The sequence below is a fragment of the Collinsella sp. HCP3S3_E5 genome, from assembly GCF_052067635.1.
Classification (GTDB): domain Bacteria; phylum Actinomycetota; class Coriobacteriia; order Coriobacteriales; family Coriobacteriaceae; genus Collinsella.
Map to the genome: position 1 here is coordinate 1 of NZ_JBQHQF010000007.1, position 86,652 is coordinate 86,652.

71 protein-coding genes and 3 tRNA genes are annotated in these 86,652 nt (G+C 60.8%); 60 read left to right on the top strand and 14 right to left on the bottom strand.

Annotation, left to right across the window (positions count from 1 at the left end):
* The first annotated feature begins 335 nt into the window (after positions 1-335).
* The 3 genes from ACTM82_RS03315 to rbr all read left to right on the top strand — a co-directional run bounded on the left by ACTM82_RS03315 (position 336) and on the right by rbr (position 2,401).
* Positions 336-821 (top strand): RrF2 family transcriptional regulator, encoded by a 486-nt coding sequence (locus tag ACTM82_RS03315; RefSeq protein ID WP_154518481.1) that lies wholly within the window; start codon positions 336-338, stop codon positions 819-821.
* Between the two features lie 21 nt (positions 822-842).
* On the top strand, positions 843-1,748 hold the full coding sequence (locus tag ACTM82_RS03320; RefSeq protein ID WP_441055842.1) for an adenine glycosylase: 906 nt from the start codon (positions 843-845) through the stop codon (positions 1,746-1,748).
* Positions 1,749-1,861: 113 nt separating this feature from the next.
* On the top strand, positions 1,862-2,401 hold the full coding sequence (rbr, locus tag ACTM82_RS03325) for a rubrerythrin (RefSeq protein ID WP_154518486.1): 540 nt from the start codon (positions 1,862-1,864) through the stop codon (positions 2,399-2,401).
* 239 nt (positions 2,402-2,640) lie between these two features.
* On the opposite strand, the gene ACTM82_RS03330 is transcribed toward rbr, so the two are convergent.
* Positions 2,641-2,826 carry a hypothetical protein gene (locus ACTM82_RS03330; protein WP_441041724.1) on the bottom strand — a complete coding sequence of 62 codons (186 nt, stop codon included), beginning with the start codon at positions 2,824-2,826 and terminating at the stop codon, positions 2,641-2,643.
* A gap of 26 nt (positions 2,827-2,852) precedes the next feature.
* On the opposite strand from ACTM82_RS03330, the gene ACTM82_RS03335 reads away from it, so the two are divergent.
* From ACTM82_RS03335 to nth, 6 genes are all read left to right on the top strand, one after another.
* Positions 2,853-3,275, top strand: coding sequence for a hypothetical protein (locus ACTM82_RS03335; protein ID WP_154518493.1), 423 nt, complete (start codon positions 2,853-2,855; stop codon positions 3,273-3,275).
* A 123-nt stretch (positions 3,276-3,398) separates the two neighbouring features.
* Positions 3,399-3,929: a DUF6036 family nucleotidyltransferase gene (locus tag ACTM82_RS03340; protein WP_427728910.1), complete on the top strand. Its 531-nt coding sequence runs from the start codon at positions 3,399-3,401 to the stop codon at positions 3,927-3,929.
* On the top strand, positions 3,926-4,489 hold the full coding sequence (locus ACTM82_RS03345; protein ID WP_441015564.1) for a hypothetical protein: 564 nt from the start codon (positions 3,926-3,928) through the stop codon (positions 4,487-4,489). Before ACTM82_RS03340 ends, ACTM82_RS03345 begins: the two co-directional genes overlap by 4 nt.
* A gap of 51 nt (positions 4,490-4,540) precedes the next feature.
* Complete coding sequence (locus ACTM82_RS03350) at positions 4,541-5,896, top strand: DNA recombination protein RmuC (RefSeq protein WP_441054386.1); 1,356 nt, start codon at positions 4,541-4,543, stop codon at positions 5,894-5,896.
* A gap of 127 nt (positions 5,897-6,023) precedes the next feature.
* Complete coding sequence (locus ACTM82_RS03355) at positions 6,024-7,826, top strand: ABC transporter ATP-binding protein (protein WP_441054384.1); 1,803 nt, start codon at positions 6,024-6,026, stop codon at positions 7,824-7,826.
* 63 nt (positions 7,827-7,889) lie between these two features.
* Positions 7,890-8,552, top strand: coding sequence for an endonuclease III (gene nth, locus ACTM82_RS03360; RefSeq protein ID WP_441054382.1), 663 nt, complete (start codon positions 7,890-7,892; stop codon positions 8,550-8,552).
* Between the two features lie 80 nt (positions 8,553-8,632).
* Here the strand turns inward: nth and ACTM82_RS03365 are convergent, their stop codons facing one another.
* Complete coding sequence (locus ACTM82_RS03365; RefSeq protein WP_441088512.1) at positions 8,633-9,775, bottom strand: ATP-binding protein; 1,143 nt, start codon at positions 9,773-9,775, stop codon at positions 8,633-8,635.
* Positions 9,776-10,101: 326 nt separating this feature from the next.
* Between ACTM82_RS03365 and ACTM82_RS03370 the strand changes: the two genes are divergently transcribed.
* Positions 10,102-10,176, top strand: a complete 75-nt coding sequence (locus tag ACTM82_RS03370) for a hypothetical protein (protein ID WP_154518561.1) — start codon at positions 10,102-10,104, stop codon at positions 10,174-10,176.
* A 159-nt stretch (positions 10,177-10,335) separates the two neighbouring features.
* Entirely contained in the window at positions 10,336-12,108 is a 1,773-nt protein-coding gene (locus ACTM82_RS03375) for an InlB B-repeat-containing protein (RefSeq protein ID WP_441054380.1), read from the top strand.
* A gap of 212 nt (positions 12,109-12,320) precedes the next feature.
* On the opposite strand, the gene ACTM82_RS03380 is transcribed toward ACTM82_RS03375, so the two are convergent.
* The 3 genes from ACTM82_RS03380 to ACTM82_RS03390 all read right to left on the bottom strand — a co-directional run bounded on the left by ACTM82_RS03380 (position 12,321) and on the right by ACTM82_RS03390 (position 16,456).
* Positions 12,321-13,310 carry an FHA domain-containing protein gene (locus ACTM82_RS03380; protein WP_441054378.1) on the bottom strand — a complete coding sequence of 330 codons (990 nt, stop codon included), beginning with the start codon at positions 13,308-13,310 and terminating at the stop codon, positions 12,321-12,323.
* 35 nt (positions 13,311-13,345) lie between these two features.
* Positions 13,346-15,355: a DUF6273 domain-containing protein gene (locus tag ACTM82_RS03385; RefSeq protein WP_441054377.1), complete on the bottom strand. Its 2,010-nt coding sequence runs from the start codon at positions 15,353-15,355 to the stop codon at positions 13,346-13,348.
* Positions 15,356-15,499: 144 nt separating this feature from the next.
* Positions 15,500-16,456: an FHA domain-containing protein gene (locus tag ACTM82_RS03390; protein ID WP_441054375.1), complete on the bottom strand. Its 957-nt coding sequence runs from the start codon at positions 16,454-16,456 to the stop codon at positions 15,500-15,502.
* Between the two features lie 321 nt (positions 16,457-16,777).
* Here ACTM82_RS03390 and mfd point away from each other — a divergent pair, with 321 nt between their 5' ends.
* The 4 genes from mfd to ACTM82_RS03410 all read left to right on the top strand — a co-directional run bounded on the left by mfd (position 16,778) and on the right by ACTM82_RS03410 (position 23,070).
* Positions 16,778-20,410, top strand: a complete 3,633-nt coding sequence (gene mfd, locus ACTM82_RS03395) for a transcription-repair coupling factor (protein ID WP_441054371.1) — start codon at positions 16,778-16,780, stop codon at positions 20,408-20,410.
* Positions 20,411-20,466: 56 nt separating this feature from the next.
* Positions 20,467-21,330 (top strand): phosphatase PAP2 family protein, encoded by an 864-nt coding sequence (locus tag ACTM82_RS03400; protein WP_441054369.1) that lies wholly within the window; start codon positions 20,467-20,469, stop codon positions 21,328-21,330.
* A 45-nt stretch (positions 21,331-21,375) separates the two neighbouring features.
* Positions 21,376-22,401, top strand: a complete 1,026-nt coding sequence (locus ACTM82_RS03405) for a threonine aldolase family protein (protein ID WP_118271027.1) — start codon at positions 21,376-21,378, stop codon at positions 22,399-22,401.
* Between the two features lie 78 nt (positions 22,402-22,479).
* Positions 22,480-23,070: a GNAT family N-acetyltransferase gene (locus ACTM82_RS03410; protein ID WP_118238204.1), complete on the top strand. Its 591-nt coding sequence runs from the start codon at positions 22,480-22,482 to the stop codon at positions 23,068-23,070.
* Positions 23,071-23,091: 21 nt separating this feature from the next.
* Here ACTM82_RS03410 and ACTM82_RS03415 read toward each other — a convergent pair whose 3' ends face one another.
* Positions 23,092-23,814: a GntR family transcriptional regulator gene (locus tag ACTM82_RS03415; protein WP_441054367.1), complete on the bottom strand. Its 723-nt coding sequence runs from the start codon at positions 23,812-23,814 to the stop codon at positions 23,092-23,094.
* Between the two features lie 206 nt (positions 23,815-24,020).
* Here ACTM82_RS03415 and ACTM82_RS03420 point away from each other — a divergent pair, with 206 nt between their 5' ends.
* The 12 genes from ACTM82_RS03420 (at position 24,021) to ACTM82_RS03475 (ending at position 37,546) form a co-directional block, all read left to right on the top strand.
* On the top strand, positions 24,021-25,013 hold the full coding sequence (locus ACTM82_RS03420) for an SIS domain-containing protein (RefSeq protein WP_117648180.1): 993 nt from the start codon (positions 24,021-24,023) through the stop codon (positions 25,011-25,013).
* 283 nt (positions 25,014-25,296) lie between these two features.
* Positions 25,297-26,379, top strand: a complete 1,083-nt coding sequence (locus ACTM82_RS03425; protein WP_441054365.1) for a DMT family transporter — start codon at positions 25,297-25,299, stop codon at positions 26,377-26,379.
* A 183-nt stretch (positions 26,380-26,562) separates the two neighbouring features.
* Positions 26,563-27,486 carry a PTS mannose/fructose/sorbose transporter subunit IIAB gene (locus ACTM82_RS03430; RefSeq protein ID WP_154518543.1) on the top strand — a complete coding sequence of 308 codons (924 nt, stop codon included), beginning with the start codon at positions 26,563-26,565 and terminating at the stop codon, positions 27,484-27,486.
* A 36-nt stretch (positions 27,487-27,522) separates the two neighbouring features.
* Positions 27,523-28,317, top strand: coding sequence for a PTS mannose/fructose/sorbose/N-acetylgalactosamine transporter subunit IIC (locus ACTM82_RS03435; RefSeq protein ID WP_154518546.1), 795 nt, complete (start codon positions 27,523-27,525; stop codon positions 28,315-28,317).
* 13 nt (positions 28,318-28,330) lie between these two features.
* The gene (locus tag ACTM82_RS03440; RefSeq protein WP_117855153.1) at positions 28,331-29,164 is read left to right on the top strand and encodes a PTS system mannose/fructose/sorbose family transporter subunit IID; all 834 of its coding nucleotides are present in this window, start codon (positions 28,331-28,333) and stop codon (positions 29,162-29,164) included.
* Positions 29,165-29,353: 189 nt separating this feature from the next.
* Entirely contained in the window at positions 29,354-30,346 is a 993-nt protein-coding gene (locus ACTM82_RS03445) for an SIS domain-containing protein (protein WP_154518564.1), read from the top strand.
* 156 nt (positions 30,347-30,502) lie between these two features.
* Positions 30,503-31,132: an HAD family hydrolase gene (locus ACTM82_RS03450; protein ID WP_441015582.1), complete on the top strand. Its 630-nt coding sequence runs from the start codon at positions 30,503-30,505 to the stop codon at positions 31,130-31,132.
* A 206-nt stretch (positions 31,133-31,338) separates the two neighbouring features.
* Positions 31,339-32,346, top strand: coding sequence for a YitT family protein (locus ACTM82_RS03455; RefSeq protein ID WP_441054364.1), 1,008 nt, complete (start codon positions 31,339-31,341; stop codon positions 32,344-32,346).
* A 142-nt stretch (positions 32,347-32,488) separates the two neighbouring features.
* Complete coding sequence (locus ACTM82_RS03460; RefSeq protein WP_427719478.1) at positions 32,489-33,208, top strand: GntR family transcriptional regulator; 720 nt, start codon at positions 32,489-32,491, stop codon at positions 33,206-33,208.
* A 484-nt stretch (positions 33,209-33,692) separates the two neighbouring features.
* The gene (locus ACTM82_RS03465; protein WP_441054362.1) at positions 33,693-35,675 is read left to right on the top strand and encodes a RecQ family ATP-dependent DNA helicase; all 1,983 of its coding nucleotides are present in this window, start codon (positions 33,693-33,695) and stop codon (positions 35,673-35,675) included.
* Between the two features lie 2 nt (positions 35,676-35,677).
* Positions 35,678-36,433: a GntR family transcriptional regulator gene (locus ACTM82_RS03470; RefSeq protein WP_441054360.1), complete on the top strand. Its 756-nt coding sequence runs from the start codon at positions 35,678-35,680 to the stop codon at positions 36,431-36,433.
* A gap of 144 nt (positions 36,434-36,577) precedes the next feature.
* Positions 36,578-37,546 (top strand): SIS domain-containing protein, encoded by a 969-nt coding sequence (locus ACTM82_RS03475; RefSeq protein ID WP_427793944.1) that lies wholly within the window; start codon positions 36,578-36,580, stop codon positions 37,544-37,546.
* A gap of 382 nt (positions 37,547-37,928) precedes the next feature.
* Here the strand turns inward: ACTM82_RS03475 and ACTM82_RS03480 are convergent, their stop codons facing one another.
* Positions 37,929-38,906, bottom strand: a complete 978-nt coding sequence (locus ACTM82_RS03480) for an L-lactate dehydrogenase (RefSeq protein ID WP_152067319.1) — start codon at positions 38,904-38,906, stop codon at positions 37,929-37,931.
* 211 nt (positions 38,907-39,117) lie between these two features.
* Here ACTM82_RS03480 and metA point away from each other — a divergent pair, with 211 nt between their 5' ends.
* The gene (gene metA, locus ACTM82_RS03485; RefSeq protein ID WP_427795205.1) at positions 39,118-40,044 is read left to right on the top strand and encodes a homoserine O-acetyltransferase MetA; all 927 of its coding nucleotides are present in this window, start codon (positions 39,118-39,120) and stop codon (positions 40,042-40,044) included.
* 91 nt (positions 40,045-40,135) lie between these two features.
* On the opposite strand, the gene ACTM82_RS03490 is transcribed toward metA, so the two are convergent.
* Together ACTM82_RS03490 and ACTM82_RS03495 are read right to left on the bottom strand one after the other, a co-directional pair.
* A complete protein-coding gene (locus ACTM82_RS03490; protein ID WP_441054358.1) occupies positions 40,136-40,732 on the bottom strand; it encodes a 5-formyltetrahydrofolate cyclo-ligase in 597 nt (198 codons plus the stop codon).
* A gap of 389 nt (positions 40,733-41,121) precedes the next feature.
* A complete protein-coding gene (locus ACTM82_RS03495; protein WP_441054356.1) occupies positions 41,122-44,166 on the bottom strand; it encodes an insulinase family protein in 3,045 nt (1,014 codons plus the stop codon).
* Positions 44,167-44,735: 569 nt separating this feature from the next.
* On the opposite strand from ACTM82_RS03495, the gene ACTM82_RS03500 reads away from it, so the two are divergent.
* Positions 44,736-46,202 (top strand): ATP-binding protein, encoded by a 1,467-nt coding sequence (locus ACTM82_RS03500; RefSeq protein WP_152067326.1) that lies wholly within the window; start codon positions 44,736-44,738, stop codon positions 46,200-46,202.
* A gap of 100 nt (positions 46,203-46,302) precedes the next feature.
* Here the strand turns inward: ACTM82_RS03500 and ACTM82_RS03505 are convergent, their stop codons facing one another.
* Positions 46,303-46,794: a hypothetical protein gene (locus ACTM82_RS03505; RefSeq protein WP_441054354.1), complete on the bottom strand. Its 492-nt coding sequence runs from the start codon at positions 46,792-46,794 to the stop codon at positions 46,303-46,305.
* A gap of 215 nt (positions 46,795-47,009) precedes the next feature.
* On the opposite strand from ACTM82_RS03505, the gene ACTM82_RS03510 reads away from it, so the two are divergent.
* The gene (locus tag ACTM82_RS03510) at positions 47,010-48,092 is read left to right on the top strand and encodes an HNH endonuclease (protein ID WP_441054352.1); all 1,083 of its coding nucleotides are present in this window, start codon (positions 47,010-47,012) and stop codon (positions 48,090-48,092) included.
* A gap of 445 nt (positions 48,093-48,537) precedes the next feature.
* On the opposite strand, the gene ACTM82_RS03515 is transcribed toward ACTM82_RS03510, so the two are convergent.
* Positions 48,538-49,224, bottom strand: coding sequence for a DUF5710 domain-containing protein (locus ACTM82_RS03515; protein WP_441042262.1), 687 nt, complete (start codon positions 49,222-49,224; stop codon positions 48,538-48,540).
* Positions 49,225-49,521: 297 nt separating this feature from the next.
* On the opposite strand from ACTM82_RS03515, the gene ACTM82_RS03520 reads away from it, so the two are divergent.
* Positions 49,522-50,625, top strand: a complete 1,104-nt coding sequence (locus tag ACTM82_RS03520) for a hypothetical protein (RefSeq protein WP_441054350.1) — start codon at positions 49,522-49,524, stop codon at positions 50,623-50,625.
* A gap of 545 nt (positions 50,626-51,170) precedes the next feature.
* Here ACTM82_RS03520 and ACTM82_RS03525 read toward each other — a convergent pair.
* Positions 51,171-51,245 (bottom strand) — tRNA-Val (locus tag ACTM82_RS03525).
* A 290-nt stretch (positions 51,246-51,535) separates the two neighbouring features.
* Here ACTM82_RS03525 and ACTM82_RS03530 point away from each other — a divergent pair.
* Together ACTM82_RS03530 and glmM are read left to right on the top strand one after the other, a co-directional pair.
* The gene (locus ACTM82_RS03530) at positions 51,536-52,558 is read left to right on the top strand and encodes a DMT family transporter (RefSeq protein ID WP_441054349.1); all 1,023 of its coding nucleotides are present in this window, start codon (positions 51,536-51,538) and stop codon (positions 52,556-52,558) included.
* Between the two features lie 81 nt (positions 52,559-52,639).
* A complete protein-coding gene (gene glmM, locus ACTM82_RS03535) occupies positions 52,640-53,971 on the top strand; it encodes a phosphoglucosamine mutase (RefSeq protein WP_441054347.1) in 1,332 nt (443 codons plus the stop codon).
* A gap of 205 nt (positions 53,972-54,176) precedes the next feature.
* Here glmM and ACTM82_RS03540 read toward each other — a convergent pair whose 3' ends face one another.
* Complete coding sequence (locus tag ACTM82_RS03540) at positions 54,177-55,751, bottom strand: carboxypeptidase M32 (RefSeq protein ID WP_441054345.1); 1,575 nt, start codon at positions 55,749-55,751, stop codon at positions 54,177-54,179.
* Between the two features lie 505 nt (positions 55,752-56,256).
* On the opposite strand from ACTM82_RS03540, the gene pheS reads away from it, so the two are divergent.
* From pheS to ACTM82_RS03570, 6 genes are all read left to right on the top strand, one after another.
* Positions 56,257-57,333 (top strand): phenylalanine--tRNA ligase subunit alpha, encoded by a 1,077-nt coding sequence (gene pheS / locus ACTM82_RS03545; RefSeq protein ID WP_154517607.1) that lies wholly within the window; start codon positions 56,257-56,259, stop codon positions 57,331-57,333.
* 181 nt (positions 57,334-57,514) lie between these two features.
* Positions 57,515-59,968 (top strand): phenylalanine--tRNA ligase subunit beta, encoded by a 2,454-nt coding sequence (gene pheT / locus ACTM82_RS03550; protein ID WP_441054343.1) that lies wholly within the window; start codon positions 57,515-57,517, stop codon positions 59,966-59,968.
* A 246-nt stretch (positions 59,969-60,214) separates the two neighbouring features.
* A complete protein-coding gene (cbiM, locus tag ACTM82_RS03555; RefSeq protein WP_441054341.1) occupies positions 60,215-61,300 on the top strand; it encodes a cobalt transporter CbiM in 1,086 nt (361 codons plus the stop codon).
* A complete protein-coding gene (locus ACTM82_RS03560; RefSeq protein WP_441054339.1) occupies positions 61,278-62,114 on the top strand; it encodes an energy-coupling factor transporter transmembrane component T family protein in 837 nt (278 codons plus the stop codon). The genes cbiM and ACTM82_RS03560 overlap by 23 nt, the downstream gene beginning before the upstream one ends.
* Positions 62,115-62,158: 44 nt before the next feature.
* Entirely contained in the window at positions 62,159-62,929 is a 771-nt protein-coding gene (locus ACTM82_RS03565; protein WP_441054337.1) for an energy-coupling factor ABC transporter ATP-binding protein, read from the top strand.
* Positions 62,930-63,008: 79 nt separating this feature from the next.
* The gene (locus ACTM82_RS03570; protein ID WP_441054335.1) at positions 63,009-63,857 is read left to right on the top strand and encodes a hypothetical protein; all 849 of its coding nucleotides are present in this window, start codon (positions 63,009-63,011) and stop codon (positions 63,855-63,857) included.
* Positions 63,858-64,060: 203 nt separating this feature from the next.
* Here the strand turns inward: ACTM82_RS03570 and pyk are convergent, their stop codons facing one another.
* Positions 64,061-65,521: a pyruvate kinase gene (pyk, locus tag ACTM82_RS03575; protein WP_427793920.1), complete on the bottom strand. Its 1,461-nt coding sequence runs from the start codon at positions 65,519-65,521 to the stop codon at positions 64,061-64,063.
* 442 nt (positions 65,522-65,963) lie between these two features.
* Between pyk and ACTM82_RS03580 the strand changes: the two genes are divergently transcribed.
* The 21 genes from ACTM82_RS03580 (at position 65,964) to ACTM82_RS03680 (ending at position 86,370) form a co-directional block, all read left to right on the top strand.
* A complete protein-coding gene (locus ACTM82_RS03580; RefSeq protein WP_427728430.1) occupies positions 65,964-68,645 on the top strand; it encodes a cation-translocating P-type ATPase in 2,682 nt (893 codons plus the stop codon).
* Between the two features lie 469 nt (positions 68,646-69,114).
* Positions 69,115-70,068: a ribosome small subunit-dependent GTPase A gene (gene rsgA / locus ACTM82_RS03585; protein WP_427748315.1), complete on the top strand. Its 954-nt coding sequence runs from the start codon at positions 69,115-69,117 to the stop codon at positions 70,066-70,068.
* A gap of 257 nt (positions 70,069-70,325) precedes the next feature.
* Positions 70,326-70,985 (top strand): Flp pilus assembly protein CpaB, encoded by a 660-nt coding sequence (gene cpaB, locus ACTM82_RS03590; protein WP_427795220.1) that lies wholly within the window; start codon positions 70,326-70,328, stop codon positions 70,983-70,985.
* Complete coding sequence (locus tag ACTM82_RS03595) at positions 70,985-72,622, top strand: AAA family ATPase (protein WP_441042453.1); 1,638 nt, start codon at positions 70,985-70,987, stop codon at positions 72,620-72,622. Before cpaB ends, ACTM82_RS03595 begins: the two co-directional genes overlap by 1 nt.
* Positions 72,619-73,947 carry a CpaF family protein gene (locus tag ACTM82_RS03600; protein WP_441054331.1) on the top strand — a complete coding sequence of 443 codons (1,329 nt, stop codon included), beginning with the start codon at positions 72,619-72,621 and terminating at the stop codon, positions 73,945-73,947. The genes ACTM82_RS03595 and ACTM82_RS03600 overlap by 4 nt, the downstream gene beginning before the upstream one ends.
* Positions 73,920-74,846 (top strand): type II secretion system F family protein, encoded by a 927-nt coding sequence (locus ACTM82_RS03605; RefSeq protein WP_441054329.1) that lies wholly within the window; start codon positions 73,920-73,922, stop codon positions 74,844-74,846. The genes ACTM82_RS03600 and ACTM82_RS03605 overlap by 28 nt, the downstream gene beginning before the upstream one ends.
* Positions 74,843-75,484, top strand: a complete 642-nt coding sequence (locus ACTM82_RS03610; RefSeq protein WP_441054327.1) for a type II secretion system F family protein — start codon at positions 74,843-74,845, stop codon at positions 75,482-75,484. Before ACTM82_RS03605 ends, ACTM82_RS03610 begins: the two co-directional genes overlap by 4 nt.
* 10 nt (positions 75,485-75,494) lie before the next feature.
* On the top strand, positions 75,495-75,728 hold the full coding sequence (locus tag ACTM82_RS03615) for a hypothetical protein (RefSeq protein WP_427719148.1): 234 nt from the start codon (positions 75,495-75,497) through the stop codon (positions 75,726-75,728).
* Positions 75,729-76,021: 293 nt separating this feature from the next.
* The gene (locus ACTM82_RS03620) at positions 76,022-76,252 is read left to right on the top strand and encodes a hypothetical protein (protein WP_154517646.1); all 231 of its coding nucleotides are present in this window, start codon (positions 76,022-76,024) and stop codon (positions 76,250-76,252) included.
* Position 76,253: 1 nt separating this feature from the next.
* The gene (locus tag ACTM82_RS03625; RefSeq protein ID WP_154517649.1) at positions 76,254-76,472 is read left to right on the top strand and encodes a hypothetical protein; all 219 of its coding nucleotides are present in this window, start codon (positions 76,254-76,256) and stop codon (positions 76,470-76,472) included.
* Positions 76,408-76,944 (top strand): TadE/TadG family type IV pilus assembly protein, encoded by a 537-nt coding sequence (locus tag ACTM82_RS03630; RefSeq protein ID WP_441054325.1) that lies wholly within the window; start codon positions 76,408-76,410, stop codon positions 76,942-76,944. The genes ACTM82_RS03625 and ACTM82_RS03630 overlap by 65 nt, the downstream gene beginning before the upstream one ends.
* 76 nt (positions 76,945-77,020) lie before the next feature.
* Positions 77,021-79,081: a hypothetical protein gene (locus ACTM82_RS03635; RefSeq protein WP_441054323.1), complete on the top strand. Its 2,061-nt coding sequence runs from the start codon at positions 77,021-77,023 to the stop codon at positions 79,079-79,081.
* The gene (locus ACTM82_RS03640; RefSeq protein WP_441054321.1) at positions 79,081-79,557 is read left to right on the top strand and encodes a hypothetical protein; all 477 of its coding nucleotides are present in this window, start codon (positions 79,081-79,083) and stop codon (positions 79,555-79,557) included. The genes ACTM82_RS03635 and ACTM82_RS03640 overlap by 1 nt, the downstream gene beginning before the upstream one ends.
* Positions 79,554-79,913 carry a DUF192 domain-containing protein gene (locus tag ACTM82_RS03645; RefSeq protein ID WP_441054319.1) on the top strand — a complete coding sequence of 120 codons (360 nt, stop codon included), beginning with the start codon at positions 79,554-79,556 and terminating at the stop codon, positions 79,911-79,913. Before ACTM82_RS03640 ends, ACTM82_RS03645 begins: the two co-directional genes overlap by 4 nt.
* 158 nt (positions 79,914-80,071) lie before the next feature.
* Positions 80,072-80,144: transfer RNA gene (locus ACTM82_RS03650), tRNA-Phe, on the top strand.
* 603 nt (positions 80,145-80,747) lie between these two features.
* A complete protein-coding gene (locus ACTM82_RS03655; protein ID WP_441054317.1) occupies positions 80,748-81,809 on the top strand; it encodes a glycoside hydrolase family 5 protein in 1,062 nt (353 codons plus the stop codon).
* A gap of 6 nt (positions 81,810-81,815) precedes the next feature.
* Positions 81,816-82,694 (top strand): 16S rRNA (cytidine(1402)-2'-O)-methyltransferase, encoded by an 879-nt coding sequence (gene rsmI / locus ACTM82_RS03660; protein WP_441054315.1) that lies wholly within the window; start codon positions 81,816-81,818, stop codon positions 82,692-82,694.
* A 69-nt stretch (positions 82,695-82,763) separates the two neighbouring features.
* Positions 82,764-84,365 carry a methionine--tRNA ligase gene (gene metG / locus ACTM82_RS03665; RefSeq protein WP_154517665.1) on the top strand — a complete coding sequence of 534 codons (1,602 nt, stop codon included), beginning with the start codon at positions 82,764-82,766 and terminating at the stop codon, positions 84,363-84,365.
* Positions 84,366-84,472: 107 nt separating this feature from the next.
* Entirely contained in the window at positions 84,473-85,333 is an 861-nt protein-coding gene (gene rsmA / locus ACTM82_RS03670; RefSeq protein ID WP_441054313.1) for a 16S rRNA (adenine(1518)-N(6)/adenine(1519)-N(6))-dimethyltransferase RsmA, read from the top strand.
* Complete coding sequence (locus ACTM82_RS03675) at positions 85,323-86,240, top strand: TatD family hydrolase (protein ID WP_441054312.1); 918 nt, start codon at positions 85,323-85,325, stop codon at positions 86,238-86,240. The genes rsmA and ACTM82_RS03675 overlap by 11 nt, the downstream gene beginning before the upstream one ends.
* A 43-nt stretch (positions 86,241-86,283) precedes the next feature.
* Positions 86,284-86,370, top strand: a tRNA-Leu gene (locus ACTM82_RS03680).
* Positions 86,371-86,652 lie beyond the last annotated feature (282 nt).

Here is an 86,652-nt window from a genome sequence, read left to right on the forward strand (position 1 = left end):
TCCGATCTCCCGGGGCCGGCCGATCCGGCCCTCAGGGTATCGGGTTCCCACATTCATCCGCACATGTACGGATGAATGTGGGAGGTGTTCGGATAAAGTTGATAATCAAGGGGTTTAAACAAGGGGGGTTTGTTGCGCAACACTCGTTCAATGAAACAGGGGGTTAGGTTATACTAAATTCCACTGCAGGCCCAATCTGATGCAATTTGCTTTGGATTCGACCTTCAGCGGACATCTAATTCACTATTTGGTTGTCCCGGCGGTTATTTAGCGTCTCGACGTAAGCTCGGCCCCGGAGCCCGTTCGAGCTGTTCGTATTCCTTGAAAGGGGAAACATGGACATATCGAGGAAGACTGATTATGCCCTCCGCATGCTTGCGATGCTTGCCGAGGAGCCGGAGCGGTTGCTTTCTGTTCGCACTGCTGCCGAAGAGGTCAATGTTCCGTATTCGTTTGCCCGCTCGATCCAACACGGTTTGGTTCAGGCCGGTATTGTGGAGAGCCTGCGTGGCGTCCACGGCGGTATGCGTCTTAAGGTCAACCCGAGCGAGGTCACTATCCGTCAGGTCGTCGAGGCCGTTCAGGGCCCTATGGTTATGAATGATTGCACGGCACTCGATGGCGACTGTGCACGCAGGGGCACGTGCTGCTATCATCCCCTGTGGGCTGGGGCCCAGGCGCTGATGCGTGACTACCTCGATTCCGTTTCGCTGGACGATGTCGTCGCTCGCCGCCAGTTCCCCGCCGTCGATCCCAAGTTCGCCGACCGCGACGCCTTTCCCGAGTATGCCGTTTGCGCGTGTGCTTGCCGGGAGGAGTAGCGCCGCATAAGGAGCATAGCTATGATTCAGGACCCCTTTCGTTCGATGATTCGTTCGGAAGGGGTTCTGCGTTATCGCGACCTTCCGTGGCGCCGCACACGCGACCCGTACATCATCTGGCTTTCCGAGGTCATGCTGCAGCAGACGCAGGTTCCACGCGTAGAGATGCGCATGCCGGCATGGCTCGACCGCTTTCCGACCGTGCATTCTCTCGCCCAGGCCGCTCCTTCTGATGTTTTGGACGCTTGGCAGGGCATGGGCTACAACCGCCGTGCTTTGGCGCTCCATAAGGCTGCGCAGCGACTCGTGGAGGACTGGGATGGGGAGTTTCCGCGTGATACACGCGACCTGGTCGCGCTGCCCGGTATTGGGCCCGCAACGGCGCAGGGCATTCGGTCGTTTGCGTTTGATCTTCCGGGAGTGTACCTGGAGACCAATGTGCGCACGGTCTTTCTGCATTACTTTTTTCCTGACGTTCCGTCTGTTCCCGATCGCGAGCTGGTGCCGTTGATCCAGGCGGCCTGCCCGGCGGCGCCCGGTGCGGCGGCGGATGAGGTCGCTCCCTTTGCCGTGCCGCTCGACGATGCCGATACGCCGCGCGCGTGGTATTACGCGCTGCTGGATTACGGCGCGTATCTCAAAAAGACGCTGCCCAATCCGTCTAGGCGCTCGGCGGGTTATAGCCGCCAGTCCAAATTTGAGGGCTCGCGTCGGCAAAAGCGTGCCCATATCGTGCGCATGCTGCTTGCAGCTCGCGACGGACAGCCGGCGGGCATAACGCTTGTTGAAGCTGTTGCAGGCGTTAACAAGATGGAGGCCGCAGCGGGTCGCGAACCGGTTGGTTGCGATTTTATTGCGGGCATTCTTGCCGACCTGGAGCGCGAAGGCTTTTGTCGTGCCGAAGGCGAGCGCTGGCTGAGTGTGTGATGACGCGAATTTGCAGAACAGGATAGTAAGGTTTAGACTCTCGGCATGAGGGTATCCTAAAGGCAATGCCGCTCAAAGTCTATGGGCGGCGCGTATTGAAGGGAAGTACACCTATGGATTTTGAGAATTCTCAAACCAAGAAGAACCTCGAGACCGCTTTTGCCGGTGAGTCCCAGGCGCACACCAAGTATCGTTACTATGCATCCAAGGCCAAAAAGGACGGCTACGTTCAGATTTCGAATATCTTTGCAGAGACGGCGGGCAACGAGTCCGAGCATGCCAAGCTGTGGTTTAAGTACCTGCACGACGGTGCTGTTCCGGATACGCTGGACAACCTGCGCGATGCCGCCGCGGGCGAGAACTACGAGTGGACCACGATGTATGACGAGTTCGCCAAGACCGCCGAAGAGGAGGGTTTTGCCGAGATCGCCGCGAAGTTCCGTGGCGTTGGCGCTGTCGAGAAGGCTCACGAGGAGCGCTATAACAAGCTCGTCGAGCGCATTGAATCGGGCGAGGTGTTTGAGCGCGAGGGCGTAAAGGTGTGGAAGTGCCTGAACTGCGGGCACCTGCATGTTGGTGCCAAGGCGCCCGAGGTGTGCCCGGTTTGCAACCATCCCAAGGCGTACTTTGAGGAGCAGGTGGTGAACTACTAGCGCGTGGCGCTGGCTGCTGCGGAGCGCAGGGCGGGAGGCCGGATTGCCTTCCCTCCCCGCTCACGGCTTCGCAGGGTCGCGTTGAGGGAAGGCAATCCGGCCTCCCTCCCCGCGCCCCGGCGTTGGGTCGTTGCGTGCTCGCTACAGAAAAGCTGATTAGAAGTTTGCGTGCCGCCCCTTTTGGGGCGGCACGTTTTTGTGTGGGGTCCCTGTCTTCACAATTTCCGTCAAGCTTTTGGTTAGGTTTTGGTCGGATGGCGCAAGGGCAAGAGGGCAAAAGATTGCTGGCGAAAAAAGCTCAAAGAAAGTGCTGGTAGGGGAGTTGTTGAACTTTTCGACAGTTTTCTGACAAAAGAATCTTTGCGGCTATTGCCGCGGATTTCGTTGCCGCGGCCGCGATGGTGCGGGATGCTGGGCGCAAGCATCGAATGCTCCTATTGAGGAGGCCAACATGGATCTGTTTCTTGAGACCCCGCAGCAACAAGCCGAGCGCATGCTGCGCCAACAGCAGCGGCTTATGGAGATGCAAATGCAAGGGGCAGCCGTCCAGCCTCCTGCGCAAAACGCCGCGCCCGCGGTATCGTCTGCGGGTGAGGTGGACCCAGGAGCCTATTCCGTACAGCAAGATTCATATGCGCAGGAGCTTGCGTTCGACAAGCGTCGTGCGCGTCGCCGTCGCTGGGCCCAGCGCCTGCGTACGCTGGCGATGATCGTGTTGATCCCGTTGGGACTCGCGGCAATCTTCTTGGCCTCATATGCCCTCACGTGCATTCTCAACGGCGCCTCGCCCAGCGAAGTGCTCCAACATTTGACAGCTCTCGGCCAGCGCCTGGGCGATGTCGTAACAACCATCCGCGCCGGCTGGGAGAGTTAGCGTTTGTCACATTAGGACTTCTAGGGTGCAGGGATTATCGCCACGAGTAGAATTCTTGCATCCTGTGGGTCCTGTCGTGCGACTGAATAGTATTATTGATGATAATTAATAATAGGATTTGCTATGCATAAGCAGGATTTAGAGCAGACTCTTTTGGGTATTGACGAAGAGGCGGAGCTGGAAATAGGTCCAAGAGACGATAGACCGAGCGTTGTATTGGTGGGAGGGAGCGCCTTCATGCTTAACGATGTGACGAATCGGTCGGTTACACATGACATTGATGTGTTTGAGGCAGACAGGTGCCTCCGCGAGATCATAGCTCGATATTCCGAGGTGAATGGTATGGCGGCGGCATATTGTAATCAGATGCCATTCAATTACGAAGATCGTTTGATTCCCTTGGATATTGGGGCGCGTTTTATCAGGTACTTTACGCCATCCTTGGAAGACCTAGCGGTAATGAAGCTCTATGCTTACCGTCCGAACGACATCGTCGATCTTCATAGCCAGGCATTCGTCGACCGACTTGATTGGGGGCTGCTCGAACGGCTTATATTCGACGAGGGCGAGGCGCTGGCGTCGTCGCCTTCGGAGCGGAGTTATCAAGAGATGGTCTGCGCATACAGGCAATACAAAAAGGAGGTGCTCGGTTGAATCTGACCTTTGAGGGATTCTTAAAAGGCTATTGCCGAGAGCTATCCGGACAGCAGTCGCTCAGTTTTAGAAAACTGGTTAAGCAGGCGACGACGGTTGCGCCGCGCGTGGCGGAGCCCCTGTTTTTGCTCGCTTTGGCGCAGGGTAAAGCCGAATACGTTCTGGGCTTATCCGAGGGTTCGTGGATGGAAGAGGGTTACCGAGGCGTTTTGTCCTTGTACGCCCAAGCGGGTAGCCTGGCATCTCTATGCACCGAGGACAAACTCCCTAATCGTTATGCCAACGTTTGGCGTGCGTATAGAGCGGTGAAGGAAAAGCCAGTGGCGGACAGAAGGATCAACGCTCTGATGCGAAAAAGAACGTTGGGAGCGCTAGGGGAATCGGGCGTAACGCGCTACGGTCTCTGCCGCGATTTGAATCTGAATAAGGGAAACGTGTACGCATACTTAGCCGGCGATGACTCAAAGGTGAGCAGGGAGACGGCGCGCCGCATTATGGAATATGCGGAGGAGAGGGGCGCCCAAGAAGGGGCCGGGCGCCCGGTGCGTGTGGCGGGGTAAGATTGATCGCGGTTTTGATTGATGATCGATTGGGTTTGTTGGGCGGAGTCTATGTCTGCTGTTGATATTGTGCTGGTCGTGATCGCCTTGGTAGCGGTAGGAGTGGCTGTGGCTTGCGCCCTGCAGCTCAAGGGCCTTCGCGCCGAGCTGCGAGAGCGCGGCGATGGCGGTGCGGAGGCGCTGGCGGCACTCGAGCAGGCCAACAACGCGCTCGATGCCCTGAACGTTGCGCTGGCCGAAACCCGCCGCACGGCCAATGCCATCGCGCAGCAGCAGACGACAGATGCGGCCGTGGAGCAGCAACGTTACCTGAACATCGCACGCGAGTTTTCGCAAGCTGGTGACCGGATGGATGACCTGCGCCGCGAGACGGCCCAACAACTCGGTGCCAACCGCGAGGGCATCGAGCACCGCCTGGACAAGGTGCGCGAGGCGGTCGATGCCCAGCTGGGTGCTATCCGCAAAGACAACAACGTGCAACTCGATCAGATGCGCGCGACGGTGGACGAGAAGCTCTCCCGCACGCTCAACGATCGCCTGTCGGCATCGTTTAAGCAGGTGAGCGACCAGCTCGAGGCCGTGTACAAGGGCCTGGGCGACATGCAGTCCATCGCCACCGGCGTGGGCGACCTTAAGCGCGTGCTGGGCAACGTAAAGGCGCGTGGCATTTTGGGCGAGGTGCAGCTGGGTGCAATCCTGGCGGACATCCTTACACCCGACCAGTATCTGGAAAACGTCGCCACCAAGCCCGGCGCCTCGGAGCGCGTTGAGTTTGCCGTCAAGCTGCCGGTAGACGAGGACGATCCCGTGCTGCTGCCGATCGACTCCAAATTCCCGGGTGACGCATATGAGCATCTGCTCGACGCCCAGGAGTCGGGTGACGCTGAGGCCGTCGCCGCTGCGCGTAAGACGCTCGACGCCATGGTCAAGCGCGAGGCCAAGGACATCTGCGAAAAGTACCTGAGTGTGCCGGCAACGACCAACTTTGGCATTATGTTCGTGCCGTTTGAGGGGCTGTATGCCGAGGTTGTCAGTCGTCCGGGACTTATCGAGACCCTGGGCCGCGACTATCACGTCAACGTTGCCGGCCCTAGCACCATGGCGGCTATCCTCAACAGCCTGCAGATGAGCTACCAAACGTTTAGGCTGCAAAAACGCACCGATGACGTGCTGCGCGTGCTTTCTGCCGTCAAGGCCGAGCTGCCGCGCTATCAGGCGGCGCTGCGCCGCGCCCAGCAGCAAATCGAGACCGCGGGAAAGACGGTCGAGGGCATCATCACCACGCGCACCAACGTCATGGAGCGCAAGCTCAAGGACATCGACGCGCTGGAAGACGCCGACCAAGCTGATGAGATCTTGGGACTCACGCCCGCGGGCCTTCTCACAGACCAAGAAGACGAGGAATAATTACAACAAGACGGTGGGGCGCCGGCGCAAACGCGGGCACCCCGCTGCTTTTCGCATCGTGCTTGCCTGAAGTGCGCTTTAGTATGCAACAATGACGTTTAGCCCCGCCAGATGTGAAAGGAAGCCCATGTCACAGAGAAGCACCAGTCCGCTCAAACGCTCAACCGTGCGCCGCACGCTACAGCGTTTTTGGGACGTCACGCGCACGCAGCCGCTGATCGTCTTTCTCTCGGTGCTCTCGTCGGCGGGCTACATCTTTTTGCTCACGTTTGCCAACACCTACGTGATGGCGCTTATCGTCGACCGCGTCCAGGCCGGCCCCGTGGCGGGCGACCGGGTGTTTGAGGTCTTTGGCCCCTACATTCTGGCGCTTGTGCTCGTTAACCTAGTGGGCCAAATCCTCTCCAAGCTGCAGGACTACACCGTCTACAAGCTCGAGATTGCGGGCAACTATCACTTGGCGCGCCTGTGCTTCGACACGCTCTCCAATCAATCCATGACATTCCACACCAGCCGTTTTGGTGGATCGCTTGTGAGCCAGACGAGCCGTTTTATGAGCGGCTACACGGGGCTGGTGGACGTGACGGTGTATTCGCTCATTCCCACTGTCACCTCGGTTGTCTGCACGGTGGCGGCGCTCGCTCCGGTGGTGCCGACGTTTACCGTGATCCTGGTGGGCATTATGGTCGTCTACATCGCGTTTGTCTGGCTCATGTATAAGCGCATCATGCCGCTTTCGGCCGCGACGTCCGCCGCGCAGAACAAGCTGTCGGGCGTGCTTTCCGACGCGGTCACGAACATCCTGGCCGTCAAGACCTGCGGGCGCGAAGACTTTGAGCGCGACCTGTTCGATAGCGCCGACCGCGCCGCGCGCGACGCCGAGACGGTTTCGATGCACGCCATGATGCAACGCAACTTTACGACCTCGGGCCTTATCGTCATCACCATGGCTGTGGTGAGTGTGTTTGTGGCGGGCGGCAACGCGTGGTTTGGCATCTCGGCCGGCTCGCTCGTCATGATCTTTACCTATACGTACAACCTCACCATGCGTCTGAACTACGTAAGCTCCATGATGCAGCGCATTAACCGAGCGCTGGGCGATGCGGCCGAGATGACGCGCGTGCTGGACGAGCCGCGTCTGGTGGCAGACGACGAGAACGCTCCCGAGCTCAAGGTGGGCGATGGCGCGATTGATTTTGAGCACCTGAGCTTTGCATACCGCGACGCCGCGGCGGGCGAGAGCGTGTTCGACGACCTGACGCTCCATGTGGCGGCGGGCCAGCGCGTGGGCTTGGTGGGCAAATCGGGCTCGGGCAAGACGACGCTCACCAAGTTGCTGCTGCGCCTGGACGACGTACAGGGCGGTCGCGTACTCGTGGACGGTCAGGATGTCTCGCGCTGCACGCAGCAGAGCCTGCGCCGCCAGGTTGCCTACGTGCCGCAGGAGGCGCTGCTGTTTCACCGCTCCATTCGCGAGAACATCGCCTACGGCCGCCCCGACGCCACCGACGAACAGATCCGCGAGGCGGCCCGCTTGGCCAATGCCCTGGAGTTTATCGACCGCCTGCCCCGGGGCTTTGACACCATGGTGGGCGAGCGCGGCGTTAAGCTTTCGGGCGGCCAACGCCAGCGCGTGGCCATCGCCCGTGCCATCCTCACCGACGCGCCGATTCTGGTGCTCGACGAGGCGACCTCTGCCCTGGACAGTGAGTCCGAGGCGTTGGTGCAGGAGGCGCTTGAGAACCTGATGCGTGGCCGTACCTCCATTGTGGTGGCACATCGCCTGTCCACCGTGGCGGCGCTCGACCGCATCGTGGTGCTGGCGGACGGCGAGATTGTCGAGGACGGTACGCATGCGCAGCTTGTCGAGGCAGGCGGCGAGTACGCAAGCTTGTGGGGCCGCCAGACCGGCGCATTTTTGGAGGCGTAAAGACCCCATACGTGGGACAATCGTGCCCATAGGTAAGTTATGCCGCTGATCCGAGGAGTCGTTATGCCACGCGAGACCAATGCCGCCAAGCGCGAGCGCGCCGTTGAGGTGTGCGAGCGCCTTAACCGTCGCTATGGCCCGGTTGAGTGTTTTCTGGACCACGAGAATCCCTATAGGCTGCTCATAGCGGTGTTGCTCTCGGCGCAGACGACCGACGCGCAGGTCAACAAGGTGACGCCGAAGCTGTTTGCCCAGTGGCCCACGCCCGAGGCCATGGCGGGGGCGAGCGTTGCCGATGTGGCAGATACCATTAAGTCGCTCGGCTTCTATAAGAGCAAGGCCAAGCACGCCGTGGAGGCCGCACAGATGATTGTCGCCGATTACGGCGGCGAGGTGCCGGCCGACATGAAGGAGCTTGTCAAGCTGCCGGGCGTGGGACGCAAAACGGCGAACATCGTGCTCAACGTGGGGTTTGGCATTGTCGAGGGCATCGCGGTCGATACGCACGTCAACCGCATCGCGCACCGCCTGATGCTGAGTCCCAAGACGCACGCCAAAGAGCCGCTCAAGACCGAGCAGGATCTGCTCAAGATCTTGCCGCACGAGTATTGGGAGTCGGTCAACCACCAGTGGATCACCTTTGGCCGCGAGATCTGCGACGCCCGCAAACCTAAGTGCGACGAGTGCCCGCTGGCAGATCTTTGCCCCAGCGTACGGATGGACTAGGTTGCAAGGGCAGGGTGTCGCCGCTCTCGCGTATCTCCGGGTGGCACAAATCGAGGCGCGGCCGGTGACCACGGCGCTCGCTACGACTCCCGAAGCAAGAACTCTTCTGCCGGCACAACCGATGCGCCCTCGGTATCGTAGCGCTCGGAGCCGTGATATACGACGGCTCGGTCCTTTGCGGGAATGCCCAGTTCGGAACCAACAGAGCGTAGGTGTCGAGCGAATGTGTCGCGATAGGTAGCGCCCGATTTGATTTCGAACGCCTGCGGGCGAGCCGGCTCTGTTAGATCGATAAGGTCGATCTCTCGTTTGCTGTCGTCGCGATAAAAGACAAGCGTGGGCTCGATGCCTCTGTTGAGATATGCCTTCTGGCGTTCCGAGACAACGAGGTTTTCGAATATTTCCCCGCTTAGGGGGTGGTTCATGAGACTGCGCTCGTCGTGAATGCCAAGCAGATGGCAAAGTAGTCCCGTGTCGTAGAAGTACAGTTTTGGCGCTTTGGTAAGCCGCTTGCGCATGTTTCCAGCATATGGCTGAAGCAGGAACACCAAATAGCTTGATTGCAGGATCGAAAGCCACGAGCTGATCGTCGCCGTGGCGACTCCCACATCAGCGGCGAGTCTTGATAGGTTGAGCAGCCCTCCCACGCAAGCCGCGCACAGCCCGATCATTTTTCTAAAGGAGCTCAGGTTGCGCACGTCGAGAAGACCGCCCGCATCGCGTTCCACATAGGTCATAAGGTAATTTTGGTAGAACATATCGGTGGGGATGCCCGCATCATATATGCGCGGGTATCCCCCGCGAATCAGGTAGGTGTCAAGCGAGATTTGCGTATCGCTGAGCTCCTGGTAGGAGAGAGGTAGGAGTTTGAGCATGCCGACGCGCCCGGCAAGCGATTGCTGGATGTTGTGCATGAGCAAAAAGTTTTGCGAGCCGGACAATACATACTGGCCGGCTCTTCCGCGCTCGTCGGAGGCGACCTGAATCATGCTGAACAGCTCCGGTGCATATTGGGCCTCGTCGATGATCAGATGATCGGGGCGCCTGCTGATAAAGCCGACGGGGTCATCGAGTGCGGCGCGACGGACTTCCGGGTTCTCGAGGTTGAGATATTCATATTCAGGAAAGACGGCCTTGATGAGAGTTGACTTGCCGCTTTGGCGTGGCCCCGTAAGCGAGACGACGGGGAACCATTCTGACATGTCGCGTAGCTTTTGGGCCATGCTTCGCTCAATCATTTTTAACGCCCTTCGTGTCTTGCATCGCATGCCCGTAGGCAGGCTTTTGGTCCGAAAGCCTCGTGCCGAGTTTGTCAGCATCCGGCGGGTTTCGTGGCAGGTCTTTGGGATTTGTCAGATTGTCAAGGCAAAACAACCATAATTACTAATTAGAAGTTACCACAACTATAAAGTAGGAATTGCCATAATTACAAAGTAACGCAGGTGAAAGCTGATAATTGATGCTGCTCGATCGGGCTGTTTTGTGCCGAGGGCGTTCGGGCATGCGCGTTTTGGGTGAGTGGACCGGGTGCTGATGGCCGCCGTGCAGTTTGCGCGACGCCCGCAAACCCAAGTGCGACGAGTGCCCACTGGCAGATCTTTGCCCCAGCGTACGGATGGTGTAATAGCTTTTTGCAAACTTTTTTGCAAAAAAGTCTCAAACCTTAGATATAGCTTGGTTGCGCAACCTTTTGAGTTTTTTCTCGGCTTGAATTAACCATGCAATTCAAATGTCTTCTTTCGCGAAGTGGTCGCGGAGAAGCAAGTCGGGAAAGGACGACCACATGAATAGGAAGCTTAACGCTGCTATCACAGCCGGTCTGAGCTTGAGTATGGTGCTTGGCTCTACGCCGGTAACCGCTATTGCTGCACAGGTCCAGCAGCCTGCTGCCAAGAGCGCAACCGAGGCTAATGACTGGTGCGTGCTCAATGTTTACGATGTTAAGAAGCAGGAGACCCCGGCTGTTAAGAAGTACACGGTCACCTACTACGATGGCTACAAGGTTCTTACCACCAAGGAGTACGACGAGGGTAGCTGTGACTACCTCAACTACACCCCGGTGAAGGAGGGCTACACCTTCGTCGGCTGGGCCTTCACTGGCTCTAAGGACAAGATCGTTGCTAACGAGAACCCGCTCCAAGGCGACTGGCACCTCGACGCCCTGTGGAAGAAGAACGACAGCAAGCCCTCCACGGAGAAGCGCACCGTCCTCGTCCAGTACTTCGACGAGGGCTACGATCCCATCATCCGCGTCGTCGACTTCGAGGGCTCCACTACTTGGATGAACCAGAAGCCGATGGACAAGCCTGGCAAGGTCTTCGTCGGTTGGAAGTACACGGGTGCCGACGATAGCGAGATCATCAAGCCTGGCCAGCCTCTTAACTACACGGATGAGAGCGTCAACCTGCAGGCCGTCTGGGCCGACGCCCCGGTCGAGTACGCTACCGTGACCTTCTACGACGAGGGCGACCAGCCGATCGGCAACGCCACCTATCAGGTCGGCTCCTTCAATTGGGATGCCATCACGCCCGCTCCCAAGGACGGCAAGGTCTTCGTCGGCTGGAAGTACACGGGTGCTTCCGACGACCAAATCATCGACTTCGCGACTACCCCCATCCTGGCCGACGTTTCTCTTCAGGCCGTCTGGAAGGACGCTGCCAAGGAGACCCACACCGTCAACTTCTATGACGAGGGCTACGATCCCATTATCCAGCTGGTTGATTTCGCCGGCTCCACGACTTGGATGAACCAGACTCCCGCCGCCAAGGACGGCAAGGTCTTCGTCGGTTGGAAGTTCGTTGGCGCTGATGACAGCGAGATCATCCCCGCTGGCACCGAGCTTAAGGCTGACTGGAATGTTCAGGCTGTCTGGAAGGACGCCGAGGCTGCCGTCCACACGGTGACCTATTACGACGAGGGCTACGAGCCCATCGGCCATGGTGAGATCCGGGCCGGCCAGTTCAACTGGGATCAGGTCAAGCCCGCTGCCAAGGACGGCTACACCTTCGTCGGCTACAAGTTCACCGGCGACACCGATGACCATATCATTGACTTCTCCAAGACTGCTATGCCCGACGCTGATGTGTGCCTGCAGGCTGTTTGGCAGAAGAATGCCGAGCCCACTCCCGAGCCGACCGAGAACGAGCACACCGTTACGATCTATGAGAATGGTAAGGTTAGCACGGTCAAGGTCAAGGATGGCGAGAAGCTTTCCAAGCCCGCCGACCCCGAGGCTGTTGCTGGCTACGAGTTCGTCGGTTGGTCGACTTCTAAGTCCGAGATGGCTCAGTATGACTTCGATCAGCCTGTGACCGGCGACCTCACCATCTACGCTATGTTTAACGCTAAGAAGGAGACCGTCGAGAACGGCAAGGCCGAGGATTCTAAGAAGCAGGTTGCTGCTGACAAGAAGGACGAGGCTAAGGCCGAGAAGAAGGACGCCGCCGCCCTCCCTACCACTGGCGACCCGATCTTTGTAGTGACCTCAGCTGCTTCCCTTGCCGGCGCCGTGGCTGCCGCCGTGGGCATGTACATGACCAAGCGTCGCGAGCACTAATCTCTGCTAGCGTTTACCTCCGGGCTTAATTAGCCCAAACCTGATAGTCGCGTGGGGACCCGACCCCCACGCGGCTTTTATGTTTTAGTTATCTTGCTGAGTTTTGTCGGCTCCTGCATCCGTATTTAGATGTCCGCGTCATATAAAGGAGCGCCGCTGCGATGCGTGCAGCGGCGCTCCTTTGAGTTGATTCTTATTGTATGTGCTCGGCCCTAGGCCAGCGCGCGTACGTTTGAGGAGATCTTCAGCACCAAAAACTCGGTCGAGGAACCCAGCTTGAGCAGGTCGCCGTCGTGGATAGGAATCTGACTGTCCTCGTCATCGGCGGTGCGCAGCGAGCGTGGCTTTTCGATAACGGTGGTCGTGCCGTTGCGTGTCACCAGCACCGTTCCGTTGGTGGAGTGAAGGCCGCTCGCGAGCCACGTGCCGTTAGAAAATGCTACACGCAGGTGCCGGCGGGATACATCGGGTCCTACGTTGGTGATGGCGTTTTGGTCGTGTGCAAAAGAGCCAAGTACCGTACCCTCGGGCTCGAGGCTCAAAGGATAGATTGGCGGCAAGGCCGAGCCGTCTTTCGCAAGCCTGAGCAGCCCCAGTTTTGCAGGAGGCTCGTTGACCTTGCGGTTAGTGCCTTGTGCCTGGACGACCTCGGCGGTCTCGAGCGTGCCAAAGGTCTGGGCCAGTTGCGTTATGGCAAAGTCTTTGACCTCGGAGGCGGCGGCGTTGGGATCGGCCAAGCATCCGCAGACCGTTAGCGCAAGAAGCTCCAAAAGGCGCCGGTCGCTTTGCTTGAGGCCCGGCATGACGGCGATGCGGTCAAAGATATTGCGCAGGATGGAACCATCGAGCCCCCAGTGTTCGAGCGACGTCGCCATGCGCTCGAGGGCACGCGTCGTAATGGCTTGCTGGCGAGCGTTGGCGGCCGCTGGACTGCTGCCGCTGGCGATTTTTGCAGCGGCAGCCAAGTTCTGGACGCTCTGCGAAAAATCGGCAAACATCTCGGGGTCGATCTTGTCGGTACCCGGAACGACGTGCACCACGCGTCGCGATAGAAACGTCTTTTCGGCAATGCGAAACCTTGGGGCCGGTTTGGCGTCCATCGGCTTGTCCGAAACCAAGATGCGCGCCGCTTCTCGATTATTGATCTGCAGGTCGCACTTAAGGAAATCAAAGAGCACCTCGGAAGGTGTTTCCGCGCGCATGATGCGAGGCTCCTTTCTGGTATCCGGTGAAGGTATTAGATGCAAAAGCCGGGTAGGACATAGGTCTTTTGGTCTGGTTTGTTTCCGGGCGTTGCCCAGCTAAACACGTCGCCGTCTCTTCCAACGCGGTTAAAGTACGTCGAGTTGGCGCCCTCGCTGCAGTCGGCGCTGGGGGTGCGCTCCCAGTAGTAGATCTTTTTGCCGGCGACGGTGCGGATCATGGCGTCGTTGGTGGTCAGACCGCTTACGCTCTGCTCGCGATAGAGCTGGTACTGCTCGCCTTCTCCGCTGTAGAGGGTAGAAAGGTACTCGTAGCCTTCTGCGAACGTTTCGGGCGCCTGGTAGCCGCACAGCTCGCTCATGGACGGCAGCCACAGCTTGTCATCGGTGGCGGTGATGCTGGAGGCGTCTTTGGTGCCGCCGGTGTTGTTGGTGAGCTTTCGCACCGAGCGAATCTGATTGCGGAGATCGTCGGGCAGCGTAGCCATGCCCTTGTCCGCCAACCATTCACGAAGCGACGATTGCTCCCAACCGCCCGTCGCGGCGCTGTCGTTTACGGCGCGCATGGCGATGGGGGTACGGAACATAAAGGTGATGCCAGCGGGAAGGCCGTCATCGGTGAGTGTGTCTGCCTTAAAGCCCACGATCTGGATTTGTGCCTTGGTCCCGTCGGAAAGCCTGACGGTCTTGGTGTTCTCGTTTTCGAGCGACTGCTTGCTGTTTACCAGGTGGTAGGTTTCGGCAATCTCGAGCACCTTTTTGCTGGAAGATGTCTCTTGGATTTTGCGGGAGATCAGGGCGAGTTCTTCCCAGGTGTAATCGTCGAGTGACGGCTTGATGCCGTGCGCCAGGTCGATAAGCCCCCAGCATCCCGTGGCAATGGCAGAGCCTGCTATGCCGGCAACGCAGACGCCGCCGAGCACGAGCGCAGCGCGACGCGAGATGACTGGGTGACGCGTCTGAGCCTTGTCGGAGCAGGAAGGCTTCGGTTGCTGGCTAATGTCGATCGGGGTGGGCAGCGGCGTGCGCGGCTCAAAATCGATGTCTTTAATCCAGGCATCGAGCTTGCCGACAATCGTAGACAGCGGCGCGCGCTGGGACTGCTCGTTATGGATGCCGCTCATGATGACATCGACAAGCATTTGGTCGCCTGGTACGCGTGCCTCAAGCGGCTCGTGCTCGTGCTCGATCTTGTACAGGTAGGGCGACTGGTCCATATGCTCGTTTAGGCGATATGGCGTGTGGCCGGCATAGAGCGTGTAGAGTACGCTGCAGAGCTCGTATGTATCGATGCTGGGCGACGTACGCAGCGGCGCCAGCTCGGGGATGTCGTTGGAGAGCATCTCGGGTGGGGCGAACTCGGGGGTGCCGTTGCGCCAGATGCCGGTGGACATGGTAAACGAGGGGTCTGAGCGCTTGATGCTCGAGCTGCCCAGATCGACCAGGCAAAGGTCAAAACTGCAGTGTGCAATCTGCTGGGCAAGGGACCGGCACGTCGTGCGAATGATGATATTGCGCAAGGAGATATCACGGTGTACAAACGGCGCATCGAGCTTTTGGGCACCCAGGAGAATCTCTCCCAGGCGTTTTCCAATCGCGGCGACGGTGTTTGCGGGAATGTGGCCGCCCTCGGCGGGGTCGGTTAGCTCTGCCGCAGCATCGCGAAGGGGCAGGCCTTCAATCCACTCCATAACGATGACCGGTACGGAGCCGGTATAGCCGTAGCCATAGGTTTTGGGAAAGCCGTCCAACAGTGAGACGGCTGCAAGATTGCGATACTCCTCGGTAAGCGTCTTGATGTCCGAGGGGCTGACGGCGGAGCCGTCTTCATCACAGCCGCTGAGGGGCCACAGCGTCTTGAGCGCAAAGGTCTCGCCCTCGGTGTTGGCGACCTTGCGAAGATGGTGGGAACCGCCGCCGACTGCCCCGCAATCCAACAGGGTGGTAAAGCGGCGAATAGTATCGGGGTCTTCGGTGGTCGCAAGCATGGCGTTTGGTTCAAAGGGGGACAACGCGATGATATTCATATCCGTGTCGTACGTCACGGGGCGATCCTTTCGAGAAAAAAGTGCATGGCGATAATGTTAGTGAAAAGGTAGCGCAACCGTTGCCTTAATCGAAAAGGTGCCGTTATTTGCATGGGTTGATGCAAATAACGGCACCTTGTGCGTCGAAGATGTGTGGGCGGGCTAGTCTGTGATGCGAATGACCAAGAAGCGCGTCGTGGCGCCCAAGCAAAGCGTGTCTCCGTTGTGAATCTCGACGGGGGTGTTGGCAAAGTTGGCGGGGCGCTCGCGTCTAGGCGGTTCGATAGCATGTCGGCAGCGATCGACGCCCGAGATCAAAAACGATCCGTTGGTGGAGCCGAGGCCCTGCGCAAGCCAGCGTCCGTCTTGGAGCCAAATGCGCAGGTGCTGACGCGAGACATCGGAATCGACGTCGGTGATGGCGTTCTCGTCGCTCGTCAGCGACCCGATAATGCTGCCCACCGGGTCCGTGGTAAGGGGACGCAACGGCGGTCGTGCCGAGTTGCCCACGACGCGCAGCAGCCCCAGGCGAATGTCTCCCGTGGGGCGCGCGGTTGTCGAGAAAAATGAGGTGACGGTTGTCTCGACCGTGCCGAGTGTCGAGAGCATCTGGTCGGACACAAAGGACTCGGTGTATTCGATGGCGCGGGCGGGGTCGCCAAGGCAGCCGGTAACGATAAAAAAGACCAGATGGATGTAGAGGCGGTTTTTAATGTCGCTATCGTCAGTGGTCTCGATGCGCTCGACGCCGTTTTTAAAGAGCATGCCGTCGACGCCGCAATTGGTAAGGGCATCCTGCATGTCTGGGGCGCACGATTCCATATAGCGTTTAGCGACCTTGCTCAGCGATTGGGGGTCGGAGCCTCGGTTTTGTATGATGAGGTTGAGTATCTGGCGCGCACTTTGTTCAAAGGGCGCAAACAGCGACTCGGGAAGGTCACCGGGTTTGGCGTGAACGATTTCGCGTGAGATAAACGACGGGACCGTCAAGCGTTCGGAGATGAGGCGTCCACCGTAACGGGCGTTGCCGTCCATGAGAATTTGCGCGGCGTTACCGTTGTTGATGCGACCGAGTGACTTGAGCCCGGCGTACAGTGCACAAGATGGAGTGTCGGCCATTTGTTTTCACCCCCCCCTCATCAAAAAGTGACATTGTATACGCAAGTATCTTCAATTATAGGCGCTTTTCAGCTCGAAATGCTCGCCAGGGGGCGCGGACGGTGTAAATTGCTGCCAGAAGACAGCAAATTAAAAAGCGGAAAGCGGATTAATAAGCTGGGAAACGCGTTGGCAAGACCGTTGTGGGCAACATTTGGCATGATGTCGCTTTGGCTTTTGGTCACGGGACCGTGCGGTACCATAAGCGTCAATGAACTTTGACGCACGACCCGCCGAGCTTGCCCCGGCGGGCTTTTGGCGTTGCGATGCCGGAGGAACAGCATGCTCATTCACCGTATAGCCGCGCAGCTCTACACTGCCGAGGCCTTGCAGACCGTCGAGGCCGGGCTCGACGCCGGCGAGGATGTGACGCTGGCCGTGTCGCAGTCGGGCCGCACGCTTATGGCGGCTGCTCAGTTTGCGCGCCGCCCGCGCCCTACGGTCTACATTGTGAGCGGCGAGGACGCGGCCGATCGCGCCGCGCGCAGCCTGGCCGCCTACGTGGGCCTGGCGCACGTGTGCCGCTTTCCCGAGCGCAAGGACTATCCGTGGCGCGAGCAGGCACCCGACGATGCCGTGGTGGCGCAGCGCTGCGAGGCTCTGGGGCGTATCGTGCGCGGGGACAACTGCATCATGGTTGCCTCGGCCCGCGCGCTGCTGCGTTGCGTGCCGCCAGTCGAGAGCTGCTACTGGGAGTCCACGACCTTTGCGGTGGGCGAGGAGATTCCTTTTGACGAAGTGCCGCAGCGCCTGGTGGGCATGGGCTATACCAATGCCGGCGCCGCCGACGCACCCGGCCTGTTCCGCGTTCACGGCGACACCGTCGAGGTATTCCCCGCACAAGAGAAAGCGCCCGTGCGCATTGAGTTCTTTGGCGACGAAATTGATCGCATTCGCCGTATGGTGAGCTCCACGGGCCAAACCATCGGCAACGAGGACAGCATCGAGATCTTCCCGTGCCGCGAGCTGGCGCTTACCGACGAAGCCGTTCACAACATGCACGTGGCGCTCTATCGCGCAAGCCAGAGCGACAGCAAGCTGGCGGCACTGCTCGAGATGGTTGATGCGCGCATCGTCACACCCGAGCTCGACCGCTTTTTGCCGGTGATGTACGGCCAGACCGTGAGCCCGTTGGCGCACGTGAGCGGCAAGGCGCTTGTGGTTCTGTCCGAGCCGCGCTCGCTGTTCGACGACTGCCTGCGTGCCTACGAGGATATCGAGGCGCGCGCCGGCGAGGCGGGGATTGACCGCTTGGACGGCCTGTACGTGCGCGCCCAGCAGCTCGACTTTGGTGCTCAGCAGCGCCTGAACTACGTGAGTCTGATCCGCGCCGGCGGTGCGGTTACGGCAGAGCTCAAGATTGAGCAGCCGGCTATCGCAGGCTCGGACAACCGCTTTATGACGCGCGTTCAGGAAGTCGTGGGCAAGCGCTATGCCTGCGTGTTTGCCATTCCCGACCGCGGAGCGCGCGAGTCGATGGAGCTCACCTTTGGCGACGAGGGCATTACCTTTGAGGAGTCGCTGACGGCCGCCCCCGAAAACGCCGGTGTTATTGGCGAGCGCGTACGCGTGGCAGCGGCAGATTCTGCCGACCGTGCTGCCCGCCAGGAGGCCCATGCCTCGATCCGCGAGCGCCGCGTCGATGCGCTCAACGCCCGCTCGCTCGAGGCGGGCGCCGCCCAGGCTGCCGCCGGTGCTGCCGTACCCACCATCTCGCGCGGACGCGTGACCTTTGTGGATGCTGCCCTGCCGCAGGGCGTGGTGGTGCCCGATGCCAACCTGGCCGTGTTCTCGATCGCCGATCTCAACGCCCGCATGGACGCCAACCGCGCGCGCAGCCGTCGCAAGGTGGACATTACGCAGATCACGTTTCCGTTTAAGCCGGGCGACTACGTGGTACACGCCACTCACGGCATCGCGCTCTTTAGCGAGATCGCGCGCCAGGAAGTTGGCGGCAAGGAGCGCGACTACTTTTTGCTGGAATATGCCGACGGCGACAAGCTCTACGTGCCGCTCGAGCAGGTCGACCGCATCACGCGCTATGTTGGTCCCGACGGCGACAAGCCGCGCCTGACTAGGCTCAACACCGCCGACTGGACGCGTGCCACCAACAAGGCGCGCAAGAACGCCAAAAAGCTGGCGTTTGACCTGGTCGATCTGTATACGCGCCGTTCTTCGATTACCGGTATCGCCTGCCCGCCCGACACGCCCGAGCAGATCGAGATGGAGGAGAGCTTTCCTTACGACGAGACGCGCGACCAGCTGGAGGCTATCGCCGACATTAAGGCCGACATGGAGGCGCCCAAGCCCATGGACCGCCTGCTGTGCGGCGACGTGGGCTTTGGCAAGACCGAGGTTGCCCTGCGCGCGGCGTTTAAGTGCGTGGACTCCGGCCGTCAGGTCATGGTGCTCTGCCCCACGACCATTCTGGCCCAACAGCACTACGAGACCTTCTTTGAGCGCTTTGCCCCGTTTGGCCTCGAGGTCGAGGTGCTCAGCCGCTTTCGCACGCCGGCGCAGCAGAAGCGCGCGCTCAAGGCGTTTGCCGAGGGCACGATCGACGTGCTCATCGGCACGCACCGCCTGCTTTCGGCCGATGTGAACCCCAAGAACCTGGGTTTGGTGATCATCGACGAGGAGCAGCGCTTTGGCGTGCAGCACAAGGAGCAGCTCAAAAACCTGCGCGAGCAGATTGACGTGCTCACGCTTTCGGCCACGCCTATTCCGCGAACCATGCAGATGGCCACGAGCGGCGTGCGCGACATGAGCCTGATCACCACGCCACCGACCGGGCGCCGCCCCGTGATCGTGCACGTGGGGGAGTACGACCCCGACGTGGTGAGCGCGGCGATTCGCCTGGAGGTGGGCCGCGGCGGCCAGGTGTACTACGTGTCCAACCGCGTCAAGACCATCGACGACGCCGTGGCACGCGTACACGAGGCCGCGCCCGAGGCGCGCGTGGGCGTGGCGCACGGCAAGATGAGCCCGCGCGAGGTCGAGGACGTCATGATCGAGTTCGCGACCAAAAAGATCGACGTGCTCATCGCCACGACCATCGTGGAGAGCGGCATCGACAACGCGACCGCCAACACGCTCATCATCGAGGATTCGCAGCGCTTGGGCCTGGCACAGCTCTACCAGCTCAAGGGCCGCGTGGGCCGTTCTGCCACGCAAGCCTACGCGTACTTTATGTTCCCGGGCGAGCTGCCGCTCACCGAGGAGGCTACGGCGCGCCTGACCGCACTCTCCGAGTTCCAGGACCTGGGCAGTGGCATGCGTATCGCCATGCGCGACCTGGAGATTCGCGGCGCCGGCTCGCTCATGGGCGCCGAGCAGCACGGCAACCTGTCGAGCGTGGGCTTTGACCTGTTTACGCAGATGCTGGGTCAGGCCGTGGCCGAGGCGCGTGGCGACGACGATGCCGGTGTGGAGGCGGCGAGCGTGGGTATCAACCTGCCGGCCGACTACTTCTTGTCCGAGGAGTACCTGCCGGCGGTGGATCAGCGCGTGCTCGTATACCGTAAGCTTGCGGCGGCCGGGGACCTGGAGAGCATCGACGAGGTGCAGGAAGAGACCGAGGCCGCGCATGGCGAGCTGCCGTTGGCGGGACTCAACCTGTTCAATCGCGCGCGAATCCGCATTCGCGGCGAGCGCCTGGGGCTCGAGAGCGTTACGCTCAGTGGCGGTCGCATCACGTTTTTGGGCGTCGACGTTCCCAAGAAGGTGGCCTATGAGCTTAAGACCCGCTATGGCGCGGTAAACTTCCCCAAGAGCCGCAAACTGTCGGTGCCCTACAAGGCGGGCGCCGGCGCGGGCAGCGGCCTGGGTCGCGGTCTCGACGCCAACGACGGCACCGGCCCCGTGGCCGCGGCACTCATGCTGCTGCAGCAGCTGGGCACGTCCGACGATGACTAACGGGTCGACGCCGTAAACGCCCCATTTGGGCAATCTGGTTCCATCGAAAGGAAAGCATGTTCGGGTACATTTATAAGAAAGATGCCGCTGCTATCGCGGCTATCCTTGTCCTCTGCCTGGGCGTGGGCAGTTTCTTCGATTATCAGATCTCGAGCGCGCTGTTCAACATCGGCAGCGTGTACGGCCGCTTTATCGAGGCGACCGGCGAGCTGCCGTTTGAGCTGACGGCGAGCGTCGCGGGCGTTATGCTCGTGCGCGCGGTGCGTCCCGACTCCAGGGGGAGCAAATGGCTCGCCGTGCTCGGCATCCTCGTCAATGTTGGCCTGACCGGCTACGAGATCGCTTCGTCCCTGAGGGTTGGCGGCAAACTCATCGCGGCTCAGTTGGTGCTGACGTTTGTGCTGGCCATCGTCGCCAACCTTATCGTCTATCGCCTCACGCGCACGACCGAGCCCGACGAGCTCACACGCTGGGCGCTCATGGTGCTTGCCGTGTGGGTCGCTCAGGCCATCATCCTCAACGTGATCGTCAAGCCGCTGTGGTCGCGCCCGCGCATGCGCGTGGTCGAGGTGACGCCGGGGCTCGAGTTTCAGCCGTGGTGGGTGATCGGCAACCCCGACAAGCGGGCCTATATTGCCGCCGGTGTAGTCAAGGACGGCTTTAAGTCGTTTGCGAGCGGACACGCGGCGCACGCGGCGATCGGCCTTATGCTCGCCGGGCTTCCCGCAGCGGCCTTTAAGGAAAAGCCGTCGCGCCGTCGTGTGGTCTTTTGGACGGCGGCTGTGGTTGTGGCGTTCGTCGCGTTTGGCCGCATCGTGATCGGAGCGCACTTTTTGAGTGATGTGAGCTGCGGCTTTGCCCTGGTGCTGGCGCTTGAGTGCCTTGCCGCGCGCATTGCCTATCCCAGCGGCGTACAATAGCTCCGTTTGAATCATCTGGCCGATACCCGGTAAGAGAGGATTGCCATGCTCGCGTTTAACAACGATTATTCCCACGGCGCACACCCGGCGGTGCTGCAGGCGCTCGTCGACACCAATATGGAGCCGCAGCCAGGATACGGTACCGATGCACATACCGAGCGTGCCAAGCAGCTTATCCGCGAGGCCTGTCAGGCCCCCGATGCCGACGTGTTTTTTCTGGTGGGCGGCACGCAGGCCAACGCGACGGTGATCGACATGCTGCTCGCGCCGTACGAGGGCGTCGTTGCTGCCGAGACCGGCCACGTCGCCTGCCACGAGGCGGGCGCCATCGAGTTTGGCGGCCACAAGGTGCTCACCATCCCCGGCTACGAGGGCAAGATGCACGCCGAGGACCTTGAGAACTATATCCAGGTGTTCTACGAAAACGAGAGCTACGAGCACACGGTGTTCCCGGGTGCCGTGTACGTGAGCCTATCGACCGAGTACGGCACGCTGTACTCCAAGGCCGAGCTCGCGGCGATTCACGCAGTGTGCCAGAAGCGCGAGATTCCGCTGTTTGTGGATGGCGCCCGCCTGGCCTATGCGCTGGCGGCCGATGAGTGCGACATTACCCTGCCCGAGCTGGCGCAGCTGTGCGACGTGTTCTACATCGGCGGTACCAAGTGCGGCGCGCTCTGCGGAGAGGCTGTGGTGTTCTGCGGTATGCACGCCCCGGCGCATCCCATTCCGCGTATTAAGCAGCATGGCGCGCTGCTTGCCAAGGGCCGCCTGACGGGCGTGCAGTTTGAGGCGCTCTTTACCGACGGCCTGTATTTTGAGATTGGTCGCCAGGCGATCGAGACGGCTCAGGCGCTTCGTCGCGTGCTGCACGAGCGCGGCTACCAGTTCTTCTTGGAGACGCCGACCAACCAGCAGTTTGTGATTCTGCCCAACGAGGACATGGCCCGCATTCGCGAGCATGCCTCGATTGAGTACTGGGAAAAGTACGACGAGACCCACACGGTGGTGCGCTTTTGCACCAGCTGGGCCACGACGCAGGAGGACATCGACGCGTTGGCGGCTGTCCTGTAGCCTGATGTAGTGACAAGGGGCTGCCCTGCGCCTGAGCTTGGCGCAGGGCAGCCTTTGTTTTTGAGGGGGAAGGGTTGTATGACCGAAATGTCCGAGCCGACGATTCGCCTGGCGACGCCCGACGATGCGCCGGCGTTGCTTGCCATCTATGAGCCGTATGTGCGCCAGACGGCGATTACCTGCGAATACGAGGTTCCGAGCGTTGAGGAGTTCGCCGGGCGTATCGAGCGTACGCTCAAGCGCTACCCGTATTTGGTGATGGAGCTGGACGGGCGTCCGGTAGGCTATGCCTATGTGAGTCCGCTCAACAGCCGCGAGGCATACGACTGGTCGGTCGAGACGTCGATCTACCTGGCGCGCGATGTGCGCCACGGCGGGCTGGGCCGCAAGCTGCACGATGCGCTCAAGCAATGCCTGATTGCGATGGGCATCACCAACATGTGCGCGCTCATCGCCGTGCCGCACGACAAGGACGACGAGTACCTGACGCACAACAGCCAGGATTTCCATGCCCATATGGGGTATCGCCTGGTGGGTGCCTTCGACCGCTGCGCCCAAAAGTTCGGTCGCTGGTACGACATGTGTTGGATGGAGCTGGTCCTAGCCGAGCGCACGCCCAACCAACCCAAACCAACCTGGTTCCCCGACCTCCCCAAACCTACCATTTAGGGACAGGTTTATTTTGGCAGGTTAGCCGATGGGTTCGGTGTATTTGGCGCGGTCGGTGCGTTGGATGCGCTTGGAGACATGGAGCGGTCGGCCGTCGGTGTCGTAGACGTAGTCGGTGATCAGGATCAGCGCCTGCCCGCGCTCAACGTTGAGCAAAAACGCCTCGTTTTGCGAGGCATAGCACACCTCAAAGGTCTTATGCCCCTGTGCCGGTGCGCGATGGAACTCCTGTCGAAGCATGGCGTAGAGCGAACCGTTGATATCGCGATCGATGAGCGTCTCGAAGCTTGGCGGCAGGTAGGTGGTCTCCAGGCACAGCGGCGCGTCGTCCAGGTAGCGCAGGCGGACAAGTTTGACGAGCTTGCTGCCCACGGCGGCGTCAAAGAACTTAGCTATGCTGCCGGCCGCCTTGGCAAAGCCCGAGTCCACGGTGCGCGTGGTGGGCTTCATGCCCTGGCCTTCGACCTGCTTGGTATAGCTCGAAAACACCAGGTTGTTCTCGTGGAGCGCGGGCGTGTCGGCCACAAAGGCGCCACGCCCGCGCTCGGTGCGCACCAGGCCCTCATCAACGAGCACCTTAAGGGCGTGGCGTACGGTGCTGCGTGACAGCCCCGATTCGTCCATGAGTTCCATCTCGGACGGCAGCTTGTCTCCGCGCGCATACGTGCCGGCAGCGATGCGATCGCGCAGCGTGCCCGCCAAGCGCTCGTATTGGGTCAGTTTCTTTTTAGATGTGACGCCCATATTGCCAACCTATATCTAACCTGTATGCTTACCTAAGCAAGCATGTATTTAATAAAACAATAAAACTGCTGGTATCGAGCTACCGAAAACCATAGCAGCAAAATTTCTAAGACAAATATAGCATACAACTAGTCGACATAACCAAAATATGTATGTAACTTGTATGCCTGTGATGAGCATCAAACGAGAAGAAAGGCTGATGCACGATGACTACTCAGGAACAGGTTAAGGATGTTGTCTCCCAGGTTTTGGCCGACAAGGCAGACAAGGGCGGCATCAAGCGCGTCGTGTGGATTGGCGCCGGCGGATCCAACGGCGGTAACTATCCTGCCCAGTACTTTATGGAGCACGAGGCCACGCAGGTCGTGAGCTCCAGCTACACCAGCAACGAGTTCGTGCACGCCACCCCTGCCTACGTCAACGAGAACACCTTGGCCGTCGTCGTGTCCATGCGCGGCACCAAGGAGACTATCGTCGCCGCCCAGGTCGCCAAGGACCACGGCGCCAGCACCATCGCCATCTATGTTGACGAGTCCGCCCTCACCGAGGTCTGCGACTACAAGATCCAGTACGACAGCCTGGCCGTCGACGAGTCCTGCATGGGCCGCACCAACTCCGCCGTCGTGACCATGATCGCCATGGAGCTCACGCAGCAGACCGAGGGCTATGCCGAGTACGAGACCGCCATGGCCGCCTTCGACTTGGTCGACCCCATCTATCGCAAGGCCGTCGAGTACACCCGTCCGCTTGCTGCCAAGTGGGCCGAGCAGAACGCCGACAAGCCCTGCATCAACGTGATGGCTCAGGGTCCGCTCTTTGGTGCCGCCTACGTCTTTAGCATCTGCAACGTGCAGGAGATGCTACAGATCGACTCCTGCACCATCAACACCTGCGACTTCTTCCATGGCCCCTTCGAGATCCTGGACAAGCGTACCTCGCTGTTCCAGCTCATCAGCGTCGGCCGCAGCCGCTGCAACGACGAGCGCGGCATCCGCTTCGTAAACCAGTACGGTGGCGAGCGCGTCTATCAGCTCGACGCCAAGGAGCTCGGTCTCAACGACATCAAGGACAGCGTGAGCGAGTACTTCAACCACCTGATCTTCGCGCCGATCCTCAACAACGTCTACATGCGCGCGCTCTCTGCCGTCACCCACAAGGACTATATGACGCGTCGCTACATGTGGAAGCTTGACTACTAGGGGATAGAGCGGCCTAACAGCTTGATGTCCTCATAAGTTGCGGTGGAATAGTTCCTGTTTGGGGGCTTGAAGCCTCTATTTAGGAACTATTTCACCGCAACAGCCAAATGATCCGCTGGGGACGGAGGAAAACGGATCACTGACTCAGACCAGCCCCTCAGTGATCCGTTTTCCTCCGTCCCCAGCGGATCATTTTCCGTTCGGCGATTTGTGGCTTGAAAAATGTATATAACGACTATAACGTAGTATGAAACATATTGGAAACAATACCGAGGAGGCTGCGTTGAAGAAAAGCAATCTGGGCTATGTGCTGGTGCTGATCGCCGCGCTTATGTGGGGCAGCATCGGAATCTTTGTAAACGGCATCTCGGCCATGGGTGTTTCGTCTCAGAGCATGGCGGCCTTTCGCCTGTTGTCGGGTGCCGTCTTAATGGCTCCGGTCTTGGCGGTCATGGGTTGCCAGGGAGGTGCTCGTGAGGGAAAAGCATCGGGTCCCCTGGCCCTGTTCAAGGCAAGCCCTAAAGAGCTTGTTCCCTGCGCGCTTGTCGGTATCGTCGGTTTGGCCGCCGCCAACACCTGCTATTACGAGTGCATGGGCGAGGTGGGCATGTCCACGGCCTCGGTGCTGCTCTACACCTCGCCGGTGTTTGGCGTCATGCTCGGCCGCATGCTTTATCGCGAGGACGTGACCCCTAACAAGCTCGTTGCCATTGTCTTTAACATCGTTGGCTGCGTGCTTTCAGTGACCAATGGCGACCTTTCCGGTTTTCATTTTTCGGTTTGGGGCGTCACGTCGGGTGTGATTGCAGGCCTTTGTGGTGCGTCGCTCGCGGTGTTTAGCCGAATAGCAACCAAGACGGTCCACCCGCTGGCTGTCACGTTTTGGGGCTTTGTTTTTGGCGGTGCGGTTATGGCAGCTATCGCGGCTCCGTGGCCGGATGTCGCCGCGGCAATGTCGCCACAGCTGCTGCTGCTGTTCCTTGGCTTTGGACTCATCCCCACAGCCGTGGCTTACATCTTATATATGCAGGGTCTGTCCATGGGGCTCGAGACGTCGAAAGTTCCCGTCGTAATGTCATTCGAGACAGTTGTCACCGTACTGCTGGGCATTGGTGTCTACGCCGAGCCCGCCGGCGCGATCAAGGTCCTGGGCATCGTGCTGGTGCTCGCGTCCATCCTGATCATGAATACCGACTTTTCCAAGCTGCGCAACAGTGTGTTTGTCGGCCATGTCATTGAGAGCATGACCTTTAAGCCCAACGCGTGGTGGACGGAGAAATCGCAGGACATGGATCTGTTTAAGGAACGCACCGGCATCGCGCTGGAGCCCACCGTACAGGAAAGTCCCTGGTACTTCGTGCGATAGGGAATTGCGTGCGGCATCCGACCTGGGGTTATCCAGCCAGTGTCCGCTTATCCAGCCCCAACGTTTCGAGTACGTTAAACCCGTAAACGGTCGATTTTTAACCGCGAACGGTCTTTATACTAATTATCAATATAAGTAGCGTATAAGACGTTATAATGACCATAACGAGAAGGAGGAGGCAAGATGAATCAGATCATTCTCGCATCTCATGGCGGCCTGGCCGCAGGCGCCAAAGACACGCTCGAGATGGTTCTCGGCGACGTGTCGAACGTCCACGTCGTGTCGCTTGCTCGTGACGACAAGGAGCCCATCACCAATAAGGTGGACGCCATGATCGCCACGTTCAACGCGGACGACACCGTCTATGTGCTGACCGATATGCTCGGCAGCTCGGTCAACAACAGCATGGTCGAGCTTTCCAAGAACGGCACGAAGTTCACGGTTGTCAGCGGTTTCAACATCCCGCTGGCGCTCACGCTCGCTATGAGCCCCGCCCCCGTCAAGGGCACCGAGCTCGCGGCCCTCATCAACGAGGCCCGCACTGGTCTGACCAACCCCAACGCACCGGTCGAGGCCGTCGCGGCTCCCGCCAAGAAGGCCAAGGCGTCCCGTCACAGCTCCGGTCCCGCCAAGATCGTCCTCGCACGTCTTGACTACCGTCTGCTGCACGGCCAGGTCGTCTTTACCTGGACCACCAAGGTTCAGGCCGAGCGCATCATCGTCGTCGACAACGCTGCCGCCAACGATGACATCAAGAAGGGCGCTCTTAAGCTGGCCAAGCCCCAGGGCGTGCGCCTGAACGTCTTCACCGTCGAGCGCGCCCTCGCCAAGATGGACAAGCTCAACACCCTTGGCGAGCGCGTCATGTTCGTCTTTGGCAACACTGCCGAGATGCTGCAATTCTGCCAGGGCTACAAGCTCGACGCCATCAACCTGGGCGCCACCGCCAACCACGACGGTGCCGATCAGGTCGGCGGCAAGGACAGCTCCGTCTTCTTCGACGCCACGCAGAAGGCCGACATCAACCAGCTGCTCGACATGGGCATCAAGCTCTATGTCCAGCAGACCCCCACGTATCAGAGCGTCGACATCGACGCCAAGCTGTAGTCAACCAGGCTTTTGCCTGACTGAAAGGAGAAGGGTATGAATACGTTCATCAGTGCGGTGCTCGTCGGCCTCGTCGGCGTGTTCTGCATGTGGGACTCCCGCCTGCTCGGTCGTCTTAACTTCGAGCAGCCCCTCGTTGGCGCTACGCTCGTCGGTCTGCTGCTGGGCGATGTGCCCACCGGCCTTGCCGTCGGTGCCGCCGTCGAGCTCGTGTCCATGGGCCTGGTGCAGGTCGGTGCTGCCGTTCCGCCCGATATGGTCCTGGGCGGCATCGTGGCCGCTGCCTTTGCGTGCCTGACCGATGCTTCCGCCGAGACTGCCATGACGATCGCCATCCCGGTCGCCGTCCTGGGTCAGCTCCTCGGCATCGTGTTCCGTTCCATCATCGCCGCCCTCACCCATGTGGCAGATAGCGCGATCGATAACGGAAAGTTCAAGACTGCCTACCGTATGCACATCTGCGTCGGCACTGGTCTGTACGCCGTCATGTACTTCCTGCCGATCTTCCTCGCCGTCTTTGTTGGCACCGACCTGGTTCAGGCCATCGTCAACATGGTTCCCGAGTGGCTGTCCACTGGTCTTAACGTTTCGACCAAGATCATGACCGCCTACGGCTTGGCCCTGCTGCTCACCATGATGATCAAGAAGGGTATGACTCCGTTCCTGTTCATCGGCTTCCTGCTCGCCGCTTACCTCAACCTGTCCGTCATCGCGGTCGCTCTGATCGGTGTGTGCCTGGCTGTCGTCTTCATGGGCTTCAAGTTCAACGGTTCCCATGCAGCCGCCGGTGTCGATTCCGACTACGATCCGCTCGAAGACGACGAAGACTAAGGAGGAACACACTATGGCAACCGCAACCAAGGACGTGTCCCTGAACAAGAAGGTCAGCCAGTTCTTCTGGCGCTCCTGGGCCATCCAGGCCTCTTGGAACTACGAGCGTCAGATGAACATGGGCTTCCTCTATGGCATGGTTCCCACGCTCGATCGCCTCTATCCGGATGAGTCCGACCCCAAGCAGCTCGCTGCCAAGAAAGAGGCTTACCACCGTCACATGGCGTTCTACAACTGCACTCCGCAGACGAGCGCTTTCGTCCTGGGCCTCGCCGCCTCCATGGAGGAGGAGTACGCCAAGGATCCCGAGAACTTCGATCCCGATTCGATCAACGCGGTCAAGACCTCCCTCATGGGCCCGCTTTCCGGTATTGGTGACTCCTTCTTCCAGGGCACCATCCGCGTTATCGCCTTTGGTCTGGGCGTTCAGCTGGCTCAGCAGGGCTCCATCATGGGCCCGATCCTGGCCATGCTCATCTCCATCGTGCCCTCCGTGCTGATCACGTGGTTCGCAGCCAAGATGGGCTATCAGGGCGGCCACGAGTACCTGAGCAAGCTTCAGGGCGGCGACCTCATGGAGAAGCTCATGTATGTCTGCGGCATCGTGGGTCTTATGTCCGTGGGCGGCATGATCGCTACGCTGATCGGCGCCACCACCCCGCTGCAGTTCGCTGACGGCACCGTCGTGATCCAGGACATCCTGGACGGCATGATGCCCCAGATGATTTCCCTTGGCCTCACCGGCCTTATGTACTGGCTCATCAAGAAGAACGTCAACACCGGTTGGCTTCTTGTGATCGCCATCGTGGGCGGCATCGCCCTCTCCGCGGCCGGCATCCTGGCCTAGTCGCGCCCAAGCGTCTAACCGCTTTCCCCGGGGAGCCTGCCTGGCATCCCATACCCCAGGCAGGCTTCCATCCCTAAATGTGTCAAAGGGACAGTCCCTATGTCACATCTTCAATGGGCCGGCGACTCGGTCCAAATCACGGTAATCCTGCGCACGTCCGGCAAAGTGGCGCCGCAAAAATCGAAAGGAATGTGTCAGATGTACGAGATCGACCTTAACCTCCCTAAGCAGATCGTCGCTGACGTCCTGTCCAACCACGAGATCCACAGCGTCGCCTTCGTTGGCTGCGGCGCTTCCATGTCCGACCTTTACCCCGCCAAGTACTTCCTGGCCAACAACACGGACAAGCTGAACGTTCAGATCTTCACCGCAAACGAGTTCAACTACGACACGCCCTCCTGGGTCAACGAGCACACCTTCGTGATCACCTGCTCCCTCGGTGGCTCCACGCCCGAGACCGTCGAGGCCAACAAGACCGCCAAGAAGCACAACTGCCCGGTCGTCTCCCTCACCAACAAGGCCGGCTCCGCTCTGACCGTCGACGCCGACCACGTCATCATCCACGGCTTCCACGCCAACTACGCTGCCAAGTGCGAGAAGCCCGGCTATGCCATCGCTCTTGCTCTCGAGATCCTTCAGCAGACCGAGGGCTATGACCACTACGAGGACATGATCACCGGCCTCACCAACGTCTTCGACCTTTGCGAGAACGCCGCTCAGTCCTGCAAGAAGCTCGCCAAGAAGTTCGCCGAGGACTTCAAGGACGACAAGATGATCTACTTCATGGCTTCCGGTGCCTCCGAGAAGATGGCTTATTCTCACGCCGCCTTCCTGTTCACCGAGATGCAGTGGATCGACGCCGCCGCCTACAACACCGGCGAGTACTTCCACGGCCCGTTCGAGGTTTCCACCGAGGGTAAGCCCTACGTCTTCTTCATGTCCGATGGCGCTACCCGTCCGATGGACGCCCGCGCCCTCACCTTCCTTGAGCGCATGGGCGCCAAGGTCGCTCTGATCGACTCCAAGGACTACGGCCTGGCTGACGCCGTGCCCGCGAGCGTCGTCACCTACTTCAACCCGCTGCTGCACCTCGCCGTTATGCGCGAGTACGGCAACCAGATCGCCGAGGCCCGTCAGCACCCGCTGACCATGCGTCGCTACATGTGGAAGCTTTCCTACTAATCACAAGTAAGTAGACCTTACGGGTTGATTGAGAGGGGATGGGGTTTTCGCCCCGTCCCCTTTTTTGCTTTGGGGGCGTGTTTGTCGCGCCGCAAACCCCAGATAAAACCTACCAAAATAAACCTGTCCCTTTTTGGCAGGTGGGAGGAGATGCGTATGATCAAGGCAGTGCTGTTTGACATGGACGGCGTGCTGGTCGATACCGAGTGGTTCTACAACCGTCGCCGCGTGGCGTTTATGGAAGAGAAGGGGTTCCACTTTGACGAGATCCCCGACCTTTCGGGGTCTAACGAGCCGGCCATTTGGAAGGCGCTGGTGCCCGACGATGTTGAGCTGCGTGAGCGCCTGCGCGTGGAGTACAAGCAGGTCTACAGCCCGCACCACCCCGTTCCGTATGCCGAGCTTCTCAACGAGCAGACGGAGCCGGTGATGCGTGAGCTGCATGAGCGCGGTGTGAAGTGTGCCATCGCGAGCTCGTCCTATCGCGAGCTGATCGACGAGCTGGTGGAGATTGCCGGCATCGCCGACGTGCTGGACTACACCATCAGCGGTCACGAGTGCAGTGCGTTTAAGCCCGACCCCGAGATCTACCAGCGTGCCATGGAGGCGCTGGGGGTGGAGCCTTCCGAGTGCCTGGTTATCGAGGATTCGCCTCTGGGCATCGAGGCTGGCAAGCGCTCTGGCGCCCGCGTCCTGGCGCTGCGTCCGCACGAGGGCGTCAACCTGGACCAGTCTGCCGCCGACGTTGTCATTGACAATCTGTGTGACATCCTACCTGCCATTTAGGGACAGGTTTATTTTGGCAGGTTTTATCTGGGCAAATGCCGAATTCGCCGTGAAGGGATCGCTCTCTTCACGGCGTTTTTCTTTTGAGCGGCCTCACGGTCCTTCTGATGGTTGTCGAGAGAGGGTGAATTGAGGCGCCCCCGCACGCTCCATGCTACAATCGCGGGCATGCCCCACAACTATATCTGCCTTCGAAAGGAGCCTGCGTGGCGGATGCCATCGATCAGCTCACGGACCGAGTGCTCGTACTCGGCCGCCTCACCATCGTCCGCCGTGCCATTACTGCCGTGGCAGTCACGGTCTCTGCCGTTCTCCAGACATTCCTGATCCAGGCGTTCATTCGGCCCGCTGACCTGCTTCCGAGCGGTTTTACCGGCGTCGCGGTCCTGCTCGATCGCGTTACCTCGCTAGGCGGCGTTCACATCGACATCTCGCTCGGTATGCTCGCACTCAACATCCCCGTGGCGCTCCTATGCTGGAACGGCATTAGCAAGCGCTTTGTCATCTTCTCGATGATGCAGGTCGTGCTCTCGTCGCTGTTCCTCAACGTCTTTCACTTTGCGCCGTTTTTAGGCGACAAGATCATGCTCATCATTTTTGGCGGCGTGGTCTCGGGCCTGGGTGCTGCCATCGCGCTTAAGTCCGGCGCATCCACCGGCGGCACCGACTTTATCGCGCTGTGGGTTTCCAACCACACGGGCAAGACCATCTGGGGCGTCATCTTTGGCTTCAACTGCTTTATCCTGGCAATCTTTGGTTTTATGTTTGGCTGGGACAAGGCGGCGTATTCCATTGTGTTTCAGTTTATTTCGACCAAGACCATCGACAGTTTCTATCATCGCTACGATCGTGTGACGCTGCAGATCACGACGCGTAAGGCAGACGAGGTCATGACTGCCTACGTAAACCATTTTCAGCACGGCATTAGCTGCGCCGAGGTCGTCGGCGGATACAGCCGCGAGAAGATGTACCTGCTGCACACCGTTGTCTCGACCTACGAGAGCCAGGACATTATCAGGCTGGTATGCGAGGTTGATCCCGGCGCCGTGATCAACGTATTCCACACGCTCAACTTTGTGGGCGGTTGGTGGGGCGGTCATGTCGACGAACCCATGCCCACGGCCGTTCCCGATCCCGACAAGCCCGCACGCATGGCCAGCAGGCAGGTGCGCCTCAGCGAACAGGACAGCTTGCAGCAGGACGACGGCAAGTAAGGTATTTGGCATTTTGCCGGCTCTGCTCAATCCTGTCCCTTTTTGGTAGGGATGGTGTATCGTTTTATCGTTATGAGGTAACATAAAACTAGACGTTATATACGTATTTGTTATTCCGATATTTCGATAAGAGTGATTAGATATGCCTGCACCCAAAAATGCGCCGCTGTACCAGCAGATTTACGACGAAATCAAGGATTCGATCGAGAAGGGTGTTTATGCACCCAAGGAGCGTATCCCGTCCGAGCTTGAGCTTGCCGAGCAGTACGAGGTGAGCCGTATTACGGTGCGCCGCGCCGTAGAGGAGCTGTGTTCCGATGGCTATCTGGTTAAACAGCAAGGCCGTGGCACGTTTGTCTCCACGCCGCACATCAACCGCCAGTTTCATGCCTCGATGCTGCAGACGTTTACCGCGCTGTGTGCCGACAATGGCATGAAGGCCGGCGCGCATGTAATCGATCGCCAGATCGTTCCGGCGCGCCAAAACGAGATGGAGTTCTTTGGCCTGCAGAAGGATGCGCTGCTGCTGCATATCAAGCGCGTGCGTACGGCCGACGGCGAGCCCATCTTTGAGGAGAACATCTTTGTGCCCTTTGACGCCTACCGTGAGCTGTTGACGGCCGATCTTGAGGACAAGTCGATTTTTGCCGAGGTCGAGCGTGTTGGTGGAACGCCGATTGCCTCGGTTGGCTACCGCACGGTCGAGGCCGTTCGCGCCAATGCCGAGCAGGCGGCCGAGCTGGGCATCGCTCCGCACGATCCGCTGCTCAACCTGCGTGCCGGCTTTACCGGTCCCAATGGCGAGCCGGTTTTGCTCGGCAAGCAGTATTACGTGGGTAGCCGCTACGTCATGGTCATATAAGTTACGCGGTTTTACCAAACCGTGTAACGGCTTGACGCTACGCCTTTGGTTCCGCCGTTCTAACGAACGGCGGACCGGTCGACGCTGCAAACGCCCCTAAGCGGCAATCTGACGTTCAATTTCAAAGGCGCGACCAGAAGGTCAGCGCCTTTTCATTTCACGGCACCTTGGCTCAAATGACGGGCGCTCGCTGGCGTTGCCAAAACATCGGCGTTGCCTTGATTCGGGCAGCTAATTTGGAACGGGGCTATTTTGACTACTTTGCATGTAAAAGTAGTCAAAATAGCCCCGTCCCAAATTAGCTGCCCTTCACCAAAAAATGAGCGTGGATAATCTCCCGTTTTTTGCTTGGTGACGGGCTCAAAGTGGGAGATTATCCACGCTCGTTCCCATCGGATTACATTGCCCGTGGCCGGCAGCCGTGCGGCACCGGTCCGCGTGGCGGCGTATAATCGGCGGCAGATGACTTGGACGTTAGGAAACCATGACCGATAGCATGCAGCAGATGGCGCTCGATACGCTCGGCGCCTATTTTGGCTACACCTCGTTTCGCCCGGGGCAGGACCGCATGGTCGATGCGATCCTTGCCGGCCGCGATGCGCTGGGCGTTATGCCCACGGGGGCCGGCAAGTCCATTTGCTACCAGGTGCCCGCGCTCATGCTGCCCGGTATCACCTTTGTGGTGAGTCCGTTGCTGTCGCTTATGGAGGATCAGACCCGTGCATTGCTCGCGGCGGGTGCGCGGCCCAGCTATCTCAACTCCAGTCTTACTCCGGCCCAGCAAAACACCGTGCTCAAGCGGGCGCGCGAGGGCCGCTACCAGCTTATGTACGTGGCGCCCGAGCGTCTGCTCGAGCCGCGCTTTTTAGCTTTTGCGCGGGAGGCCGCGGCCGCCGCCGGTATTGGCGTGCCGCTCGTGGCCATTGACGAGGCCCACTGCGTAAGCCAGTGGGGCCAGGATTTCCGTCCCGCCTACCTGCAGATTCGCGAGTTCATCGATTCCCTGCCGCAGCGCCCCATCGTGGCGGCCTTTACCGCTACGGCGACCGAGCGCGTGCGCGCGGACATTCAGCAGATGCTCGGCCTGCAAAACCCCGCGACGGTGGTGACGGGCTTCGATCGCAAGAACCTCTACTTTGGCTGCGAGGAGATGGGCGACAAGGCCAAGGCCGCGTGGGTGCGCGACTATGTGATCGCACATTCGAGCGAAAGCGGCATCGTGTATTGCTCGACTCGCAAGACCGTCGATGCGCTGGCAAGCGAGCTTGCCGAGGCGCTGGGACCCAGCGGCATTCGCGTTGGCCGCTACCATGCCGGCATGGGCAACGACGCCCGCCGGCAAAGCCAGCGCGCCTTTATCGACGACGATATCCAGGTAATGGTTGCCACCAACGCCTTTGGCATGGGTATCGACAAGCCCAACGTGCGCTACGTGATTCACAACAACGTGCCCGAGAGCATCGAGGCGTACTACCAGGAGGCGGGCCGAGCCGGCCGCGATGGAGACCCAGCCAGCTGCCATTTGCTGTGGAACGGCAATGATTTTCGCATGCGTCGCTTTTTGATCGATCGCGGCGATGCTGCCGACGAGGCGCTCGATGACGAGCAACGCGCGTGGGCGCTCCAGAATCGATACCGCCTGCTCAGCCAGATGGAGGGCTACTGCAATACCACCGGCTGCCTGCGCGAATACATGCTGCGCTACTTTGGCGACGAGGCTGCGGCCGAGCATACCGCCGCAGCCGGTGCTAGCGGTGCCGCCACGGACGACGCCGAGGGCTGCGGCAACTGCAGCAACTGCCTCACGCAGTTCGAGGTCGAGGACGTCACCGATATGGCCCGCGCCGCCGTTCGCTATGTGGCTACGCGTCCCATGCGTTTTGGCAAGTCGCTGATCGCCGACGTGCTCCACGGCGGCAACACCGAGCGCATTCGCCAGATGCATTTGGACGAGGACCGCGGCTACGGTGAGCTGTCGAGCGAATCGGTCGGGCGCATCAAGGACATCATCGGGCAGCTGTGCGGCCGCGGTTATTTGGCAACCTCACAGGGACAGTACCCGGTCGTGGGACTGGGCCCGCGTGCCGGCGAGGTCGAGGACGAGGCGTTTGCCTTTACCGTTAAGCGTCGTGCATCCAAGCGCAAGGCCTCGGCCCGCGCCCTCCGTGCGGTGGATCTGCTGCGCGAGGAGGCCGAGCTGGATCAGCGCCCGCGCGTGGGCGACGATGCCGAGCTGTTCGAGCGCTTGCGGGCACTCCGCAAGGAGATTTCGATCGAGCTGGAGATGGCGCCGTACATGGTCTTCTCCGATAAGGCCCTGCGCGGTCTGTGCCGCCTGCGCCCTCAGACGCGCGACGAGCTTATCCGGGTCAACGGCATTGGCGAGAAAAAAGCCGACGCCTTTGGCGAGCAGTTTATGGCGGCGATTGAAGAGTTTGAATCCGAGCATGCACGGGATGGAGCGTAACGATGGCAGCCGATAGCAAGACCGACCGTACTGACGTGTCCGCCGTGCCGCTGTACCAGCAGGTTATGGACGACCTAAAGGGCGAGATCGCGCGCGGCGTGTACGCTGCCGGCTCGCGCATTCCTTCCGAGATGGAGCTCGCGAAGTCCTACGGCGTGGGGCGCATTACCGTGCGTCGCGCCATTGAGGAGTTGTCGCGCGCGGGATATCTCAACCCTCAGCAGGGGAGGGGCACGTTTGTGTGTGCGCCCAAGCTCAAGCGCAAGATTGTCCAGAAAGGCGACGTCCAGAGTTTTACCGAGGCCTGCGCTGCCAACGACATGGCGGCCGGAGCGCGCCTGGTGTCGCGCACGGTGGTTGCGGCGACGCGCGAGGACGCGGCGTTTTTTGGCGTGGAACCCGGCTGCGAGCTCATCGTGGTCGAGCGCGTGCGCACGGCCGATGGCGTGCCCGTCATGCTCGAGAACAACGCCTTTGTGCTGGCCGACCATCCCTATCTGCAGCAGCTTGCCGACGAGGACCTCACCGACAATTCGATTTTTGCGCTCGTTGCCGTGCATTCGGGCCGCGCACCGCTCAAGTCCGATCCCTGTACCGTGGAGATCGCGCTCGCTGATGTTCAGACGGCCCCGCTGTTGGAGGTGCCGGTCGGCGAGCCGCTCTTTTATATGGAGGCGTACTTTACCGATGCGGACGAGCGGCCCTTGCTGCTCGGGCGCCAAAAGATCGTGGGGTCGCGCTACGTGTTCGACATCTAACGTCCATAGATAGAACAATACAGAACAAGTTTGGTGAAATGAATTCACCTGCGACAGCTTGCGTGCTATAAATAGGACAACATAGAACGACCGCAGGTACGAGCTGTCGTCGCTCAAAGCCGCCACACAGGGAGGAATGTCACCGTGAACGCACACGATCTGGTTCAGGAAATTATCGAGCGCAAGGGTAAGATCGAGAATGTCTTTTGGATCGCCTGCGGCGGTTCGATGATTGACCTTATGCCGGCCAATGAGCTGCTCAAGCGCGAGGCAACCACGTTTACCTCGACGGTCTACACGGCGCGCGAGTTTTGCCTTATGGCCCCCAAGAGCCTAGGGCCGAAGTCACTCGTCATCGCCTGTAGCCACAGCGGTAACACGCAAGAGGTCGTCGACGGCTGCGAGATGGCGCTGGCCGCCGGTGCCGAGGTCGTGACTATGACTGACTACGCGGGCTCCAAGATCGATAACGGCAAGTGGACCACCTGGGTTTACCCGTGGGGCAAGGGCGAGTCGCAGGCCGAAGTTCCGCAGGGCATCGGCGCTCTGATCGCCGCCGAGCTGCTCGACCAGCAGGAGGGCTACGAGGCGCTCGCCGACATGTACGCAGGCCTTAAGCAGATGGACACACTGCTGCCCGCTGCCCGCGAGAAGGTCAACGCCGAGCTGGGCGATCGCTTTGCCGAGCTCTGCCAGCAGCACAAGTTCTTCTATATCCTGGGCTCCGGCCCCAACTTTAGCCAGACCTACGCCATGGCCATCTGCTCGCTCATGGAGATGCAGTGGCAGCACTGCTGCTACATCCACTCCGGCGAGTATTTCCACGGTCCCTTCGAGGCTACCGAGCCCGGCGTGTTCTACTTTGTGCAGCTTGGCGCTGGCGAGTGCCGCCCCATGGAGGAGCGCGCACTGGCATTCCTCAACACGCACACCGATACAGTCATGGTGCTCGATGCGCTTGAGTACGGCGTGGGCGAGGTGCCTGCCAGCGTGCGTTCGTACCTGGAGCCGATCTTCTTCTATGCGATGAGCTGTGAGCTGCGCGCCGCCCGCGGCAAGGTATTTGACCACAGCCCCGAGGTTCGCCGCTATATGGGCGTCGAGCGGTACTAGGTAACGGGGAACGCGATTTTTCATGACGGGGCCTTCGCCAAGCGCGGGCCCCGTTTGCGTTACGGTGCCCCTTTCTGTTTGTCGAAAAACGAAGTCAAATACTTTTCCCGAGAAGTGAACGACCTATTTTGGACCCCCGAAGCATCGACATTTTTTGACGCCAAAACAGCAGGAAAATCTTAATGAAACTGCAGGAAATGGTCTCCACAAAGTGCCGATGCTTCGAGGGCTCGTTTTTGCTCGTTCACTTTTCGGGAAAAGTATTAGACCTAAATCTGCAAGCGTGTCGCGTGAGTCAAAAAGCGGGCCGCGCCGGTGGGTTTCCGGCGCGGCCCGCTTTACATTGTGTCCGTATGAGTGAGTTGTCGCATCAACCGGCGGACTACTTGGCGTCGTAGGCCTCGGCGTCCCACCAGTCGAGCTGGGCGATGTTGTCGCGGATGTGCTGACAGCTCTTGTGGAAGCCCTCGAGCTCGTGCTCGGAAAGGTCGAGCGTGTAGACCTCCTCGACGCCCTCGGCGCCGATCACGCACGGCAGGGAGGTAAAGATGCCCTCCTCGCCATATTGGCCGGTCATAAGCGTAGAGGCCGAAAGCACGGCGTGCTCGTTGTGCAGTACGGCGGCGCAGACGCGCGCGGCGGAGTTGGCAACGGCGTACTCGGTGCACTGCTTGCCGGCGTAAGTCACATAACCGCCCTTGCGTGCGAGCTCCTCGACTTCCATGTGGTCGAAGGCGTACTTGTCGGGGTTCTCGGCCTGAAGCTCGTTGAGGCTCTTGCCGGCGATGGTTGCGGCCTTAAAGGCGGCCAGCTGGCTAAAGCCATGCTCGCCGATCATGTAGGCGTCGATGGACTTGGGGCTCACCCCGACCTTCTTGGAGATCTCGGTGCGCAGGCGGGCAGAGTCCAGGCCACAGCCCGAGCCGATGATCTTCTTGGGATCGTAGCCGGTCAGGTGCCACAGCTCGGTGCACACGACGTCGCAGGGGTTGGAGATGCTCACGAAGATGCCGTCGAAGCCGGCATCGACGATGCGCTTGGCAAAGGTGCGGGCGGCGTCGGTGGTAAAGAACAGCTCGCCGTCGCGGTTGCCGGCGGCCAGTGCGACCTTGCCGGCGGCGTTGACGATGACGTCGCAGCAGGCCAGCTCCTCGTAGTGGTCGTAGCAGTTGACGATCTTGGTGTTGTACGGGACAAACGAAAGGGAGTCGCGCAGGTCTTGGACCTCGGACGTCACCTTTGCCTCGTTGATATCGCAGAGGTACAGCTCATCGGCAATGCCCTGCATGAGCAGGCTGTTGGCGACATGTGCTCCTACGTGGCCCTGGCCGACCACACCGATCTTACGCGTCTGGTACATATACGTATCCTTTCGGCCGAGTTTTTCGCATCGAACCATTGTAGCGTCCTGCTGCCACTTTGCTAGGCTAAAGCGCCGTAGATTTTTGGGACATGCCTTAATCTCTACTTTTGGAGTGATTTGGGCCGCTGACGGTGTCTCGGGGCGATGCACTCGCGCGGATGGGGCCGCTCGTTGTACCATAGCTGCAACTGACTCGTAAGGAGCATCCATGCCCATTCGCATCCCCGACGCCCTCCCTGCCGCCGCGCAGCTCGAGAGCGAGAACATCTTTGTCATGACCGAGTACCGCGCGCTGCACCAGGACATCCGTCCGCTGCGCGTGCTCATCCTCAACCTCATGCCAACCAAGATCGCCACCGAGACGCAGATCATGCGCAAGCTCTCCAACACGCCGCTGCAGGTAGAGGTGGACCTGCTACGCACCAAGACGCACGAGGCCACGCACGTGAGTGCCGGCCACCTGGAGACGTTCTACCGTACGTTCGACGACATCCGCGATATCCACTACGACGGCCTGATCATCACGGGCGCGCCGGTGGAGCAGATGCCGTTCGAGGAGGTCGACTACTGGCCCGAGCTCTGCCAGATCATGGATTGGTCCACCACGCACGTGCACTCTACGCTGCATATTTGCTGGGGTGCACAGGCAGGGCTCTACCATCATTACGGTATCCAGAAGTGCGACCTGCCGGCCAAGGCGAGCGGCGTGTTTGAGCATTATCTGGTGAAGCCGCAAAGCCCGCTGGTCCGCGGCTTTGACGACCGCTTCTATGCCGTGCATTCACGCAATACCGATGTGCGCCGCGAGGACGTGGAGGCCGAGCCGCAGCTTGAGGTCGTGGCCGTATCAGACGAGGTGGGCCTGTACATCGTCAAGTCGACCGACAGCCGCCGCTTCTTTGTCTTTGGCCATCCCGAGTACGATACCGACACGCTGCGCCTGGAGTACGAGCGCGACGTGAAGCGCGGGCTCAACCCCCAGGTGCCGGCGCATTACTTCCCAGGTGACGACCCCACCGCCGAGCCGCGCAACGTCTGGCGCAGCCAGGCTCAGCTGTTCTACACCAACTGGCTCAACTACTACGTCTACCAGACCACGCCCTACGACCTGGCCCGCGCCGGTGAGGAGCACTAGGCTACGGCCGCGGTTGCGGTTGTGGCTGCGGCTGCGGCGTGACGAGCGTGGATTTTCGGATGCCCATCTTGCGGGTGCGATACAACGGCAGTTAGGCGCTGATGATGTGGGGTAGCGGCAGGTCGTGGGTGTCGGTGGGAACGTGGTCGACACGCTGCTCGTCAAAGGCGATGCCGATGATTTGGCATGCGGGCGAGAGCGTGGGCAGGTAGCGGTCGTAGCAGCCGCCGCCGTAGCCCAGGCGCGCGCCGGTGTGGTCGAAGGCTACGAGCGGCACGACGATCATATCGAGCGCCTCGGCAGGCACGATAGGAAAGCGGCTGCTGTCGACGTCCGTGGCTGCGAAGGCCCGCGTAGGGTGGGCGATAAACGGGGGCTCGGACGCATCGCCGGCAGCAACTGCCCGCATGCACATGCGCTGGCCACAAGCCACGGTGTCAGCTGCCGAGAACATGCACGGATAGGCCACGCGCCAGCCGTGTTTTGCGGCCGCTGCGGCAAACGCGGCAGGGTCGACTTCGGAGCCTATGGCGGCATAGACGGCAACGGTGCGCGGGGCCACGGGACCCGAGCCGCCCAGCAACTCAACGAGCCGCGCGCATACAGCAGCAGACTTTGCCGCCCGCATATCCAAATCTAGAGCATCGCGCCGGGCAATTACCGCCCGCCGCAACTCGGCCTTATCCATCCCGGCCCCTCTCTCAAACCTACCAAAAAGGGACAGGTTTATTTTGGTAGGTTTTATCTGGGCAAATGTCGAAACCACCACGCAAACCATCGCAAGGGGAGCAGTTCATGGACATCTTCGTGGGTTTTGACGAAGAGTGGGTGTTCGCGGCGGTGTGTCTCGATCTGTAACAGTAACTCGGCAAAATCGGGCCTAGATGTTACAGATTGAGACAAAGAGCCGGCGTCATCCGAAAACGTCTCGATTTGTAACATCTGGAGCCAATATTGCCGCCTAGATGTTACAGATTTAGACAAACTGGTGTGACGGGCTGAGCTGCCCCGCCCAAGCAGCGGCAAAAGAAAAGGTAGATTTTCAGGCATGTCCCAAAAATCTACCTTTGCTGTGCGTTAGCCCAGCAGGTCGATGACGTTGAAGCCGGCGTTGCTCTTGGCGATGACGTCTCGGCCGCCAAAGACGCAGGTGGGCGAGACGGCTGCGATACGCGTCACGTCGGCGCCGAGCGAGCGCAGCTCACCGGGTGTGGCGGCGAGCATCTGGGCGCGGCGCTCCTCGCGTGCATGTGGATCGAGTCCGGCCAGGTAGGTCGTGTTGCGGCGTTTGGTGAGCGCGTACGGCTTCACCGGCGCGTCCATGCCGCTCACGCAGCTCACGATAAAGCCCTCAAAGGCTGCCTCGTCGGGCTCAAAACCGCCGAGCCATTCGCCTGCGCGCGCCACGCGCTCAATCGAGGGGTCGATTGCCGGGTCGCGGTAGGTGTAGAACGCGGCCTGACGCTCGCCTGCCGCGCGGAATCCGCAGCCGTAGGCCCCGCCCTTCACGCGGATCTCGTTCCACAGGTAGTCGTAGGAGAGCGCGTTGGCGGCAACCGCCCAGGCGCCCGTCACGTCAATGCCCAGGCGACGCGGGTCGCATGCGCTTGCCGCAAAGCAGATGTCGCTGGGGATGACAAAAGCCTCGTGGCGGTCGCACGGCGTCGGCACCACGAGCGTGTCGCGGCCGGCAACAGCACCGTCGCCCGCGCCCAACCCCAGGTCGCCCGCGGCGGCCCAGTACGCGTCAAAGTCCTCATCGCTGCCGGTAAAGCTCGCCAGGCAGCCGTCGGCCACAAAGATGCGGCCTGCCAGCTCGGCAAGCTTGGCGCGCAGATCGTCCAGACGCTCATCAAAGTGGTCGAGCAGATCGCGCAGGAACAGGTAGAAGTCCACACCCGAAAGCTGCTCGCGCACCACGGCCGAAGGCGAGCTGTAGCTCATCGCGCGGCCGAGCGCCGCCGAGTGTCCGTTGTTAATAAAGCCCTGCTCAAGCCCAATGCGAATCTGCGTGAGCACGTCGCGCACGCGGTCGGCTTCGGCATCGAGCAACAGCGTGCTCGACCACACCTCGCGCGGCAGGCTTGCCAGCGCATCGATCTTTTCGGACAGGGCGCCGGCGCTCACCAGCAGGTAGGGGCGCACGCCGTCCACGTCGGGCTGGGTCATGACCTCGGTCGTAAAGCTCAAAAAGCCCAGCTTGCCGGCGATGAGGTTGTCGAGCTCCTCGGCCGAGTGCTCGCTCGTGGGCAGCTGTTTGAGCAGGCGGCAGAGCAGGGTCACATAGGGCAGGTCTTCAAACGCGACGCAGCTCAGGTCGAAATACTGCATGGCGTAGGCCAAGCGGTTGGTGGGGATGCCGTGGCGCAGGCAGGGGATGGGCGCGGTCGTGTCCACGACCAGCGGCGGCTCGGGGCGCGCCTCGCCAATGTCGGACACGCGCAGGCGTGGCAGCGTGGCCTTGGCCTCGGGCGCGTCATCCGCCTCCTGCGCGGCGCGCAGCGCAGCCGTGCGCTCGACCACATCGGCCAGCTCGGCATCGGTCATGGCATCGAGCTTGGCTGCCAGCTCGGCAGTCTCGGCGCCCTCCGCACCCTCGGCGGCATCCACCGGCACCAGCTCGACCAGCGCCATGTGGTCGTTTTCCAGCACGAGCTCGCGCAGCAGGTCCTCAAAATAGCTGCCGTCCAGCTCGCCGCGCAGCTCCTCGTACACCGGGCCGTATTTGAGCGCCAGCGTCGCGGCGTCGTCATCGTAGAGCCAGGTGCTCAGCGCGTCGCACGCAATGGCCGCGCCGTCGGCGATACCGTAGTCGCGCTGGCGCAGGTCGTATTCGTTGCTGCTGATGATGGCCTCCAGGCGCTCGCGCGGAACGCCGTGCTCGCACAGGTCGCGGCAGGCGTCCTGGAACACGCGGCGCAGCTCGCGCGCCACGCCGGGCTGCGCGTTTTGCAGCATGATGAGCTCGTAGGGCTGCAGGCTCTCGGCCGCGGTGTAGCTCACCACGTTGCCGCCCAGGCCGGCGGCCAGAATGGCCTTCTTAACCGGTGCCTCGTTGGAACCCAGCAGTGCCTCGAACAGGATGTCTGCCGCGATCGTGCGCTTGCGGTCGAGCGCGCTGCCCAGCACAAGACCCAGGCCCACCAGGGCGTTCTCGGGTGTGGTTGCCATCTCGACACGCTTGTACTCGCAGGTCACGGGCGCCTGCACGACCAGCGGATTGGGCGCCAGCGTGGACGGGTCCTCGCCGGTGGCGACGGCTGCGTCCATGCGGCGGCTCGCGGCACTCGGCTGCGACAGATAGCGCTCGTCCAAAAACGCCAGCGCGCGGTCCACGTCTAGGTCGCCGTAGAGCGTGATGTAGGAGTTGGAAGGATTGTAGTGGCGCGCGTGCGTATCCAGGAACTGCTCGTAGGTGAGCGCAGGGATCGCGCGCGGGTCGCCGCCGCTCTCGTGCGCATAGGCGGTGTCGGGATAAAGCGCGGCGTTGACGGCATCGTCCAGCACGCTCATGGGGTCGGACAGCGCGCCCTTCATCTCATTGAAAACCACGCCGTTATAGCGTAGCGTTCCCTCGCGCAGGCTTGCGGAACTGCCGTTGCCCTCGCCCTCGGCGCCCTTCGGCAGGTCCAGCTCGTAGTGCCAGCCCTCCTGCTCAAAAATGGTGGGCTTGGTATAGATGGCCGGGTTGAACACCGCGTCCAGGTACACGTCCATCAGGTTGTACAGATCCTGCTCGTTGGTGGTGGCGACGGGGTAGATGGTTTTGTCGGGGTAGGTCATGGCGTTGAGGAACGTCTGCATGGAGCTCTTGATCAGGTCGACGAACGGCTCCTTGACGGGAAATTTGGCCGATCCGCACAGCACCGAGTGCTCGAGGATATGGAACACGCCGGTGGAATCGGCCGGCGGCGTCTTAAAGCCAATGGCAAAAGCCTTGTTTTCGTCGTCGCACGCCAGGTACAGCAGGCGAGCGCCCGAGGCGGTGTGGCGCAGCACGTAGGCGTCCGAGTCGAGCTCGGGCACGGTCTCGCAGCGCTCGACGGCAAAGCCGTGACAGGTGGTGCCGGGCACCAGCAGCGCGGCGGCAGCGGCGCGCGGGTCGGTTGAGGTGGTGGGCATATGCAGTCTCCTTTGACGCCCCAGCGGGGGCGAATCGAGTCGAATCCTCGTGAGTATACCCATATGGGGCCGCGGCTCTGCGGCGAACTGGAGACGATGCCGGCGGATTGGGCGAAGGCCTTGCTCGTTCACCGCACGAGTGTGGAAACTTGGACGCCTATCGAATGAGAGTTGATTTTCGGACGGAATCAGCCTCAAAACGCCCAAAAACCGTCCAAATATCCACCCTCATTTCCCGACCGTTCAAAATCCACGCTCATCCGCCGCCCGCACATCTCTCATATCTCATTCGTCTCTAATACGAGAGATAACAGAAAGATGAGAGATAAATATGAGAGATAACAATGCTGCAAAGAGACAGGCAACCATGGTATTGTCTCAATATAGATTGTTTTACCAGCGAAAACATGTTTAAATGAAACAGATGACAGACATCTTATCTTTCATCTCTCACTCCTCTCTAATACGAGAGATAACAGAGAGACAAGAGATAATTACGAGAGATAACTGAGAGACGAAGGAAATCTATTCGCGGCATTCTCCGCCGGACCGAGCGAAAGGACGTGCAGATGAACGAGAACGAACTGATCGGTCTGCTCGAGTCTTTAAGGCGCATGGGCTCGGACGATCTTAGCGTCGAGGTCAAGGAGAGCGCCACGACGCTTTCTCGCGACGTATGGGAAACGGTTAGCGCATTCGCGAATACCGCCGGCGGAATTATCGTGCTCGGCGTGAGCGAGCGCGCGGGCTTTGTCCCGGTTGAGGACTTTGAGACCGAGAAGGTGCTCAACCAATTTGTCGCAGGCATGGGTGATGCCGGCGGTCGCGGAAAACTGGCCAATCCGCCCAAATACACTATTGAGCGCGTGGAGCTTCGGGGCACCGTGGTTCTCGTTATCACGATTGAGGAGCTCGACCCGTCGAGCAAGCCCTGCTATGTAATAGAACGCGGCGCCCAGGGCGGCAGCTACAAGCGCATTGATGACAAAGACGTGCCACTTTCATCGACCGAGGTTTTGGCACTGTCGTCATACGAGCGGACGAGTCCTAGCGATCGCGATGCAGTGCCCGGCGCGGTTGCAGGCGATCTTGACGAGGCACTGGTCGATCGCACGATAGAGCGTGCTTTCTCGCTGACACCTCGGGCAATGCGCGGCGCGCCGGACAAGAAAACGAAGCTGGAGCGCCTGAATTTCCTCGACTCCCAGGGCAAAGTTACTAAGGCCGGGCTCCTGGCTGCGGGTGCCTATCCTCAGCAGTTCTATCCTAAGCTCTTTATCGATGTGGCGGTCTATGCCGGAACGCAGAAGGGCGCGGCGGGGTCGTTGAGGTTCATGGACCGTACGATCTGCGAGGGAACGTTGGGCGAAATGATCTCGGATGCCGTCGCGGCAGTCGCCAAGAATTTGCGGCGAACCTCGACGATCCAAGGCGTCTCGCGTGTCGACTCGCTGGAGATTCCCGAGGAGGTCCTGCGCGAGGCAATCGCCAACGCCGTAATCCACCGAGAATACGGAGATCGGTTCTGTGGGCAGTCGGTCGCTGTTGACGTCTTTGATGACCGTATCGAAGTGACGAACCCCGGCGGCCTATACGGAGGAAAGACTCGCGAGAACTTGTTTGACGGCAGCTCCCGGTGCCGCAACGCGACGCTCATGAAACTCATGTCGATTGTTCCGCTGCCGGATGGCGCAGGTTCGCCGGCTGAGGGCAATGGCTCGGGCATTCCGATGATGATCGACGCCATGTGTGCTCATGGTTTGGCCGAGCCCCTGTTCTGCCCGGGATTCGATCGGTTCAAAGTGGTTCTCTATCGCTCAAAGGTCGAGCCGGTCGACCACGGCGGTGACTTAATTGTGGCGGCACTTAAGCGTTGCGGTGAGCTGGGTACGCGCGAGTTGGCGGAGCACACAGGGCTCACAATTTCCCAGGTTAGGTCGCGCGTCAACACACTCATTGCTCAAGGCGAGCTTGAGCCTACAGCGCCGGCGACGAGTCGCAACCGCAAGTATCGACTGTCGGAGCGTGCGGAATAAATGCGCCAGCGGACGAGGTGACCCAATAATCGACTCTCGATTGGCGCCCGCTAAGGTAAGGCGGTTGTTGCCCAGTCGACGGCGAAGTTAAAAATCCGGCTTACGCTGGCATAGTCCCGAACCCATCCATCAAGAACAGCCTAAGAACCAGCTTGATGGCATATCCCGGTTTGATTTCTGCCGCGTCAAAGACGTGGCGCTCGGCGAGCTCGCTGCAGTATGCGTAGATGTCGCGGATAAGGTCCGCGCCCGAAAGCGTAAACATGTAGCCCGCGTCCGAAAGCGCATTGGGCGCGGCGGGCAACTTGGCCATGTGGCAGAACGTCTGCAGGTCGGGCGCCATAACATTCTGGTAGTCGAGGTGGCCGCTGGCATCCTGTGCGGCAAGCTCCAATTGGCGCACAGAATCCAGCGCCGCCGCTAACACAAAGCTCGGCGTAGGCGCATTGACGTCCTCCGTGGTCGCCACAAGCCTGCCCGCCGCCTGCGTGACAAGCCAAGCGACCTCGCGCTGGCAACGCACGGCCTTGCGCGTCACCGGCTTGATGGACGAAGAAGAAACGCTTCCCTTAGGCGGATTCGAAGCAGCCATAAGACCCTCCCATGAACGACCCGGCCCAACAAGCCCGGATGAAACACGTGCTACATCAGTATACAGGGGAGTGGGATAGCGGGGTACGAGCGCGCCAGCGGCAAACCGAGAGCATCAACGATGTGCCGATCGCGGAATGAGATCTCGTAATAATTGACTCTCGGCCATATTATTGAGGGGCATGACTCGCGTTCGTATGGTTGTAGGTGCTGGCGATGAACGACATTGACCTTGCTGTTCCGTTGATGGATGGACCAAGCTATGACCGTGCCTGCAGTCTCGTGCCTTCCGAATACGTTGAGGCATGGGAGTGGTTTCTGGGTGAGGAACAGCGCGGCGGCGTTTGGACCAGCCTTCCGCACCGCACCAAGGAAGATAGCCCTCAGTATCAGTATCGTTTGAGAATTGGCGCGGACTTCTTTCCCGTAACGCGGGATTCAGGGATCTTCTGGCCGGGCCAGGATCGGGTGAAGCAAGATCCCAATAAGATCTTTGCGCTTTCGGTCCATAACTCTAAAAAGAGCTTCTACACCGATGTTCCTCCGCTCTATTTGGATGACGGTACGTGGGTCATTAAGTATTCGGTTCAAGCGCCAGGTGTCGTTGGTTCTCGAGACCAGAATTACAACCGTAAAATGCTCAACTGCATGGAATATGGCGTTCCAGTTGGAGTCATATTTGCAACCGAGGTGGGCTATAAGGTGCTTGGCCTTGCGTTTGTTGAACGGTTTGAGCCCGAAAACGGCTGGTTTGTTCTGCATGGTCCCGTTCATAAAGGTGGACCGGACCCTCGTTTTGCGTCCGACATGAGCTATCTGAAGCACATGCCAGTCGACATTGAGTTTGCCGGACAGAGTGCGACCGATGACGAAAAAGTTCACTATGCGTTGAGACGCGAGCGATTGGGGCAGCAATGGTTCCGCAAGCAGCTCATTGCCGCCTATGATGGTCGCTGCGCGGTGTCGGGTTGTGGGGTTAACGAGGCACTGGAGGCTGCACATATCGAGAATTACTCGGGACCCAAATCGCAGGTTGCCAGCAACGGCATTCTGCTTCGGCGCGACTTTCATGCTCTATTCGATGCTCATCTGATTTCGTTTGAGCCTGTTTGCGGCGAATATCGGCTGTGCGGATCGTACCTGCTGGATAAGACCGACTACGCTTCCTTTGCAGGTGCGACGCTAAGGCAGCCGAATGAGCGTCAGTGGCGACCCAATGCGGTGTTTCTCGAGGCCCATCGCATTGAGTTTGATCGCTCGGAAAAGAAGCGTGAAAAGGCGGGGCTTCTGCCGTATTAGCGTATTTGGCTTCGGCGGTCTTTTACGATCGTGTTGTTTGATCGGATCGCGTGGCGATGCAATCTCGTGCACGCCCGCCGGTGCATGCTCTTCCTGATTTGGATAGCGAGAGAGGAGCGCGTGTGAGCTGGCGAGGCGATATTGCGATGGGGAAGTACGGAAAACTGCCGTGTGCCCTTATCGACAACAATATGTTTCCGGGCGTAGAGGTTGATTGCGGGTCGTTTGCTGTCGCCTGTCCTTGTTGCGGCTCGCAAATATCGTGTCTCGATATTCGGTTCATCGATGCGCGCGACAGACTCAGCGACGAAGTGAGAAAACGGACGGGCGTTCATATGCCGGTGTATCCGGAGAAATGCCCTGTTTGCGGCCTCGATATCGTGTATGACGTTTGCGACGAGGGATAGGCGATGCGGAGGAGCTGGCTGTGAAGGCCTCTCCGTCTCTACAAATAAACCCCCTCACCGAGCTGCTTGTGGAACTTGGTGTGATGGTCGCGTGCCCAGGTAAAGAGTGCCTGGTCAAAATTGGTACGCGTGGCCGGGACGCCAAAGACGCCGGCAACTTCGACGCGCACAAACTCCAGTGCCGGCAGCTTGTTGATGGCAGTGAGGGCAAACGGGGACGAGGGCTCCTCGAACAGATAGCGGCTGCCTTGCAGCGCGTCGCAACTGGTGCACGTGTTGCCGAGCGATGGGGCTTTGGAGGCTCGCGCGCCTACGGGCTTGTAGCCACAGCGCTTAGAAAGATAGTCGCGGATCTCGCCCGGGACGCAGCCAAGAGCGGGAACAATGGCGAGCGCGTTGGCATTGGTCGTGTCGATGGCAATGTGCCCGGCCTTGTTGGGTGCGTGCGCGATGGCGATGCCCTCGCTGTCATCGGCTCGATAGGGAATGCCGAAGGCCGCGACCGAGGTCTCTTTGTGACACTTCCAGCACTCGCGCTTGCCCAGTACTAGATATATATACGGCGCAGAGGGGTCGGATCGGTCAACACCGGGCAGCCATTCGGCAAAGGGCTCGGGGTTGACGCCGCTGGGTACATACCAGATCTTCTTGGTCCGGTCCCATTTGGCGCCCAGCGCCTTGGCTTCTTCTTTGCGCGAAAAGGGAACATCGAGCTCGGTGCGCATGGTGGCTCCTTGGTGCTACAGGTGTAAGTGGCTCAAGGATACCGCAGGGTGTGGACGTTGTGGCGTTTTGCCGAGAAGCCGCGGTGCGGACTGGTTGGTTACGCCTTGGATAAACTGGCAAGTAGATGGTCGGCTTTTGGCCAGTTGGGCGGCAACCTTGCCAAAAGCTTGACGGATTGCGGTTTGGGCATCGTCGAATGAACACTTTGGCGCACCTCGGCGAAAAAACCGCCGGTCGTTTGTCGGAAACTTAACAGAACCGCCAGCCGCCGCCGGCGTGCGTGCTATCTTCGCGCCATGAGGTACTTTATCGTTTCACATAACGCCGCATTGGCGCTGTTGGCGCACATGCCGAACCCTCGCTTTGGGGATTCGGAGCCAGAGGTCGTGTCGATTGCAGGTGCCTGTGCGCTCTTGGACCAAGAAGCGCAGGAGGTTATCGATCGCTATGACCTGGGGATCGAAACGCTGGATTTGCTGGTGCCGTCGCGCGCCGGCCGTCGGCAGAGCAAGCATGTTAAGACGCATCTGTGCACCAACGAGCTCCCGGCGGGTTCGTTTATCTCGCTGGGCCACTGGATGGGCGACCTTGATGCGTACGTGTGCTCTCCCGAGCTGGCGTTTTTGCAGGCTGTGCACGATGGCGATGTGGCGGCGGCCGTCTATGCCGGCTATGCGATGACATCGGATTACCGGCTGGATAACCTTGCCCCCGGTGGGGTAACAGGCAGGGATGCGGGCATGCGCGATAGCAGGCTCACGACTAAGGAGCTCATCGCGGCGTATATCGAGAAGTCACCCAAGGTGAGGGGTATCGCGAAGGCAAAGGCGCTGCTTGCATATGTGATCGAGGGGTCGCGCTCTCCGAGGGAGTCGGGGCTCTGCATGTTTATGTCGCTGCCTGCGCGCTACGACGGGTATGCATTGGGCAAGGCCGAACTTAACAAGAAGGTCTTCATTCGCGATGGATACAATGACGGACGTGATCACAAGCTTCGCGTGTTGGAGCGCACACCCGACATAACGCTTACGGCTAAAGTCGAGGTGGGCATGGATAAAGTAAAGGCCGGACTGCTGCCAGAGGTGCTGACCGCGATGGTCGATTACGACAGCGATGCCATTCATGACGGACGCGAGAAGATTTACAAGGATGCCGAGCGCCGCAACGAGTTGGAGCTGTTGAGCGGCGTGGCACACTTCACCGTGACGACTGAGCAGGCAAATGACTACGACAAGCTCATCCGGCTGTGCGAACGTATCCGACGGAAGCTGCACCGGAACAAGCGACCCATTTTTAACAAGCCCATGAGCGAGGAGCAGCGATACTTTGCCCTCAAGCGCGTCGAAGCGAAGCGGTTTAAGCTTTGGCAGGCCGTAATCGAGGCGCGTCAACATTGGTAGGGGCGGTTGCTGGGCATGGGACCAAGGGCCTCATTGTCAGGTCTAATACTTTTCCCGAGAAGTGAACGAGTCAAAACGGGCCCCCGAAACATCGACACTTTTGGTGGCTTATTTCCTGCGGTTTTATCATTGGAATCCTGCGGTTTTGGCTGTAAAAAGTGTGGATGCTTCGGGGGCCCAAATAAGGTCGTTCACTTCTCGGGAAAAGTATTAGACCTGGTTATGGGAAGGCTGTCCGGATGTGGCCGCGAGGCTTGCGAAGGCCAGATCGGGGCAGTCGCCAAGGCTGTTTGGGTAATTTTGGGGCTGATTGGGGCGATCGCCGGGGTTGTCTGGGCGACTTTGGGTGTGGTAGGGGTAATTGCCGGCGATACCGAAGCAACTTGGGGTCTGCCGGGATGATTGCCGGTTATGTAGAGGCGGTATCAGCCTCGATTGGGATGGTTATTGGAGCTGCCGAAGCGGTTTTGGGTGCCACGGCGCCCTTTTGGCTTATCAGATAAAACAAAACAGCCCAGAGGCATAGCCTCTGGGCTGCGAACATTTGGTGGGCGTTACAAGATTTGAACTTGTGACCTCTTCCGTGTCAGGGAAGCGCTCTCCCCCTGAGCTAAACGCCCGATCAAGGGTGCGCAAGTGCGCAAGGGATAATATAACGGAGCTTGAACTCGGTGGCAAGAATATTTTTTAAAATCGCTAACGTTGTGGAATCAAAGGGCTTTGTCGCGCCCATTTTAAAAGAGCTCGCTGCCGTGATTTGGCTGTCGCATAATGCAAAGCCGTTGCAATGCCGAACCATGGAAGAGACGTCTGCGGAATTGTCCTACCGATAAGCGGACAAGCCCCCAGCTGGTGCCTTCGCCGTGGTAAGGTAAGCCGAATTGTTTCCAGACTGTTTCGGGGGAGCGGGATGAGCAAAGAGCGTGTCGAGCAGGTCGAAGGCACAGGGGCTTCGGTGCCGATGACCGATATATCGAACATTGATGTGCCCGAGGGCACCGATGAGCTCAGCCGCAGCACCCGCCGTGCATGGCGCGACCGCCTCAACGACGCCCAGACGCGCAAGATGGCCCTGGGTGTGCTTGCCGCGGCTGCCGGCGGAACGTTCTGGGGATTTTCTGGCACCTGCGCCAGCTACCTCTTCGATGTTTGCCATATCGAGACGTTTTGGCTCATGAGCATGCGCCAGGTTTGCGCCGGCCTGCTCTTTATGGTCGTCGTGCTCAACAAGGATCGCGACCGCTTGGTTAAACTGTGGACTACCCCCGCCGACCGCAAGCAGCTCATCCTGTTTACGATTTTTGGCTTGCTGTTCAACCAGATTTGCTATCTGTCTGCCGTGCGCCTAACCAACGCGGGCACGGCGACGGTGTTCCAGTGCCTGCAGCTGGTGGTCGTCATGGGGTATGCCTGCGTTGCCACGCATCGACTTCCGCGCACGCGCGAGACGCTTGGTGTTTTGCTCGCCTTGGGCGGAACGTTTCTTATCGCCACAGGCGGCGACCCCAGTACGCTGAGCATTTCGCCGATGGGCCTGCTCGCGGGCCTTTTGTGCGCCGTGGGCGGTGCCTGCATGGCAATTATCCCGGCCGGAATCCTCAAGGAATACGGTAGCTCGGTTGTCACGGGCTCAGCCATGCTTTCGGCAGGAATCGTGCTGAGCATTTTTACCCAGCCGTGGGCACACATGCCGGCGCTCGAGCCCTCGGGTGTCGGCGCGCTCGCGGTGTTCATCGTGATTGGGTCGTTTTTTGCCTATATGTTTTATATGCAGGGCGTTAAGGAGATCGGCTCGGTTCGTGCGAGCCTTATCGGAACCATGGAACCGGTCTCTGCCACTATTACCAGCGCTCTTATGCTGGGGACGGTATTTTTGCCCACCGACCTGGCGGGTTTTGCCATGATTATCGCGATGGTGTTTTTGACGGTGTAGCCTCTGCGGTTGCTATAAAGGATAATAGGCTGGCGGCGCGTTGCTTTGGCGGCGCGCCTTTGTCTATAGAGAGGACCTCTTATGAAGTACTTTGGCACCGACGGATTTCGCGGCGAGGCCAACGTTGGGCTGACCGTGGAGCACGCGTACAAGATCGGCCGCTTTGTGGGCTGGTATTACGGCGCCAGGCGCGGGGCCAAGGCGCGCGTGATCGTGGGTAAGGACACGCGTCGCTCGAGCTATATGTTCGAGGCGGCGCTGGTGAGCGGTCTGGTTGCGAGCGGCGCAGACGCCTATATGCTGCATGTGATTCCTACGCCGGGCGTGGCGCATCAGACCGTGGAGGGCTGCTTCGATTGCGGCATCATGATCAGCGCGAGCCACAACCCGTTTTGCGATAACGGCATTAAGCTGGTCAACAGCGACGGCTTTAAGATGGACGAGGACGTGCTGGAGCTCATCGAGGACTACATCGATGGCAAGAGCGAGGTGCCGCTGGCCACGGGCAACCACATTGGCGCCACGGTTGACTACATGCAGGGCCGCAACCGCTACATTGCCTCGCTCATTGCAAGCGCGAACTATTCGCTGCAGGGCGTCAAGATTGGCATTGACTGCGCCAACGGCTCGGCGTCCTCTGTCGCCAAGCCGGTGTTCGATGCGCTCGGCGCCGATGTGCGCGTGATTAACGCCGCACCCGACGGCTTTAACATTAACGTCGACTGCGGCTCTACGCATATGGAGCGCCTGCAGCGCCATGTGGTGGAGCAAGGCTTGGACGTGGGCTTTGCCTACGACGGCGATGCCGATCGCTGCCTGGCCGTGGACGAGCGCGGCCGCGTGGTCGACGGCGACCAGATTCTGTACGTGTGCGGCGTGTATCTTAACAAGCACGGGCGCCTCTCGGGCGGTACCGTGGTGCCGACGATCGCCAGCAACTTTGGCCTGATTAAGTCGCTGGAGCTTGCCGGTCTGAGCGCCGTGACCAGCGGTGTGGGTGACCGTCACGTGTACGCCAAGATGCGCGAGGGCGGCTACAGCCTGGGTGGCGAGCAGACGGGCCATACGATCTTTGGCGATATCGAGCGTACGGGCGACGGCATTATGACCTCGCTGCGTGTGATGGAAGTGATTCGTGCCGAACGCGAGACGCTTTCGCAGCTCGCGGTGCCGTGTAAGCTGCTGCCGCAGGCGCAGGTTGCCGTACGCGTGGCGGACAAGGATGCTGCGCTGGGCAACATGGGCGTGCAGGCCGCCATTGCCGAGGCCGAGGACGCGCTGGCGGGCGAGGGCCGCGTGCTCGTGCGCAAGAGCGGAACCGAGTCGGTGATTCGCGTGCTGGCCGAGGCTCCGGACCAATCGGCCGCCGACGCCGCCATGAAGCGCATCGCCGCTGCACTCGAAGCTCTGTAGTTACGCGGTTTTACCAAACCGCGTAACCGCTCGACGCTACAAACGGCCCCAAGCGGCAATCTGGCGTTCAATTTCAAGGGCGCGACCAGAAGGTCAGCGCCCTTTCATTTCACGTCACCTTGCTCGCTTGGGGCCGTTTTCGCTGACGTTGCCAAGACATCGACGTCAACATGGTTGGCGTTGGCGATGGCGTGCTGGTCAATCCTTACAGCTGGTACAGTGTGGTGAACTTGTCCTGCAGGTAGCTGCAGTAGTAGCGGGCATCGAATGCCATACCGCACGCGCCCTTGATGAGCTCCGGCGCGTCCTTGGCGCGGCCCCACTGCCAAATGTGCTCGCCCAGCCAAGCGCGGACGGGTGTCAGGTCGCCGCTCGCACAGGCGCCGTTAAGGTCGACACCGTCGCGGCACATGGCCGGCACAAACATGGCATCGTAGGCGCTGCCCAGCGCATACGTGGGGAAGTAGCCAAACGAGCCGCCGCTCCAGTGCGTATCCTGCAGGCAGCCGCGCGTGTCGTCGGGAACAGGAATGCCCAGGTACTCGTCCATAAAGCGATTCCAAAGCGCGGGGATGTCCTTGGCCGTGGCCTCGCCGGCAAACAGCATGCGCTCAATCTCGTAGCGCACCATAATATGCAGCGGGTAGGTGAGCTCGTCGGCCTCGGTACGGATCAGCGACGGCTGAGCGATGTTCACGGCGTGGTAGAGCGTGTCCTCGTCCACGTTGCCGTAGACCTCGGGCGCGTGACGGCGCAGCACTTCGAGCAGCGGTCCCATAAAAGCGCGACTGCGGCCTACGGTGTTCTCGAAAAAGCGGCTCTGGCTCTCGTGAATGCCCATGGAGGTGCCGCCCTCCAGACACGTGCGCGCGTAAGCGGGGTTCACGCCCAGCTCGTACATGGCGTGGCCCGCCTCGTGGATGATGCTATAGACGTTGGAGATGCAGTCGTCCTCGTAGATGTGCGTCGCGATGCGCGCATCGCCCACCGAGAAGCCCTCGCTAAACGGGTGCTCGGTAAAGGCGAGCGTGGTGTCGTCCAGGTTAAGGCCGACGAGCTTCATCAGGTCGAAGCTCATGGCGCGCTGGGCGGCCTCGGGCACATGCGCGTGCAAAAAGTCGGTAGTAGGCTGCTGTCCGCGCTCGCCGATGGCGTGAACGAGCGGCACGACGGTGGCCTTGACCTCGTCACAAAACGCATCGAAGCTCTTGGCGGAAAGGCCGCGTTCGTACTGGTCGAGCCAAACATCGTATGGGTCGCGCTTGGGGTCCATGAGCTGGGCCTGATGCTTGAGCTGGGCGACGATTCTATCCACGTAGGGCTCAAAGCTCGCCCAGTCGTTGGCCGTCTTGGCCTTGTGCCACACGGCGTCGGCCTCGCAGGTGAGCCTGGTCCAGGCCTCGGCCTCCTCAGTAGGGATAACGCTGGCCTCGCGCTGGTCGCGGCCGAGCACACGGATCTCGTCGAGCAGCTGCGGGTCGTCGATCTTGCCGCCGGCGACGGTCTCGTGTGCCAGCGAGCCTACAAGCTCGACGGACTTTTTGCTGGTCAGGAGTTTGTGATGTTCGCCGGCAAGGGTGCCCATAGCATCGGCGCGGGCCGCAGCGCCGTTGGCGGGGGCAATCGTCGCGCCATCGAACTCGGCAATCTTGAGCAGGTACTCGCGGGTCCATAGTTTGCCTTCGAGCTTGCGGAGCTTCTTGATGCCCTTGCCCGCCTTGGCGTTCTTAGAGGCCTTGGCCACGGCGGCCTTGGCCTTCTTATCGAGTTTCTTTCCCATACCTATATCCTTGATCTCGCAGACCGGACGCCACGGGTGGGCGTGCGGCCAGTTTGCACAGCTACCTGCCTTGTACCCAGTGCGAACAAAACGGAACGCGGCGATATGCTCGCAGAATGTGTTATCCTATAGCCCAATGCGTTGACGGAGAGGGTTTTGCCCGCCGCGTCGCCGGCAAGAGAGGGAAGGTCATGGGCTGCAAGCCTTCCTGCGGTGGCAAGGGCCAAGCGTTCACTCCCGAGCAGCAACCTCAACGGGCGCGCGGCCAGCGGCGGCGAAGCCCCAGTAGGGAAGCCGTGAGCCTCGCGATAAGGGGCATAGAGTGGGCACGGCGGGCCAGACATCCGCCGGGTCAAACAAGGTGGTACCGCGGAATTCAACCGTCCTTGGGCAATGCACATGCCCGAGGACGGTTTTTTGTTACCGAACCGGGCCGCGTTTTTGCAACGCCAGACGGCGGCAGTCGTCCTGGCGAGCGGGGAACGCGAGAGACGAAAGGGAAGACATGAGTCTGATTGATGATCTGGTCAAACTCGAGGAAGAGGCCAAGGAGCTCGTCGCAGGCGCCGACGACGCCGCCAAGCTCGAGGCTGCGCGCGTTGAGCTGCTCGGCCGCAAGGGTCGTATTACCGGCCTGATGCGCATGATGGGCAAGCTCGCCCCCGAGGATCGCCCTGTGATGGGCAAGCGCGCCAACGAGATGCGCCAGCTGATCGAGGGCATGCTCGACGAGCGCACCACCGAGATGAAGGCCGCCGCCCTCAAGCACGCACTGGAGCACGAGGCCGTCGACATCACGCTGCCGGGCATTCGTCCGCAGATCGGCCACCAGCACCTGATCAAGCAGATCATCGAGGAGGCCGAGGATATCTTTAGCGGTATCGGCTACACCGTCGAGTCCGGTCCCATGGTCGACACCTCCTACTACAACTTCACCGCGCTCAACGCCCCCATGGATCACCCGAGCCGCTCGGCCCGCGACACCTTCTATGTGGTCGACAACAACCCCGGCAGCGTCGCGCACCCCGAGGCGCATGCCCACGGCGAGTCCGACGTGCTGCTGCGCACCCAGACCTCGGGCGTGCAGATTCACACCATGGAGTCGCAGAAGCCGCCCATCTACATGATCTGCCCGGGCACCGTCTACCGTCCCGACACGGCCGACGCCTGTCACCTGCCGCAGTTCAACCAGATCGAGGGCCTGGTCGTCGACGAGGGCATCACCTTTGGCGATCTTAAGGGCACGCTCGACTACTTTGTTAAGTGCATGTTTGGCGAGGACCGCAAGACGCGTTACCGCCCGCATTTCTTCCCCTTCACCGAGCCTTCCTGCGAGGTGGACGTGAGCTGCCACGTCTGCGGCGGCAAGGGCTGCAACTTCTGCAAGCACAGCGGCTGGATCGAGATCTTGGGCTGCGGCATGGTCGACCCCAACGTCCTGATCAACTGCGGCATCGATCCCGAGAAGTACACCGGCTTCGCCTTTGGCATTGGCGCCGAGCGCGTCGCGGCCCTGCGCTACGACCTGCCCGACCTCAGAACGCTCATGACAGGCGATATGCGTTTCCTGAATCAGTTTTAAGTTGACCTGTCCCGGCGGCTTCCCGAGCCACCGCACCTTGCCCCTCAAACCGTCGCTTGCGTACCCAAGTACGCGGCGCTCCTCTTTCGGGGCAATCTGCGGCATCTCGGAAACCCGTCTCCGTAGCTGGAGTTTTCCGTCTGTTTATTGCAGACGTTACAGATGAAAGGAGACCAGTTAGATGCGTGTTTCTTACGACTGGCTCAAGACCATGATCGATATTCCGGAGGATCCCAAGACCCTTTCGGACGAATATATCCGTACCGGCACCGAGGTCGAGGCGATCGACACCGTGGGCGAGTCCTTCGACCACGTGGTGACTGCCAAGGTGCTCACCAAGACCCCGCACCCCGATAGCGACCATATGTATGTGTGCTCGGTCGACGTGGGTGACAAGAACCTCGATGCCGACGGCAATCCCGCCCCGCTGCAGATCGTCTGCGGCGCGCAGAACTTTGAGGCCGGCGACCACATCGTCACGGCAATGATCGGCGCCGTGCTTCCCGGTGACGTCAAGATCAAGAAGAGCAAGCTTCGCGGCGTCGTGTCCATGGGCATGAACTGCTCCGCGCGCGAGCTCGGCCTGGGTGGCGACCACTCCGGCATCATGATCCTGCCCGAGGATACGCCCTGCGGCATGCCGTTTGCCGAGTACGTGGGCTCGAGTGATACCGTGCTCGACTGCGAGATCACGCCCAACCGCCCCGACTGCCTGTCCATGATCGGCATGGCCCGTGAGACCGGCGCCATTTTCGATCGCGATTTCCACGTTGAGCTGCCCGCCATCAAGGTGGAGACCGGCCGCGCGACCGACGACGAGCTTTCGGTCGAGATCGCCGACGGGGGCCTGTGCGACCGCTATGTCGCCCGCATCGTGCGCAACGTGAAGGTCGGCCCGTCGCCCGACTGGATGGTCAAGCGCCTTAACGCCCTGGGCGTGCGCCCGCACAACAACATCGTCGACATCACCAACTATGTGATGATGCTCACCGGTCAGCCGCTGCACGCTTTTGACCTGGACACCTTTGCCGAGCGCGAGGGCAGGCGCCGCGTGGTGGTTCGCGCCGCCCAGCAGGACGAGAAATTTACGACCCTCGACGGCGAGGAGCGCACGCTCGACGCCGGCATGGGCCTCATTACCGACGGCGAGCGCCCCGTGGCGCTGGCCGGCGTTATGGGCGGCATGGATTCCGAGATCGAGGACGACACCGTCGACGTGATGGTCGAGAGCGCCTGCTTCGACGCCGGCCGTACCTCGCACACCAGCCGCGACCTGTCGTTGATCTCCGACGCCTCCATCCGCTTTGAGCGCCAGGTCGATGAAACCGGCTGCGTGGATGTGGCCAATGTTGCCTGCGCGCTCATCGAGGAGATCGCCGGCGGCGAGGTCGCTCCCGGCTACGTAGATGTGTTCCCCGCGCCCAAGACCATCGACAGCATTAAGCTGCGTTTGGCCCGCGTGCACGCCATCTGCGGCGCCGACATCGAGCCCGATTTTATCGAGCGCTCGCTCACCCGCCTGGGCTGCACCGTCGAGCGCGACGGCGAGGACTTTATGGTTACCCCGCCGAGTTTCCGCCCCGACCTGCCGCGCGAGATCGATCTGATCGAGGAGGTCCTGCGCCTGTGGGGCATGGGCCGCGTGACGGCGACCATCCCGGCTGCCAAGAACCACATCGGTGGCCTGACCCGCGAGCAGAAGCTTACCCGCAAGGTCGGCGAGATCCTGCGCGCCTGCGGCCTCAACGAGACCACGACCTTTGGCTTTGCCGCGCCGGGCGACCTGGAGAAGATCGGCATGTCCACCGAGGGCCGCGGCTGCCCCGTGGTACTTATGAACCCGCTGGTGGCCGAGCAGACCGAGATGCGCCGCTCGCTGCTGCCGGGCCTGCTGCAGTCTGTGGCGTATAACGAGGCCCATGGCACGCCCAACGTGCACCTGTACGAGGTCGGCAGCCTGTTCCACGGCCGCGAGAACGCCAGCCTGCCCAAGGAGACCAAGTCCGTGGCGGGCGTGCTCTCGGGCCAGTGGAGCGAGCAGTCTTGGAACATGAAGTACCGCAAGCTGCGTTTCTTCTTTGGCAAGGGCATTGTCGAGGAGCTGCTCGCCCAGCTGCGCATCGAGAAGGTTCGCTTCCGTCCCGTCGAGGGCGAGGGCTATGCCTTCTTGCAGCCGGGCCGTGCCGCCGAGGTTCTGTCTGGCGGCACCGTGCTGGGCTGGGTCGGCGAGATCCACCCCGAGGCGCGCGAGGCTATGGGCATCGACGAGATCGTCGTTGCCTTTGAGCTCGACCTGGACAAGCTGATCAAGGGCGCCCGCAACCAGGAGAACTACCGCGAGTTCTCGCAGTACCCGGCTGTTGAGCACGATCTTGCTATCGTGGTCGACAACTCCGTGACTTGCGAGGATCTTGAGCGCCGCATTACCAGCGCCGGCGGCAAGCTGCTCGAGGGTGTGCGTCTGTTCGACGTCTACCGCGATCCGGTCCGCGTGGGCGTGGGCAAGAAGTCCATGGCCTTTGCGCTTACGTATCGCTCCGACGACCACACGCTTACCAGCGAAGAGGTCGAAAAAGCGCACCAGAAGATCGTCACCAAGGTGTGCAAGGGCGTAAACGGCGAGGTCCGCGGCTAGGTCCTGCACTGGGGTATGGTTCAGCGGTGGCTGCTGCCGAGCCTTACGTGACTGCTATCCTCGGTATAAGGCACTGCTGAGCCTGCATATATGACACGCGCATTGCATAACGGCGTGCTGCTTTGTCGGCAGTGCGCCGTTTTGCTATGATAGCCCGTGGCGTGTTACGAATCTGACAATACGTAACACTGGCAAGGTGATTTAAGCGGCGTTGTAATTCTGTGCGCCGATAACCGGGAGGCGTACATGCACATTCCAGATAATTATCTGTCCCCGCAGACCGATGTCGTCATGGCAGTGGCGATGGTGCCCGTTTGGGTTCACTGCATCAAAAAGGTGCGCGCCACGCTCGACCGCGAGCACATGGCGTTCCTGGGCATCTGCGCCGCATTCTCTTTCTTGCTCATGATGTTCAACGTGCCGCTGCCCGGCGGTACCACGGGTCACGCCGTCGGCGGCGCGCTCATCGCGCTGCTGCTGGGCCCGGAGGCCGCGGCCATCGCGGTTTCGGTCGCGCTGGCGCTGCAGGCGCTGCTGTTTGGCGACGGCGGCATCCTGTCCTTTGGCGCCAACTGCTTTAACATGGCCTTCGTGCTGCCGTTTGCCGCCGCTATCGTGTTCCGTGCGCTCAACAGCCGTTTGCACGACAAGAGCTGGGGCACCTCGGTTTCGGCCGTCGTAAGCGGTTGGGTCGGCCTGTGCCTGGCGGCCCTGTGCACGGCGATCGAGTTTGGTATTCAGCCGATGTTCTTTACCAACGCTTCGGGCGCGCCGCTGTACTGCCCCTTCCCGCTCTCTATTGCCATTCCGGCCATGATGATCCCGCACATGTTGGTAGCCGGCGTGGTCGAGGGCGTGGCGACGGCCGCCATCTACGGTTTCATTAAGAAGACGGCGCCGAGCGTTATCGTCGGGCCCGAGGCCGCCGATGGCCAGCTTGCTGCCGAGGGCGCTACTGCCAAGAAGACCTCGCTGGTCCCCACGCTCATCCTGGTCGCCGTGCTTGTCGTGGCCACGCCGCTCGGCTTGCTGGCCACCGGTGACGCCTGGGGCGAGTGGGACGCTGAGGGCGCCGCGACCGCCGTTCAGGAGGCTGGTGACGACAGTCTGCAGACTTCGGTCGGTCTCGATACCCCGACCTTTGCCGATACCCTGCCCACAGGCGATTATCTGCAGGCCTATTCCGAGGAGCAGGGCCTTGGCTTTGCCGGCCAGGCCGCGATGTATATTCTTTCGGGCGTGATTGGCGTGGCGGTGCTCACCATCGCATTCCGTCTGGTCTCGCTAACGGTCAAGGAAAGCGGAGCCCATGGCGACGGTCGAGCTGCCTAGCTGGCTTGCGGCCGAGCAGCGTTATGAGCCCGCGGGGGCTCGGCATCGTGTGATGCAAAAGAATGTCCTGCACCTGGCGAGCCTGCTTGAGCGGGTTCGCCTAGGTGGCGGCGCACATAAGGGCGGGTCGATTATCGACCGCGCTCTTTCTTCCGTTTCGGCGCCAGTGCGTTTGGTGGGGATGTTCGTCTGCGTCCTGTGCGTATGCCTGACGCAGAGCCCGCTGTACTTGATGCTGATGACAGCGATCGCGTTGGTGCTCGTTGCGGTGCGCCCCGTACGCGGGCTGCGCGCGACCCTTGTGCCGGCGTTGGCTGCCGCGGGGTTTGCCGTGGTTTTGGCGCTGCCTGCCCTGCTGCTGGGTGCTTCTGCCACGGGCGCCATGCTCAAGATTGCGCTCAAGACCTTTGTTAATGTGTCATTGGTGTTGGGCGTTTCGTGGACGCTTACCTGGAGTCGCATGTCGGCGGCGCTTAAGATGCTGCACCTGCCCGACGAGGTTATCTTTACGTTTGATATGGCGCTCAAACACATCGAGGTGCTGGGTCGCACGGCGCACGACCTGTGCGAATCGGTCATGCTTCGCAGTGTGGGCCGCGCGCCTGCAGGATTTTCGCGTACCGATTCGATCGCGGGTATCATGGGCATGACCTTTATCAAGGCGATGGAATGCAGCCGCGCGATGGACGAGGCTATGCTTTGCCGCGGTTTTGCCGGCGCATATCCGGCGCCTGCACGGAACGGATTTGGCTGGCGCGACGCGGTCTATGCGGCCGTTGTGGTGCTGCTCGCCGTGTTGTGCGCGGTGCTGTAGCGCGGGCGGTCAAGCCGTCGATGTGAATAGGGAAGGGCGACGTTTTGGCAAACGATACAAATGGTGCGATGGGTGCGAGCGGTGCTGCCGGTGCCAAGGCCACGCCGCTCATCGAGTTTCGCGACGTGGTGTTTTCCTATGCGGGCCATACGGTGGTCGATAGCGTGTCGCTGCAGGTTAATCGCGGTGAGCTGGTTGCGCTGCTTGGACCCAACGGCTGCGGCAAGACGACGATCATGCGGCTTATCAACGGCCTTGAGCTTGCGGATGCGGGTACGTACCTGTTTGATGGACATGTGGTCGATGCGGCATATCTCAAGGATTCCGCGACGGCCCAGCGGTTCCATCAGCGCGTGGGCTTCGTGTTCCAAAACGCCGATGCACAGCTCTTTTGCGCCACGGTCGGCGAGGAGGTCGCGTTTGGCCCGGCTCAAATGGGGCTTTCGGCGGACGAGCTTGGGCGCCGCGTCCGTGATGCCATGGAGCTGTTTCAGGTTGCCGATCTGGTCGATGCCTCGCCCTATCAGCTTTCGGGTGGGCAAAAGAAGCGTGTGGCGCTGGCTGCCGTCGTGTCGATGAACCCCGATATTCTGGTGCTCGACGAGCCTACCAACGGACTTGACGAGGACTCTTGCGACATCGTGGTCAACTTTCTACTGGCTTATGTTGCTGCCGGTAAGACGGTCTTGATGAGCACGCATCATCAGGATTTAGTACGACGTCTTGGGGCCCGTGCGATTTATATCGATCGATATCACCACGTGGTCGAGGCTCCCGTGCCGTCATATGGAACCGAAAACGGTGCAGCAGAATAGTTGCCGCATAGTGGGGTTGCGGCCGCGCACGTGACTTGCTGCGAATGGTATAGTTATCCGGATTTTTACGGGGGTAGCTATGCCAAGTTGGAATATTCATATCGCTCAGACGGAACGACTTCTGGCGCGTGCCGGCGCGCTTGCCGATAACGTGCGCGACCGCAATGCCTTTTTGTTTGGCAGCGTGGTTCCGGACATTTTTGTGGGGTACATGGTTCCCGGTATTGCCGACCCCATCCCGTATCGCATCACGCACTTTGCCAAGCCCGAGCCCATTCCTAAGCCACGCGAGCATGAGTTTTGGGACACCTATGTGGCGCCGTTGCTTAAAGGTGCGCCGGCGGGTGCGCCGGCTGCAGCGACCTCGATTGTCGAAGAGCGTGAAAGGCTCAATCGGGTGCACTATCCGCAGCGCTACAAAGACGCCGAGCCGGTTGACGGCCCCGGCGCCGCCGAGTTTTCGCTCGCGCCCGATGACGTGGCGCAGTCGCTGCTCGATTTGACGCTGGGCGTTTGGTCGCATCTGGTGGCCGATACCGTGTGGAACACGCGCGTGAACCAATATCTCGAGGCGCGCGGCGGCAAGCCGTGCGAGGAGTTCCGCATTAAGAAGCAGGGAGACTTTGACTGGTTTGGCAAGACGCTCGGCATCGTTTCTATCCCGCGTGCGACCGATCGCCTCTATACCGCGGCGGCCCAGTTTGGTCAGTATTCGATTCCACAAGAGTATGTGCTCAAGACCATTGGCGTTATGCACGAGATTGTGCGCGAAAACCCCGGCGATCCGGATCATCCGCCGTACCGTCTGCTGACCGAAGGGTTCTTTGACGCAACGTTTACCGAGGTCGTCGAGCTAACTGAGGCGGGTTTTGCCGCCCGCGTTGCCGCTTCTGACGTCCCCGCAGTCCCTCTGATCGCTAGCTGCTAGCCGGCTGACTTAACGGTGAACAGTTCATTCCAATCGACCAACAGCTCCCCGCCGCAGGGCATCTTCGGTGGTGTGCTCGGCATCGGAAAGGTTCGCGACTGAACACAAATCGATGAAGCGGCATATGAAGTAGGTCTTAAAAAGGGCCCGGAAGGCGAAGCCTTCCGGGCCCTTTTTAATGCAAATGTGCTTGCAAGTGCGATTTAGCGCACCTGAGCGACGTAGGCGACGTTGGTCGAGGAGACCTTGTCCTCAAGCTGGACGCTCATACGGGGATCGCCGGCGGTAGCGACGGTCAAATCGCCGGTTTCGACGTAGCCGAGCTCCTTAGCGGTCTCGATCGCCTTGACGATCGTGCCGTTGACGGTGCCCTGGGTAATCTCGGCCTTGTGCGGGATAACGCCCCAGTACATGATCATCTGCTGGACGGCCCACTCGTGGCGGGAGAACGCGCAGATCGGCATGTTGGGACGGAAGTGCGAGATCAGGCGAGCGGTACGGCCGGTGGTCGTCGGCACGGTGATGCACTTGGCGCCAACGGTGGTGGCCATGTTCACAGCGGACATACCCACAACGTTGTTGACGACGCGGGTGCCGTGAGCATCGGTCGGAACCTCGAGCGGAGCGTGAGCCGGGAGGTACTTCTCGGTCTCGAGAGCGATGCTGGCCTGCATCTTGACGGCCTCGACCGGGTACTTACCGGCAGCGGACTCGCCGGACAGCATGACGGCGTCGGTACCGTCGTAAATGGCGTTAGCAACGTCGGCAACCTCGGCGCGCGTCGGGCGCGGGTTCTGCTGCATGGAGTCGAGCATCTGCGTAGCGGTGATAACGGGCTTGTAGGCCGCGTTGCACTTGGCGATGATCTCCTTCTGGATGTGCGGAACGAGCTCGGGCTTGATCTCGATGCCCAGGTCGCCACGGGCGACCATGATGCCGTCGGAAGCCTCGAGGATCTCATCGAAGTTCTCGACGCCCAGGGCGCACTCGATCTTCGGGAAGATCGTCACGTGCTCGCCGCCGTTCTCGCGGCAAAGCTCGCGGATGCCGCGGACAGACTCGCCGTCACGGATGAAGGAAGCGGCGATGTAGTCGATGTTCTCGGTCAGGCCAAAGAGGATGTCCTGACGATCGCGCTCGGTGATGGCGGGCAGCGAGATGTTGACGTTGGGCATGTTGACGCCCTTGCGCTCGCCGATCAGGCCGTCGTTCTTGACGACGCAGGTCATGTCCTGGCCGTCGACGGACTCGACCTCGAGGGCAACCAGGCCGTCATCGATCAGGATGAGGGAGCCCTTCTCGACCTCGGAGGGCAGAGCCAGGTAGTCGAGGGAGATGTGCTCAGCGGTGCCGTGGAAATCCTCGGACGTGGGCTGAGCGGTGACGACGATCTTGTCGCCGGTCTTGACGGCAACCTTCTTGCCATCGACCAAAAGGCCGGTGCGGACCTCGGGGCCCTTGGTGTCGAGCAGGATGCCGACGGGCATACCGAGCTCCTTGGAAATACGACGGACGCGCTCGATGCGACCGTGGTGCTCGTCGTAGGAGCCGTGCGAGAAGTTAAAACGGGCGACGTTCATGCCCGCCTTGATCATCTCGCGGATGGTCTCGTCGCTATCGCAGGCGGGACCCATGGTGCATACAATCTTAGTGCGCTTGTACATTCAGACCTCCATCTGACATCGTCTTGCGCTGATAGATAAACCATAAGAAATATAACTGAGTTGATTATAACGAAATACCGACCGAATACCCCAAAAAATCGACCGTATGCCGAATTAGAAGTTCATTTTTTACGGAAAAAACGGTATATGAAAAAACTTTATCAACCGCTCTAACCGCTGCTATCTGGGCGATATTTTAGTTTGGCGACGCGCCTAAGAAAAAACGTTTTATCAGTATTGAGCATCACACGGTCCGCATCGTTGCATACGGACCATATTTCCAAATGGATTGTTTTGGCTAGACGCGTCGCTTTGGGGTACCATAGCTCCACTATCAACTGCCGCTCAGCACGGCAGCCTTGATGAGCCCTTGCCCTTCTCCTGGGAATTATGATCGGGCATCAATCTGCTGAGTGGCCCGAATCCCAGGAGGGGACTCTATATGCAAAAGGAATACCTGTCCGCCGCGGCGGAGGTGCTCAGCGACCAAGGTGTCGATGAGAACCTCGGCCTGAGCAACGACGAGGCGTCGTCGCGCCTCGCCAAGACAGGCCCTAACAAGCTTGAGGAAGCCGAGAAGACGCCGCTGTGGAAGCGTTTCTTTGAGCAGATGGCCGACCCCATGGTCATCATGTTGATCGTTGCCGCCGTTATCAGCGCGCTCACGGGCATGGTTAAGGGCGAGGCGGACTTTGCCGATGTTGCCATCATCATGTTCGTCGTTATCGTCAACTCGGTGCTGGGCGTGGTCCAGGAAGCCAAGAGCGAGGAGGCCCTCGAGGCCCTTCAGGAGATGAGCGCGGCGCAGTCCAAGGTTCTACGCGACGGCAAACTCGTGCACCTGCCGAGCGCCGAGCTCGTACCCGGCGACGTGATCATGCTCGAGGCGGGTGACTCCGTCCCGGCCGACTGCCGCGTGCTCGAGAGCGCCACGATGAAGATCGAAGAGGCCGCGCTCACCGGCGAGTCCGTGCCGGTCGAGAAGCACGCCAACGTGATCGAGCTTGCCGCGGGCACCGATGACGTGCCGCTCGGCGACCGCAAGAACATGTGCTACATGGGCTCCACCGTTGTGTACGGCCGTGGCCGCGCCGTCGTGGTCGGCACCGGCATGGATACCGAGATGGGCAAGATCGCCGGTGCCCTGGCCGAGGCCAAGGAAGAGCTCACGCCGCTGCAGGTGAAGCTCGCCGAGCTCAGCCGTATCCTCACCATTATGGTGATCGTCATCTGCGTCGTGATCTTTGGCGTCGACATCGTCCGCCACGGCGTGGGCAACGTCCTTACCGACCCGACTGCCCTGCTCGACACCTTTATGGTCGCCGTTTCGCTCGCCGTCGCTGCCATCCCCGAGGGCCTGGTCGCCGTCGTGACCATCGTGCTGTCGCTTGGCGTGACCAAGATGGCCAAGCGCCAGGCAATTATCCGCAAGCTCTCTGCCGTCGAGACTCTCGGCTGCACGCAGACCATCTGCTCCGACAAGACCGGTACCCTTACCCAAAACAAGATGACCGTCGTCAAGCACGAGCTCGCTGCGCCTAAGGAGAAGTTCCTGGCAGGTATGGCGCTGTGCTCCGATGCCCAGTGGGACGAGGAACTGGGTGAGGCCGTCGGCGAGCCGACCGAGTGCGCGCTCGTCAACGATGCCGGAAAGGCGGGCCTCACTGGTCTGACTGCCGAGCACCCGCGCGTGGGCGAGGCCCCGTTTGACTCGGGCCGCAAGATGATGTCCGTGGTCGTTGAGACCCTGGACGGCGAGTACGAGCAATACACCAAGGGCGCGCCCGACGTGGTGATCGGCCTGTGCACCCACATCTACGAGGGCGATAAGGTCGTCCCCCTGACCGAGGAGCGTCGTGCCGAGCTCGTGGCCGCCAACAAGGCCATGGCCGACGAGGCCCTGCGCGTGCTGGCGCTGGCAAGCCGCACCTACACCGAGGTCCCGAGCGACTGCAGCCCCGCCGCGCTCGAGCACGACCTGGTCTTCTGCGGCCTGTCCGGCATGATTGACCCGGTCCGCCCCGAGGTCGCCGACGCCATCCGCGAGGCCCACGATGCCGGTATCCGCACCGTCATGATCACGGGCGACCACATCGACACCGCCGTGGCCATTGCCAAGCAGCTGGGTATCGTCACCGATCGCAGCCATGCCATCACCGGTGCCGACCTCGATCGCATGAGCGACGAGGAACTCGACGCGCACATCGAGGACTACGGCGTGTACGCCCGCGTCCAGCCCGAGCACAAGACCCGTATCGTCGAGGCTTGGAAGTCGCGCGACCAGATCGTGGCCATGACGGGCGACGGCGTCAACGACGCCCCGTCCATCAAGCGTGCCGACATCGGCGTTGGCATGGGCATCACCGGTACCGACGTTACCAAGAACGTCGCCGACATGGTGCTTGCCGACGACAACTTCGCCACCATCATCGGTGCCTGCGAAGAGGGTCGCCGCATCTACGACAACATCCGCAAGGTCATCCAGTTCCTGCTTTCGGCCAACCTTGCCGAGGTGTTCTCGGTGTTTATCGCCACGCTCATCGGCTTTACCATCTTCCAGCCGGTGCAGCTGCTGTGGGTGAACCTGGTCACCGACTGCTTCCCCGCGCTCGCGCTGGGCATGGAGGATGCCGAGGGCGACATCATGAAGCGCAAGCCGCGCAACGCCAAGGACGGCGTCTTTGCCGGCAATATGGGTCTGGACTGCGTGGTCCAGGGCTTGATCATTGCCGCGCTGGTGCTGGCGAGCTTCTTTGTGGGCGTGTACTTTGACATGGGCTACATCCACATCTCCGATATGATCGCCGGCGTCGCCGACGAGGAAGGCGTGATGATGGCCTTCATCACGCTCAACATGGTCGAGATCTTCCACTGCTTTAACATGCGCAGCCGCCGCACGTCGCTGTTTAAGATGAAGAAGCAGAACAAGTGGCTGTGGGCCTCTGCCGCGCTGGCGCTGGTGCTGACGGTGATCGTAACCGTGCAGCCGACGCTTGCCGAGATGTTCTTTGGCCCCGTGACGCTTGAGCTCAAGGGCGTTATCGCCGCGCTGGGCCTCGCCTTCCTGATCATTCCGCTGATGGAGATCTACAAGGCGATCATGCGCGCGGTGGAGAAGGAGTAGGTCGAAAGGCCATCCTTCCCACCGGCCCGACCGCCTGCGGGGTTTCTTCTTCGCTGGTCCTCGCGCTTCGCGCTGCGGGATCGCTCAGAAGAAACCCCTCTCGGCGGTCGGGCCTTCGGATGGCCTCTCGGGACCATTGGCTGAGGGAAAGTGTGTGAGCTGGTCGGGCTTTGCCCGGCCAGCTCTTTTTGATTTAAAATACCTGCTCAGTTGTGATTTGTGGTGCTGGGAGGCGCTTGTGGGCAAGGCTAGGGCTAAGGCGAAGAAAAAGACGACGGGGGCGCGGGCCAAGCGTGATCGTCGTCGGAAGCTTGCGACCGAAGCCCCCGCGTCTGCCGAGGAGCTGCTGGCGAGCGTGCCGGGACTCGATGCGCTGCAGGATGTTCCGGCGTTTGGCGATCTGCCGGTCGCCGCGGCTCAGCAGGCGGCATTTGACGATTTTTGCGCCCAAGCCGAGGAGCCCGAGCAGATGCAACTGGGCGCCGTGGTACGCTTAGATCGCGGGTTTCCGCTGGTGGTGACGGCCGACGATACCTTTCGTGCCGAGCATGCCGTGGGGTTTGCCAAGTCGCGTGGCGAGGACGAGGTGCTGCTGCCGGCTGTGGGCGACCGCGTGGCGGTGCGTCGTGCACCCGGGCACGACATGGGCGTAATCGAATGCGTCCTGCCGCGACGCACGAGTTTTGAGCGTTGGCGTGGCCGCGCCCGCGGTGAGCGTCAGGTGCTTTGTTCCAACGTGGATAGCGTGCTGATCGTGCAGGCACTTGGCGCCGGCGAAGTGCTGCTCGACCGCGTGGCGCGCTCGCTGGTTTTGGCGCTCGACTGCGATGCTGAGCCGGTGGTGGTGCTTACCAAGGCCGACCGCTGCGAGGCCGCGGAACTCGAGCGCGATCTGGATCGCGTGCGCCGTCTGGTGGGCCCGGACGTGCGCGTTATCGTGACGTCCTCTGCCGAAGGCCGTGGTTTGGATGAGGTGCGCGCCTGTGTTCCGGCGGGAACGTGCGCCATGATCCTGGGTGAGTCGGGGGCCGGAAAGTCGACGCTGCTCAATGCGCTGCTGGGCCACGATGCGCTGGCTACCGGTGGTGTGCGCGAGCGCGACGACCAAGGCCGCCATACCACGGTCGCGCGCGTGATGGTGGCGCTGCCGGGCGACGCCGGCGTCATTGCCGACGCTCCGGGCCTGCGCAGTTTGCCGCTCGTTGGTCACGAGCGGGGCCTGGCGCGTGCCTTCCCCGAGATCGTCGAGGCGTCGCGTGCGTGTCGGTTTGGCGACTGCACGCATACCCACGAACCGGGCTGCGCCGTTCGCGAGGCCGCCGATGCCGGGCAGATCGATGGCCTGCGCCTGGAAACGTTCCAAAACTTGGCGTCATCCATGCGTGTGAGTGCCCAAATGCTCGATCCCGATGTCCATCTGTAATTGAATTTATCTATGACAGCCGTCTTCCAACTGTGCGGGAGGCGGCTTTTTTACTGGCGATGCGCCCTTAAATGAGCGTTTTGCCGACGCGCCGACCAAAACCTTGCCGCGGGCTTGACGGGTTGGTCAGCTCTTGGCTGGTAATTGGTTTGACACTTAAAACCAAGATGGTGATCGCGCTGTTTTGTTGCTTGGCCGCTCGGACAATAGTGGTACGGGCATCCCATCCGCCCAGTGCTGTCTTGAGAGGAGCTGCCGTGAACAAGAGCAAGCGCATCGCCATCAGTCTGGCAGCGGGCGTGCTCGCCGCGGCACTCTGCATGGTTTACGGGTCATCGGTTCGTTCGCGGGCTGAGCAGGCCCAGGCCGAAACCTTGGCCAAATACGGCGGCGATCGCGTCGAAGTTTGCGTTGCCGCACGTGATATCGATGTGGGTGAGACCCTCGACGAGACCAATGTCGTAACCCAAGAGTGGCTCGCGAGCCTGCTGCCGCGTGATGCGGCGACCGAGCTGCGCCAGGTGCGTGGCGACGTGACGACCTCGCGTATTCCCAAAAATGCCGTGGTCTGCGATGTCTACACCAAAGCCGAGAGCCATACGCTCGAGGTGCCCAAGGGCAAGGTTGCCGTTTCGGTGGCGGTCGATGCCGAGCATTCGGTGGGCGGAGCCGCAGGCGTGGGCAGCTACGTGGATGTGTACGTGCAAAAAGACGGCGTGACCGACCGGCTGTGCGGCGCGCATGTGATCGATACCAGCGACGAGGCCGGTGCCACGCGCGAAGGCAAGGTCGAGTGGGTGACGCTGGCGGCCGACCCCAAAGACGTCAAGGAATTGCTGGGAGCCTCGGGCAAGGGAACGGTCAGCTTGACGATTCCCGCCACGGCACGCGGCAAAAAGAGCGGAGGCGACGAGTGATGAAAGCGATCTGGCTTGCGTGCTGCGCGTGTGGCGATTACGGACTGCTGCAGCAGGAAGTCGAGGGCCGCGATGCGGGCGCGCAGGTGCTTCGCGTGGGCGACCTAGACGGGTTGGTGTCTATGGCTCGGGCGTTTCCTTCGCGCCGTGGCGCTGCCATTATCGCGGCATCCCTGTTTGATACTAAAGATGTGAGAGAGACCGTCGCGCGCCTGACTGCCGAAGGACGCGTGAGCCGCGTCGTCGTGTTGATAGAGGCGCTCGATCCGTCGGATATCGAGGGGCTGTTTCGCGCGGGGGCGACCGAGGTCATCGCTGCGCACAGCATATGCGGCAGCGGACATGTGGGCGAGGGAGCGGTTGATTCCGATTGGGGCGTGTCGCCTGAGCCCGATGTTTTTGTTGATAGGGAACCCGGGGCGCCTCGCGCTACAAGAGGCCCGCGTGTTGATGACTATGGGAAAGCGGAAGCCGAGCATGTTCGGCGCCCCCCGGGCCCCCTTGCATGTGGTGACGTCGGAGCGTCGGTGCCGTATGGCGAAGACCTCCTGGCCGTAGATATGGGATACGTGCACGGCGTGAGCCTGGCCGATGGACTCGATGAGGTCGAGGGCCTTGTCGCGGGTGATGGTCCGCACGTCGACGTGACAGCGGAATCCCCAGTTCCGCCCCTACAGTTTGAGCAGCCTGCCGTGCCGGCGTGGACGCAGCACTTGGGTGCGGCTGGCGAGACGGGGACGTTGCCGCCCACGTCGTCAGCTCCTGCACCGCTGGCAGACACTGCGTCGACGTCGCATCGAGCTCCGGTCATCTGCGCCGTCTCGGGATCGGGCGGCTGTGGCAAATCGACGATTGTCGCCACGATGGCGCATGCCGCTTCGTTGCTGGGTCTGCGAGCTGCCGTACTCGATTTGGACCTAATGTTTGGAAATCTCTATGACTTGCTGGGCGCCGATGCCCCGCATGACATGGCGACACTTATCGAGCCGTCGGTCGCGGGCGCACTTGCGGAGCCAGACGTGGTCGCTGCATCGATGCGCGTTGCCCCAGGCGTTACGCTTTGGGGGCCTGTCGCAGCGCCCGAGCGCGCCGAGCTCATGGCGCGTCCGGTAGAGCTGCTGCTCGACATCTTGCGTCGTGAGTCCGATGTGGTCCTTATCGATACCTCGGTCTTTTGGGGCGATGCCGTGGCGGCTGCGGTGGCGGCGTGCGACCGTTGCCTTGTCGTGGGTGATGCGGCAGTTTCTTCCGCGACGTCTGCAGCGCGCGTCATTGAGCTGGCGAGCCGTGTGGGCGTGCCGCGCACGCGCATGAGCGCCGTATTCAACCGATTTGGCGCGCGTGGGGCGGACGAGGATGTCGCCATGCGCTTTGAGATTGCCTGTGCGTTGAGCTCCAAGATTCGTATCGCCGATGGCGGGCAGGATCTCGCCGCGCTCATGGCGTTTGGGCGCGCTGACGAGGCAGTGGGGCAGACCAGCGCTTTTGCGACCAGCGTGCGCGAGGCCACGCGTGAGATGCTCGTGGAACTGGGGTGCGCCGTCGGCCCTTGGAGCGATATGGTCGCCGACCGTGCAACGCGCACCGAACGCCCGCGCATCCGCCTTCCCTGGTCGCGTGAGGGTGATTGCCGATGAGCCTGCAAACGAGAATTAAAGCAGCCGGTGCGGCAGCGGCGACGGCACCTGTCGATGTGGGACGGCGCCGTGCGGTCAAGCGCCGCACCAAGCGGGCCGTGATGGACCGCGTGGGCTACGACGAGGTGGCACGCATCAGTGCCTACGTCGATCCGGTTCTTGCCCGCTCGGAATTGCGTCCCGCGGTGGAGGCGGCACTCAACGTGGAAGAACCGACCGACCTGGCGACGCCCGAGCGTGAGACCATCATCAACGAGATTTTGGATGACGTGGTGGGCTTGGGCCCGCTGCAGCCGCTCATCGAGGACGACACCGTCACCGAGATTATGGTCAACGGTTGCCGCTCGGCTTTCTTTGAGCGCGGCGGGGTCTTATACCCCATCGAGCATGCGTTTGAGGATGACGAGCAGATTCGCGTGCTCATCGACCGCATCATCTCGCCGCTGGGCAGGCGTATCGACGAGCGCAGTCCCATCGTCAACGCCCGTCTCAAGACAGGTTATCGCGTCAACGCGGTGATTCCGCCCGTGGCGATCGATGGGCCGATCCTCACTATCCGCAAGTTCTCGGATCGCATCTGTTCGTTGGACGAGCTTGTGGGCCTGGGGTCGCTGCCGCTTTGGTACGCGCAACTGCTTTCGTGTGCGGTGTCGCTGCGCCAAGATTTGGCGGTTGCGGGCGGTACGGGGTCGGGCAAGACTACGCTGCTCAACGCGCTATCGTGCGAGATATCTACCGCCGAGCGCATCGTGACGATCGAGGATTCCGCCGAGCTCAAGTTCGCGCATCACCCGCATGTGGTTCGCCTGGAGGCGCGCGAGGCTTCAATTGAGGGTGAGGGTGCGGTGACAATCCGCGACCTGGTGACCAACGCCCTGCGTATGCGTCCCGACCGTATTGTGGTGGGTGAGGTACGCGGTGCGGAATGTTGCGACATGCTGCAGGCCATGAACACGGGCCACGACGGGTCGCTCACCACGCTTCATGCGGGCACCGAGCAAGAGACCGTGGTGCGTTTGACGCTGCTTGCGCGCTATGGCATCGATCTGCCGAGCGAGCTTATCGAGGAACAAATCGCTATGGCGCTTGACGGCATCGTGATGTCCGAGCGCCATGCGGACGGCCGGCGTTTTGTGTCCTCCTATTCGGGGGTGCGACGCGGCGCGTCGGGTGGCGTGGAACTCGAGCGCTACGTGACCTTCGATGCCGCCGAGCGCACCTGGACCCTCAACCGCGAGCCGCCGTTTATCGCAGAGGGCTTGCGCTCGGGAACGCTTACGCAGGAGGAGGTGGACGAATGGAGGTCGTTGTGCCCCTCGTCGTAGGGGGCCTTGCCGGGTTTTCGGTCGCGACGGTATGCGGAGTGGAGCCTCATGTGCCGAGGGTGCCGCCGGCGGAGCTGGTGCGCCATATGTTTGAATCGGTGGCCGAGAAGCTGCCACGCGAGCTGGTGAAAAATGATCTTCTAAAAAAGATCGCCCGCTCCTGGGTATCGTTGGTTCCCCTGCGCCGCATCGGTCTTGTCGTTGAGGATGATGCTTCACGCTTAGCGTTCCTGTTGCTATCGAGTGGCGTCTGCTGCCTTGCGCTTGCCGTGGTGTCGCTATCGCCCATCGGCTTTGTTTTGGGGGCGGTTGCGCCCTTTGCCGCGGGTGTCGCACGCGACATCTTTGACCACCGACGCGAGCAGCGCGATGTGGAGGAAGCTATGCCCGAGGCCTTTACGGCACTTTCCATGTCGCTTGCCTCGGGACATTCGCTGGCCCAGGGCATGCGGTTTGTGGGCGCTCACGCGCAAGAGCCGGTGCATACCGAGTTTCTGCGGGTGGCGGCGGCGATCGACTGTGGCATTTCGGCTGCCGATGCGCTCGACGACCTGCTTGTCCGCATCGACGCCCCCGGGCTTTCGCTTGTCACGTTGGCGCTCAAGGTGTCGCAGCGGACCGGTGCCCCGCTTGCCGATCTGCTGTCCGAGGCGTCGAGCATGGTGGGGGAGCGTATCGAGCTCAAGCGCCGCCTGGATGTCAAAACGTCGCAGGCGCGCATGTCGGCGCATATGGTCGCGGCGATGCCGGCGGGTATGTGCGCGGTGCTGGCCCTGCTTTCGGCAGATTTTCGTCGCGGTCTTGTGACGCCTGCCGGTGCGGGCGCTGTGGTGCTGGGTCTTGCTCTCAACGCCGTTGCCCTGGTGGTTATCCGGCGCATTATGCGGGTGGAGCTATGAGCGCCCCGGTTGCAGTTGCGGCTTGCCTGTGCGCCCTGAGTGTATTTATCGCGACGGGTTTGGATCGGGCGGATGCACGCAAGATCGCAGGGGCCTGCAAGCGCGAGGCGGTGCTAGTCGTTGCTGCGGCCCATTCGGTGATCGATGCCGCTATTGCGTGGGTGAGGGGCGCACTTGGCGTGGACAACTCAGCGCAGGTTTCGCTCGGTGAGGTGTCCGAGATGATTGATGTGGTGCGCCTGGGGCTTTCCGCCGGCCTTTCGTTCGATGCGGCGCTCGAGATCTTTTGCGCCAATCGTCGATCGGCGCTGACTGTTCGGCTTGAACGGGCATGCATGGCGTGGCAGGTGGGCGTGGGAGCGCGCGAGGACGAGTTGTTGGCGGCCGCGCAGGACCTGGACGTGCGGGCGCTCGAGACCTTTGCCATTACGGTGGGTCAAGCGCTCGCCTTGGGTGCCCCGCTTGCCGAGACCCTTGCTGCCCAAAGTCGCGAGATCCGCGCCGCCCATCGTGCCGCGGTCGAGCGCGAGATTGAACGAGCGCCCGTCAAGCTGCTGATTCCCACCGGCACGCTCATCTTGCCGGCGCTGCTGTTATCCATATTGGGCCCGCTGCTGGGAGCAGGCGGGATGATGTAGGGAGGAATACATGAACAAAATGGCTGACGTTATGGGTAGGGTTTGGAGTCGGACGCTTTATCGTGCAATGCGTTCCTGTCAACGTGCCAAGGCTCTGGTGCAGGAGGAAAGCGCGCAGGGTACCACCGAGTACGCCATCTTGGTCGGCGTGCTCGTGGTAATCGCGATCATTGCCATCGTTGCATTTAAGGGCAACGTCGAAAAGCTATGGAACGCGATCAAAGACGGCATCAACAGCCTGTAGAAGGCGGGCATTCTGTTGGCGTGCTGCTGGTGCTCGCTTGCCTGATTGTGGCGATAGCGGCGACGCTCTGGGGGCTGAATGTCGTGCGACAGCAGCGTTCTGGGGCCGTCGCGGATGGGAGCTCGGGCGTGGTGGCGCCTCCCGATGACAAAGCGCGGGACACGGCCGACAGGGATGCCGCCGTCACGGCACAAACTTTTCTGCGCGCCCTCGACGAACGGGCGGATGCTGCGGCGGGTCCATCTGCGGACAACGCAGTCGCAGCCCGGCTGACATGGGCCGAGGAGCGACCGATGACCGAGGCTGCCGCGGACCTGTTGCGTGTCTATCGCGAGGTGCCCACAGCCCAGCTCGCTCTAAGCGGTTACCTCGACATCAAGGGCAACGTATGGGGCGCCATCGTGCGCGATGGGCGCGGCTGGGTCGACATGGTGACGGTTGCCGCGGATGCCGGCGACGCCTCGTGCCGCTTACGCGCGGTGCGCTTGGTTCCGCAAGCATCGGGGTCAAAGGAGGGATCGTGAAATGCTTGACGTCTTGCGCGAGGAGTCTGCCCAATCGACCGTTGAGTACGCCATCGTCACCATGGCGCTGCTTTCCATCGTGCTGGCGATTGCGGGGCTTTGGCGCGCCGGCACCGACGGACGCTTGGCGGCGTTGGCTGCACGGGCGGCGTCCCATGGCGTCGCCTCGACATCGGTTATCGACGCCGCCGCAGGCGCCAAAGACATCGCGCTCTATTGATATCGCGCGCGAGGATTGGGCGCAGTCCACGGTCGAGGCCGCTTTTTTGCTGCCGACGTTTTTGACGCTCATCCTGCTTGCGCTGCAGCCGGTGTGCCTGCTCTATACGCGTGCGGTCATGGAGTCTGCCGCCGCCGAGACGGCGCGGCTCATGACCACGACGACGGCGGAGGACGACGACCTCAAGGAGTTTGCCCGCCGCCGTCTCGCCGCGGTGCCCGATGTCTCGATCTTTCACGCCGGCGGACCGCTGTCGTGGGATATCGAGCTTGGCCGGGCGGGCGCAGGGGGCGTTTCGTCTGTATCTATCGCGGGTGATGTAAAGCCGCTGCCCGTGATCGGCGCGTTCGCGCAGGCCATGGGCAATGTGGGGAGAGGAGGAAATGTTGAGTTGAAAGTCGACGTTTCGTATCGATCGCGTCCCGGATGGCTGGAGGGAGACTATGATTCGTGGATTGCCGCGTGGGATTAGGCGTCGCCTGCTGCGAATGATGCGAGGGCTCGTGTGTCGTTGCCGGTCGAATGCCCGCCGCAAGCGGGGCGGCTTCATGGGCCGCTCCGGTATCGACTTGTTTATCGAGGACGGTGCCTACACTACGCTTTCTTCGGCGGTCGTCATACTTGTGGTGCTTACGCTGCTGTTTTCGTCGACGGCGGCGATATGGAGTATGTCGCGTGCCGGGGATACCCAGGTGGCGGCCGATAGCGGTGCTCTGGCGGGTGCCAACGTGATATCGTCCTACCATACAGCGGCCACGGTGGTGGATGCGAGCATTTTGAGCTTGGGCCTGGCGGGGTTTGCCACAATCGGCACCGGCTTGGTTGCCATGCTGGTGCCGGGTGGGAAAATAGCCGCAAGCGATATGGTCGATACCGGGATTGAGATTATTAAAACGCGCAATAGGTTTGCCAAAAGTGCGTCGGAGGGTTTGCAAAAAGTCGAAACGGCTCTGCCATATCTGGTTGCCGCGCGAGCTACGCAGGCTGTTTCGGCGCAGGATACCGATAACGTGACCTATACCGGCACAGCGCTCGCCGTGCCCAAGACATCCGAGTCGGACTTCGCTGCGCTCAAAGGGTCAGAGATCTCGACCGATGCCGTCGAGAGCGCCTCAAAAGACCTTGACTATGCTGCCAAGGAACTGAAGAAAGCGTCCGAGAAAACGTCAAAGGCCAAGGAACGCGCCTGGCTTGCCGACTGCGGCGGATCGGACAGAGGCGCAGTCGGAAGCTGTTCGTGCATGTGGGAACGCGCGAGGAGCTTGGCGAAGCTTTCGGATATTGAGAATCCGCACTATGCCTCGAGTGTCACATGGGAGCCGCAAGTGGCGCTCGATCGCGCGAAGGCCTATTACCGCTCGCGCCTTGCAAACGAGGCACCTCAGGGCTCAAGCGTCGAGACGAAGGCGGAGTCGGCGGCGCGCAAGGCGTTTTACACCTATGCGAGTACAGAGGTCAATCGTGCATATGTAACCGAGGACGGAGATGAAGTCACTTCCCATATCCCGCTGTTGCCGCGCAACTCTGAAGAGGTGCGAGCGACGGAACTCTATACCGATGCGGCGTGGCCAATTAGTACCATCGATGACAAGACGTATCTGCATTACGGAACGAGTTGCCCCAACTATAAGAAGGGGTCGCCAGGCGGGTTAGCCTCGGTTGCTGATTATGACGGGCAGGACAGATGCAACAGATGCCATTTTGGCGTTTCGTCGCTCGGTGCCGTTGCAGCGCCTTCGACTTCTATCGAAAACGGCTTCGAATACCACTTTGACAAGTTCAAAGACGCCCTGGAAGACTACGTCGACTGCCGCAACAAAGAACTCGAACTTGAGCGTCAGACCGAGGACGAGGCCGATCGCGCGGGTAATGCGTTTGACCAGGCCATTAAAGCGCTTTCGGGCGAGCGTCCGCGTATCGCTCCGCCCGGTCGCAACGGCGTGGTTGCCTTTGCAGTCTCGGGCGATATGACCAGTCCCGGTAAGCTCAACTCTTCATTCAATAAGCCGGTTACGCTCGGCAGTCGCGGTGCAATCTCTGCCGCGGTTTTGGCTCCCGATAACGCGACGGCGCAAAACAACGTGCTCTCGCGGTTTTTCTCGACACTGGAAGAGCGCTCGGGCGGCGTTGCCGGCGTACTCGATGGCGTCATGGATGTTTGGGGACGCCTGCTTGTGGGATACGGAGACGTCCAAGGTTCGGCCGACGAACTTATGGACGAGATGATTAAAGACCTAGGAGGGGGCAGCGGCGCGTTGGGCTCCATTGCATCGTGGCTCGGCGATACCGTTTCGGCGTCCGTGGCGGCGCTGGGTTTGGAACCGTGCGACTTGCGCCTGCGAAAGCCGGTGCTGACCGATTCCGCTAACGTCATTAAGAGTCCGGGGTCTGACATTGCCGGTCTCTCTCAAGCGCAAGACAAACTGCGAAGTATTCCGTTGGGCGTGACCGATCCCAAGGCGCTTTGCGAGGCGTTGGAATATCAAGTCGAACGCACCATTAGCGGTACGGTGTTCATACTTGCGGAGATTCCTCTGCCCGGCGGTGGTTCCATCCCGCTTACCGTCGATGTCGCTACGCTGGCGGGCGCCTTGGGCGGTGGATCGTAATGGGCGTTGGTGCAGTCTTGTACGAGGAGCGCGCCCAGGCGACGGTCGAGATGGCCGTGGTCGCTCCCGTTTTGCTGGCGCTTGCGCTCATTGTGTACAACGTCATGGTCTTTGCTGGCGCCGTTGCGCGCTTCGATCGCGTGGTGCCCGATATCGTGCTGGCGCACGCTGTGGCGCCGGAAGGGGAGGGCGACAAGAGCTCTGTCGATGCCTCGGTGCGTGTCCAGTCCGAGATTCAGGCGGCTATGCAGGGCTATAATCTGCAGGTCGAGGTCTCGAGCGAGCAGAGTTCGGCGTCGTCTGACGACGGCTTGCTCTCTCTGTCCGGGACGTTTAGGACCTATGCCTGCGTCATGTACTATGAGCCGTGGCCTAGATTGCTCAGCATTGCCGGCGTTTCTCTGGGGACGCCGGCGAAGCTGTCGCACGAGCGCGCGGTTACGGTCGATCCGTGGCGACCGGGGGTGGTCATGTGAGCGCCGTCTTGTCTTATATCGCCTACGTGCGTGCGCTCAATAGGCTCGGTTGGTCGCCGGCAGAGTTTATGGTGGCAGAATCGTTTGGCGCACGCTTGCGCGGCATGCTGGGCCGCGTGCCGATTACGGCTGACGGACTGCCGCTCGTCATGGCGTTTCCGTGCTGCTCTTCGGTTCACACCTGTTTTATGGCTTATCCCATCGACATTGCCTTTATTGATTGCAGCGGCAATATCCTTGCACGCTACGAAAATGTCCGCCCCTGGCGCATGTGTTCCTGTCCCGGTGCTTGGGCGGTGCTGGAACGCCCTTCAATCTTTGTATCGCCCACTGTCTTGCAACGAGTGCAGGCTTGAAGGCCCTGAGCGAAAAACTTCTTGCGGCCGGTTGATGTCTCTGACGTGCTGCTTTACAGAACCGAGGCGGTGTCCAAAAACTTTTTTCAAATTCTCGGTTGACCGGAGCGCGTCCTTGGTTATACTAATCAAGCCTTGAAACAAGGCACACCTCAAATGGCTGGGTAGCTCAGTTGGTAGAGCAGAGGACTGAAAATCCTCGTGTCAGGGGTTCGATTCCCTTCCCCGCCACCTTGAATTGACTAGGACCTCTGCAAAGAGGTCCTTTTCTTTTATGTAGTCCCCACACGGAATCGAACCCCGCGAGGGCGCGGAGCTGAGGAAACGCGATAGCGTTTGCCAGCGTAGCTCGCAAGGCGCGCAAGCGCCGCAGCGGTCCGTCCGCGCAGCGCGCGGACGCGATTCCCTTCCCCGCCACCTTGAATTGACTAGGACCTCTGCGAAGGGGTCCTTTTCTTTTATGTGGACCCGCGGAAAACGCATCCCAGAATTTCAATCCTGAGCGGGATGCGCTTTCCGCTTTAGGGGCGCTTGGGAAAATGCGACCCGGAATGACGTGAAATTACGGGACATGCTTTCCGGTTGGACCTGCTGGCGGAAAATGCATTCCATTATTGAGCAAAAAAACGGGATGCGCCTTCCGGCGCCTGCCTTCGGCGTGCGTGCACATCTTGGCGTACCATCTCGGGTGTGCCCGCCCAGACATTACTCCTACTTTTGCGCCACTTTGCAGACCGTTCGATCGGCTGTCCGTGTGCGCGGGTATACTCAAAACGATACTTTTCCTATGCAATACGATGCGGGTTCGCCCTGCACGATTCGAAGGGGGCCGTGATGGAGAGGATACTCGGCGTTAATCTCTCTGGCTGGTTTATTCCCGAGCCTTGGGTGACCCCGTCGCTGTACGCGGCGACAGGTGCGTCCAATGCGGCGGAACTGCAAGAAGCCATGGGCACTGCTGCCTATAACGAGCGCATGCGTCGCCATTATGAGACATTCGTAAGCGAAGATGATTTTCGCCGTATGGCGCAGATTGGTCTCAATGCCGTGCGTTTGCCGGTGCCCTGGTATGCCTTTGGCTCGCAGGAGTCCGATGTGTCCTACATTTCGGTTATCGACTACATTGACCGTGCAATTGAGTGGGCTGCCAAGTACGACATTCGCGTGCTGCTCGATCTAGCGACTGTGCCCGGTGGCCAGGGCGATTCCAACGATTCGCCCACCACGCCGGAGGCTGTTGCCGAGTGGCATTCGTCCACCAACGGTCGTCACGTTGCGCTCGACGTGCTGGAGCGTTTGGCCGATCGCTACGGCGAAGCCGAAAGCCTTCTGGGCATTGAGCTGCTGGATGCACCTCGAATGAGTGTCCGCAAGAGTCTCTTTACCATGACGGATGGCATTCCGGCCCACTACCTGCGCAATTTCTATCGCGATGCCTACGAGCTCGTCCGTTCGTATATGCCCGAGGACAAGATCGTCGTCTTTTCGTCCTCAGGACATCCCAGCGAGTGGAAGCATTTTATGCGCGGCGCCAAGTACAAGAACGTCTACATGGACCTTCACCTGTACCATTACCGCGACGAGCATGCGCTCGACATCACGAGCCCCCGCGGGCTGACGACGGCGATTTCCCGCAACAAGCGCGAGCTTAAAGAAGCGATTTCGACAGGGTTCCCCGTGCTGGTGGGCGAATGGTCGGGCGCGGCGATCTTTGCTAACTCGTCGGTTACGCCCGAGGGCCGCAATGCCTACGAGCGCGTGTTTATCGCCAATCAGCTGGCTTCGTTTGCGCCGGCTGCCGGTTGGTTCTTCCAAACGTGGAAGACCGAGAAACGCATCGCAGCATGGGACGCCCGCGCGGCGCTCGGTACGCTCGAGCGCGGCATGATTGAATAGGTTGATATGACGCAAAACAGCGCCCATACGGGCAAACTCTATGTGGTCGGAACACCCATCGGCAACCTGGGCGACCTGTCTCCGCGCGTTGGCGAGGCGTTTGCCGCCGCCGATGCGATCTGCTGCGAGGACACGCGCGTGACCTCAAAGCTACTGATGCACCTGGGCATTTCCAAGCCGCTTGTCCGTTGTGACGAGAATGTGATCGCCAGCCGCGCCGCCGGCCTGGTTGACCGCCTGCTGGCGGGGGAGACCCTCGCTTTTGCCTCGGATGCCGGCATGCCGAGCGTGTCCGATCCCGGCCAGGCGCTGGTCGAGGCGGCGCGTGAGGCCGATGTGCCCGTCGAAGTTATTCCCGGGCCCTCTGCTTGCGTCACAGCGCTCGTTTCGTCCGGCATTCCCTGCGAGCATTTTTTCTTCGAGGGCTTTTTGGGCCGAAAGCACGGCGACCGCGTACGCCGTTTGCAGCGCCTTGCCGTGGTGCCCGGCGCGCTCATCTTCTACGAGTCTCCACATCGCATCGTGGCGACGCTCGAGGCCGTGGCAGAGGTCTTTCCCCAACGTGAGGTTGCCGTCTGCCGCGAACTCACCAAGCTGCACGAGGAGGTCTTGCGCGGGCCCGCCGCCCAGCTTGCCGAGAGGCTGCGTGCTCGCGGCGAAGTAAAGGGCGAGATTGCGCTGGTCATTGCGCCACCGAGTGAAGACGAGGAGACCGGCATCGTGCCGGTTGGCGCAGCGGCAGCGGATCCCGATGAGGCCCTGCGCGCGGATATCCGTGTCGCGCTCGAGGAGGGGGAGCCCGCCTCTGCGGTGGCCAAGCGCCTGTCTCAGAAGTATTCACGCCGCAAGCGCGATGTCTATGCCATGGTGCTCAATATGCAATAGATGGAGGATATCCAGCCCTTGCGTTAGAATCATCCCCTGTATGCAACGTTTTTCTGGAGGACAAACCCCATGGATCAAAGCAAGCCTTCGTTCTTTATCACGACGCCCATCTACTACGTCAATGCCGATCCGCATCTGGGCACAGCTTATTCCACCATCATCGCCGACGTCCAGGCTCGCTATCGCCGCTCCGCCGGCTATAACGTCAAGTTCCTGACCGGCATGGACGAGCATGGCGAGAAGGTCGCCGAGGCCGCAGCCAAGCATGGCATGACGCCGCAGGAGTGGACCGACAGCCAGGCTCCGCACTTTAAGGAGCTTTGGAGCAAACTCGAGATCTCCAACGACGACTTCATCCGCACCACCGAGCCGCGCCAGCATCATGCGGTGCAGTATCTGTGGGAGCGCATGAAGGAGTCTGGCTACCTGTATAAGGGCAGCTACGACGGTTGGTACTGTGTGCCCGACGAGACTTACTTTACCGACACGCAGGTCCAGAAGGGTGACGAGGAATACGGCAGCGTCGGCCAGCACCTGTGCCCCGACTGTCATCGTCCGCTCGAGCGCGTGCAGGAGGAGTCCTACTTCTTCAAGCTTTCCGCTTTCCAGGACAAGCTGCTCAAGCTCTATGACGAGCATCCCGATTTCGTCGAGCCTGCATTCCGCATGAACGAGGTGCGTAGCTTTGTCGAGGGCGGCCTCAACGACCTTTCCGTGAGCCGTACGAGCTTTGACTGGGGCATCCAGGTTCCGTTCGATGAGGGCCATGTGACCTATGTGTGGTTCGACGCGCTACTCAACTACATGACGGCTGTCGGCTACGGTGTCGACACCGACGAGGCCCGTGCCGAGCTGGCCTATCGCTGGCCTGCGCAGTTCCACATTGTGGGCAAGGACATCATTCGCTTCCACTGCGTCATTTGGCCCGCTATGCTCATGGCCATTGGCGAGGCTCTGCCCGAGCACGTCTTTGCCCACGGCTTCCTGACCGTGCGCAATGCCGAGACTGGCAAGGCCGAGAAGATGTCCAAGAGCCGTGGCAACGCCATTGCCCCGCAGGATGTTATCGACATGCTGGGCGTCGAGGGCTATCGCTACTACTTTATGACCGACGTGGTCCCCGGCACCGACGGAGCTATCAGCTTCGATCGCATGGAGCAGGTCTACAACGCCGATCTCGCTAACAGCTGGGGCAACCTCATCTCGCGTTCGCTCAACATGAGCGGCAAGTACTTTGACGGTTGCGCGCCCGCCAAGCCCGCATCGTTCGATGCGTTCGATAACCCGCTGGCAAAGATTGCCGATGGCCTGGCCGAGCGCTACATGGCCAAGATGGACGTGCTCGATTACGGTGGAGCCAAAGACGAGGTTATGGAGCTCATCCACGCCGCCAACCACTACATCGAGGACTCCGAGCCCTGGGCACTTGCCAAGGACGAGGCCAAGGCCGACGAGCTGGCGTTTGTGATCTACAACCTCCTCGAGGCCATCCGCATTGCCGCTCACCTGCTGATGCCGCTCATGCCCCAGACTTCTACCGAGGCCCTGCGCCGCCTGTCGTGCGAGGACGAGGCCGCGAGCGACGACCTCAAGGGCATTTGCGCTTGGGGTCTGCTTGCCGGTGGTCAGCCCGTCGAGAAGGGCGAGCCGCTGTTCCCGCGTCTGGGTTAAGACGCCGCGCGCCATATCGGCAATCTGCTGTTTAGGTGTAAGGGCATGGCCGCAACGGTCCATGCCCTTTTGTTTCAAGACGCCGCCACCATGCTAAGGAGGCAACTATGACAACTTCGCCTTTGGCAAACCCCACGGCAACAAGGGAGCTGCTGGAGGAGTTTGGCCTTGCGACCAAGCATCGCCTGGGCCAGAACTTCCTGATCGACAACCATGTGATCGAGCGTATTTGCGAGCTTTCCGAACTTGCGGGCGATGAGCGCGTGCTCGAGGTCGGTCCGGGCGTTGGAACGCTCACGCTTGCGCTGCTTCAGGAGGCGGCGTGCGTCACGTCGATTGAGGCCGATCCCGAGCTCGAGCCGGTGCTCGATGCCCATGCCGCCGACTATGCCAACTTCCGCTTTATCATGGGCGACGCGCTCAAGGTGTGCCCGGAGCAGATTGAGCAGGCCGCGGGCGGTGAGCCGACGGTATTTGTCGCGAACTTGCCCTATAACGTGGCAGCGACGATCATCCTGCAGTTCTTCCAGACGATGCCCGCGCTCAAGCGCGCCGTCGTCATGGTTCAAAAGGAGGTTGCCGATCGCATTGCCGCAACGCCGGGTAACAAGACCTACGGCGGCTATACGGCAAAGCTCGGCCTGTATGCGCAGGTGACGGGTCGCTTTGAGGTGCCGCCGCGCTGCTTTATTCCGGCGCCGCATGTGGATTCGGCCGTCGTGCGCATCGACCGTGTTGACGGCGTAGCGCCCGAGGGGCTTGATCGCGAGTTTGTGGCCCGCGTGATTGACGCTGCGTTTGCTCAGCGTCGCAAGACCATCCGCAATTCCATGAGCGCCAACGGCTTTGCCAAGGACGTGCTCGATGCCGCCTTTGAGGCTTGCGGCATCGCGCCCACCACGCGCGCCGAGACGCTTGGCGTTGCCGATTTTGTCTGTCTGGCTCAGGAGCTAATCCATGATGCCTAATGACGAGCGCGTGACGTTTACCAAGAAAAAGAAAACGGTTGCTTGCCCCGTGCCCTTGGCGCCGCTTGCCGATACGCATGCGCACTTGCTCTCGTTTTGGGGCAAGGAAGTACCCGAGACGCTTGTGCGCGCCAAAGCTGCAGGCGTCGACCTGTTGGTGACGATCTTTGATCCCATTGCCGACAAACGCAGCGTGACGGACTATAGCGACTGGCTGGTGCGCGAGATTTTGCCGATGCGGGATATTCCGCAGATAAAGTATCTCGCCGGTGTGCACCCCTATGGTGCGCCGGACTATACCGATGACATTCATGCACAGGTCGTTGCTGCGCTTGATGATCCCTTATGCGTCGGTATCGGCGAGATCGGTCTGGACTACCACATGGATTACGACGACGGCATCGCGCCGGCGCCCCACAGCATGCAGATTGATTGCATGGCACGTCAGCTCGAAGTTGCTGTGCGTCGTAACGTACCGGTGGAGTTGCATCTGCGCCACGAGGATGCGGATGGGGAGCGCTCCTCGCATGTGGATGCGTACAACGTGCTGCGCGAGGTGGGTGTGCCTCAGGCCGGTTGCGTGCTGCACTGCTTTGGCGAGGATCGCGCCACGATGGAGCGCTTTGTGGGTTTGGGCTGCTATATCGCCTATGGCGGCGCGGCCACCTTTAAGCGCAACAATGATGTGCGCGAGGCATTTGCGTCAACCCCGCTCGATCGAATTTTGTTCGAGACGGATTGCCCGTATATGGCTCCGGAGCCCATTCGCGGTCTTGAGTGCGAGCCTGCAATGATTTCCATCACGGCAAACGCGCTGGTCAACGACCGTGTCGATCGTACTGGAGAGAACGCCGAGGCAATTGCGCAAGCTGCGTGGGACAATGCCTGCAAACTTTTTCAAAAATAGTTCTTGCGTTCACGGTGGCGCTCCGTTATTCTAATTCCTGCACGCGGGCGTGGCGGAATTGGCAGACGCGTACGGTTCAGGTCCGTATGGGGGCAACCCCATGAAGGTTCAAGTCCTTTCGCCCGCACCATTGATTGAAAGAGCTCCCAGCAATGGGAGCTTTTTTGTTATGGGCCCATCGCAGGGACTTGAACCTGCGAAGGAGCGAGCGTCTAGAAAACGCGGAGCGTTTTTAGCGAGCTGGCGAGTCCGCCGGCAGGCGGGCGAAGCCGGTGCGGATCCGCGCAGCGGATACGCGGACGTCCTTTCGCCCGCACCATTGATTGAAAGAGCTCCCAGCAATGGGAGCTTTTTTGTTATGGGCCCATCGCAGGGACTTGAACCTGCGAAGGAGCGAGCGTCTAGAAAACGC

What these genes read in the sequence shown, in the direction of transcription:
- ACTM82_RS03625 (WP_154517649.1), top strand. Translation starts at nt 76,254, where the DNA reads ATGCTTGACGTCTTGCGCGAGGAGTCTGCCCAATCGACCGTTGAGTAC.
- ACTM82_RS03470 (WP_441054360.1), top strand. Translation starts at nt 35,678, where the DNA reads ATGGCAGCCGATAGCAAGACCGACCGTACTGACGTGTCCGCCGTGCCG.
- ACTM82_RS03480 (WP_152067319.1), bottom strand. Translation starts at nt 38,906, where the DNA reads ATGTACCAGACGCGTAAGATCGGTGTGGTCGGCCAGGGCCACGTAGGA.
- ACTM82_RS03540 (WP_441054345.1), bottom strand. Translation starts at nt 55,751, where the DNA reads ATGGGAAAGAAACTCGATAAGAAGGCCAAGGCCGCCGTGGCCAAGGCC.
- ACTM82_RS03510 (WP_441054352.1), top strand. Translation starts at nt 47,010, where the DNA reads ATGAACGACATTGACCTTGCTGTTCCGTTGATGGATGGACCAAGCTAT.
- ACTM82_RS03355 (WP_441054384.1), top strand. Translation starts at nt 6,024, where the DNA reads ATGTCACAGAGAAGCACCAGTCCGCTCAAACGCTCAACCGTGCGCCGC.
- pheT (WP_441054343.1), top strand. Translation starts at nt 57,515, where the DNA reads ATGCGTGTTTCTTACGACTGGCTCAAGACCATGATCGATATTCCGGAG.
- ACTM82_RS03365 (WP_441088512.1), bottom strand. Translation starts at nt 9,775, where the DNA reads ATGGCCCAAAAGCTACGCGACATGTCAGAATGGTTCCCCGTCGTCTCG.
- pheS (WP_154517607.1), top strand. Translation starts at nt 56,257, where the DNA reads ATGAGTCTGATTGATGATCTGGTCAAACTCGAGGAAGAGGCCAAGGAG.
- ACTM82_RS03450 (WP_441015582.1), top strand. Translation starts at nt 30,503, where the DNA reads ATGATCAAGGCAGTGCTGTTTGACATGGACGGCGTGCTGGTCGATACC.
- ACTM82_RS03495 (WP_441054356.1), bottom strand. Translation starts at nt 44,166, where the DNA reads ATGCCCACCACCTCAACCGACCCGCGCGCCGCTGCCGCCGCGCTGCTG.
- rsmI (WP_441054315.1), top strand. Translation starts at nt 81,816, where the DNA reads ATGACGCAAAACAGCGCCCATACGGGCAAACTCTATGTGGTCGGAACA.
- nth (WP_441054382.1), top strand. Translation starts at nt 7,890, where the DNA reads ATGCCACGCGAGACCAATGCCGCCAAGCGCGAGCGCGCCGTTGAGGTG.
- ACTM82_RS03500 (WP_152067326.1), top strand. Translation starts at nt 44,736, where the DNA reads ATGAACGAGAACGAACTGATCGGTCTGCTCGAGTCTTTAAGGCGCATG.
- ACTM82_RS03605 (WP_441054329.1), top strand. Translation starts at nt 73,920, where the DNA reads ATGGAGGTCGTTGTGCCCCTCGTCGTAGGGGGCCTTGCCGGGTTTTCG.
- ACTM82_RS03350 (WP_441054386.1), top strand. Translation starts at nt 4,541, where the DNA reads ATGTCTGCTGTTGATATTGTGCTGGTCGTGATCGCCTTGGTAGCGGTA.
- ACTM82_RS03340 (WP_427728910.1), top strand. Translation starts at nt 3,399, where the DNA reads ATGCATAAGCAGGATTTAGAGCAGACTCTTTTGGGTATTGACGAAGAG.
- ACTM82_RS03315 (WP_154518481.1), top strand. Translation starts at nt 336, where the DNA reads ATGGACATATCGAGGAAGACTGATTATGCCCTCCGCATGCTTGCGATG.
- metA (WP_427795205.1), top strand. Translation starts at nt 39,118, where the DNA reads ATGCCCATTCGCATCCCCGACGCCCTCCCTGCCGCCGCGCAGCTCGAG.
- ACTM82_RS03610 (WP_441054327.1), top strand. Translation starts at nt 74,843, where the DNA reads ATGAGCGCCCCGGTTGCAGTTGCGGCTTGCCTGTGCGCCCTGAGTGTA.
- rsmA (WP_441054313.1), top strand. Translation starts at nt 84,473, where the DNA reads ATGACAACTTCGCCTTTGGCAAACCCCACGGCAACAAGGGAGCTGCTG.
- cbiM (WP_441054341.1), top strand. Translation starts at nt 60,215, where the DNA reads ATGCACATTCCAGATAATTATCTGTCCCCGCAGACCGATGTCGTCATG.
- ACTM82_RS03465 (WP_441054362.1), top strand. Translation starts at nt 33,693, where the DNA reads ATGACCGATAGCATGCAGCAGATGGCGCTCGATACGCTCGGCGCCTAT.
- ACTM82_RS03445 (WP_154518564.1), top strand. Translation starts at nt 29,354, where the DNA reads ATGTGTCAGATGTACGAGATCGACCTTAACCTCCCTAAGCAGATCGTC.
- ACTM82_RS03595 (WP_441042453.1), top strand. Translation starts at nt 70,985, where the DNA reads ATGAAAGCGATCTGGCTTGCGTGCTGCGCGTGTGGCGATTACGGACTG.
- ACTM82_RS03390 (WP_441054375.1), bottom strand. Translation starts at nt 16,456, where the DNA reads ATGGCCGACACTCCATCTTGTGCACTGTACGCCGGGCTCAAGTCACTC.
- ACTM82_RS03400 (WP_441054369.1), top strand. Translation starts at nt 20,467, where the DNA reads ATGTTCGGGTACATTTATAAGAAAGATGCCGCTGCTATCGCGGCTATC.
- ACTM82_RS03675 (WP_441054312.1), top strand. Translation starts at nt 85,323, where the DNA reads ATGATGCCTAATGACGAGCGCGTGACGTTTACCAAGAAAAAGAAAACG.
- ACTM82_RS03515 (WP_441042262.1), bottom strand. Translation starts at nt 49,224, where the DNA reads ATGCGCACCGAGCTCGATGTTCCCTTTTCGCGCAAAGAAGAAGCCAAG.
- ACTM82_RS03620 (WP_154517646.1), top strand. Translation starts at nt 76,022, where the DNA reads ATGACCGAGGCTGCCGCGGACCTGTTGCGTGTCTATCGCGAGGTGCCC.
- ACTM82_RS03630 (WP_441054325.1), top strand. Translation starts at nt 76,408, where the DNA reads ATGGCGTCGCCTCGACATCGGTTATCGACGCCGCCGCAGGCGCCAAAG.
- ACTM82_RS03435 (WP_154518546.1), top strand. Translation starts at nt 27,523, where the DNA reads ATGAATACGTTCATCAGTGCGGTGCTCGTCGGCCTCGTCGGCGTGTTC.
- ACTM82_RS03655 (WP_441054317.1), top strand. Translation starts at nt 80,748, where the DNA reads ATGGAGAGGATACTCGGCGTTAATCTCTCTGGCTGGTTTATTCCCGAG.
- ACTM82_RS03505 (WP_441054354.1), bottom strand. Translation starts at nt 46,794, where the DNA reads ATGGCTGCTTCGAATCCGCCTAAGGGAAGCGTTTCTTCTTCGTCCATC.
- ACTM82_RS03640 (WP_441054321.1), top strand. Translation starts at nt 79,081, where the DNA reads ATGGGCGTTGGTGCAGTCTTGTACGAGGAGCGCGCCCAGGCGACGGTC.
- ACTM82_RS03490 (WP_441054358.1), bottom strand. Translation starts at nt 40,732, where the DNA reads ATGGATAAGGCCGAGTTGCGGCGGGCGGTAATTGCCCGGCGCGATGCT.
- pyk (WP_427793920.1), bottom strand. Translation starts at nt 65,521, where the DNA reads ATGTACAAGCGCACTAAGATTGTATGCACCATGGGTCCCGCCTGCGAT.
- ACTM82_RS03570 (WP_441054335.1), top strand. Translation starts at nt 63,009, where the DNA reads ATGCCAAGTTGGAATATTCATATCGCTCAGACGGAACGACTTCTGGCG.
- metG (WP_154517665.1), top strand. Translation starts at nt 82,764, where the DNA reads ATGGATCAAAGCAAGCCTTCGTTCTTTATCACGACGCCCATCTACTAC.
- ACTM82_RS03520 (WP_441054350.1), top strand. Translation starts at nt 49,522, where the DNA reads ATGAGGTACTTTATCGTTTCACATAACGCCGCATTGGCGCTGTTGGCG.
- ACTM82_RS03460 (WP_427719478.1), top strand. Translation starts at nt 32,489, where the DNA reads ATGCCTGCACCCAAAAATGCGCCGCTGTACCAGCAGATTTACGACGAA.
- rbr (WP_154518486.1), top strand. Translation starts at nt 1,862, where the DNA reads ATGGATTTTGAGAATTCTCAAACCAAGAAGAACCTCGAGACCGCTTTT.
- ACTM82_RS03430 (WP_154518543.1), top strand. Translation starts at nt 26,563, where the DNA reads ATGAATCAGATCATTCTCGCATCTCATGGCGGCCTGGCCGCAGGCGCC.
- ACTM82_RS03530 (WP_441054349.1), top strand. Translation starts at nt 51,536, where the DNA reads ATGAGCAAAGAGCGTGTCGAGCAGGTCGAAGGCACAGGGGCTTCGGTG.
- ACTM82_RS03375 (WP_441054380.1), top strand. Translation starts at nt 10,336, where the DNA reads ATGAATAGGAAGCTTAACGCTGCTATCACAGCCGGTCTGAGCTTGAGT.
- glmM (WP_441054347.1), top strand. Translation starts at nt 52,640, where the DNA reads ATGAAGTACTTTGGCACCGACGGATTTCGCGGCGAGGCCAACGTTGGG.
- ACTM82_RS03415 (WP_441054367.1), bottom strand. Translation starts at nt 23,814, where the DNA reads ATGGGCGTCACATCTAAAAAGAAACTGACCCAATACGAGCGCTTGGCG.
- ACTM82_RS03380 (WP_441054378.1), bottom strand. Translation starts at nt 13,310, where the DNA reads ATGCGCGCGGAAACACCTTCCGAGGTGCTCTTTGATTTCCTTAAGTGC.
- ACTM82_RS03615 (WP_427719148.1), top strand. Translation starts at nt 75,495, where the DNA reads ATGAACAAAATGGCTGACGTTATGGGTAGGGTTTGGAGTCGGACGCTT.
- ACTM82_RS03580 (WP_427728430.1), top strand. Translation starts at nt 65,964, where the DNA reads ATGCAAAAGGAATACCTGTCCGCCGCGGCGGAGGTGCTCAGCGACCAA.
- mfd (WP_441054371.1), top strand. Translation starts at nt 16,778, where the DNA reads ATGCTCATTCACCGTATAGCCGCGCAGCTCTACACTGCCGAGGCCTTG.
- ACTM82_RS03405 (WP_118271027.1), top strand. Translation starts at nt 21,376, where the DNA reads ATGCTCGCGTTTAACAACGATTATTCCCACGGCGCACACCCGGCGGTG.
- rsgA (WP_427748315.1), top strand. Translation starts at nt 69,115, where the DNA reads ATGCAACTGGGCGCCGTGGTACGCTTAGATCGCGGGTTTCCGCTGGTG.
- ACTM82_RS03420 (WP_117648180.1), top strand. Translation starts at nt 24,021, where the DNA reads ATGACTACTCAGGAACAGGTTAAGGATGTTGTCTCCCAGGTTTTGGCC.
- ACTM82_RS03335 (WP_154518493.1), top strand. Translation starts at nt 2,853, where the DNA reads ATGGATCTGTTTCTTGAGACCCCGCAGCAACAAGCCGAGCGCATGCTG.
- ACTM82_RS03600 (WP_441054331.1), top strand. Translation starts at nt 72,619, where the DNA reads ATGAGCCTGCAAACGAGAATTAAAGCAGCCGGTGCGGCAGCGGCGACG.
- ACTM82_RS03410 (WP_118238204.1), top strand. Translation starts at nt 22,480, where the DNA reads ATGACCGAAATGTCCGAGCCGACGATTCGCCTGGCGACGCCCGACGAT.
- ACTM82_RS03330 (WP_441041724.1), bottom strand. Translation starts at nt 2,826, where the DNA reads ATGCTTGCGCCCAGCATCCCGCACCATCGCGGCCGCGGCAACGAAATC.
- ACTM82_RS03440 (WP_117855153.1), top strand. Translation starts at nt 28,331, where the DNA reads ATGGCAACCGCAACCAAGGACGTGTCCCTGAACAAGAAGGTCAGCCAG.
- ACTM82_RS03320 (WP_441055842.1), top strand. Translation starts at nt 843, where the DNA reads ATGATTCAGGACCCCTTTCGTTCGATGATTCGTTCGGAAGGGGTTCTG.
- ACTM82_RS03560 (WP_441054339.1), top strand. Translation starts at nt 61,278, where the DNA reads ATGGCGACGGTCGAGCTGCCTAGCTGGCTTGCGGCCGAGCAGCGTTAT.
- ACTM82_RS03635 (WP_441054323.1), top strand. Translation starts at nt 77,021, where the DNA reads ATGGGCCGCTCCGGTATCGACTTGTTTATCGAGGACGGTGCCTACACT.